The organism is Pseudomonas sp. RL_5y_Pfl2_69, from assembly GCF_963970465.1.
Classification (GTDB): Bacteria; Pseudomonadota; Gammaproteobacteria; order Pseudomonadales; family Pseudomonadaceae; genus Aquipseudomonas.
In genome coordinates, this window is the sequence record NZ_CAXAOU010000008.1 from 113,868 (window position 1) to 229,210 (window position 115,343).

Here is a 115,343-nt window from a genome sequence, read left to right on the forward strand (position 1 = left end):
GTTGTGGGTCACGACCGAAGATGTGACCACCAGCACATGATCGGTGGTTATCGAGAGGCAAATCATCACATCCAGATGCCGGTCACGTTCGGTCAGCACCAGCATCTGGGGAGCACTGTGCACCACCAGAAAAAAATCCAGATAGTCGCCCTCTTGCACGGCCTCTCGCCGGGTGCCGGAGAAACCACCGATGCGCTTCACGCCAAACAGGGAGGAAATGGCATCCCGGGTCCGGAAAGCCAGGCGCATGGGCAGCCCCTGTTCGGCCGTCATGAGGTTCCAGGCTTCAAGCGCCGTGATGGCTGCAGGTAGCTGGACTGATCTGCTGTCGTGGTAATCAAGTTCAGACACTTCTCGAAGCGTGCGAACAGGTGATGTGAAAGCCAAAGCCTGCCTCCTGGATACTGAATGAAATTCCATTTTTCAAACGCCCGGGCACATCAAAACAACCTCAGCGCCCCGGCTGCCATTGCGGGTGCATCGCAAGATGCTCATGGTTGAGCCATGGAGCATCATGATCAACCCAAATGTGATATTGCACACGCACACCCGGGTCCTCGTCCAGTGTCGCGACACGAACAATCACAGCCGGTGCTGCGGTTCGCTCTGCCACAAGGTGAGAGCCGCACAGCGAGCAAAAGCGACGCAATTTCCCGGGGGAAGACTCGTAACTGCTCAGGTGTTCCTGCCCCTTCGTCCAGCGAAAGTGCTCACGCAAAACACCCGCAGTGGTCACGAATGCTGCCGAATGGGTTTTGCGGCACGAGTGACAATGGCAGTGACTCATCGGCATGTCGATACTGTCAATTTCATAGCCGACGGCCCCGCAGGCACAGCTTCCTTTCATTGGACATTTCCTTGTTGATGAGGGAGATACGGTGACCTTCAATAACCTAAAGCAGACGTGTATCGGCCACAACCCCAACGCGCGCGCCCGTCTAAAGGCGTCAGCGGTCTCCTCTCGCTTTATGCGCGTTCGATCAGGCTCATGCGCTTTACACACTGGCCATCCGGAAACGGAGTCTGACGTGAACTCAGGGATTGTGACATTTGCCACGTGTGGCTATGCCGTTATCAAGGATCTGATCGGGGGAGCAGGAACTGGTCCGGGAGAGGATACCGCTTCAACACATGAACGCAGGCAATGGCGGCACAGCCGTGGTGTCAGATTCACACCTGCATGCCGGGACCGCCATCGTCACCGCGCTTATTCCCGACGTTCCGGCCGCGGGATGCCTGGCGTTGCACTCAGGCGCATTGCACGGTAGCTCACCCAATCGCACCTCAGGGCCCACGCGAGCGAAGCCATGGGGCTATCGTCTCGCGAAGACTTCCTGGAGAGGGTCAATGCCTAGTTTTTCTTGCCCAGGTTGCCCAGACCGCCGAGCAAGCCGCCAAGACCGCCCAAGCCTCCGGTGGTAGTGCCTGCACCCGCAGTGCCGGTGTTTACCTGACCACCTGTCGAGGCCGTTGCCCCGCCCAGACCGCCCAGGCCACCCAGCAAGCCACCATTGCCGCCCAGACCCAGCAAGCCACCCAGGCCGCCCGTGTTTGTACCGGTGCCTGCACCTGCTGGCGGATTGACGTAACCGCCGGATTTATCCAGCACGCCGCCCACACCACCCAGCACACCCCCGACCAGGTTTGTTACCGGGTTTTTGCCTGTATCCGCCACTTTGTCACCGAGCCCCCCTACCACGCCGCCAACCTGTTTCAGCAAACCGTCCACTGGCTTGCCCAAACCGGTTGTTGTACCCACCTTGCCCGTTACGTTCTCGACCAGTGAAATCACCGGCACTACGACTTTGTCATTCACGCCGCCAGTCGCCTTGCCCAGTTGACCGCTGGTGACGTTGGTCGTCAGCGTATTGCCGAGCATGGTGACGGTGGTGCCGACCTTGTTCACCAGACCACCTGTGGTGTCAGTGACTTTGCCCACAACGCCCCCCACGAGCGGAATCTGGCTGATCGGTGTGTTATCGACCAAACCGCTGACACCTGTGCCCAGTGACGAAACACCCTTGCCGACGTCGCTGACCCCGTTGGTGACACCGGCCACGGTGATACCCAGCGAGTTTTTATCAGTGCCCAGGGAACCCAGGCCATTGGTCACGCCGTCGGTAATGGACGTCACGGCGTCACCGGTGTGAACCACCAGCCCACCGGCTGCGCCGACCACTGGAACTTTGGTCAGGGTAGTGCCCACATCACTGACCAGCACACCGACACCGCCCAGTCCGGTACCCACTTCGTTGGCGACCTGGCCAGTCACCAACGGCGTATTCGTGGTGGTGACAGGAGGCGTAGTGTTTGTGGTATTGATGGTGGTCTTGGAGCCACCTCCACCGCTGCTGCAACCCGCCAGGCCGGCGGTCATTACCAAAAATAGAGCGGTGCTCGTTTTCAACCATGGTTGAGTGTTCATCATCAACTCCCTTGAACTTGCTGTGCTTAAGTTCGAAGGCCCCCTGTTCTGATATCAAGGGACATCCCATCCGTAAGGACATAACAACTCCATAGGCTTCAACACACAATTCACAACTTGGTATTAACACTCTATATAGCACCGCCGCGACCCAACTTAAGGACTAATACTCAAGTTGTAATAACCGCTTATAACGCCACGAACATTAACCTGCACAAGGGTTTTATCCGTGCTCTGCTCCCTGCCCATACTTAAGTTATAGGCACAATTAACAGTCCTTCTGTTCACTTGAAACATGGGTCTTCAAGTCTGATGTTCCTCAAAGATTGCGGGCAAACAACTCAGCACTCCTTGATCTGGTCCCACAACCGGGCAACCTGCTCGGCGCTGGAGGCCTTGACCCGCGCCAGATCGAGGGGATAGTCGACCCCCGGGTTCTCGACACATCGCGTCGCGGTGAACTGGCCATTGCTGGCCCGCAGAATGTAGCCCGTGTCCTGGCACAACGGCGAAGCCAGAAACATCACGCCGGGAGTGACCCATTCAGGTTTCAAGTTGTCCGGCTCGCCACTCACGCCCCACATACGGGTCTTGGCCACCGGCGATACGGCGTTGACCAGGATGCCATCGGCCGCGCCTTCCATGCTCAGCGCATTCATGATCCCAAGCTGAGCCATCTTGCCCGCGGCATAGGCCGTCAGCCCTGGCTGCGCATACTGCTGATACATGGCGCGGTCCGAAGACGTCAGCACCACCCGTGCAGCTGCAGAGTGCCTGAGGTATTTCCAGGCATGCTTGCAGAGCCAGATCGGGCTGTAGATGTTTATATCCAGCGCCCGCTGAATAAACGCCGGTTGGGTTTCTTCGATCGACTGATAACCAACCCAGCCCGCGTTGTGGATCACAATATCCAGTTGCCCGAACCCATTGATGGCCGTCTCGATCAATTGCCGACACCCCAGCTCGCCAGCCAGGTCGCCATGATGGCCGATCACGCTGAATCCCTCGGCTGCAAGTGTTCGGGCGGCATCGAGGGCAACGGCGTCATCCGTGCCTGCACCCGTCTTGTCTGCGCCACTGTCACTGATCACGACATTGGCACCCAACCTTGCCAACTCACGTGCATAACTCAAACCCAGCCCACGGCCAGCACCCGTTACAACGGCGGTTTTTCCGGAAAAGTTCATGGGTAGTTCCTCGTGTTTATCACCTCACCTTATCAATCGAACTGGAAGTTGTTTAATACTAAACAGGCACTCAGTTGATACGCTGCGCCTATCACGCGGCTTCTTTAAAGCCGATGAGTAATCAAGCCTTCCATATCATTAATTGTTACCCTGCTCCGGCAACAGTGATCAATTCAAATCAAGGAACGCTGGAAATGATCGAAACCCGACTGCTCAGGCAGTTCATCGCGGTGGCTGAAGAGCTGCACTTTCATAAAGCTGCAATTCGCCTGCATATAGCCCAACCGCCCCTGAGCCAGGCCATTAATCGCCTGGAAGGCAAACTGGGTTTTAGCCTGTTCACCCGCAACAAGCGCGAGGTCAAACTGACACCCGCAGGCACTGTCTTTTTGCAGGCCGCCTATCAAACACTCAAGGCGCTGGAACGGGGGATTGAACACGCTCGCCAGGTGTCCGAAGGCATTGCGGGCACTCTCACGGTGACTGCCGTCTCCATCGCGTACTACGAGCCATTGCTCAGCACCCTCAGGCAGTTTCGCCAACGCTTTCCCGATGTCCAGCTGGTCATCCGCGAGATGCCCTCCTCCAGCCAGGCCAAGGCGATTCTGGCCGCAGAAGCCGATGTCGCGTTCATGCGCAAACTGCCGCATTCGGTGCAGAACATCGAATCGCGCCTGTTGTTCGAGGAAGCCATCGTCATGGCGCTGCCCCTCGATCATCCAAAAGCGCAGTCAGGCCCGATCGAGCTTCGGGATTTTGCCGACGAAGACTTCGTGTTCACCCCCCAGGCCCTGGGCAGCGGCTATCACAACCAATTGATCGCCCTGTGCGAAGCCGCCGGTTTTTACCCCAGGGTGGTACAGGAAGCCGCGCAGATCCATACCCTGATCGGCCTGGTGAGTTGCGGTTTTGGCGTGGCGCTGGTGCCTGAGTCCATTGCCGGCTCGAACATGCGCGACAAGGTTGTGTTTCGCCCGATTCGCCCGGTGGCAGAATCTGCCAACCCGGCCATCGGGCTGTACATGAGCTGGCATGCCCACAACCCGTCACCGCTGATCAACCGTTTTATAGCCATGTTCGACAGCGCCAGCCAACGGGCCGACTAGAACGTGGTCTGCACACCCACGCGCAACGTACGCCCAGGCGCAGGCATGAAACTCTGGGCCAGCGGGTCGAGGTAATAGCGGTCAGTCAGGTTCTGCAACGACACATTGAGCTGCGTGTGGTCCTTGAGCTTGTAGTTGAGGAACAGATCAAACAGCGCCACTTGTTCATAGACCAATTGCGGCGTGGTGGCACCGGTTTGCCATTCATTGTCGGCCTTGACGGTCGGGCCTGAGGTATAGGTTCCACGGCCGCCGACGGTGAGCGTCTGGTCAAAAAAGCGCAGGCCCGTGGTCAGGTTTGCCGCAAAGCGTGGCGGGTTCTGGGTGTTGGAGTAAGAGCCCATGAAGCTGCCCGGCGTGCAGTTCGGCGTTTTGCTCAAGTCCTGATAGGGGTTGGAACTGGCTCGCAAGCGTGCCGCGAAGGTCGAGTCGCAGGTTTCGGTTTTCAGGTAGTAAGTGGACGAAAAATCTGCAAACACACGACCCGCGTCGTAATGCGATTGCAACTCCAGGCCGCTGGTTTTGAAGCTGTCGGTATTGCTGAACTGCATCAGGCCCATCAACCCCGGGCTTGGATCGTAATAGCGGGTGATGTAGTTCTTGATGTTGGTATTGAAGTAGGCAAGCTTGATGGCCGCCGAGTCATTGTCCACCCACAGGCTTTTATGCAGCGTGCTGGCACCGATCTCCCAGTTGCTTGAGCGCTCGGGCTTCAGGCCTTTGCCGGGCATGGTCTGCAAGACGCCCTGGCTGGTTTCGAACAGCGAAGGCATGCGCAGGCCCTGGGTGTATGAGGCATAGAAGAACGTGTCCGGCGCCAGTTCGACGTTGAAACCAATGGCAGGCGCAAAAGCACCGCCGCTGTCGCTTTGTTTACCGGAGTACGCGTAACCGCTGACCACCTCGCCAACCTGGGACGGATAGACCGTCGACTCGGTAGCGCCGAAGTCGTTGTAGCGCGTGCCCTCGAAAGGGAAGTTGGTGTTGTTGAACACGATACCGTTGTTCAACCGCGGGTCCGTGGCGTCGGTGTACTGGCCGTTCTGATCCGGGAACCACATCATGTTGCCGTAACTCTGCGGGCTAAAGACCCTCAAGTACCTCAACTCGCGCTCCTCGCGCAGCGCCGTCGAGTGGGCAACGTGATCCTTGGTGCGGTAATAGGTATAACGACCGCCCCCCCAGAGCGTCAGCCTGTCGACCGGCTGGTACTCCAGCTTGCTGTGCAGGCTGAACTCCTGCCGGGAGCCATCGCGCAGGCTGCGGTTGGCATTGATGTCATCCTGATTGGTGACCACGCCTTTCTGCGGGCGCAGTTCCTCGACCTGAAACCCGCTGCCCACATCCAGCTTCAGATCGCCGTAGCGCGTAGTGAACCGCGAGGTATTGGCCAGGTCGCCGCCAATGCGCCGGTCGGCCTGTCGGGTCCAGTTGCGATCCGAGCGATAACGCTGTGAAGCCGGCGCCAGCACCGACGTCAGGTTGCTGGTTTGAGCGTCCGTCATCCACAGGCTGGCCGTCAGGTCCACCAACGGGTTGGCGTCTGGCAGGTAATTGTAGCGGGCGGTATAGGTGTCGATTTTCGTGTGGCTCAGGGGGTACTGGTAGATGCCCCCGGTGCCAAACCGGAAAATATCCGAAGGCATGATCTCGCCAATATGGCCGTCGTACCGCCTGAAGCCCAACTCCAGCGTATGGTCGTCGGCCGGGCGAATGGTGGTTTTGATCAGGTACGAGTCGGTCTCTGCCGATGAGTTGAGCACCTCTTCACCGGGGTTGTACGTCGTGGCGACCGTCATGTTCTCGCGCCCATAACGGTTAAACGTGCGGTAGCGGTCCTGACCCTTCTTGCCAGCAAAATAGTTGCCCTGATTGCGATGCGCGTACGCTGCCACCACATCGAAGTAGTCGTGGGTCCAGGCAAACGCAGCACTGCCGGACTGGGCCTCTGAACCAAACAGGCCGCCACGGTCCTGGTGCGGTTCGGAGTAGAGAGTCTCAGTGGCCGAATGGCCGTCACGGGAGGCGGGAGCAACGCCGTTGCTCCACACATCGCCTTTGAGGCGCAGGCCAACGGTTTGACCGTCACGCAAAATGTCGTCTACGCCGATGGTGCGCATCTTTACCGTGCCGCCGATGGCACTCGATGTCAGGCTCGGGCCTTTGTCGATGGTGATATCGCTGATCAGGTCAGGGTCAATGTAGCTGCGCTGCTGCGTACCGGCGTAGCCGCGGTACACATCCAGCGCCTGTTGCGAGCCATCGACCGTGACGGCTACCCGGCTTTGCCCCTGGATGCCACGAATGTTCACATCCAGGCCACCACCATTACGGCTGTCCCCTACCTGCACACCCGGCTGGCCCTTGAGTACATCGCCCACCGAGATCACGCCAAAACGTTGCATCTCTTCGCTGGAGATATACACGGTGGATCGAGGCGCCAGATAGACCTCTTCAAGGGCGGGATCTTCCCCTGTGACCTTCTGCGAGGGCAGCACGACCGCCCCTGCCCCCTGAAACAGTTCGACGCTGCCGTCCGCCCGGCGCTGATAGCTCAGGCCGGTGCCCGACAACAGTCGTGTCAGGCCCGCCTCGGTACTGAAGTCGCCCTGCAACCCCTTGCTGCTCTTGCCCGCCGTCAGTGTCGAACTCCCGGCCATGCTGATTCGCGCCTGCACGCCGAAACGCGAAAGCACCTGATCCAGGGGGCCGGCATCGATATTGAAGTGCTGACGCTCATCAGCAGCGAAAACGGCTGCGCTGTAAAGCGGTTGCAGGCCCAGTAAAAGCAGGCCAAAGGTGCGGGCGCATAAAACACGTGCGGGGGAAATCATGCAGGGCTCCTGAAGGTGAAGGCCCACCTGTTTCGGTGGGTTATTCCTATAGGCCCCGCCAGTTTCGAAAAACTGTCGCGCAGAACGAAAAATAATTCAGACCGCCACCACTGTGACCCAATAACGGGTCCGCCGCTCGATACGGACTGGCAATGCATGGGCGACCAGCGCCAGCGCCGCATCCGTGTCATCCAGCTGGAAACTGCCCGTCACGCGCAAGGCCGCCACCTGTTCGCTGCAGCGCAAAATACCGGGCCGATAGCGTGACAGCTCGGCCAGCAAAGCATCCAGGCGCATGCGCTCGGCCGGTAAAATGCCCCGCAGCCACGCCTGGGCCAGAAACACATCGGTGAGGCTTGCCGGATGAATCCCCCCGGCATCCACCCGCGTTCGCCAACCCGCCTCCAGCAACAATGGCGCCCGGTTGTAAGGCGAGTTCACCTGCACCAGGCCGCGCAACACCGTCACCTGAGTGCCCTGGCGATCATGGCGCACCAGCAGGCTGGCCCCACGGCCACGCAACACGGCATCGGGCGTGACCAGTTGCACCGAGCCTGATTCGGCCTGTGCATTCAGAGCCAGTTCGCCCTCGATCAACTGCACATGGCGCTGGTCTTCTCGCCACTCCACGTTGGCCGCACTGGCCGTGTTCAACCATAAGGAAGTGCCGTCGGCCAGCCGCCACTGACGACGCTCGCCCGTTGTGGTGCGGTGAGTGGCCAGGGCTGTGCGCACCACGGTCGATTGCGCACCTTGCCAGGAAACCCCGCCAAACAGGCCCAGTGCCAACAAGCACTTGAGCAACTGCCTGCGCTGCTGAGGGTCTGCCCCGGCTGACTCAAGCGCCCTGCGCGCTGTGGCATCGGATAAAAGCGTGGCCCCGGGCTGCAGCAACAGCGCCAGGCTACTGACGCGCTGCCAGGCACATTCGTGTTCAGCGCTCGCCTGACGCCATTGCTGCAAGGCCTGATGATCAGCCGCCCCCATGAGCCCGGACTGCATGCGCACAATCCAGTCGATGGCCATATCCCGTACACGGGGATTGACAGAAACGCCGCTCATTCGAAACGGCTCGCGTAACAGACGCTGAAGGCCTTGCCCATGGCCCGCTGCACCTGGGCCACGCTCAGGCTCAACTGCGCGGCGATCTGCGGGTAGGTCAAGCCATCAAGCTGGGACATAAAGAAAATCTGCCGCACCCGGGCAGACAACCCGATCAACAGCGAATCGAGTTGCAGCAGGGTCTCGATCGTCAGGTAGCGGTCTTCGGGGGAAGGCTCCTCGCCTGCCGGTCGGGCAGCCAGCGCCTCAAGATAAGCCCGCTCGATTGCCTGGCGCCGCCAGCGGTTGATCAGCAGACCGTTGGCAATGGTTGCAAGAAACGCCATGGGCTGACGCAACGCCTGCGCATCGTTCTTTGAACGCAGTACACGGATAAACGTGTCGTGTGCCAGGTCCTCGGCATCGGCGCGATGCCCCAATCGCCGATGAAGCCAGCCCCGCAGCCAACCATGATGATTCGCATACAGCTGCTCGACGGGCGAGACGGTCCTGTCGTGAGACATGTGAGATTCGCTTGATGTTAATGATAATTCTTCTCATCTTATTATTTGTAACTGACTTTTGTACAGCGTCAGCTCTGATTCCGGGCTTCCCGTCAGGTGAAAAAAACACTTCAAGGAGAGGAAATTGCCCCTGTTCAGCGTAGAACCGCGAGCAAGACCCCGAAGCCAACCAGCAGCCCACCGAAGGCGCGGTCGATCCAGTGACGCACGGCAAGCAAACGCCCCTGTACGGCCCCCGCCGAGAAACACAGCGCGACCAGAGCGAACCAGGCCATATGGGCCACTGCAATAAAGCCGCCATAGCCAATCTGCACGGCCAGCGGTGTGTCCGGTCGCACTACCTGCATAAACAGGCTGACGATAAACAGTGTGGTTTTAGGGTTGAGTGCATTGGTAAGAAAGCCCGTGCGCAGCGCCGCCAGATCTGACAATGGTGCTACCGGGCTTTCGGCTGACCCGCTGCCGGGCTTGGCACGCAACATCTTCACACCCAAATACATCAGGTAAACCGCGCCCACCAGCTTGATGGTGCTGAACACCCAGGGCGACTGCTGGATCAGCAGGCCCACACCCACCAGGGTGTAGGTCACATGCACCATCACCCCCAGGCCGATGCCCAGGGCGGTCAGCACCCCGGCGCGGCGCGACAGCATCAGACTGTTGCGCGTCACCATCGCAAAATCGGGCCCCGGACTGATGATGGCGAGCAGGGTTATTGTGATTAAAGCTATCAATTCGGTCATGGCGTATCCTGTCGACTGTTAACGAACAGACGCCATACTATTGGCACAGACTGCAGATGAATAACGATGATATCTGACAACAATAGTGAGTCTGACTCACCAACCAATCATGGGCGGTTGCCTTCCCTTTTGGCCTTGCGTTGCTTTGAGGCCGCGGCACGCCAGGAGAACTTCAGTCGTGCCGCCAGCGAACTGCACCTGACCCCCGGCGCGGTCAGCCGCGCCGTGCGCCTGCTCGAAGACGAGCTGGGTGTGGAGCTGTTCGAGCGCCGCAGCCGCCGGGTGTTTCTCACCGATGCCGGCCGCGTGCTGGCCAAAGCGGTGGGCGATGGACTGGGGCTGATGGCCCAGGCCATCGACACACTGCGCGCCAACGCCCGCCAGAAACCGGCCTGGGTGCTGTCTTGCGAGCCTACGTTGCTGATGCGCTGGCTGATCCCGCGCTGGCCTGATTTCCAGGCCCGGCATCCGGAGATCAACGTACATCTGGTCGCGGGTGGAGGGCCGTTCAGCTTTGCCAGTGACATCGACCTGGCCATCCGCCGTGACGATTTCCCCTGGGCCGACAGTTATCACGCAGAGCCCTTGTTTGCGGAAAAAATCGGCCCGGTATGTCGCCCGGAAAAAGTTGCCCAGTGGTTTTGTGCAGAGGACGCCAGCCCGCAATTGCGGGCCGACGCACCCCGGCTGCACACGCGCACGCGGCCGGGGGCCTGGCATGAATGGGCCGCAGCGGCAGGCCTCGCCTGGCCTGACGCCCCGGGGCAAACCTTCGAGCACTTCTATTTCAGCCTGCAGGCGGCCGTTGCTGGCCTGGGCGTGGCCATCGGCCCCTGGCATCTGGTGCGCGACGATCTGGAAAGCGGCGTACTGGCTGCGCCTGGGGGGTTCGTCGAGGACGGTTCGCGTTATTGCCTGCTTTCGCCCCAGCCGTTGATTGCCGATAGCCCTCAGGCACAGTTGCTGGCATGGCTGCGTACGAAAGTTTGAGATCAGCGGCCCGGGCCTAGGCCAGCAATTGAGTGATCCACCGGGCCTGCCGGGCGATTTCCTGCACCTTGTCCTCGGGTACCGCCTGCCGCGCCTGGTCAAAGCTGGTCAGGACCTTCTGCTTCTGAAGCAGCATGCGTTGCCACTTGCCCAGAAACACAGGGCTGCGCGCCTGCATCTGCAGGGGTCCGAAATACAGTTCCTCGGCCGTATACAGCACCGGCCCGGCGCGCTCGGCGACGATGATTTCGTAGTAGAAGCCGTTTTCCTGCAACAGCTCTTCGCACAGGATCCTGTAGTGATTGTCCATCAGCCATTGGCGCAGAGGCTGCTCACCGCCATTGGGCTGCAGAATCAGCCGCTCCCGCCCGTTCAGCCGCGCCTTGCCGCTCTCAAGGATGTCGCGGATAGTCTCGCCACCCATGCCGCAGATACTGATCGCGGTGATCTCGTCTGCCGCCTCGATGGCCTCCAGACCGTTGGCCTGGCGCACGGTGATCTGCTGTTCCAGGCCGTTGTCGCGCACAGTGCGTTGCGCCGCGTGAAAGGGCGTCAACGCCACCTCGCCTGCCACCGCTGCCGCGATGGCACCACGGCGCATCAACGCCACTGGCAGATACCCATGATCCGAACCGATATCGGCCAGGCGCGCACCGGCTGGCATATGGGCTGCCACGCGCTCAAGGCGCATGGACAATGTGTGTTCGTTCAACTTCAGTTCCTTTTAACCGCCAATACCCGGCACCCTGGACGTGGGTGCGGGCGGCACATGATGCTTGGTGAATTGGGCGGGGTAAAGCTGGGCTCCACAGCGGTTCAGATTCGTCGTCTAACCCGCGTGTAGTCGCTGACGAGTAGTACGAGGCTGCGTCCGGCTGCGTAGCGGTCGCAAAACCGATACACGCGGTATACCTGATTAACCGTGGAAGCCGATTTGACGACTGCTTCGCAGCCGGACGCAGCCTCGCACGGCTCGTCAGCTGCTACGAATGCTGTGTAGCAGTTGACGAGTAGAACGAGGCTACGATCGAGCGCGTAGCGGTCGCAAAACCGCAACACGCGCAGTGCCTGATTAATCGTGCAAGCCGGTTTCACGACTGCTTCGCAGCCGGACGCAGCCTCGCACGGCTCGTCAGCGACTACAGGTTTCGGCACCCATCCCGCGTGTACCGCGTGTAGTCGCTGACGAGTAGAACGAGGCTGCGATCGAGCGCGTAGCGGTCGCAAAACCGCAACACGCACAGTGCCTGATTAACCGTGCAAGCCGGTTTCACGACTGCTACGTCGCAGTGCTCAGCGGCTACAGAAGGCCGCGACACATGCGTGCTATCACAAATGCCTGAACACCGCCGCGGCAATCACGCCTGCCGCGATCGCGGGCAGGGGCTTCTTGAGCACCAGCATCACAACTGCCGTGGTCAGTAAGGCAAGGCGTGCTCCGTTGTCACCGTTAAGCGCCAGAGGCGCCAGCAGCGCGACCAGCACTGAGCCCGACATGGCGCTGATGAACTGTTGCACCCGGTAGTTGATGGGAACGAAGGACATCACGAAAACGCCCCCCAGGCGCGTGACCAACGTGACCACAGCCATGATCAGAATGATGATGAAGGTGCCGTAACCTGCGCTATCAATGCTCACTTTTTCTTCTCCATCCACACAGCGCCAAGCACGCCACCCGCCAGTGCCCCGACCACCACATGGCTGTTTTCAGGCAAGTACCGGTGCGCCAACAGTGACGAGACGGCTGCCACACTCCAGATCACCAGCATGCGCAGGTTCTTTTGCCCGCCGACCACCATGGCCAGCAGAAAGCAGCCCATCACCATGTCCAGCCCCAGACTGACCGGGTCCTGGATGTCGCTGCCAAAGTACACGCCCAGCCAACTGCCCAGCACCCAGGCCGCCCACAGCGCAATGCCGCCGCCCAGGATCAGGCCGATGCCCGATTTGCCGCTGTTGAACGCCTGCATCGACATCGCCCAGTTGGCGTCCGATATCACCATCATCACCCCGTAGCGCTTGGCCGTAGGAAGCTCGCGCAGCCAGGGGTACAAGGTTGCCCCCATCAAAAGATGCCGGGCATTGATCGCAAACACTGTCACGATCAACGGAACAAGAGGTACCTGCGCACCCCAAAGGTCCAGCGCTGCGAACTGCGACGCACCGGCAAACACCAGGGTGCTCATGAGCAGGCTTGCCCCATCGTCCAGCCCCGTCTGAGCGGCAGCAAGCCCGAACGCAATGCCGAACACCACCACAAACATGGAAATGGGCAAAAGCTGTTTGAAGCCGTCCCGGACTTCGTTCCAATTCAGCTCGACCGAGCTTTTATCACCACTCAACAAGACATCACCTCATCTGCACGACGACACGCTTTTTAATGCTGGCATTATGAGGGCCTGAATCTAGTCCAGAACAGCGTGCATGTGTAAAAGGTGTCGCAATGTCGCTATTGGCAGGGCGTTGTCAGATATCAGCAGGTGTTTTGACGCCCGACCTGAACCCATCGACCACGATATACAGCAGCGGCCCCACGGAAACAAAAACGGCGGTAAGCAGCAGATAAGGCAGCACCGATCCCAACGAACGGCCTTTGGCGCGAGCATCCCGGTACATCCAGATGCAGGCCAGAACCGCAAGCAGGTACAGGTCAATCACGACTTGAGCCGTGTCGGGGCTGGACATCAGGCCCAGGCCGAAGGCCACCAGCGACTGCTGCGCCGTCCACATCGTGTAGCCCGTGTAACCGGCGAAGCCCAGCAATGCGGCAAGGGCGAGATAGGGTTTGTTCATGTACTGTCCTTTAGGGGGGGCTGACGGGACGCCAGTTAGTGATACTTTTGCCGCACCCGCAATGACCTCACAGGTCATGGACGCCGATCATGGCCACTGCCAGAGTTGATGCATGAACAGCCAACCCTTCCCCCGTACCACGGCCCCGACAACCGCCGGGCCCCAGCTGCGCTTGCTGCGCCGACAGGCCCGCTTGAGCCAGCTCGACCTGGCGATGATCGCGGGCATTTCCCAGCGCCATTTGAGCTGCATTGAAACCGGCCGCGCCCGTCCCGGTCCAGGCACTCTGCACAACTTGCTGATGGCCCTGGAGGTCCCGCTGGAGCAGTGCAACAGCCTGTTCCTGGCGTCCGGTTACGCGCCTCGCTACGAAACCACCCCGCTGTCCTCCCCGGCAATGGACGCCGTGCGTGACGCCATCAGCCATGTGCTGCACGCCAACAACCCTGCTCCGGCGATCGTGCTGGGCAGCCATTGGCAGGTGCTGGCAGCCAACGCCAGCACCCGGGTGCTGTTCAATCTGCTGGGGCTGCCCGCCGACGCGGCGCAGGGCTTGAACCTGTTGACCACCCTGCTGCAACCCGGCGGTCTGGGCGACCACTTGATCAACCCCGAGCAAATCCGCAGCATTGCCTGGCAGCGGGCTACCCGCGAGGCGCTGGACAACCCGGTCCTGGCCGAGCTGCTGCAAACCCTCGATGCCCCGCCGTCCTGCGCCACCGTGAGCAATGAGCTGCCACCGCTGGTACTGACCCGTATCCGCTCCCCTCAGGGCGAGCTGAATTTCATGTCCACGTTCACCACTTTCGGCATGCCGCTCGACATCACGGTAACGTCTTTGCGCATCGAGCATCTGATCCCTGCCGATCCAAAAACCTGGCAGACCATGACCGCCGCCTACGAGCAGTCTCTGCTCGGGCAACCAGGCCACTAAGGAGAGTGCCATCAAAACCCTGTCCATTGTTCACCCCGGCGCCAGCCGAATTGCCTCAGGGGAGAAAACCCTTGAAGTGCGGCGCTGGCACCCCGAACTGGCCCCGACCGAAGACCTGCTGATTGTCGAGAACAAGCGATTTCTGCATATCGACGGTGATGAAGACCCCGAGGGCATGGCCGTGGCCATCGTACGGGTCAAGGCCATACGCCCGTTTGAACCGCAAGACGTGCCAGCGGCCTGTGCACGCTATTACGAGGACGGTTGGCTGGCCTGGGAGCTGATCGATATCAGGCCGCTAACGCCCCCGGTGCCCGTGCGGGCGGCGCGGGGCATTTACACCACCGACATCCGGGCAGGGGACCTGCAAACCGGCTGATCCCTCGACTCAGCCCATCAACCCGACCACCCGGTGCCGCGACACATTGGCCTGGCATTGCACCAGTTGCGCCACTTTCAGGTAGTCACTGCCCTGCCCCGCTTCGCCCTCGAACACGCGACCGGCAAAGTCGTGGGCCCAGCGCTTTTCATCCTTGCTTTCGTGGCGACCGATCTGCTCCCGGACATGCCCCTGGCGCTGATTGAGTTGCTCGATGACCCCGTTGACCCGCACCAGCCCTTTGTCCACCGTGGCCATCAACTGACGCAGCTCGGCCCGGCCCGTACCTTTGGGCGCAATCAAGGGTGCGCCCAGCAGGTTTTCTTCCTTGCTGTGCACCGGGGTAAAACTGGCCCGGGCGAAGAGTTTGTCTTCACCCTGGATCGACATCTGGCCCTTGAGCTTGCCCCATTGCGACTCGGTGGCCGAGAAGCGCAATTTGGCTTCGCTGTTGACCTCGGCATGCAACCCGGCCTGGGCCAGGCTGGTGTTGAAGCGGCGCAGGATCTGGCGCTCGTTCATGTCGTCGTCCAGCACCACGGCAATCGGCCCCGGCATGTGCCGCCCGGCACTGAACAGCAGGGTTTCACTGCCCGAGGCCTGTACCGCGTTCAGGGATTCAAGCCCCTGAATGCTGAAACGGCTGCGCAACGGATGGTCCAGGTTAAGCCCCATCTGGGCATCGACACTGGCGGCCGATAACCGGCTGCGGTTTTCCAGCAGGTCGTTGAGGCGATTGACCGAACGGGCCAGGGTTTCACCCTCCAGACCGCCCTTGGCCGGGCCGTTGAGGCTGCGGCCAAGATCACGCTTGAAACTGCTCAACTGCTCGGTGACCTGGGTCAGGTACAGGTGCGCGGCCTGAATGGAAGACGACTGCTGGTTCAACTGCAGGCTCAGCCCGGCCATTTTCCCCGGCTGGCGCTGGGCGCTGGCCAATTCGGGCGGCCTGGCATTGCGCACACGCGGCTTGGGCACGGTGTCGCGCTGCTGGGCCTGAGTGCGCATGCCCAGGTCATAAGAAGCAATGGCCGAGCGTTCGTTTACAACTTTCATGTCGGGTGTTCCGGTTCTGGTTTACATCAGGTCAAACAAGGAAATGGCCGCTACGCGGGTATAGACCTTCTGGCTGGCCTGCATTGAAAGCTCGTAGCCACTGACCTGCAGGAACGCCCCGCCCAGGTCCAGTTGCGACAGATCACCCTGGACTTTCTGGTTGGCCAGCGACACATCGGCGTTGCCGTTGCCCAGCAGGGTCAGGGTGTTCTGGCGCCCGCCCAGCTCGGTCAACCCGCCCAGCACGCGGCCGTGGGTCTGGTCCAGGCTGTCCAGCGTGTCCTTGAGCTGCTGGCGGGTGGCCGGATCGTTGGGCGCGGCCTTCAGACTGTCGACCAGGCTGTGCAGATCGTTCAGCAGGTCGGCATTGGGACCCAGGATGTCCCTGGCCGTCACGTTGTCATCGATCATCACGCCATTGCCCACGACCGCCTGACGGTGCTGGTCGTTGCCCGTCACGCTGTAGGTGCCGCTGGCCAGGTCAAAGGTCACGGCCGGGGTGTTGCTGAGCGTGCCCGAAAACAGGTAGTTGCCCGCTTCGTCCTTGGCGTTGAAGTAGCTCATGATGCTCTGTTCCAGGCTCGACATTTCATCGGCGATGGCCGAGAGATCCTCGCCGCTGTTGCTGTCGTTACCGGCCCACAGCAGCAGATCGCGCACGCCGAGCATGGCGTCGGAGCCGGACTTCAAATAGGTTTCCTGCACCATGAGGTTGTCCGATACCCGGCCGATATTGAGGTTGTATTGTTCCAGGCTGGCCTGCTCGCGCTCGATGCGCATCAGGCGGGCGCTGGCAATCGGGTCGTCCGAAGGTTTCTGGATGCGCAGGCCGCTGCCGATTTGTGCCTGCAGCTTGCCGATCGCCTCGGCGTTGCGGTTCATGTTGCTGTGCATCAGGGCAGAGGTGTGTACGTTGGTGATTCGCATGTGTTCAGGCCTTTACTCAAGTCGGTGTGCCGGGCTTCAGACAGCCGCCAGAATGGTGTCGAAAATACTGTTGGCGGTCTGAATGACCTTCATGTTGGCTTGCAGCGCCTTGTTGTAATCCATCACCGCCTGGGCTTCTTCGGTATCACTCACCGCACTCACGCTGTCGCGCTGGCTCTGGGCCTGCTCGGTGACGGTGGTGGAAGACTTGAGGTCGGCCTGGTTCTGTCGGCTGGCACTGGCCACATCCCCCAGCATGCCGCTGTAGGCTTCGCTCAACGTCACCGAGTTGCCGCCTACCGTGACCCGGGTGTTTTTCAGTTCGATCAGGTCCAGCAACACCTGGTTGTTGCCGCTCTCGCCCGCGACACCGGACAGCGCCAGCTCTTCGGGTTTGACGTCATTCATTTGCAACAGGCCGTTGGTGCTGCTGGGGTCGAACGTCAGCAGCGGGCTGCCCGGGTTGCCATTGAGGTCAAAACCGGTCGCCAGGGTGTCATTGACCAGGGTCGCCAGGGCCCCGGCCATTTCCTTGAGGCTTTCACGGGCGGGCAACAAGCTGTTGTGCTCGACGTTGTAGAGCCCGCCGAACGCGCCGCCCAGGGTGTCCTGATACAACGGGAAACTGGTGCCTGCAAAATTCAGCGCCACTTCCTGTTCACCCGCAGCGTTGAGGGTGATCGACAACTGGCCCGCGGTTTTGCCGCTGACCAGTGGCTGGCCGTTGGCCAGGGACACGGTCAGGGAGCCGTCGCGGCTTTCGCTCACACGCACATCGGCGTACTTGCTCAGCTCGCCCACCAGGGACTCGCGGTGATCGCGCAGTGCAGAACTGTCGGCGCCGTTGGATTCGGCCTGCACGATTTTCTGGTTGAGCAGCGCCAGGTTATTGCTCAGGCCGTTGATTTCGGTGCCCATGGCCGAGCGTTGCTCATGCAGGCCCTTGAGCTGATTGTCGATATTGCTGTTGAGCCCGTTGAAGCGCTGGGTGAGATTTTTCATCTCGGACAGGATCTGCTGGCGCAACGGGATATCACCGGGGCTGCTGCTGGCGGCGCTCAGGGCAGCATAGAAGTTGTTGAGACCGGTGCTCAGGTTGGAACCCTCCCCCGACATCACGCCTTCCAGCGAGCTGAAGTAGTCCTGACCGGCCTGGTAGTAGTTCATGTCGGTGGTGGCACGCCACAGTTGCTGGGTCTTGAAGCCGTCGCTGATGCGCTTGACCCCGATTACGTCAACCCCGCCCCCCACCTGCTGGCCCTGCCCGCCGACCGAGCCCGTCTGCACGGACAAGCGGCTGTAACCCGGGGTGCGGATGTTGGCAATGTTCTGTGCCGCCGCGTTCAGGGCGACTTGCGCCGCCGATACACCGGAATAACCGATCTGGCCCATGAGGCTCATGTTTCAATCTCCTTGCGCGCAACCCGCATGTTCTGGGCAAAGGCCGGTGAACTCAGTTCGGCTGCACGGCTGACGGTGGTAGTGAGGTCCTGTGTGCTTGAGGCGACCGCAATGGCGTCCGACTTAAATGCCAGGCCATCCATCTTCCCGCTGCGCGTAGCAGCGGATGGCGCTCTGGGCGTCACACCGCTCTGGCCAAGGTCGGCCAGGATCGAACGGGTGTAGTTGCGGGTTTCCTTGAACGGAATGCGTTCCACCCACTGACTGACGCTGATCGTGCCCTGGCGCGGGTCGCCATTGCTCTTGAGCCACTCATCCACACGCCCGGGCCCGGCGTTGTACGCCGCCACCGCCAGCGCCGTGGCGCCGTCATAGCGCTTGAGCAGTTTGTCCAGATACGCCGTGCCCAACTGCTTGTTGTACTCGCCATCACGGGTCAGGCGCTGCTCGTTGTAGTGCAGGTTCAGCTCCTGGGCCATTTCCCGGGCCGTGCCCGGCATCAGTTGCATCAGGCCACGGGCGCCCTTGGGCGAGACCACCGCCACCCGCCCGCCCGACTCGTGCTGGATGACTTTTTCCACCAGCGCCACCAACCCGGCAGCCCCCTTGCCAAGGCTGTCGATACCGCGCTGCCAGGTGTTGACGATGGGTGCCAGCAAGCTGTCGACCATCTGCGGTTTCGGGGCAGCAGGCGGCAAATCATGGTGGGTAGCCCGCGCACTGGTCAGCGCCTTGTTGGCGGCCAGCAGGCCAGCCGGGGCCACCGGCGCGCCGCACTGACCGCTCTGGGCCGGGGCTGCAGGGGGTGTGGACGGCATGCCGGGAGACAGCTGCTTGACCAGCATGTCGGCAATCCCGGTTTTGCGATGGCCAGCCAGCTTTTCGGCCAGCGCTTCGTCGTGGAACTCACGCAGGGTGTCGCCCTGGCGGCTGCGCATCGGGCTGCCCTCGGACAACACATCGCCCGCCTTGCGCATTTGCTTGAGGATCTGCTGCAAGAACATGGCCTCGAACTGCTCCGCCACGTTTTCAAGACGTGCCTGGCGTGCCACGGCCACATCGGCAGAAGGCTCCTGCCCCGATTTTCGGTGTTGCGAAATTTGGGTAATGCTCATGGTGAAAAGGACCTTAAATCACGATCAATTCAGCGTTCAGGGCACCGGCCTGTTCCAGTGCCTGCAATATGCTCATCACATCATCCGGTGTCGCCCCGAGGCTGTTCACCGTCTTGATGATGCTGTCCAGGTCGGCACCGTCAGGCCAGGCGAACATGGGGTTGCGCTGCTGGCTCACATCAATGTCGGAGCGCGGTACAACGGCGGTCTGCCCGCCTGAAAACGCGCCCGGCTGGCTGACCTGCGGGGTTTCGCTGATGGTCACGGTCAAGGTGCCGTGGGCCACCGCCGCCGCCTTGACCCGCACCCCCTGCCCCACCACCACGGTGCCGGTGCGGCTGTTGAACACCACCTTGGGCCGGGTTCTGCCTTCCTGCACGTCCAGGGACTCAAGAATGGCCATGTAGCTGACGCGCTGGCTGGTGGCAATCGGCGCCGTGACCGACACCTTGGTGCCATTCAGGGCCGTGGCGCTGCCGGCGCCAAAACGTGCGTTGACCGCTTCGGCAACCCGGCTGGCCGTCTGGAAGCTGGGTTTGCGCAGGTTGAGCATCACATCGCTGCGCTCGTTGAAATCGCTGGGGATCATCCGCTCGACCGTCGCCCCGTTAGGGATCAGGCCCGAATTTGAGCTGTTGACCGACACACTGGAACCACTGCGCCCCGAAGCCTTGACCCCGCCCACCACCACGGCGCCCTGGGCCAGGGCATAGACTTCGCCGTCCACGCCCATCAGCGGGGTCAGCAGCAGTTGCCCGCCGCGCAGGCTTTTGGCATCACCCAGGGACGAGACCGTCACGTCCAGGGACTGCCCGGCACTGTACGACGCCGGAATGCTCGCGGTGACGGTCACTGCGGCCACGTTTTTGAGCTTGGGATCCACATTGGGCGGCAGGTTGATGCCGAACTGTTTGATCAGGTTGGCCACCGACTGGTTGGTGAACTTGACCTGATTCTTGTCGCCGCTGCCGTCCAGCCCCACCACCAGGCCATAGCCAATCACCTGGTTGGAGCGGATCCCTTCGATGTCCACCAGATCCATCAAGGGCGCCGCGTGTGCTGGCATGCCCAGCAACAGGGCCAGCGCCGCCAGCCCGCTATAAAAAATGCTTTGCATAAAAAACTGTCCACTCACATCGGAAACAAGGGGCTGGCGAAGAAGCGCGTCAACGCCCAGATCACCGCATTGAGCGATGCCCTGAACAGCGTGAGCGAACTGCGCGGGCATTTCGCTCCTCAAACAAACCGGACTGGTCATGTTCTTGATCGGCTAACCCCCAAGGCTAGTGCTGCAATACCAATGCACCCCCGAAGTGATTCGGGGGTGTTTTTTTATGCAAGACCTTTTGCTGTATAGAAAAACAGGTGCTAGTGTTCTGCCTCGCCCCGTTTAAGGGTAATAAAATGATTGCAAGCCCTGACAAAATAGCGGAAGAACACAACGTGAAGACATCGAATCTGCTGACCCTATTTGTAATGACAGAGAAAGGGTTGAAGTTCGTAGAGCAAGCCATCTCTCAATTCAGAAATATTATTGCTGAGGTCGTCATTGGTCAGGACGGCGCGCTCACCAATGACTATTCACAAGAGATCGCCGATGTGTGTGCGGCATCTGGCATCAAGTTCAGTCAACGCAAAGACTTCCAGACGATCACCTCAAAATATGCAATGGCAATTTCCTGGCGCTGGCTGATAAACCACCCGCCTGAAAAGCTCATCGTTTTCCATGATTCGTTGTTGCCAAAATATCGAGGATTCGCGCCGCTAGTTAACGCATTGATCAACGGCGAACATACTGTTGGCGTGTCGGCAATATTCGGCGCAAGCGAATACGACCGTGGCGATATTATCCATCAGGCTTCTGTCCAAATTCGCTATCCCATTACCATTGCGGATGCAATTACGGCTGTGGGCGATTGTTATCTGAGTTCAGGCATGGCGGTGCTTGAAACGCTCGCCAGCGGCCAGCCTCTCAAGGCAAAAGCCCAAGATCACCGTCTGGCGACCTACAGCCTTTGGCGTGACGATGAAGACTATCTAATCGACTGGAGCCTTTCGGCGGCAAAAATTCGCCGCATGATAGATGCAGTCGGTGCCCCCTATAGAGGCGCATTCTGCCTTGTAGACGGTGCTCCAGCTCGCATTCTTGCAGCCGAAGATTTGGATGATGTGCAGATCGAAAACCGCACCTGCGGGAAAGTTATATTTGTTGAGGACGGGTTGCCGGTGGTGGTATGCGGAACCGGGCTGCTAAAGGTCACTGCCTGTGTTTGCGACGAGGGCGGGGGGTCATTGCTGCCTCTTTCCAAGTTCCGCGTGCGATTCAATTGACGCTACCGACCTGGACCGTCATAAGCCTCCCCACACCCTCACGGGCTCGGACTTCTGCAGCTTCCTGCTCACTTGATCAATGAACGATTACCACCTCCTCAGTAGCGCCACCACCAGACAGTGCAATCAACAACATAGAATCACGCTTTAGTCCGCATCAACGACGAGCCGGTTCTCATTTCTTTTTACGCACAGTCTTCAAGAGCTCATGCAGGGCCTCAGAAGACGGTGCTACTTAGGCCCCAATAGCCAGCGCTATGGCGGCTTCAATTTCTACTGCTGTCAAATTTCAGCTCACGCTGACGATTCCGACAAGCCTTTTGCCGCTCAACGCTGGTCAGAGGTCGGGCGTAAGTCTCAACCAGATCAAGGGCTACGGTGTTTTCAGGGGCAATCATTACGAAGTTCTCCGAACGCCCCGAATCCCTTCGGGGGTGTTTTTCTGAGTTCGACAAGGCAACTGCGCCGTTCATCAGCCCGAACAAATTGCGGCCATACCCCTTAAGCCGACCGAACAATCGGTCGCCCTTTGAGTGTCAGCGGGCAGAACAAACTGCACCGCCACAATTTCAACACTCAATGCTCACCGGGAATTTCGATCATGGCTTTGACTATCCACACCAACTACTCCTCGCTGTTGACCCAGACCAACCTGAACAAAACCAACAACGCCCTGGCCGTCAACCAGCAGCGCCTGGGCACCGGCCTGCGCATCAACTCGGCCTCTGACGATGCCGCTGGTCTGCAGATCGCTACCCGCATGAATGCCCAGTCCAAAGGCATGGCCGTGGCCCTGCGCAACGTCAGCGACGCTTCCTCGCTGCTGCAGACCGCAGACGGCGCGCTCAACGAAATGACCGACATCATGCAGCGCATGAAAGACCTCGCCACCCAGTCTGCCAACGGAACCAACAGCGACGCCGACCGCACCTCGATGCAGGCCGAGTACGACGAGTTGGGCAAAGAAATGCACAACATCATGGAGAACACCTCGTACGCCGGCGAAAAACTGTTCGGCAGTGACGGCACCACCGGCAAATTCGGCGCTGCCGTAGTGTTCCAGATCGGCTCCAGCGCCGCAGAGACCCTCGACCTTGACCTGTCGACACAAGCCGGCGACTTGGGCACTGACCTGGCGGCCTTGTCTTCGAGCTACGGTGCAGCCCCGGTATCCGGTACTGAGATCGCCACCAGCACTGCTGCCAACGCCCAGATCACTGCATTGAGCGATGCCCTGAACAGCGTGGGTGAACTGCGCGGCCAGTTCGGTGCCAACATCAACCGTCTCAACCACACCTCCAACAACCTGTCCAACGTCAAGGACAACACCGAAATGGCCCGCGGCCGCATCATGGATGCCGACTTCGCCAGCGAAAGCGCGATGATGAGCAAGAACTCCATGCTGATGCAGTCCGGCATCTCGATGCTCAAGCAAACCGGGCAAATGCCAGGCATGGTCATGTCCTTGATCGGCTAAGACCCAAGGCAGGACGCTTGAACAAAAACGCCCCCGAATCGCTTCGGGGGCGTTTTTTTTTGAGTTCGACAAAGCCAGCTGCGCCGTTCATCAGCCCGAACAAATACCGGCCATACGCCTTAAGCCGACCGAATAATCGGTCGCCTTTTAGTATCAGCGGGCAAGCAATCATGCACCGCACTTAATTTTAAACACTCAATGCTCATTGGCCATTTCAAACTTGCCGCACTGGGCCGTCACCGCGCCGGTAAAGGCGCCGCGCTCATGACCGAACAGCAGGGATTCGAGCATTTGCTCGGGGATGGCCGCGCAATTGACGGCCACAAACGGGGCATTGTCGCCGGAGGCAAAACGGTGAATGTAGCGCGCCATCATCTCTTTGCCGGTGCCGGTTTCACCGGTAATCAGGATCGGCGCACGGGTCACGGCCACCCGCTGGGCCATCGCCAGCAGACGGCGCCCCGCTGCCGAACACGACACAAAGCTTTCCTGGGCACTGGCCGCCGCCGCATGCCGCTGCAACAACGCCTTGATCTGGGTAGCACTGAACGGCGCCAGCAGGTAGTCCACGCACCCTCTTTCAAGCAGCGCCGTTGCACGTTCCTGCTCGGCGTACTCGACAACCGGAACAATACTTATATGGCGGGCGTGACGAATAAGGTTTTCAGTCTCGGCATTTAACAGTTGAACTGAAAAGCCGCTGACAAAAACAAACACCAGGGTGGTTTGATTGAACACCTGTGTGTGCAACTGGCTATAACTTTCAACACAGATCACAGGACAATGTTGTTCAGACAAACTGTCGACCAGTATTGAATACCCTTTATTGTCCGGGTGACCCACCACAATAACGGGAGGGTGTTCGGCGCGGGGCTCAAACGAGGCCGTAGCGGGATGACTATACGAATTAATAACCGGTCTCACCGTGTATACCTGCGGTTTGGATCGCATGTGTCTGTCGGCATGAATGCTGGCACCCGGCGTGGGGAAGTGTTCATGACGGTGCGATACCTGTGCGTGTTCGTTTCGGGTGCTGACTGCACTCAAGCAGCCTGTAAAGACTCACGTTCCTGTGACCGGTCGAACTGTAGGCAAGGTCGCGACAAAACTGAAATCATTAACCATCAAATCGTCCTGATCCTTATCAAACGGCGATTTGACAGTTTTTGATTTAGGAATTTCTAACCGGGTTCCTATACTCGCCACCAGCCAGGCGCTCCCCGACCCCAGCAGGCAGCGGATGTCTGCTTCTCGATTCCAGGAAACGAATCACCTGCCCCTTTCAGGCAGACACGAGAAACAAAAGGATGCGCGCTACAACTTCCAGGAACGATCTTTTCACTATGACTGGTTACAGAAAAGTTCAACATCAGGTGCCCGCAGACGACCTGATGTTTTTAAAGCCCGAAAAACTGGGCCGGTACTATCACAAAGTACCTATTTATATAAAAGAGCTGGCAGGCAAATACCCAAAGGCACTGAGCGATTACTTTTTAAGTACCTATCGAATCAACAGCGATCTGCTGGAAGTGGTTGTCCATGAAACACAACAACCGGATCCGCAATGCAGGTACATGACCGCTATCGGCAAAATTGGTTTCAGTATCGAGCGCCCGTTATTAAGCGAGTTGCTGGAAAGTTACTACGGTGGTTCCACCCCCCCTGCCCAGGACGAGCCGCCGGTCAGTTCGTCGGAGCACCGCATGCGTACGCGGCTGGGTGTCGATGTCTCGACCATTTGCGCCCGCATCCTGATGGGGGACATCCCCCTGGGCACGGTCGACAGTTCGGTGAGCACCTATGAAGAGATTCACTGGGCCTACTGCATCCAGTTCGTGTTTTGCAGCACCGCCACCCAGTTGGTGTCGTCGGTGTTCCTGTCTCTGGATGCCCATGCCGTCGATGAGCTGACGCGCCGCCTGAGCGATGACCAGCCCTCGTCCCAGTCCGACGGCGCCGGCTACCCCATCGCCGAATTGCCGGTACACCTGGACTGCGTGCTGGCACGGGCACACATGCCCCTGGGCAAGGTGCTGGCGTTGCAAGTGGACGACATCCTGATGGTGCGTTTGCTGGAGCGCTGTGAAGTGCATATCAAGCAGCAAAAATTGTTTCACGGGGCCATTTCCGAAGATGACGGCGCCTTGTTTTTAACCTCTCTCGACAGTGTTAACAGCCAATGAACACCTCCATTTCCGATTCCGACTTCGACAACCTGCTCAATGACACGCTGCCTGCCTTCGACGACGACCTCGCGCCTGCGCCCAGCCCCCCTGAAGCGGCTCCCCTGCCCCATCAGGACTTGAAGTTTTTCGGCAAGATTCCGGTCACCGTCACCCTGGAAGTGGCCTCAACGGAAATTACCCTGCGCGAGCTGATGGACGTTGACGCCAGCAGTGTGATTGCCCTGGACAAGCTGGCTGGCGCGCCGCTGGACGTCAAGGTCAACGGCGCCCTGTTTGCCAAGGCCGAAGTGGTCGTGGTGCATGGCAACTATGGCCTGCGGATTGTGGAACTCAGCGGCTCCAGCCTGAGTGACCTGGCGTTATGAAACTGATCAAGCCAGCCGCGTTCTGCATTCTGGTCATGCTCGTGGCGTGTGTACCGCAATGGGCACTGGCGGCCAACGGCGAGATCTCGCTGTTCAGCCTCAATGACGGTGAAAACGGCCAGGAACTGAGCATCAAGCTGCAAATCCTGGTGATGATGACGCTGCTGGGTTTCTTGCCGGCCATGTTGATGATGATGACCAGCTTTACGCGCTTCATCATCGTGCTGGCCATCCTGCGCCAGGCCCTGGGCCTGCAGCAGAGCCCGCCCAACCAGATTCTGATCGGCATCGCGCTGTGCCTGACCATGCTGGTCATGCGCCCGGTGTGGCAGGAGGTCTACCACGATGCCTACCAGCCGTTCCAGAACGATCAGATCACCATGGATCAGGGCCTGGACGTGGCCAAAAAGAGCATCAGCGGTTTTATGCTCGCACAAACCAACAAGGCCTCCCTGGAGACCATGGTGGCGCTGGCCAACGAAACATTGCCCGAAAACCTTGAGGACCTCGACTTCTCCCTGCTGTTGCCGTCTTTCGTGCTCAGTGAGGTGAAAGCCGCATTCCAGCTGGGGTTCATGATCTTTCTGCCGTTTCTGGTGATTGACCTGGTGGTCGCCAGTGTCTTGATGGCAATGGGCATGATGATGCTCTCACCCATGATGATTTCACTGCCCTTCAAGCTCATGGTGTTCGTGCTGGTGGATGGCTGGGCCCTGTTGATGGGCACCCTGGCCAGCAGCATCCAGCCCTTTGGAGGTTCGTGATGATGACGCCTGAAGTCGCCGTGGGCCTGGTGGGCCACGCCGTATTGATCACGGGCCTGATTGTCTGCGTGCTGGTGGTGCCCAGCCTGCTCGGAGGCCTGCTGGTGAGCGTGTTTCAGGCCGCGACCCAGATCAACGAACAGATGCTCAGCTTTCTGCCGCGCCTGCTGATCACCCTGGGCATGCTGATGTTTGCCGGTCACTGGATCTTGCGCAAACTCAGCGACCTGTTTATCGAAACCTTCAAGATCGCCGGGTCCCTGGTGGGCTGAACCGATGAACGCGACCGAACCCCTGATGAACGCCAGCCAGTACTTGCACACGCTGCAGGGCTACTGGTGGCCGTTTTGCCGACTGCTGGCGGTGTTCAGCATGGCCCCGCTGTTCAACCACAAGGCCATGCCGAAGAGGGTCCGGGTGCTGCTGGCCCTGATGGTCACCGCAGCCATTGGCGGCGCCCTGCCCCCGGTGCCGGAGGTCAACCCGCTGTCGGCCGGGGGCGCGCTGCTGGCCCTTGAACAGATCGCCTTCGGCCTGATCCTGGGGCTGTGCCTGCAACTGGTGTTCACCGTGTTCAGTGTGGTCGGTGAAGTGGTGTCGGCGCAGATGGGCATGACGATGGCGCGCTACAACGACCCGGTCAACGGCGTGTCGTCGTCATCGATCGTGTACCAGTTGTATTTCGTGTTGCTGGCGTTCCTGTTCCTGTCCATCGACGGGCACCTGGTGACCCTCAGCGTGCTGTTCAAAAGCTTCAGCCACTGGCCGGTTGGCAGCGGGCTCAACTACCAGAGCTACACCGTGTTCATCCAGGCCGTGGCCTGGGTATTCAGCGCCGCCGTGCTGCTGACCCTGCCGATGGTGTTCTGCGTGGTGCTGGTGCAGTTCTGCTTTGGCCTGCTCAACCGTATCTCACCCTCGATGAACCTGTTTTCCCTGGGGTTCCCGATCACCATTCTGGTGGGCTTGCTGTGCATCTACCTGACCTTGCCCAACCTGCCGGAAAACTACCTGCACCTGACCCGCGACCTGCTGGACAACATCGGTGCCATGCTCGAAGGAGGGCCGGATGTCTAACAACAGCGCCCAGGAAAAAACCGAAGACGCCACGCCCCAGAAGCTGCGCAAAAGCCGCGAGGACGGTCAGGTCACCCGCTCCAAGGACCTGTCCACCACCGTGTCGCTGATTGCCACCCTGCTGATCCTCAAGATGGTGTTTTCCAGCTACTACCACGGGCTTGAAGAAAGCTTCCGGATCTCGTTTCTGAACTTTCACTCCAGCGAAATCACTCAGGAGGACCTGGGACTGATTCTGAGCCACAACATGGCCCTGTTCGTGAAAATACTCGCCCCCCTGCTGCTCACCAGCGTACTGGTGGTGGTGTTTTCACTGATCCCGGGGGGCTGGGTGTTCGTGGCCAAGAATTTCTACCCGAAATTCAGCAAGCTCAACCCGATCACGGGCCTGGGGCGCATCGTCTCGAAACAGAACTGGGTCGAACTGCTCAAGTCGATGGCCAAGATTGCCGTGCTGATCGGTGTGGCCTGGATGTTGATCAGCGACGCCGTCCCCCAACTGATCGCCTTGCAGCGCACCAGCCTGCCCACGGCCATCGGTACGGCGTTCAACATGACGTTCAACATCCTGATCGCGCTGATGGGCATATTTGTGGTGTTTGCAGCCATCGACATTCCGATCCAGCGCTACTTCTTCCTGAAAAAACTGCGCATGACCAAACAGGAGCGCAAGGAAGAACACAAGAACCAGGAAGGCCGCCCCGAGGTCAAGGCCCGGATCAAGCAAATCCAGCGCCAGATTTCCCAGCGCCAGATCAGCAAGGTGATCCAGGACGCCGATGCCGTAATCGTCAACCCGCAGCACTACGCCGTGGCCATCAAGTACGACACCAACAAGGCCCAGGCGCCTTTCGTGATCGCCAAGGGCGTCGATGACATGGCCCTGTATATCCGCAAAATGGCCACCGCCCACAAACTCGAAGTGCTTGAAATACCGCCCCTGGCCCGGGCCATTTACTTCACCACCCAGGTCAACCAGCAGATCCCGGCGCCGCTGTATGCCGCCGTCGCCCATGTGCTGACCTACATCCTGCAACTCAAGGCATACAAGAGCGGAATGCGCGCCAAGCCGCAGTTGCCGGACAACCTACCGATACCCGAAAGCATGGCGAACAAGGCATAAACATGAACGTATTGCACAACCTCCTCCCGACGCTGCGCAGTGGCCGCATCGGGATCCCGCTGGTGATTCTGTCGATCCTGGCGATGATCATCCTGCCCTTGCCGCCGTTGCTGCTGGATATCCTGTTCACCTTCAACATCGCCATGGCCGTGCTGGTGCTGATGGTCAGCGTGTCGTCCAAAAGCCCGCTGGACTTTTCCCTGTTCCCCACGGTGATCCTGATCACCACCCTGCTGCGCCTGACGCTGAACGTGGCCTCGACCCGTATCGTGCTGCTCGAAGGCCATAACGGCACGGGGGCTGCGGGCAAGGTCATCGAATCGTTCGGTGAAGTGGTGATCGGCGGCAACTTTATCGTCGGGATGATCGTGTTCGTGATCCTGATGATCATCAACTTCATGGTCGTCACCAAGGGCGGCGAGCGGATTTCCGAGGTGACGGCGCGCTTCACCCTGGATGCCCTGCCCGGCAAACAGATGGCCATCGATGCCGACCTCAATGCCGGGCTGATCACCCAGGACCAGGCCAAGCAACGACGCCAGACCATCTCCAAGGAAGCCGACTTTTACGGCGCCATGGACGGTGCATCGAAGTTTGTGCGCGGCGATGCCATTGCCGGGATCCTGATCCTGATTATCAACCTGTTTGGTGGTTTCGCCATCGGCCTGTTTGTGTACGACTTGCCCGCCGGGCTGGCCTTCAAGCAATTTGCCCTGCTGACCATCGGTGACGGCCTGGTGGCCCAGATCCCAGCGCTGTTGCTGTCCACCGCCGCCGCCTTGATCGTGACGCGAATCAACGAGTCCGCCGAAATCACCACCCAGGTGCGCCGCCAGTTGCTGGCCTCGCCAGCCTTGCTCTACACCGTGGCCGGGATCCTGCTGGTACTGGGCCTGGTGCCCGGCATGCCGCACATCGCCTTTCTGGGTTTTGCCGCGGTTGTGGGTGGCGTGGCCTGGAGCGTGTCACGCTTTCAGCCTCCGGCCGAGGCTGTTGAGCTTGAAGCGGTCAGCGCACTCAGCGCCGCCATGCAAAACGAGCGTAGCCAGAGCCTGGCGTGGGATGACATCCCTCACGTGGAGCGGCTTTCAGTGTCCCTGGGCTACAAGCTGGTGGGGCTGGTCAATGAAGCAGCCGGCGCGCCCCTGACCCAGCGCGTGCGCGGTTTGCGCCAGACCCTCTCGGAAAACCTGGGTTTCCTGCTGCCCGAAATCCAGATCCGCGACAGCCTGCGACTCAAGGCGGCGCACTACTCCATCCATATCAACGGCGAGCAGATCGAAGGTGCCGAAATCCATGCCGATCACCTGATGGCCATCCCTTCGGCCGATCTGTACGGCGAAGTGGACGGGATTCTGGGCATTGATCCGGCCTACAAAATGCCAGTGGTCTGGATCAACCCGGTCGACAAGAGCCGGGCCCTGAACCTGGGTTATCAAGTGGTTGACTGCGCCGGGGTGATTGCCACGCACCTGAACAAGGTGATCCGCGACAACCTGGCGGACATCTTCAAGCACGACGACGTCGACAACCTGATGCAGCGCCTGACCGAACTGGCGCCCAAACTGACCGAGAACCTCAAGGGCCAGCTGTCCTATACCCAGCAGCACCGGGTGTACCGCCAGTTGCTGGTGGAGAACATCTCGTTGCGCGACATCGTCACCGTGGCCACGGCACTGGTGGAAAGCAGCGAAAGCACCAAAGACCCGGTCCTGCTGGCGTCCGACGTGCGCTATGCCTTGCGCCGCAACATCGTATCGAGCATTACCGGGCGACGGGATGAAGTCAGTGTGTTCGTGCTCGACAATGCCCTGGAAAACACCCTGCTGGGAGCCTTGAGCATTGCACAGCAAGCGGGCCCGGTGAGCCTGGACAACATTCCCGTGGAGCCCAACCTGCTCAACCAACTGCAAAACGCCATGCCGGTGGTCAAGGAAAAACTGCGCAAGGACGGTCATCCGCCGGTGCTGACGGTCATGCCTCAACTGCGTCCGCTGCTGGCGCGATATGCGCGGGTATTCAGCCCGGGGTTGCACGTACTGTCGCAAAACGAAATCCCGGAGAACGTCAGCGTCAATATTGTCGGGACGCTGGGGTAAACACGCGCCCGTGCGGGCCTGCGTATTACCGCAAGCATTGAAATCCGATACACAACAACAAAAAGACTCACGGAGACACGATGACCGACACACCCCAAATGCCCCAGATTTATACCAGCCGCCTCTTGCTCAGACCTTTTACGGAGCAAGACTTCCCGGCTTTTCTGGGCTATCACTCACTGCCAGAAACCTACCGCTACCTGTTTAAAGTGCAACCTGACCCACAGGCCATCAGGGAGCGCTTCGAGCGCGCCTTGAACCCCCGGGCTGAACATGACGGGGATGAAGTCCGTTGGGCCATAGTCAAGCATCCAGAAGGAGTCCTGACCGGTGAAGTGATGATTCGAATGACCAGCAAGGCGTCTGGACAGGCAGAGATCGGTTGCATATTCGCCCCGTCATTTCATCGGCAAGGCATCGCATCGGAAGCGCTGACAGCGTTGATTGGCGTGGTTTTCGAACACTACGACTTGCATCGCTTGTATGCGTCCATCGATATCCGCAATACCGGTTCATACACCTTGTTCAGCAAACTGGGGTGGAAACAGGAGGGCTGCCTGATTGAAAGCCAGTGGGTCAACGGCGAATGGACCAGCCGGTATATCTACGCCATGTTGGCTCGCAACTGGCAGGCCTCAGGGGTTTAGAGCGAGGGTGACTTTACGACTGCTGCGTCGCAGTGGCGCACCAAACCGGACGCAGCCTCGCACGGCTCGTCAGCGACTACAGATTCGTCACCATCTCCGTGTTGTAGTCGCTGACGAGTAGTACGAGGCTGCGATCGAGCGCGCAGCGGTCGCTAAACCGGAACACGCGGTATGCCTGATTAACCGCAGATGCTGACGTTACGACTGCCGCACAGCAAAAAGCCCATCACATCTATTAACCATTTATTTGACGTTTTTTTCTCATTCCCGGTTCTACATTCGCCGCGCCTGAGCATGCTAATGATTCCCATTGATTCTGGAGCCATTACGCACTGCCTTCGTCGTCTGCCGCGCGCACATCATAAAAACCGGAGTTGCACATCATGGTCAGCCGTATCCCTTCTTTGTTTAAAACCGCCCTGTTGAGCGCTGCATTGATCAGCGCCGGACACGTCACCGGAGCAAACGCCGACGACGGCATTGTGGTCTACAACGCCCAGCACGAAAGCCTGACCAAATCCTGGGTCGAGGGGTTCACCAGGCAAACCGGGATCAAGGTCACCGTGCGCAACGGCGACGACACCGAGATGGGCAACCAGATCGTCCAGGAAGGCAGCGCCTCACCCGCTGATGTGTTCCTGACCGAAAACTCCCCGGCCATGGTTCTGGTGGATAACGCCGGACTGCTCGCGCCACTAGCCCCCGCCACTCTCGAACAGGTCGGTTCTGCCTATCGTCCGGCCCAAGGTAAATGGCTGGGGATTGCGGCAAGGTCCACGGTATTTGTGTTCAACCCAAGCAAGCTCCCCGCAGCCGAGGTGCCTGCGTCCCTGCTTGACCTCGCCGCTCCCGCCTGGAAAGGCCGCTGGGCCGCGTCGCCTGCAGGGGCCGACTTCCAGGCCATTGTCGCCGCCGTGCTCGAACTCAAGGGCGAAGCCGCCACCCTCGACTGGCTCAAGGGGATGAAAGCCAATGCCGCCATCTACCGTGGCAACAGTGCAGTGCTCAAAGCCGTCAATGCGGGCCAGGTCGACAGCGGCGTGATTTACCACTACTACAGCTTCGTCGATCAGGCCAAGACGGGCGAAAACAGCAAGGACACCTCCTTGCATTACTTCAAGCACCAGGACCCGGGCGCCTTTGTCAGCATTTCCGGGGGCGGCGTACTGGCGTCCAGTAAACACCCGGAGCAGGCCCAGGCGTTCCTCAAGTGGATCACCGGCAAGGACGGTCAAGCGGTTCTCAAAGAGGGCAATTCGTTCGAATACGCCGTGGGCCAGAATGCCCCGTCCAACCCGAAGCTCGTGCCGTTGACGCAACTTGACGCCCCCAAGGTCGATGCTTCTCGCCTGGACAGCAAAAAAGCCGTGGCCCTCATGACCCAGGCCGGACTCCTCTAATTGTTGCCTGAAACCCTGCCGGCGGGCCTTGGGCCCGCCCTTTGCGCATCACGCTCACGCCGCCGCTTGTTGAGCCGCGGCGGCACCTGGGTGACGGGGCTGGCGGTGCTGGTGTCGCTGCTGTCATTACTGCCAATTGCCTTTGTGATCGGCGTGTCCTGGCACGTCGGCTGGGAGCAGATCGAAGCGCTCGTGTTCAGACCACGGGTAGGCGAACTGCTGGTCAACACGGTATTGCTGGTGCTGATCACCCTTCCCTTGTGCGTGCTGCTGGGCACAGCCCTGGCCTGGCTGACCGAGCGCAGCAACCTGCCCGGGCGGCGCGCATGGTCATTGCTGGCCGTTGCACCCCTGGCAGTGCCTGCCTTTGTGCACAGCTACGCGTGGGTCAGCCTGGTGCCATCGATTCATGGATTACCGGCCGGGGTGCTGGTCTCGGTCATCGCCTACTTCCCTTTTCTCTACTTGCCGGTCGCCGCGACGTTGCGTCGACTCGATCCCGCCATCGAAGACGTTGCCCAATCCCTGGGGCTCAAGCCCTGGACCGTGTTCTGGCGCGTAGTGGTGCCGCAATTGCGCCTGGCCATTTGCGGCGGCGCGTTGCTGGTGGGCCTGCACCTGCTGGCGGAATACGGCCTGTACGCAATGATCCGCTTCGATACCTTTACCACCGCGATCTTCGACCAGTTCAAATCCACCTTCAACGGACCGGGGGCCAATATGCTCGCGGCGGTTCTGGCGCTGTGCTGTCTGGCGATGCTCACCGCCGAGTCTGCCGCCAGGGGGCATGCCCGCTACGCCCGCGTGGGCTCGGGCAGCGCCCGCGAACAGCGGATCGTGCCCCTGGGCCGCCCCGCCACACTGCTTGCCCTGGGTCTGTGCAGCGCGACCTGCCTGCTGGCGCTGGGTGTCCCGTTGATGACCCTCGGCAAATGGCTGATCGCGGGAGGAAGGGAGGTATGGCACTGGAGCGATCTGCTCCCGGCACTGGAGCAGACCCTGTTTCTGGGGGTGGCGGGCGCCTTGCTGACCACCTGTGCGGCGGTGCCGATTGCCTGGCTGTCGATTCGCGCCCCCGGACGCCTGCAACGCCTGCTGGAAAGCTGTAACTACATCACCAGCTCATTGCCCGGCATTGTGGTCGCGCTGGCGCTGGTGACTGTGACCATCCACTTCGCCAGACCGATCTATCAGACCACCCTCACCGTGCTGCTCGCCTACCTGCTGATGTTTATCCCCCGGGCACTGGTGAGCCTGCGCGCAGGCATTGCTCAAGCCCCCGTTGAACTGGAGAACATGGCCCGCAGCCTCGGCCGCTCCGCGGCCCGGGCCTTGTGGCTGATCACCCTGCGTCTCGCCGCACCGGGAGCGGCCGCAGGCGCCGCGCTGGTGTTTCTGGCCATTACCAACGAGCTGACCGCCACCCTACTTCTGGCGCCCAACGGCACTCGCACCCTGGCGACCGGTTTCTGGGCCATGACCAGTGAAATCGACTATGCGGCGGCAGCGCCCTATGCACTGATCATGATCCTGCTGTCACTGCCGTTGACCGGGCTTCTTTACCATCAATCCAAACGCACGGCTGGCCGATGAACGCTCTCGAACTCAACGCGATCTGTAAAACCTTCGGCTCTCAGCGCGCCCTGGACAACATCACTCTGGCGGTGCCCTCCGGCAGCAGAACAGTCATTGTCGGGCCGTCCGGCTCAGGCAAGACCACCCTGCTGCGCATGATTGCCGGTTTTGAATCACCCGACTCCGGCAGCCTCTCGCTCAACGGCAAGGTCCTCCTGGACAGCACCCGGAACGTCCCTGCCCACCAGCGCCGGATCGGTTATGTGCCACAGGATGGCGCCCTGTTCCCGCACATGAACGTGGCCGCCAATATTGGTTTTGGGCTGGCAACCAAGGGCCACGCCAGAGATGAACGCATCGCCGAACTGATGGACAGCGTGGCCCTGGACTCAAACATGGCCACGCGCTGGCCCCACGAATTGTCTGGCGGGCAGCAACAACGGGTGGCGCTGGCCCGTGCGCTGGCGCAACAGCCCAGCCTGATGCTGCTGGATGAACCGTTTTCAGCCCTGGACACCGGGTTGCGTACCGCCATGCGCAAAATGGTCGCACGCTTGCTGGCAGATGCAGGGGTTACAGCGATTCTGGTGACCCACGATCAGGGCGAAGCCCTGTCTTTTGCCGATCAGCTCGCGGTGATGCGCCAGGGTTGCCTGGTGCAGGCCGGCCAGCCGATGGCGCTGTACCTGCACCCCAGGGACGAGCAGACTGCACTGTTCCTCGGCGAAGCCGTGCTCATACCCGCCATGATCGATAACGGCTGGGCCGAGTGCGACCTGGGCCGGATTGCTGTCAACCATCAGGGCCGCAGCAAAACGGCGCAGATCATGCTCAGGCCCGAACAACTGCAGGTCAGCCCGGCATCCCCGGATGGCACAGGCTGTAGAGGGGTGGTCACCGAGCGCGATTTTGGCGGCAATACCTGCACCCTGAGCGTCACATTGGTGGCAGGCACACTCGAGCCGGGCCGGTCGTTACCGGTGCATTGCCCGGGTTTGATGGCGCCAGCCATTGGCAGCGCGGTGCAACTGACCACTGTGGGCCAGGCCCATGTCCTGAAAAGTTGAGCGCCCTCAGTCTCAGCTAAGTGTCGTGCCGTACCTTTTGTCCTGCGCCAATGACCGCGCATCACAGAGGTTACGCAAATGAATGCCACTGCAGCCCGATGGCTGAACAAGGTGCCCGAGGTGACGCTGTCATTCTGGGTGATCAAGATCATGTCCACGACCGTGGGCGAAACCGGCGCCGATTACCTGGCCGTTGACGCGGGCTTCGGCGCGGGCTGGACCAGTATCGGCATGGCCGCACTGCTGGCAATTGCGTTGTTCTGCCAACTGCGCACCAAGGCCTACACCCCGTGGATCTACTGGCTGACCGTGGTACTGGTGAGCATCGTCGGCACGCAAATCACCGACATCCTCACCGACAAGCTGGAGGTGAGTCTGTACACCAGCACGGCGATTTTTTCCGGGTTGCTGGCGATCAACTTCATGGCCTGGTACCGCACCGAACGCAGCCTGTCGATCCGCGAGATTGTCACGCCCAGGCGTGAGTTGTTCTATTGGACCACGGTGCTCTGCACATTCGCCCTCGGCACGGCGGCCGGTGATCTGGCAACCGAAGCCCTGGGCCTGGGTTTCACCCTCGGCGCAGTGATCTTCGCAGGCTTGATTGCCCTCACCCTGATGGCCTGGCGCATGGGTGCCAACCCCGTCCTGAGCTTCTGGATCGCCTACATCCTCACTCGACCATTTGGTGCTTCGCTGGGCGACTTGCTGACCCAGGCCAAAACCTATGGCGGCCTGGGCATGGGTGCCACCTGGACCAGCGCCCTGTTCCTGTGCGTGATTGTGCTGCTGGTGGCCGCCGCCCAGTTCAATGCGAACAACCGCAAAGCCGTTACGGCCTGAACCTTTAAATTTCCATCAAGGACATCACCATGCGCCACCCTCAAACCCTGATTCGTCGTATTGGCATCGTTTCCTCAATCCTGCTGCTGAGCATCACCGCCGGTTGCTCAAAACCTGCCGACAAACCGGCCGACCTGAGTGCCGCCACCTCCAGCACATACAGCACGACGGGCTCGAAGCTGGGCGACCTGTCACCTTTTCACAGCATCGCCGCTGACGTCAGCGCACGGGTCGCCAACAATGATCTGTCGGGGGCGAAAACCCGTATCAAGGACCTCGAAACCAGCTGGGACTCTGCCGAAGCGGGGATCAAACCCCGGGCTGCCAGCGACTGGCATGTGCTGGACAAGGCCATTGACCACGCACTGGATGCCCTGCGTGCCGACAGCCCGAGCACGGTCGAGTGCAAGGCGGCCATGGACAACCTGCTCAAGGCATTTGACTCGATGAAAGGCAATTCCTGAAGCGTCGGGCGGACAAGCCACGGCACAGGTGCTTCAATACAGGCGCGACGGTGAAAACCGGCGCGCCTGTTTTATTTTCCGGAGCGGCACATGCGCATATTGCTGGTCGAAGATGATCCCATGATTGGCGATGCGATCCAGGGCGCACTCACGGACGCCAGTTATGCAGCGGACTGGGTGAAAAACGGCCTCAAAGCCCTGAGCGCACTGGAAACCCAACGCTACGACATGGTGCTGCTGGATCTCGGCCTGCCCGGCAAGGATGGCTTTGAAGTCCTGGCCAGCATTCGTGCCCGCAACAACCCGGTGCCCTTGCTGATCCTCACTGCCCGGGACAGCCTCGACGACCGACTGCGCGGCCTGGACGGCGGAGCCGACGACTACCTGCTCAAACCCTTCGACATGGCTGAACTGTTGGCGCGCATGCGTGCGGTCCTGCGGCGCAAGGATGGCAACGCCCTGCCCCTGCTCAGTAACGGTGTGGTGTCCCTGGATCCGGTCTCCAAACTGGCCACTACCGAGACTCAAGGCGGCGTCGCCCTTTCCAGCCGCGAATTCGCCCTGCTGCAGGCGTTGCTGATGCGTCCGGGAGCGATTCTGTCGCGCAGTGAACTTGAAGATCGTCTGTATGGCTGGGGCAACGAAGTCGAAAGTAATGCCATCGAGTTCCTGATTCACTCCGTGCGCCGAAAATTGGGCAGCCACATCATCAAGAACGTCAGGGGAATGGGATGGATGGTTTCAAAAAACGCTTGAGGGAGTCGGTTCAACTCAGGCTATCGGCGGCACTGTCACTGACCATTGTGCTGGTGGCCGTGATCGCCAGCGTGTTTGCCTTTTTCTCGGCCCTGGACGAAGCCCACGAGTTGCAGGACGAAAACCTGCATCAGATCGCCCTTCTGTTCGATCGCCAGCAAATGACCCTGCACTACCCTCAGGGCCTGGGCCCTGCGGGGGATGACGAAGAGTCCCGGGTAATCATTCAATACCTGATCGATGGTAAAAAAGCCCCGGGCAATACCGACGACGCTCTGCCGTTGCCATTGCCCACCACCCTGGCCGATGGCCTGTCCACGGTAGACGTGGGCGGCGAAGCCTTTCGCGTGCTGGTCAGGACCACCGCCAACGGCGAGCGCATTGCCGTCGCCCAGGAGGTCGATGCCCGCAACAAGGACGCCCGCGAAAGTGCCTGGCGCAGTGTGTTGCCCTTCCTGTTTTTGTTTCCTGTGCTGCTCCTGGTGGTCAGTGACCTGGTGCGCAAACTGTTTCGGCCCATCGCGACCCTCGCCGCACAAATCGACCAGCGTGCCGAGCAAGCATTGCATCCCATTGACGAGCAGCATCTACCCACTGAAATCCGCCCCTTTGTGGTGGCCATCAATCGCCTGCTCGCCCGCGTGGAGCAGTCCATGGACAGCCAGCGGCGCTTTGTCGCCGACGCCGCCCACGAACTGCGCTCGCCCATGACCGCTCTGTCACTGCAGGCCGAACGACTGGCCGCGACCCAAATGCCGGAGCAGGCCCGCGAGCGCCTGGAACCCTTGTCACGAGGGATTGAGCGCAGCCGGCAACTGATCGACCAGTTGCTGAGCCTGGCCGCCGCACAATTTACCGCTGAACGCCCACGCACCCGGGTTTCAGTGCATGACGTGTTTCGCCGGGTGCTGGAAGACTTATTGCCCCTGGCGCAGCGCAAGCAACTCGATATCGGGGTGGAAGGCGACGAAGATGTGCAGCTCATGATCAATGACATGGACCTGTTTACCCTGGTCAAAAACCTCACGGACAACGCCATTCGCTACACCCCGCTAGGGGGCAGGGTCGATCTTGGCGTGGAGCTGATGCACGGCAGCGTACGCCTGTATGTCAAGGACACCGGGCCGGGCATTGCCCTCGACGAACAGGCCCGCATCTTCGATCCGTTTTATCGCAGCCTGGGCTCCGGCGAAACGGGCTCGGGACTGGGGCTTTCGATCGTCAAGGCCATCGCCGGGCGTATCGGCGCCAGGGTTGAACTCGCGTTTTCGGATAAGCTCAACCACAGCGGCTTATGGGTTTCGGTCTGGCTGAAAACCGACATGCACTGACCCACAACCAGCGTTTCTGACCCTTCAGGTAAATTTATGGGCACTTCGTTCTATTCAAGCTGGACATTCTGGGCGCTGCTGTCGGCCGTGTTCGCTGCCATGACGGCCATTTTCGGGAAGATCGGCATCACCGGGATCAACTCCGACTTCGCCACGTTGCTGCGGACCGTGGTGGTGTTGGTCAGCCTGGCGTTGATCCTGTATGCGACCGGCCAATATCAGTCCCTGGGCTCGATATCGGCCCGCAGCTATGTGTTTTTGGTGTTGTCGGGGCTTGCCACCGGCGCGTCGTGGATTTGCTACTACCGCGCCCTGCAACTGGGCCAGGCCTCATTGGTTGCCCCCGTGGACAAGCTCAGCGTGGTGATTGTTGCCGTGCTGGGGGTGACGCTGCTGGGTGAAAAGCTCGATATCCGCCAATGGGCAGGGATCAGCCTGATTACGGTGGGCGTGGTGCTGCTGGCGTGGCGCCGCTAACCTGGCGCTGCGCCACCCCGCAAGACAGATCGCTGCGCTCCCCTTCGCAGCCTTGGTGGCTCGGTAGCGACTGCAATGGGCAGAGCCTCACCGGATTTCACTGTCCCAGATCACGGCGATATTGCCTTTGTAGGTGCTGCCCGAATGGGCATTGATCATATTGGCAACCTCCTCGCGCTCAACCTCAAAATGCAAGGCCGCGCGGCCATTGTCTACGTAGCGGCTGGGCGAGAACTGCTCCGCAATCGTGCTCAGCAGTCGGCGGTTGACCGCCTGGCCCGCAGCATCGTTCAAGCCAGTGGGCAAGGTCACTCGCGTCTCCACCGCAACGATATTGCCCGCAGGATTTTTGATTCCGCATTGCATGGCCACGGGGTATTCGCATTGCAGTTCAATGCTGAACGGGGTGGAAGACCAAATGCTGAAGGGCTGATTGGCCTTGAGTGCTTCAGGCCGACGCCCGTTGTCCAACCATTGCTGCCAACCGCCTGCCGGGTTGAGAACGACACGATCGTAGCCCGCCGGATACTGGAATTTCAGGGTGTGCTGGACTTCAAGGGTGAGATTGAAAGTGACGCTGGTTTCGGAGGTGGACAGGTTGTCGCCAAAGTCGAAGTCACCGCCCGGGCCAACCGCGTAAGTGATCGAGCCTCGGTAAATGCCCGTCCCCATACTCAGCGGGTCAGGGGCGGTCATCAGATAAGCAACGCTTGCATTGCGCAGTCTCAGCCAATCGATCTCATACGTAGGTGACTTTGCACAAGGTGCTTGCACCGGTGTAAACCAGAAAAAGTTAGCGTCCGCCCAGGAAGACCCCAACGCTACTGCTCGTATGCATGGAGACGCCGTACTTCCCCCCCATCCCCCGCCGCTCCAAAGTAAATTGTGAGCGTTAGCCGATACTGTGGGCATCACGGGCACATCAGCAAGGATCAGATGAAGATCTCGGGTCCGTATCGTCCCGCTAAAGGCCATAATGGAAAACTCCACATCAACACTTTCACCTGTGTCGTTTGTAACTCGAATGTTTCTGACACCAGCCGGAACCTTGATCATTGCTCCAGCCCTGATGTCAGTATGGTTAGCCAAAATCGGAAACTGGGTCAGGGGCTCAAATCCAAGAGAAATACTAAATAGATTTCTTGGATTACAGATATTGGGATACTCATTGCACAGTCCCGTATTAGGTGTCGTATTTTTAAACTTGTTGACGGTTGGATTGACCGGATCGGGGGCAAAAACAGCGGAAATCTCGACCACACGGGCATTGGCTTGTAGCGCTAACAGCCCGGTCACAAGTGCCAGACAACCCCTGAATAAAAAACGCGCAAGCACTTGCCCATTCGATGGGGCTTTTGGGGAAACATTCATTGAAAGTTTTACACCTTGTCTATCATGGGATCTTCAATCAGCTTGATCCCACTACTTCACTCGAAGTTAGCTGGCGCTGATAAAAATTACAGTTTTAAAACCGCCATGCTCTTGCCCTGCATCCTCGAGAGTGTGCTCATTTGACTATGCGTCTGCAGGCGCGTTTTGCGGTCGATGATCCGCACTTCGGCAGTCACTGGCGGGAAAAATGACCAGGGCGTTTTATAGAGACAAACTATTCCCGCATCCATAGCTTTAAGCTGATGTCGCCGTAAGAATTCACTTACAGGAATTCCACGAAATTACGTTGGGCGTGGCGCCGATAAGCCTGACACGACACTTTCAGACAGATCCGCGGCCGAGGGAGTGACATTTCCTACAGGCCGATTCTAGTATGGCCGCGCATCACTCCCCGCCCCATAAAAAAAACGTATGGAAACTCTGAAAATGCCCTTCACCCGTACCCTTCTTGCCCTCTCTTTGGGCATGGCTTTACTGCAAAACCCGGCCTTTGCGGCGCCGCCCCTGTCGATGGTCGACGGCGTTGCCCAGGTCAACACACAGGACAGCAATGCCTGGGTCGAGATCAACAAAGCCGCGTTCGAAAACAACATTCGCGTGCTGCAAACCACCCTCGCCGGCAAGTCGAAAATCTGCGCCGTGCTCAAGGCTGATGCCTACGGTCACGGGATCGGCCTGCTAATGCCATCGATCATCGCCATGGGTGTGCCGTGTGTGGGCGTCGCGAGCAATGAAGAAGCACGCGTCGTGCGTGAAAGCGGCTTCAAGGGCCAGCTGATTCGCGTACGCACGGCGGCATTGAGCGAGCTGGAAGCGGCATTGCCGTACAACATGGAAGAATTGGTGGGCAACCTCGATTTCGCCGTCAAGGCCAGCCTGATCGCCGAACAGCACGGTCGTCCGCTGGTGGTTCACCTGGGGCTGAACTCCAGTGGCATGAGCCGCAACGGCGTAGAAATGACCACGGCTGAAGGCCGCCGCGATGCGGTCGCCATCACCAAAGTACCGAACCTTGAAGTGCGGGCGATCATGACCCACTTCGCGGTCGAAGATGCCGATGACGTGCGCGCCGGTCTCAAGGCGTTCAACCAGCAGGCGCAATGGTTGATCGACACGGCCCAGCTTGATCGCAGCAAGATCACCCTGCACGCAGCCAACTCGTTCGCCACCCTTGAAGTGCCCGAGTCGCACCTGGACATGGTCCGCCCTGGCGGCGCGTTGTTCGGTGACACCGTGCCATCCCACACCGACTACAAGCGCGTGATGCAGTTCAAATCCCACGTTGCCTCGGTCAACAGCTACCCCAAGGGCAACACCGTCGGTTACGACCGCACCTACACCCTGGGCCGCGACTCGAAACTGGCCAACATCACCGTGGGTTACTCTGACGGCTACCGTCGCGCCTTCACCAACAAAGGCATCGTGCTGATCAACGGGCACCGTGTGCCAGTGGTGGGCAAGGTCTCGATGAACACCCTGATGGTCGACGTCACCGACGCGCCGGATGTAAAGAGTGGCGATGAAGTGGTGCTGTTCGGGCATCAAGGCAAAGCCGAAATCACCCAGGCAGAAGTTGAAGACATCAACGGTGCACTGCTGGCGGACCTGTACACGGTGTGGGGCAACTCCAACCCCAAGATCCTGACCGACAAGTAAGCCGCCTGTAATCACCTGTAATCGCCTGTAGTCGCTGACGAGTAGAACGAGGCTGCGTCCAGTTTGGTGCGCCACTGCAACGAAGCCGTTGTAAAACCCGCCACCTGGATTCACGATCGCAAACCTCGTCACCCGACACACCCAGCAACATTCCCGAGCACACGCTAATGAGAAGCGCTATCATTGCCATCCTTGTCAGTGTCTGCTCTGGAATTGCAATCGATGCTCACGTCCCCTTCTTCCACACGCTGTGCCCTGGGTGATCTCTACGTTCAGCACCACGGCTGGGTGGTGCAATTGCTGCGCCGCAAACTGGGCAATCAGGAGCAGGCGCTGGATCTGGCTCAGGACACCTTTTTGCGGATGCTGCGCACTGACACGCCACCGGTGTTACGTGAGCCCCGTGCGTACCTGACCACCATTGCCAGCCGCCTGTGCGGCCAGTATTTTCGCCGCCAGGCACTGGAGCGGGCGTACCTGGAGTCGCTGGCAGCCCTTGAGCCAGAGCATGTGCCCTCCCCTGAGTCACGCCTGCTGGTGCTCGAAGCCCTGGACGCTGTCGGCCAGGTCCTCGATGGCCTGGGCACCCGGGTGCGGGAAATCTTCTTGCTCTCGCAACTGGACGGCCTGACCTACCCGCAAATTGCCACGCACATGGGCCTGACAGTCAACGTCGTGCAAAAAGCCATGCTCAAGGCCTATCGTCACTGTTACAGCGCGGTCTACGTCGGGTGAACCGGTTTGAACCCTGCAATGCCCAGCGCCTGGACCATGATGTGGTCGAGCAGGCCCTGCAGTGGATGGTTATCGTGCAATCGGGCGTCAGCACCGAAGCCGAACGTCAGGCCTGCCAGCACTGGCGCACGCAATCTGCGCAGCATGAGATGGCCTGGCAACGGTTGACCGGGCTGAACGCTGATTTTCGCGACAGTACCCGCATGCTCCCTGCCGCAGGAGCGCGTACGTTATTGCGCTCACGCCATGCCACTTCGCGACGCACACTGCTCAAGGGGTTTGCCGGTCTAGGGGTGGCGCTGGCCACGGGCTTCAGCGTGCGTGAACGGATACTGCTGCCGGAACTGTTCAGCGACTACCGCACCGCCACCGGTGAGCGCCGGCAATTCTCCCTGGCCCGGCAGGTCGAGCTGACGCTGGACACCCACACCGCACTCGATGCCCGAACCACGGGCACCGGTACCAACCTGACGCTGAACCTGGGCCGCGTATTGATCACTGGGGCCAACGTCTGTCTGAGCACGGTCCATGGCCGGGTGCTGCCAGCGGCCCGCTCACGCTTGGTCATCAGCCAGAACCTGCCCGGGATCGACGGCACCCGGGTGCAGGTACTGACCGGCAGCGCTTCGATCGAGCTGGCACGGGGTGACCGTTTCAACCTTGGCGCCGGTCAACAATTGACGTTCGATCGCCATGGCGCCGGACCTTACAGCCAGGTGTCGGCCGGTGCCGATGCCTGGGTCAACGGCCTGTTGATCGCCGAGCGCATGCCGCTGTCCCAGGTCATTGCCCAGCTCAACCGCTATCGACCTGGCGTGGTGCGCTGCGACCCCGCGGTGGCTGCCTTGCAGGTGTCGGGGTCGTTCTCCATCGACCGTCCGGACGCCAGCCTCGACCTGCTCACCCACGTGCTGCCGATCCGTGTGCAGCGTGTTTTCGGCTACTGGGCCAACGTCGTCCCTGCCTGAAAACTATTTATTTTCAGCACAGGCGGCAGTTTTTCCCATCTGGTGCATCAAGTTCAGGGAAGACGCTGATTAACAGCGCAATGCCCACCCTTCTCACACATGGACAGTTTTTTATGCACAGCCGACTTACCCCCCTTGCCGGTGCATTGCGCACCCTTGTATTTGGTTTATCCATTGCCACGGCCAGCCACGGGGCATTCGCAGCACCGGACAGCGAACACGCCTACCGCATCGCACCGGGCAGTCTGGACTCGGTGCTGGGCAGCTTTGGCCAACAAGCCGGCGTGATGATCGCCGTTGATTCGACGCTGACCACCGGCATCCACAGCGACGGCCTGAGCGGCAGCTTTGACGTCGGTGAAGGCTTGCAGCGCCTCCTTGAGCCCCTGGGCCTGCAAGCGGTCAGAGAAGGCGACGGTTACCGTGTTATTGCACGGGGGCCCCAGAACAACGGGCAACTGGAGTTGCAGGCTACCCAGGTCACGTCCAACCAGTTGGGCACCATCACCGAAGGCAGCGGCTCCTACACCCCCGGCACCATCGCAACGGCCACCCGCATGGTGCTGACGCCGCGGGAAACGCCGCAGTCGATCACGGTGATCACCCGTCAGCACATGGATGATTTTGGCCTCAACTCCATCGACGAAGTGATGCGCCACACCCCGGGCATCACGGTGTCGACCTTTGACAGCGAGCGCACCAACTACTATGCCCGCGGCTTCTCGGTGGAGAACTTCCAGTACGACGGCATTCCCACCCTGCGCAACTCGGCCTATTCCTCGGGGCAAACCCTGAGCGACATGGCCATCTATGACCGGGTGGAAATCCTCAAGGGTGCAACCGGCCTGCTGACTGGCGCAGGCGCGCCGGGTGCGACGATCAACCTGATCCGCAAGAAACCGACCCGCGAATTCAAAGCCAGCATCGAGGCAGGGGCTGGCAGCTGGGAGAACTACCGCACCCAAGTCGACGTCAGCGGCCCGCTCACCGACAGCGGCAACCTGCGTGGCCGGGCCGTGGCTGCCTATCAGGACAAGAACTCGTTCATGGAGCGTTACGAGCGCAAGACCGGCGTCTATTTCGGCACTCTGGAAGCCGATCTGAGCGATGACACCCTGCTGACCGTGGGCTTCGATTATCAGAACAACGACCCCCATGCTTCGGGCTGGTCAGGCAGTCGCCCGTTATTCGACCGCACTGGCGAACGCATCGACGTGAAGCGCTCGTACAACAACGGCGCCAACTGGAGCCGCTGGGAGCAGACCACCCAAAGCGTGTTCGCCACCCTGGAGCACAGCTTCGCCAACGCCTGGGTCGGCAAGGCGCAGTTGACCCATCAGGTCAACAGCTACGATGCCCCGCTGGGTTCGGTCATGAGCGGGCCATTCCCTGCCACCGGCCTGTCATCGATCTATGCCAACAAATTTACCGGCAACACCCGCACCGACGCCGCCGACGCCTACTTCAGCGGCCCGTTCAGCCTGGCCGGCCGCGAGCATGAACTGGTCATCGGAGCGTCGGCCTCCACCGCCCACTGGCAAGGCAAGGACTACGGCAACCCGACCTTCCTCAGTGCCAACGTGATTGATTTCTGGAACTTCGATGGCAAGACCACGGAACCGAACTGGGGCGCACCCACCCAATATAACGACACCACCACGCGACAAACCGCAGGCTACATCAGCGCCCGTTTCAACCTGACCGATGAGCTGAATCTGTTGCTCGGTACACGGGTCGCCAATTACTGGCTGACCGGCGATTACGACATCACCGAAACTGGCCGGCTGGTGCCCTATGTGGGCGCCACTTACGACCTGAACGACCATTTCACGGCGTATGCCAGCTACACCGACATCTTCATGCCGCAGACCTACAACCGTGATCGCAAGAACAAGGTGCTCGAGCCGGATGAAGGCAAAAACTACGAAGTGGGAATCAAGGGTGAATTCTATGGTGGCAGGCTGAACACCAGCCTGGCCTATTTCGAGGTACATGAAAGCAACCGTGCCGAGCCGGATGCCGAATACAACGCAGATCCGACCAACCCGTCGATTCTCTATGCATCAATCGGCACCAAGGCCAAAGCCAAGGGTTTTGAAGCCGAAATGTCCGGTGAACTGGCGCCTGGCTGGCAAGCGCAGGCCGGTTTTACGCACAAGGTCATTCGTGACAGCGAAGACAAAAAAATCTCCACCTGGGAGCCCGAGGACCAATTGAGCGTGTACACCACCTACAGGTTCAAGGGGCCGCTGGACCGCTTGACCATCGGCGGCGGTGCCCGTTGGCAGAATCGCAGCTGGCAGAACATCTACAACCGCGCCAGGGACCAATACCAGGACTTTAGCCAGGATGCCTACTGGCTGGTTGATGCGATGGTCCGCTATCAAGTCAACGAGCACCTCTCCACCACACTCAACGTCAACAACCTGTTCGACAAGGAGTACTACACCAACATCGGCTTCTATAACACCGCGTATTACGGCGACCCGCGCAATGTGATGCTCAATACCCGCTGGGATTTCTAGGGCGGAATGGGCACTGCTCGTCAGCGGCTTGTATGTGGGGGCGCGGCTCAATCTGTAGTCGCTGACGAGGAACGAAGGCTGCGTTCGGCGGCGAAGCCGTCGTAAACCCGGATGTTGCGGTGAGTCAGGAAAAACCGGGGGGCAGTTTTTGCGGTCGCTACGTCGCAGTGGCGCACCAAACCGGACGCAGCCTTCGTTCCTCGTCAGCGACTACACACTCCCTGTAAATACAGAATCTGCCCTTAGCCGATCTGCGATCGAAAACGGTAAACCGCGCGTCCGCACAAATGCGAATCATAAAGATTGGTAAATAGAATTGATTACCATTAATACAAATGTAAAGCTTTGTAACCAATTCTCGTTTACGCAGTTCCCGTCCGGAGTATTCGCAGATCATGCGCCCACTGTTCACCCTGCCCGCATCAGCCCTCACGCTGCTCGCCTTGAGTATTTGCAATACTGCACTGGCCGATGAAAACACCCTGAATCTGCCGTCCACCAGCATCACCTCAACGGCAGACAGCGATGAGGCCCCACAGGGCTATCAGGCCAAGCCGAGTGCCACGACGACACGCTTGAACCTCACCGCCGGGCAAACGCCCCAGGGCATTACCAGTATCAAGCGTGAGCAACTGGATGACTTTCAGCTCAACAGCATTCGCGATGTGCTGGAGAGCACTCCGGGGGTGAACGTGCAGAAGGTCGAGACCGACCGCACGTACTTCACCGCCCGCGGTTTTGATATCACCAATTTCCAGTACGACGGTATGGGCATGGGGCTTACCGGCGGCGTTCTGGTGGGCGATATCGACACCGCACCCTACGAGCAAGTAGACGTTTTGCACGGTGCCAACGGCCTGATGACGGGCGCCGGAAACCCTTCTGCCACGGTCAACTTCATTCGCAAGCGCCCCACGTATGAGCCGCAGGCCAAGGTCAGCGTCAGCGCCGGTTCCTGGGACAAGCGCCGGGTCGACCTGGATGTTTCCGGGCCGCTGACCGACTCGGGCAATGTGCGCGGGCGTGTGATCTATGCCAACGAAGTGGGCAATTCCTATCTGGACCGCTATTCCCGGGAAAAGAACATTTTCAGTGGCATGCTGGCTTTCGACCTGACCGACGACGATACCCTGACCGTCGGTTACGAAGACCAGAAAAGCGACGCCAACGGTGCCAGCTGGGGCGCGTTGCCACTCACCGACAGCAACGGCAATGCGGTGCACTACAGCAGCACCTCCTCCAACATTGCCCAACCCTGGGTGTACTGGGACGTACGCACCACCCGGGCCTTTGCCGAGTGGCAGCACCGCTTCATCAATGACTGGAAGTCAACGCTGACCCTGACGGCCATGGAGCACCGCGAAGACACCGACATGTTCTACATTTATGGCGACAATGGCTCGACTACTGGCTACACGGGCCTGGCTTCAAAATACAAGGGCAAGACCCGTGAGCTGGATGGCGACCTGTCGTTCAGCGGCCCTTTCAGCCTGGGCGGCCGCGAGCACCAACTGACCTTCGGTGCCAACGTGGCGCGCTCGCGCACCCAGGAGGCGTCGCTGTACGGCAGCGCGTCGTACTACACTCCGGTGTCGCTGGAAGATGCCCTCAACGGCACCCTCCCCAAGCCCACCTACAACATCGCCAATGCCGACGGAACCTCCAACTACACGGACCGCCAGAAAAGCCTCTACGCCGGTGCCCGCTTCAGCCTGACCGACGACCTGCACCTGATCACCGGGGCACGCATGCTCAGTGCCGACAGCGACGGCGAAAACTACGGCTCGGGCCGCAACGTGAGGATTCATGGCAAGGTCACGCCATACGCAGGCCTGGTCTACGACCTCACCCCGCAGTATTCGCTGTATGCCAGCTACACCAGGATCTTCAATCCGCAGTACTACCTCAACACCCAGGGCCAGGTACTGGAACCCCTGGAAGGCAAAAGCTACGAGGCTGGAATCAAGGGGCATTTGCTGGACAAGCGACTGGACGTTTCGGCTGCGGTGTTCCACACCAAACAGGACAACGTCGCCACTTATGCTGGCTTTGACTCTGCTCTGGGCGGCTACCTGTATGACGGCATGTCGTACAAAAGCAGCGGCCTGGAGCTTGAAGCTTCGGGGGAACTGGCCCCGGGTCTGCAAATCAGCGGTGGCTATACCTATGTCTACATCACCGATGCCGACAACCAGCGCGGACGTAAATTTATCCCGCGCAATGCCCTGACCTCCTCCATGACCTACCGATTGCCGATGGCGCCGAAGGTCAAGGTGGGCGGCAGCCTCAAATGGCAGAGCAAAATCGAGAACGACGCCGCCCCTGCCGCCAACCAGGCCGCTTATGCGCTGGTGGGCTTGATGACCAGCTACGACATTGATCCGCACTGGAGCACCCAGCTCAACCTGGACAACCTGACCAACGAGAAATACCTGCAAAGCGTTCGTTACGGCCAGAGCAACTATGGCGCACCGCGAAACGTCACGGCATCGGTCAGCTGGAAGTTCTAAACCTGCACAAAACTGTGTTTGTTTTGTGGGAGCGGGCTTGCTCGCGATGGTATCAACCCAGCCTGCCTGCCAGACCGCAGCGTCTGTATCGCAGGCAAGCCAGCTCCCACAGGTTGCGTGTCGCTCCCACAATCAGGTCACTACACCACCTACTGTGGGAGCGGGCTTGCTCGCGATGGCATCAACCCAGCCTGCCTGCCAGACCGCAGCGCCTGTATCGCAGGCAAGCCAGCTCCCACAGGTTGCGTGTCGCTCCCACAATCAGGTCGCTACACCACCTAGTGTGGGAGCGGGCTTCAACCCAGCCTGCCTGCCAGACCGCAGCGTCTGCATCGCAGGCAAGCCAGCTCCCACAGGTTGCGTGTCGCTCCCACAATCAGGTCACTGCACCACCTAGTGTGGGAGCGGGCTTGCTCGCGATGGCATCAACCCAGCCTGCCTGCCAGACCGCAGCGTCTGCATCGCAAGCAAGCCAGCTCACCAGAAGGACTAAGCTGATGTAAGCGATAACCATCCACGTCACGGAGGTGAGCATGATGTTACTAAGGTGTGCCCTGATTACAGTCTGTATGAGCCTCACATTCACGGCACTGGCAGCCCCTGCTGCCGAAACCCCCACCCTCAAAACCCACAAGGCCTTGCTCATCGGCGTGGATGGCATGCAGTACGAAAAGCTGCAACAGGCCATTCAACAGGGCAAGGCGCCCACTATTGCCCGCTTGCACCTGTACAAAAGCTACACCGGCGGGGTACTGGGTACCTCCACCCAGCAGCCCACGGTCAGTGGCCCGGGCTGGACAACCATCCTTACCGGCAGTTGGGTTGACCGCCATCAGGTCAACGCCAATGACGAGGCCCTGCGCAATCAGGCGCCCAGCCTGTTCAAACAGCTCAAGCTGGCCTTCCCTGACCGCAAGACGGCCAGCATCGTGAGCTGGAACGTGATCCACGAAAACTTCGCCGAGGATATTGCCCAGGGCTACATCGACCTGGCTTTCAAGTGCTCGGGGGTTGATCCGTGCGTCGTCGACAACGTCAGTCATGAACTGGAAAACGGCCAGCCCGATCTGCTGTTCGCCCACTTCGATGAACCCGATATCACCGGCCACCGACTCGGCTTCACACCCGAGTATCAACAGGCGATTCAGACCGTAGATGCCCAGGTCGGGCAGATACTCCTGGCCCTGCAACGCCGTGAAAAAGCCCATCCCGAAGAAGACTGGCTGGTGATCGTGTTGCCCGATCACGGCAGGCACTTGCCTGAAGGCAAGGACCACGGCGAACAAACCCTGAGCGAAAAAACCACCTTTATCGCCATGAACAAGAAAGGCAACGCACAACTGACGGCCCCCATCGGCAAACCCCTGAACCCCGATTTCAAGGGCCTGTACGGTTTTGCCAGCCAGGCGGACATCACCCCCACCGTGCTGGCCTGGCTTGGCGTCAAACTGGACCTGACCCGTTACACAATGGATGGCCTGCCCCTGATCGGGCCCGTGGGTGTCAGACAGCTCACTGCGCAGCAACAACCTGATAGCGCCCAAGTCAACCTGTCCTGGCGCACAGAAACCCCGACTGGCAAGCCCGTTGAGATTTACCGCGACGGCCAGCCCATCGCCCGGCTTACCGACCATGAACATTCCTATGTCGATAACGATATCCAGGCATTGAAGGGGCCCATCAACTACACGCTGGTGTTTAACGGGGTACCGGTATCGCGCCTGGTAACCCTGCAAGAGCAGAAGTCGACACCATGAAAAAGGCGCTGCCCGATCACTCGGGCAGCGCCTTTTTCAAGACCACTGTTGTTCACTTAAGCGATTTGCGCCTCTGTGGGAGCGGGCTTGCTCGCGATGGCATCAACCCAACCTGCCTGCCAGACCGCAGCGTCTGCATCGCAGGCTAGCCAGCTCCCACATTTGAAAGTGAACAGGTTTACGCCAGGCTTTTGCTCACCACTTCAAACACGTCGCTGGACAGCTCACCCGAATTGCGGATGCGTTCCAGTTCCGCTTTCATCAGCGCCTGACGGGCGCCGTCATATTTGCGCCAGCGGGTCAACGGCGCCAGTTGCCGCGATGCAATCTGCGGATTGAAGCCGTTGAGCTGGATCACCAGGTCCGCCAGGAAGCGATAGCCCGAGCCATCCGCGGCATGGAAGTTGATCAGGTTCTGTCCGGCAAACGCACCCACCAGAGCCCGCACTTTGTTCGGGTTCTTGAGGTTGAATGCAGGGTGCTCCATCAACTCGCGCACACGCTGCAGGCCACCCGGCAGGGTGCTGCCGGCCTGCACGCTGAACCACTGATCCATGACCAGTGGATTGTCCTTGAAGTGCTCGGCAAAGCTGGCCAGCGCCGCGGCTTTTTCAGCCTCGTATGGCGAGTTGACCAGTACCGCCAGCGCCGTCAGGCGCTCGGTCATGTTGTCGCTGTGCTCGAACTGCTCCAGAGCCGCCGCCAGCACCTCTGGCTTACCGGCAAGCATCAGGTAAGACAGCGCGATGTTTTGCAGCGCACGACGGGCGAAGTGTTCGGCTTCAGCCACGTATGGCGTGACTTTCGACACTTCACGGTTAGCCTGGTAGCGAGCCCACAAACCGTCGAACAGGCTGTCGGCCAGTTGCTTGCGAGCGAACTCACGAGCGATGTGGATCGCTTCAACGTCCGCCACGTCGCTGATTTCAGTCAGGTAGGCTTCGCCCGGCAACGACAGCATTTCAGCGACCATGGCCTGATCCAGCGCCTGATTGCCCAGCACACTGCGCAAGGCTTCTACCAAACGCGAATCCATCACCAGTGCTTCACCGCGCTGATGTTGCCCAATCAATTCCTGCAGCACGTGCACCGACAGTTGCTGGCCTGCATCCCAGCGGTTGAAGCCGTCGGTATCGTGCTGCATCAGGAACATCAGTTGGTCGCGGCTGTAGGCAAAACTCAGTTTCACCGGTGCCGAGAAACCGCGCAGCAACGATGGCAACGGCTTTTCGTTGATACCGACAAACGTGAACGTCTGCTCGGCCTCAGTCACCGACAGTACGCGGCTGGTGCCCTCGGCAGTTGCTTCGCCCGTCAGTTGCAGGGCAATTTCAGTGCCCTGGGCGTTCAACAGGCCCAGCTCGACCGGAATCACGAACGGCAGTTTTTCAACCTTGTCCGGGGTGGCCGGGCAGCTTTGGGCAAAGGTCAGGCTGTAGGTTTTCTGCGCGGCATCGTAGTGCTCGCTGACGGCAAGACGCGGAGTGCCTGCCTGGCTGTACCAGCGTTTGAACTGGCTCAGGTCGGCGCCGTTGGCATCTTCCATGGCCTTGATGAAATCATCGCAAGTCACGGCCTGGCCGTCATGGCGCTCGAAGTACAGATCGCTGCCTATGCGAAAGCCCTCGGCCCCCAGCAAGGTGTGGATCATGCGCACCACTTCAGAACCCTTTTCGTAAACGGTCAGGGTGTAGAAATTGGAGATTTCGATAAAGCTGTCAGGGCGCACCGCGTGAGCCATTGGGCCCGCGTCTTCAGCGAACTGGTGGGTACGCAGATAGGCCACGTCCTGAATGCGCTTGACCGTGCGCGAGTTCATGTCCGCCGAGAACTGCGAATCACGGAACACCGTGAAGCCTTCCTTGAGCGACAGCTGGAACCAGTCGCGACAGGTCACGCGGTTGCCCGACCAGTTGTGGAAGTACTCGTGGGCCACGATGGCCTCGACCCGCTGGTGAGCGGCATCGGTCGCGGTCTCGGCGCGGGCCAGTACGGCGCTGGAGTTGAAGATGTTGAGGCCCTTGTTCTCCATCGCGCCCATGTTGAAGTCGTTCACGGCGACGATCATGAAAATATCCAGATCGTATTCACGACCGTAGGTTTCTTCATCCCAGGCCATGGACTTTTTCAGGCTGACCATGGCGTGCTGGCATTTGTCGATGTTTTCCGGCTCGACATAAATGCGCAGTGCAACCACGCGGTTGCTCATGGTGGTGAAGCTGTCTTCAACGCACCACAGATCCCCCGCTACCAGCGCAAACAGGTAGGCCGGTTTCATGAACGGGTCTTCCCAGGTTGCCCAGTGCCGACCGTCTTCGTCGGGACCGCTGGCAATCGGGTTGCCGTTTGACAACAGGATCGGATAGCGGTGCTGCTCGGCCACCACGGTGGTGGTGAACTTGCTCATCACATCGGGACGATCTAGGTAATAGGTGATCTTGCGAAAGCCTTCGGCTTCGCACTGGGTGCAGAACATCCCGCCGGACTTGTACAGGCCTTCCAGCGCAGTGTTGGACTCGGGATGGATCTTGACGCTGGTGTCGACCACAAACTGCTCGGCGGTCGGGTGCAGGATCAGATGGCTGTCGCCCAACTGATAGTCATCATCCGCCAGTTCGATGTCGTCGAGGCTGACTGACAGCAGCTCAAGCTGCTGACCGTCCAGCACCAGCGCCGGCAACCCCGCGCCACGTGCCGGGTTGCGACGCATCACCAGTTGCGCATGGACCAGGGTGTGGTCCTCGAACAACTCGAAGGTCAGGTGCGTCTCGTCGATCAGGTACTCGGGCGCCTGGTAGTCCTTCAGGTAGATCATTTGCGGTTGTTCGGTGCGCATGCTGGAGTCCTTTTACTGATGCACGGCCAGTTGATAGGCCGTGTATTTGCGAATATTGATCACGCCTGTGTCAAAGATCAGGTACTGGCCCTTGATCCCCATCAGCGTGCCTTCCACGATCGGATCCTTGTCCAGATTGAAGCTGACGATCTTGCTCGGGTACTGCTCGACCGGGTAGCGAATCTCAATCGGCTCCACGTTTGACAAGGGTTGGACCGCTTGCAGGCCAAAACGCTCCTGCAGGGTTTTCATGCCTTCGGCACAGCTCTCGAACAATTGCTCACGCACGGCACTCAGGTCAACAGGCTCGGCATCGCCCTTGAGCAGTGCACGCCAGTTGGTTCGGTCGCCCACTTGCGAGCGGAACAGGTCTTCGACAAAGCCCGATTGCTGACGGGTTGCAACCCGCACGATCGGCAGCGCCTGGCTGGCACCCTGGTCGAGCCAGCGTGTCGGCAACTGGGTGGCACGGGTGATGCCGACCTTGATCCCCGAGGAGTTGGCCAGATACACCACGTGATCGGTCATGCAGAACTGCTCGCCCCACGACGGATCACGGCAAGTGCCTGCCTCGTAGTGGCAACGCTCCGGGCTCATGATGCACACATCGCATTGCGCCAGCTTGGTCATGCACGGGTAGCAGTAGCCCTGGCTGAAGCTCTTTTTGGTCTTGCGCCCGCAGTGAGTGCAGTTGATCTCACCCAGGTATTCCAGACGCAGTTTGGTGCCGATCAACGGATTGACCGGCACCTCGGTATCGCCCAAACGAAACGCATACTGAACGGTCGGCGTTTCAAGGCTTGCCGACATTTTGCTGATTGCACCACGGCCAATCTCAATCAATGGATGGCATCCGACTTGAACAGGATGTTAGGCACTGGCGCCGACTTGGAGCTGCACTCTTGCGGACCCATGTAACCGGTACGCTGGTCTTCAGGCAGGTTCTGCACTTCCCATGCAATCATCGCCTGCAACGACAGCTCGCGCTGTTCGGCAGTGAGTTTGTTGCCGTCTGCCCATTTGCCGATTTCAACGGCCAGTTTCAGGCTCTGATAGATCTCGGGGGTGATGTTTTGAATCATTTCGTTGAAAGAGGACATGGTTCGTTTCCACTCTAAAAAGTAAACCTGTAGTCGCTGCCACAGGCTGCGATAAGGTCCAAAGGACCTTCAAAAAAGCAGGGCCGCTGCGCAGCCCATCGCAGCCTGCGGCAGCGACTACAGAGTTAAGCCATCTGTTTGCGCCGCGCCCAGAGCCCGCCCAGCAAACCGGTCAGGCACCCGATCACCAAACCGCCCACATGGGCCGCGTTGGCAATCTGGCCAAAACCGATCATCGACACCAGACCCGACATGCACAGCGCCAGCCACACCAGCATCATCACCAGTACCCCGCGAGGCAGGTGATACAAAGGGTTTGGCGCCATCATCTGGTAAATCCAGACATGCCCCAGCAGCCCGTACAACACCCCGGACAACCCGCCAAACAGGCTCGGGCCACCAAACAGGTACTGGGCGAAGTTGGATACCAGGCTGAACAACAGGCTCAAGCCAATCAGGTTGATGCTGCCCTGGCGCATTTCAATGCGCCGCCCCAGCTCCCAGTACCACATGCAGTTCATGGCAATGTGCAGAAAGCCGAAGTGGATCAGCATCGGGGTGAACAATCGCCACCACTGCCCCGACGCCAGGCTGTCGGACAGCGGGACAAACTGGATGTACTGGCCTCGAATGCTGAAGTCGAGAAAGGTCAGCCCGCTCAGGGCCGACAGGTTGTCACCCAGTTGCGTCACTGCAGCCACGATCACACACAGCAGCAACACCACCGCCGTGGCCGGGCTGGCACGCAGTTGCTGGGCAAAACCCGGCCGGGGCATGGCCGCCGGGCGTTCAACGATGGGCAGTTCGTGCTCCGGATCACCCACAGGAAAACGCTGGTACAAACTGCGCACATCATCGGCGATGGCCTCGGGCGCCCACAACACCTGCTCGCCCGCTTCCTCGCTGACCCGATGCGGGACCTGCATGCGCCTGAGCAAGGCAACAAAGCCGCTAAGGTCGACGGACAGCGGCAAACGTAATACAGCTACAGCACTCATTGAATGGCCTCTGGGCGATCTACATTCACCCATACGAATTTGTTCGGATCGAGCCGGGTTTCCTGATCCAGACGGTATGCCACCAGCTTGCCGTACAGCACCGCGCTGTAATCCAGGCACGCCAGGTTGGGGCGGATCGGCGCAGGCCGACCACTGCGCCAGTAGTGACCGACAAACAACAGCGGCTCATCAATGCCGTAGCGTAACAAGGCGCTCTTCTCGGTTGAGGACAGCGGTTGTTGCGCCACGCGATCAGGTAGCGCGTCAGGCTGGAACACGATATCGCCGTAGGTCTTGGGGTCGTCTTCCCAGAACTTGGTGCGAAAGAACGCCCGCGTCAGGCCATCACCACCCGTCAGGGTCATGCCGCCCGGCAGGCGCATGTCCGTACCGCGCAAGAGTCGGTTGAAGCTCATGTTGGCAAAACTGTCCGGCATGCCGGCCGCCTGCAAAAACGCCTCGTCGATGCAGCCATCGGGGTATTGCGCCCGCAAGGTGGCAATCACCTCGGCGTCCCAGCAGGCGTGCACCACCCGGAAACGCCCGGCGTCGACAAACAGCGGCATGTCATAAAACCACTGCACGAACTCACGCCATTCAGCAGGGTACTGGTCGAACTGCTCGAGGGTTTCGTGGATCAGCCGGGCATGGCGCGGGGTGTGCTCACGCACAAACTGCCTGCCACTTGCGGCGGGCGCGGGTGTGCACCAGCCCAGCGCGTTGAATTCATGGTTGCCCATCAGGCACAGGGCCTGACCGGACCTGACCATGTCGTAAACAATATGCAGCGACTCGCGAATGCGCGGGCCGCGATCAATGATGTCACCCAGGAACACCGCCATCCGTTGCGGGTGTCGCCAGATACCGGCGAGTTTGCGATAGCCCAGACGCTCCAGCAGGTGCTCAAGGGTATGAGCACAGCCATGCACGTCACCGATCAGATCGTAACTGCGCGCTGGATCGAGCATCAGTCAGCCCTGCCGCCCAGTCGGCTACCCCAGCCAAGCTTGGTCCGACACACTTCATAGTAGTTGTGGTCCAACGGGTGAATCAGGCGCAGCTTCTGCGCTTTTTTGCTGACGTTGATGGTGTCGCCCGGAGCACAGGTGAAATGGTTCTGACCATCGCACGAGACTTGCGGGTAGATCTGCATGTCCTTGGCCACGACGATTTTCAGCTCGCTGTTGCCATCGACCACAATCGGGCGACTGCTGAGGGTATGGGGGTACATGGGCACGATCACAATGGCGTCGAGCTTGGGGTGCATGATCGGGCCGCCCGCGGACATCGCGTAGGCCGTGGAGCCGGTGGGCGTCGCCACGATCAGGCCGTCGGCCTTTTGGCTGCACACGAACTGACCGTCGATATGCAGTTCGAACTCGATCATGCGCGTGGATTTGCCAGGGTGCAGCACCACGTCATTCAGGGCGTCGCCCTGGCCGATGGCTTCACCGTGACGGCGAACTTCGGCTTGCAGCAGGAAGCGGTTCTCAACCAGGTAGTGACCGTCGAGCACCTCGGCCACTTTGACTTCCAGCTCATCCGGACGGATGTCCGTCAAAAAGCCCAGGCTGCCACGGTTGATGCCCAATACCGGGACGTTGTGGCGGGCCAGTGCGCGAGCCGCGCCCAACAAGCTGCCATCGCCGCCGACCACAATCACCATGTCGCAGACTTCGCCGAGCATTTTGCGCGACGAGGTTTGCAAGCCATGACCGGGCAACACCTCGGCGATGGTGTCTTCGAGGATCACGTGCATGTGCCGCTCAAGCAGGAATTTTTTCAGTCGGCGAACCGTGTCGAGCACTTGGGAGCTGCCCAGACGACCTATGATGCCGATATTGCGAAATTGCTCCATGGGGCTCCTGCGGGATTCAATGCGTGCGAAAACAACGATTATGGGCGAAAGACGACGATAGACAAAACCCTTTCAGCCCCCGGGGTCTGGCAAACAGCTATGCTCGCTCAATGACACTCTTTCCCGACTTGCTCAACCTGCCCCACCAATTGCGTCACCCTGAGGTGCGCGACCTGGCGTGGGTGATTCTCGCCCCACCGATGCTGAGCCGCACACCCTGGCCCCAACGTCACCCATTGGCAGGCAGCGACTGGGTCCAGGCCCCGGAGCAGCTTGAGCACTGGCTGCGCGAGCTGGACCGGTGCAGCGAACCGCTGCAGCACTGGCTGGCACTGGCGACCACCCGGCGCCTGGGGCGCTACTACGAGCGCCTATGGCAATTTGCCGTGCAGCACGCGCCGGGCGTCGAGCTGATTGCGGCCAACCTGCCGATCCGGCTTGGCGGGCATACCTTGGGGGAACTGGACCTGCTGGTGCGTGACCGCGAAGGTGTGCATCACTTGGAACTGGCGATCAAGCTCTACCTCGGGCCTCAGGACGCAGACGGCACGGACCCTGCCCAATGGCTCGGCCCCGGCAGCAATGACCGGCTGGACCGCAAGCTCAAGCATTTCAGCCAGCATCAGCTCCCCATGTCCAGCCGCCCCGAAAGCCGCGAAGTCCTTGCCAGCCTTGATGTCCAGACGTTCAGCGCGCACCTGTGGCTCGGTGGCTACCTGCTGTATCCGTGGCCGGGCAAGGCACAGGCCCCGGCAGGCGCCAACCCCCAGCACCTGCGTGGCAGCTGGCTGCATCAGCGCGACTGGCCGGCGTTTATCCGCCAGAGCCCTGCCGGTTGCTGGCAGCCCTTGCCCCGTCATGCCTGGCTTGCCCCGGCACTCTATGGCCCCGAAGGGATATGGACGGCGCAACAGCTCGACGTGTGGCTTGCCGAACTGCACCCCCAGGCACCGGCCCAACTGCTGGTCCGTCTGGTGCAGAACAGTGAGGGCGACTGGGAAGAAGCCGAACGTTTGTTTTTAGTGTCCGACCTTTGGCCAAATGTGCCGGGCAACCCAGAAAGCTGACGTATCTCAGTGCGAAATCGCCCAACTCGCTTAAAGTACAGGGACTCCGTCACACAAGAACGGAGGCTTCAGACCTGAACTGTGAGGAAACACCATGTCCTGGAAAAGCACCGCCCATCACTACAGTCGAATGTCCATCGCCCTGCACTGGCTTATGGTGTTGTTGTTTGTCTTGATCTACGCCGCCATTGAGTTTCGCGGGATCTTTCCCAAGGACAGCGCCGGTCGCAACCTGATGAAAGACGCGCACTTCATGCTCGGCTTGACCGTCTTTGCGCTGGTCTGGCTACGGTTGCTGGCCCGAACCCTGGGCGTCGCGCCAAAAATCACCCCAACCCCGCCTGCCTGGCAAACAGCACTGGCCACGCTCATGCACTGGGCGCTGTACCTGTTCATGATCGCCATGCCGGTACTGGGCTACCTGGTGTTGAGCTACAACGACAAGCCGGTGTTCTTCTACGGCGTCGATATCCTGCCACTCACCGCCAAGGACCCTGACTTCGCCAAGCAGATCAAGAGCTGGCACGAACTGGGCGGCACCATCGGTTACTGGCTGATCGGCCTGCATGCCGTTGCAGGGCTCGCGCACCACTACCTGATCAAGGACAACACCCTGCTGCGCATGCTGCCTGGACGCGGTTAAACCTGCAGGAGCGGGCTTGCGCGGCAAAACGCAGCGCCTGCATCGCGAGCAAGCCCGCTCCCACATTGATCTTGCCGTCAGGGACATCACCCAACCTGTGGGAGCTGGCTTGCCTGCGATGGTATCCCTGCGGCTTGCCTGACAGACCGCAGCGCCTGCATCGCGAGCAAGCCCGCTCCCACATTGATCTTGCCGTCAGGGACATCACCTAACCTGTGGGAGCTGGCTTGCCTGCGCTGGTATCCCTGCGGTTTGCCTGACAGACCGCAGCGCCTGCATCGCGAGCAAGCCCGTTCCCACATTGATCCTGCCGTCAGGGACATCACCTACCTGTGGGAGCTGGCTTGCCTGCGATGCTATCCCTGCGGTTTGCCTGGCAGACCCCAGCGCCTGCATCGCGAGCAAGCCCGCTCCCACATTGATACTGCCGTCAGGGACATCACCTAACCTGTGGGAGCTGGCTTGCCTGCGAGGGTATCCCTGCGGTTTGCCTGACAGACCCCAGCGCCTGCATCGCGAGCAAGCCCGCTCCCACATCGATCCTGCCGTCAGGGACATCACCCAACCTGTAGGAGCTGGCTTGCCTGCGATGGTATCTCTGCGGTTTGCCTGGCAGACCGCAGCGCCTGTAGCGCGAGCAAGCCCATTTTCACATTGATCCTGCATTCGGGGTGATTACGCAAACCCCCGGCGGCCTTGCAAGCCGCCGGTGTGGACAAACACCAGACGCATCCCCCGCGCAACGACCCCTTCCTTGACCGCCTGTTCCAGCGCCATCAATGCCTTGGCTGTATACAAAGGCTCCAGCGGCAAGCCACAGGCCGCTTCGCTGTCCTGAATAAACCCCAGTAATTCGTCATCGACCCTGGCAAAGCCACCGCGACTGGCCTCTAGCAACTGAAAATTGCGCTCCGTTGCCCCGCCCGCCTGCAAAATGGCCTCCACCTGTGGCGCGACACCGTGATCCAGTGGCACCGCCAGCGCGCCATACACACACCGCGCACCCTCCTCACCCAGCACCAGCCCGGCCAGGGTCGTTCCGGTGCCTGCCGCCAACCACCAGCCGTCGTAATCATCCCAGCCCACATCCGCCAGCTGACTGCGCACCCTGCTCACCAGCGACTTGCATCCCGAGGCTCCCGCCAGCCCGCCACCGCCCTCCGGCACCTGATGCAGCTTCGGGTACATGGCCTGCCAGGGCTGCCAGAAGCCGGGTTCATGGCGGGCCCGATAACCGGCAAAACCCAGCCAGTGCAACTGCATGCCATAACGCTCAAGGTCCAGCGTGGTGGGGGTTTGCTGAGGATGACCACGCAACAGCCCCACGGTGGCAAAGCCAAAACGCTTACCGGCTGCCGCCAGGGCATGCAAATGATTGGAATGGGCGCCCCCCAGGCTGATCAACCCTTCAGCCCCCGCGGCATGGGCCGCCAGCAAGTGCTCGGTGAGCTTGAACCACTTGTTGCCGCTGATCAGCGGATCGATCAGGTCCAGACGCAGCACGGCCACCTCAACCCCTGCCTGTTCCAGCCAGTCAAGGTGCAGGCGCTGCAAGGGCGCATGGGGGTGCCAGTTGATCAAGGGCAGCATTGATGGGGGCTCCGTTTGAAAAAGTGCAGTTTACAGCCACAACAGCCCGTCGGCTTTCATATACAAGCCAACCAATAACCTGACTCGACATCAGGCTTCTTGGTAAGGTGTGCGCCGAATTTCGCAGCCTGGCTGGCTGCTGCTATCTGTTGACTCACGCGAGACACCCCACATGCCCGAACCGATCCCTCTTAAAGATCACGAAAGCGAAAAACGCCTGGTCAATAAAAGACTGATCGCGTGCGCGGGGCTGGTGCTGGCCATCAGTTGCGCGCTGATCGGCCGTATGTATTTTTTGCAGGTCACCGAGTTTGACTACAACTCCACGGTCTCCGAGAACAACCGCGTACACGTGCTGCCAATCCCCCCTGAGCGCGGTTTTATCTACGACCGCAATGGCGTGCTGCTGGCCGATAACCAACCCAGCTTCAATATGACCATTACCCGCGAGCGGGCCGGGGATACCGCCAAAGTGCTGGACTCGGTGATGAGCATCCTGCATTTGCCTGACGAAGACCGGGCGATATTTGCCAAGGCCATGAAGCAGGCGCGCCACCCGTTTGATCCCTCCACCCTGCTGTACGAGCTGACGGAAGATCAAATTGCCCTGCTGGCCGTGAATCAATTCCGCCTGCCAGGTATCGATGTCGAGGCACAGTTCGTACGCCATTACCCCCAGGGCGATCACTTTGCCCATTCGGTCGGTTATGTGGGGCGTATCAACGAAAAAGAAGCCAAACAACTGGATGCCACCCAGTACCGGGGCACGCAGTCCATTGGCAAGACCGGCATCGAACGCTTTTATGAAAATGAACTGCACGGCAAGGTCGGCTTTGAAGAGGTCGAAACCAACGCCCAGGGCCGGGTCATGCGCGTACTGCGCCACACCGATGCCGTGGCCGGTAAAAACATCGTACTGAGCCTGGATATCAAGCTGCAGGAAGCTGCCGAAGAAGCCCTGGGCGATCGTCGTGGCTCGATCATTGCCCTGGACCCGAAAACGGGCGAAGTGCTGGCCATGGTCAGCAAACCCAGCTTCGACCCCAACCTGTTCGTGACCGGCATCAGCTCCAGGGACTATTCGAGCCTGCGTGATTCCATCGACAAGCCGCTGTTTAACCGGGCCTTGCGTGGCCTGTATGCACCCGGCTCGACGATCAAGCCCGAAGTGGCGATTGCGGGCCTGGACAGCGGCGTGATTTCAGCTTCGACCCGGGTATTTGACCCGGGCTATTTCCAGCTGCCCAACGTTGATCACAAGTACCGCAACTGGAACCACAGCGGCGATGGCTGGGTGGACTTGAACGCGGCAATCATGCGCTCCAACGACACCTACTTTTATGACCTGGCCTCCAAACTGGGCATCGACCGCATGCATGACTACATGGCGGAGTTCGGGCTTGGGCAGAAGGTGTCCCTGGACATGTTTGAAGAGTCGTCCGGCCTGATGCCGTCCCGTGAATGGAAGCGCAGCACCCGCCGCCAGGCCTGGTTCCCCGGTGAAACCGTCATTCTGGGGATCGGCCAGGGCTACATGCAGGTCACCCCCCTGCAACTGGCCCAGGCCACCGCATTGATTGCCAACAAAGGTGTATGGAACCGTCCGCACCTGGCCAAAACCGTTGACGGTACGCCGCCGGTGGATGAGCACCCGATCCCCAATCTGGTGCTGCGTGATCCCCGGGATTGGGATCAGGTCAACCACGCCATGCAACTGGTGATGCACGACCCGCGCGGCATCGCCCGGGCAGCGGCCCAGGGTGTGCAATACCGGATTGCCGGCAAAAGTGGTACGGCACAGGTGGTGGCGATCAAGCAGGGCGAGCGTTACAACCGCCTCAAAACCGCCGAGCGCAATCGCGACAACGCCTTGTTTGTAGGCTTTGCGCCAGCTGAAGATCCCCAGATCGTGATTTCGGTGATGATCGAAAACGGCGAAGCCGGTGGCCGGGTGGCGGGGCCCGTGGTGCGCAAGGTGATGGACGCCTGGCTGCTGGACAACCAGGGCGTGCTCAAACCGCAATACGCCAGCCCGCAGGTCAAGGCGCACCCGACCCCCCATGTTTGAAAAGCACCCCAGCCCTCTCCTTCCGTGAGAGGGCGCGGGCTTTTACCTCAATACCGTGCATCCACCGGCTTGCCGCCTTCAGGCCAATCCTTGGCCTTGTCGACAAAGTCAGGCCGTGTCTGATGGGAGAAGTACTGCGCCACATCCACCGCCTCCTGATCCGATAGCCCACCCTGCCCCAACGGGAATTTTTCGTGGAAGCCGATCGGCATGTTGCGTTTGACGAACGCCGCCGCCGTGTACGTGCGTGCCATGCCCGCGCCGATATTGAACGACTCGTCCCCCCACAGCGGCGGGTACACAAAGCTGCCGTCGGCATGCTTCAGGCCCTGGCCGTTGTCACCGTGGCACACCGCACATTGCTGCGCATAAATCACCTTGCCGTTTTCAGGATCGGGCTTGATGGTGGGATCAACCTTGCCCACGCCCCGACCTGCCACTTTGTCGCCCGCAACGGTGTTCATTTTCATCCAGTCAAAATACGCCACCATCGCCTGCATATCTGGTGAGGCCACCGGCAACGGCTTGCCATCCATCGAACGGCGAAAACACCCATTGATCCGCTCTTCCAACGTCACTTCCTTGCCCGCACGCGGCGCATAGCTGGGGAAGAACGCCGACACACCCACAAACGGAGAGCCATCAGCCACGGTGCCCGCGTTCAGGTGGCAACTGGTGCAATTAAGCGCATTGCCGACGTTGTCCGCCAGCAACGCCTTGGTTTGCAAGTGCAAGCGCATGCCGCGCACCACCTGGTCGGCATTGGCAGCGCTGAGCAGATTGGCCAGTCGCGGCGTCACAAACGCGCTCTCGTCAGTGGTCTGGGGGTTGAGCTGCTTGCGCATGCTGGCCACTTGCGCGGGCTTGATCGCCGGGGCGTCATTACCCCAACTGCTGCGCACAAAACTCAGGATTTCGGCAATTTCATCATCCCCCAGGCGCGCAAACCCGGGCATGGTGTAAACCCGTGGGTGCGTCGCAGTTTGCGGGGTTTTCCAGCCGGTCAGGGTGATGTGCAACAGGGTGGTCGGGTTAGCCGCCACGATCCCCGGGTTGCCGTTCAACGGCGGGAACATGCCTTTGACACCCCCTCCATCCGGGCGATGGCAGTCGGCACAGAACTGCGTGTAGCCCAACCCGCCACGGCTGGTAAACAGCGTGTCCGGCGCCTTGGCAGGTTCGATTGCCACAGCAGGCATCGGCAAATCATCCTTGCCCGGTGGCAGCGACTTCAAGTAACTGGCGATGGCGGTCAAATCCGCGTCGGTGAAATGCTGGGTACTGTGATGAATGACGTCGGCCATGTTGCCCGAGACCGTGGCAAACCGGTTTTGCCCGGTTTTGAGCAACTGCACCGTGTCCTCCACCGTCCACAGGTTGCGCAGGCTCAAGGCGCGCCATTCTTCAACGGTTTCACCCGCCAGGTAGTGCTTGCCACTGCGCCCCCCATCGTCCAGGGCCTTTTCCTGGAAGGCGATGCCCCGAGGCGTGTGGCAGGAACCGCAATGCCCCAGGCCCTGCACCAGATAAGCCCCCCGGTTCAGCTCGGCACTTTTGCCAGGGTCGGCAACGAACGGCTGTTGGTCGACAAAGGCCCAGTTCCATAGCGCCAGGCCCCAGCGCTGGTTGAACGGAAAGCCCATGTCCGCCTCGATATTGGCCATTTTTACCGGCGTTACGTCCTGCATCAGGTAGGCGTAAAGCGCGCGCATATCCTCTTCGCTCATCTTGGCGTAGGACGGATACGGCATGGCCGGGTACAGGTTCTGCCCCGCAGGCGTCACCCCTTCGCGCATGGCCCGGTCAAATTGCTCAAAGCTGTACTGACCGATACCGGTCTCGGGGTCTGGCGTGATGTTGCTCGAATATATCGTGCCCATCGGCGTTTTCAGCTCCAGCCCACCTGCCATCACAGCCCCTCCCTGGGCGGTGTGACAGGCTATGCAGTCGCCAAGCCTGGCCACGTACTGGCCCCGCTCGATCAGGGATTTTTCGGGGACAGGGGCCGTTGTCGGCTCACCGGCCTGCACCTGAACAGTGCAAAACAACGTCAGGCCGACCAGCGCCAGACGTGGGAAGGTAGAAAGCATCGCGTTATTCCTTTAAGGCGTCGATCTGGGGTGATCCCCTCGAAACGGGCCGTGCTGGTATTGTTATTGACTCCTCACTAAGGGGTTGTACCGGCTTTTAAAGTCAGGGCGTTTGACCAGGGTCATGGCCGTGGCAACCAGGCAGCGCGAGCGCTGGCGGTACCTGTCGCCGACACCTTCAGCGGGACGGGGCCACACACGCCGGTCATCCTCGGGCCTCTGACGGCAATAATTTTTTTCGCAATAACAAGCTGTTAGCTGCTGGCACAACAAATGCTTCCTGACTCCCAAAGCACAGAACCTTGCATCCCCAGCCCCGGCCTGGAGATGCAACAACCTGCGTGAACCCCGACGCTAAACGCGTCCGGGGTCATCTAGAGGAGCGTAAGGATGGCAACGCCTGTTACAGCGTCACCGATCAACATGCCCACGGTAAAAACCGTGGGCTTTCTGGTGATACCAAACTTCACCACCATCGGTTTTGCCTCAGCCATCGAAACCCTGCGCATGGCCAACATGGCCGCCCGCTGTGAAATGTTTCGCACCGTGAGCATCGCCCCTACCCTGGACCCGGTCACTGCCAGCAATGGCATGCGCATCCTGCCCGACCATGTGGTGGGTGATGGGCCAAAACTGGACATTTTGCTGGTGGTGGGTTCAAACCCCATCGTGTCCCACCTCAGTAGCCGGCCCGTGCTCAACTGGCTGCGCAAGCTGGCACACGAAGGGGTCGCGCTGGGCGGCATTTGCACCGGAAGCTACTGGCTGGCACGGGCCGGTTTGCTCAAGGGTTATCGTTGCACCATTCACTGGGAAGACATCGAGACCCTCAAGGACCATTTCCCGGGGATCATTATTTCCAATCAGCTATTTGAACTGGATCGCGACCGCTACACCTGCTCGGGCGGCGTGGCGTCGATGGACATGACCCTGCAACTGATCGCTCGCGAGCCGGGTGGCCGGGAAATCGCCGCCCATGCGGCCGAGCTGCTGCTGTGTGACCGGGCGCGGGGAGCGCAGGAGCAGCAACGGGTGCCGCTGCGCCAGAAGCTGGGGACCTCCCAACCCAAGCTCAGCCAGGTGGTAGCCATCATGGAAGCCAACCTTGAAGAGCCGGTCAGCCTTGAAGACCTGGCGCGCTTGAACGAGGTGTCGGTGCGTCAGCTGGAGCGCCTGTTTCACAAACACCTGCAGCGCACACCGAGCCAGTATTACCTGGAACTGCGCCTGGCCAGAGCGCGAAGCCTGTTGCTGCGCAGCGAGTCGCAAGTGCGCGACATCGCCCTCGCCTGCGGCTTCGTCTCGGCGGCGCATTTTTCGAAATGTTATAGCCGGTTGTTTGGGGTGTCGCCGATTGGTGAGCGCAAGCAAGTGGCGTTGCACTGAGCCCTGCCCACAGGCCAGAAAACCTGTGGGAGCGGGCTTGCTCGCGATGGCTTTGACGCGGTCTGACAATCAGTGCGCATCGAGCCATTCGCGAGCAAGCCCGCTCCCACAGGCGTATTTCAGCGGTGTGTTTAGTCTTGCAACGCGGTGTGCGCCGTCTCGCGACTGGCCAGCATCGCAACCAGCGCTACCGCAGCCGCTGCCAGCAAATACCAGGCCGGGGCCATTTTGTTGCCGGTCATATGAATCAGCCAGGTGGCAATAAACGGGGCAGTCCCGCCGAACACCGCGTTGGCCACGTTAAAACTGAAGGCAAATCCGCTGAAACGGACCCGGGTCGGGAAAATCTCGGCCAGGAAACACGGCAAGGTGCCGTCGTTCATGGCCAACATCGCGCCGAAGGCAATCTGAATCATCAGAATCACCAGCAGCGACGGGTTGCCAAGCATCCCGAACAGCGGAAATGTCAGCAGCAAAAACAGCACCGACGCGGTGACCAGCATGGTCTTTCGGCCATAACGGTCAGACAGCGTGCCCATCAGGAAAATCAGCCCGATATAGGTCGCCAGCGACACCGTCGAGGCAATAAACGAATCACTCTCGCTCATGCCCATTTCAGTCGACAGATAGGTCGGCATGTAACTGAGCAGCAGGTAGAACGCCACGGCGTTCAGGCAGGTCACGCCAATCCCGATCATCACTGCCCGACGATGCACCGTCAGCAATTCACGGACCGGAGCATGGGTCGCACATTCCTTGGCTTCCAGTCGCTGTTCCATTTCCAGGAACTTGGGTGAGTCCTGCAGGTGCACGCGGATATAGCGCCCTACCAGACCAAAGGGAGCCGCCAGTAAAAACGGCAGGCGCCAGCCCCAGTCGTGAAGGTTTTCGACGGTCATCAGCGCGTGCATTCCGGCAACAAACATCGCGCCAAACAGCAATCCGGCGGCGGTACTCGCGGGCACAATGCTGGTGTAGAAACCACGCTTGCCCTCGGGCGCGTACTCGGCCAGAAAGGCCGAGGCCCCTGCGTACTCCCCCGACGCCGAAAAGCCCTGCATCAGGCGAATCAACAGCAACAACGCCGGAGCCCACAGGCCGATATGGTTGTAGGTAGGCAGAATGCCGATGCAAAAGGTCGAAAGGGTCATGATCAGAATCGACCAGGACAAGGCACTGCGCCGCCCGTACTTGTCGCCAAAATGACCCCAGACCAGACCACCGATGGGGCGCACGATAAACGACAGGGCAAATACCGCGAAGGTCGCCAGCAGCCCTGTGGTGGTATCGGTTTGCGGGAAGAACGTCAGCGCAATGACAGTCGCCAGATAGCCATAGGCTGCGTAGTCAAACCACTCGACAAAGTTGCCCATAAAGCTGGCCGTGGCAGCACGGCGCAGCGCCTTGCGCTCGCTGAGACGCTCGGTTTGCTGCTCGGTTGTCAGAGGTAATGCCAGACTTGCACTTGGGATACTCATTGAGCACCTCCGGGGAAAGAGATGCGGGATAGGAAAACGGCAAGCAACGTCGGGACGCGGGACATGACAGATACCCTCATTGTGTTCTTTTTGGCAGGGGTAAACAGGTCAGAAAACGCTGCGTAATCTGCGTACGCATGCGCTGGTATCGAGCTTGGCAATTGTGTGGGAGCGGGCTGGCCCGCCCCCACAGGGTCATGGCAACACTACTTCTTGATGATGTTGTGCTGCGGGCCGTACGGGAAATGAGTGATGTTCTCCCCGCCCTGCTCGTTGACGATCAGGATGTCATGCTCGCGATACCCGCCCGCACCCGGACGACCTTCGGGAATCATGATCATCGGCTCGATGGACACCACCATGCCCGGCTCCAGCACCGTGTCGATGTCTTCACGCAGCTCCAGCCCGGCTTCGCGGCCATAGTAATGGCTGAGAGTGCCAAACGAGTGGCCATAGCCAAAAGTGCGGTATTGCAGCAGGTCATGCTCCAGGAAGATCTCGTTGAGTTGCAAGGCGATGTCCGAGCAACGCATGCCGGGCTTGATCAGCTTCAGGCCAGCCTCATGCACCTTCACGTTAACTTCCCACAGCCGCAGATGCTCATCCGAGCAGTGGTCCAGAAACAGGGTGCGCTCCAGCGCCGTGTAGTAACCGGCAATCATCGGGAAGCAGTTGAGGCTCAGAATATCGCCCTTGTTCACTTTGCGGGTGGTCACCGGGTTGTGTGCGCCGTCGGTATTTATCCCCGACTGGAACCAGGTCCAGGTGTCCATCAGCTCGGAATCGGGAAAGGTACGGGCGATTTCCCGCACCATGGTTTGGGTCGCGTGCAGCGCCACTTCATATTCGGGCACCTGATCACGCAGCGCTTCCACGATGGCCGCACCGCCAATATCGGCGATCCGTGCACCGTGGCGAATAATGGCGTGTTCTTCGGCTGACTTGATCATGCGCATGCGCATGCACGGCGCGCCAATATCCACCAGCTCGGCCTGGGGGTAACGGCTGGCGAGCTTGTCGCGATTGAGCAGGTTCATGTGATCGAACTCGATCCCGATGCGACCGGCCTTGGGCAGGGCCTGCTGGATCGCGACAAAGTAGTTATCGCGCTGCCAGTCGGTATACACAATATTGTCGGTGCCCATGGTCCGGCGCCACGGCTGGCCGCCGTCAATATTGGCGCTGATGGTGACTGCGCTGTCCTGAGTCACCACCAGCGCATAGTTGCGGCCAAACGAGCAGTACAGGAAATCGCTGTAATAGTTGAGGTTGTGATAGGACGTGAATACCGCAGCATCGATATTGTTCTGCGCCATATAGGCTCGCAGCTTCGCCTGACGGTTGGCGTACTCCTGAGCCGAGAACGTGGGAGAGACCTTTTCACCGTTTTTGATCTGGATGGTTTTCGGCATTTGCATGTCTTGGGTCCTTGTCTGTGATCGAGCATCAGAAGCCGCCGGCAGGCGGGTCGTTGAGGATCATTCGAACAGATACAAGAACGGTTTTTTTGTGCGAATCCGACCTGTAGTTGATCAGATCCGCTGTGCGAACCTGCCCTCCTCACAGCGCCGCCGGACCACGCCTTTGCGCGAGCAACTGTCCTCGCACCCTGTGGGAGCGGGCTTGCTCGCGATGGCATCGGCCCGGTTTGCCAGAAAGACCACAGCGCCTGTATCGCGAGCAAGCCCGCTCCCACAACACAAGGCCGTCGTCCATTATTCGTGGAAGTTCGCATGTTTGAATTAACCAGCTGTTTCTGGCCTGTTCCTGATGGCATTCGATGCCGCGTCAATCCTGCCCCCCTCACAGCGCCACCAGCTGGCATCACAAAACTTGTAGTCGCTGCAAAAGGCTGCGATAAGGGCCGCCTGACCACGCCTTTGCGCGAGCAACTGTCCTCGATCCCTGTGGGAGCGGGCTTGCTCGCGATAGCATCGGCCCGGTTTGCCAGAAAGACCACAGCGCCTGCATCGCGAGCAAGCCCGCTCCCACAACACAAGGCCGGCGCCCATCACTCGTGGAAGTTCGCGTGTTTGAATTAACCAGCTATTTCGGCCTGTTCCTGGCGGCATTTGATGCCGCGTCAACCCTGCCCCCTCACAGCGCCACCTGCTGGAATCACAAAACTTGTAGTCGCTGCAAAAGGCTGCGATAAGGGCCGCCTGACCACGCCTTTGCGCGAGCAACTGTCCTCGATCTCTGTGGGAGCGGGCTTGCTCGCGATAGCATCGGCCCGGTTTGCCAGAAAGACCACAGCGCCTGTATCGCGAGCAAGCCCGCTCCCACAACACAAGGCCGGCGCCCATCACTCGTGGAAGTTCGCGTGTTTGAATTAACCAGCTATTTCGGCCTGTTCCTCGCGGCATTCGGTGCCGCGTCACTCCTGCCCATGCAATCGGAAGCCGTGCTGGTCGGCATGCTGCTGTCCGGCAAGTACGTCGCCCTGACACTGCTGGTCGTGGCCACCCTCGGCAATGTTTTGGGTTCGGTCCTGAATTGGGTATTGGGCCGCTCGGTCGAGCGCTTTCGGCACAAACGCTGGTTTCCGGTCAGCGAGCAAAAACTCGACAAGGCCCGCGCGTTCTATCTGCGCTATGGCCGATGGTCGCTGCTGCTGAGCTGGGTGCCGATAATCGGCGACCCGCTCACCATGATTGCCGGCATCATGCGCGAACCACTATGGAGTTTCGTGGTGATCGTCACCCTGGCCAAGGGCGCCAGGTATCTGCTGTTGACGGCAGTCACGCTGGGCTGGACGTAAGCGACCAGCCCGCACTCACCTCAAACCGGGCTTGCAGTGATGCGTTGCTCCATCACAGGCGGGTATTCAGGCAGCCAGGATAGCGGCATCAGTTGATTGTATTTTTGATAGAACGAGGACTGAATCCGGCCGCGAATCTGCTCCAGCTGTTCAATCAGTTCCACCAGCGCTTGCTGCTGCGAGGCCAGACGAATTTCATCCTCAGCCACATCGCTCTCGGGCAATGTAATTGCCTGCAGCGCAATACGTTCACTGAAGTAAGCAGGCACTCGTCGACCATTGCGATGCAATTGGTTTTCGGCGCGATAGCATTGAACCAGCCCGGCCAAAATCATTTCAGCCTTGTTCAGGCCACTGGCCAGCCGGGGTTTCACATTGCGCTTTTCGTCCAGGGCCGACTGGTAGCTGACCAGTTGCTCATTGCACGCCAGAACATCGGACTCAAGCTTTTCAAGAAACTGCTGCTTGAGCGCCATCAGTTCATTGCGCACGTCGGCAATCTCGTCCTGATAGATCCCCAACGCTTGATTGCGGCGCTTTTGATGTTTTTCGAATCCCGAGTGATGCTCTGCCTTGTAGGCACACAATTCAGCCTCACGCTCGCGCACGCTGTACTCCAGGCGCTGCAGCCGTATCGCGTAATCGCTCACCAGGCTGTCTACGGCACGTTCGAAATCCTGGTCAACATGAGCACAGCGGCTCACCGTAGCGCCGATATCCAGGGCATCCAGACGATTTTGAACCGCTGCGATCCGCGACTCGGCCCATGCCAGGACCTTTTCCCGCTCCAGCTCAAGGGTCACACGGATGGTCTCTTCAGTCGCCGTCAGCCGGGTGGCTTCCTCAGGGGGATAGCCCTGCTCACCGTGGCGCCGGGCTTGCTCAACGATGTTGAGATCCCGTTTCAGGTGTTCAAACTCAGGCGGGACAAATAAAGGATTGCCAGTACGCTCGCGACTGCGATCAGCCTGCTCCAGAATGTTCATCAGTTTTTTGAATAACTGCATGGCGTTCGCTCCGAAAAAGAGGTCGTGAAGCCAAATCACCGATTTGAACGTAACGGCCGAGCTTGAAACTCGCCGCAATCGTCAGTGCCATCAAGCGATTCCGGGAAAATTCAGGAGATACATCAAGGAAGCAGCGAGGTGAGGATGATGCCTGCATCAAGCAGAGCGTGATCCGTGATCCCGACAGCAAACACTTAGGGAATAACCTTAGTGTCAAAATCATGCCAACGCCTGCCATGAATGACAAGCAATAAGTAGCACATAGCCATCAATCACGGGCATACGCTTGAAAAACGGGGATTTTTTGCGTTTAAACGACAACGTTTTTGCCGCAAGAACGGGCCAGAAAGTACAAAGGCCTGAAGAATCAGGCCGGCGGGAAATAATCCCGGAGCGCCTTCAAGCGCTCCGGATTTTGCACATCAGCGCTGCATGCCCCAGCGCTTGACCGTGACCCGCTCAAGGGTAGCGAACACCAGGTTCTCCACCAGCAAGCCGATCAGAATCACCACCGCCAGCCCGGCAAACACCTTGTCGGTGTACAGCTCGTTGCGGTTCTGGAAGATATACCAGCCCAGGCCGCCCTTGCCGCTCGTGGCGCCGAACACCAGTTCGGCGGCAATCAGCGTGCGCCAGGCAAATGCCCAGCCGATTTTCAGGCCGGCGAGGATCGATGGCAGCGCTGCAGGGATCAGGATAAACAGCACAAAGCGGATGCCCTTCAACCCATAGTTGCGCCCGGCCATGCGCAGGGTTTCCGAGACGCCGAGAAAACCCGCATACGTGTTCAGGGCCAACGCCCAGAGCACCGAATGCACCAGCACGAAAATCAGGCTGTTCTGCCCCAGCCCGAACCACAGCAATGCCAGTGGCAACAGGGCAATGGCCGGCAACGGGTTGAACATCGACGTCAGGGTGCTCAGCAAATCACGACCCAACTGGGTCGAGACCGCCAGCGTGGTGAGCGCAAACGCCAGAAGAATCCCGATCAGGTACCCCTTGAGCAGCACCACCATTGAAATGCCCACCTTGCTCAGCAATTCACCGCTGATCAGGCCGTGATACAGGGCACTGCTCGTTTGCAAGAACGTGGGCAGCAGCAGGTCGTTGTTCTGGTAGCGCGCCACCAGCTCCCAGAGCACGGCCAGCACGACCAGAATCAGGCTTTTGCGTAACCAGCCCTGCTGCCAGAGACGCTGGCCGAGGGGCAGTTCGCGCTCCAGCGGCACCGTCAGCAACGGCTCCAGGACCACTTCATACTCCTGGCGTACAGATGATGATTGGCTCATCGGGCAATCCTCCACGGCTCAATAAGCGATACGGATATCAGCGAAATTCAGGGGTTGTTCGTCAGTGCCTGCATCGGTTTCATCGAACAGCAGCCGATGAATGCGCCGCGCCGTGTGCTGGAACCCCGTACCACCCAGGCTGTGCAGATCGTACTGATGGCTGTTGATTTCAGCCCGCACACGCCCGGGGTGTGGCGACAGCAGCAAGATCCGGTTGCCCACCACCAGCGCCTCCTCGATGGAGTGGGTGACAAACAGCAAGGTAAAGCGCACCTCCTCCCAGAGCAGCAGCAACTCTTCCTGCATCTTGCGTCGGGTCAGGGCGTCGAGTGCGGCAAAGGGCTCGTCCATCAACAGGATTTTCGGCTGCATCGCCAAGGCCCGGGCGATCGCCACGCGGGCCTTCATGCCACCGGACAAGGTGTGCGGATAAGCATCGGCAAACGCTGCCAGGCCGACCTTGTCCAGATAATGCAGTGCCCGTTCCTCGGCTTCGCGCCGTGGCAGGGTTTTGGAGGCCAGCAAAGGGAACATCACGTTTTGCTTGACCGTCTTCCAGGGCGGCAGCTGATCGAACTCCTGGAACACCACCATACGGTCCGGCCCCGGTGCGGTGACGGCCTGGCCCTGGAGGCGGATCTGCCCCTCACAGGGTGTGTGAAACCCGGCGACTGCCTTGAGCAACGTCGACTTGCCGCAGCCCGAAGGGCCAAGCAGGATAAAACGGTCCGCCGGATCGATTTCAAAACTGACCTGGTGGGTCGCCCTCACCACACGTTGCGGCGTGCGGTACTCAAGGCTTACCTGATCGACCGACAACAGGGCGGGCCCTGTTGCGTTCAAGTGGCTGGCCGTGTGGCCTTGCACGGAGGCATTCATGGCTGTCAGCTCCCCTGCAGCGGTTTGGCGTCCTGGAAGAAGTAATCTTTCCAGGAGTCGGGTTTGTTTTTGATCGCGCCAACGCGGTACAGAAACTCAGCCAGTGGGTAAGTGTTTTTCGGCGTCACGCTGAACTCGTACTCCGGGGTGTCGATGATCTTCAGCAACTCGTCGCGATCGACTTTGGACTTGGTTACGCGAATGTATGTGTCAGCGGCAGCAGCCTTGTCGTTCTGGGCAAACTCGGCCGCCTCGGTCAACGCCTCGACAAAGGCCTTGTAGGTTTTAGGGTTGTCGTTACGGAACTTCTCGGTGGCAAACAGCACGGTCGGTGAGTTGGGGCCGAGCAAGTCGTAGGTATTGAGCACCACGTGTACGTTGGGGTTTTTCAGCGCCTGATCCTGGAACGGCGGGTTGGAAAAATGCCCGCTCAGCTCTGTACCACCGGCAATCAGCGCAGCCGTGGCATCAGGATGGGGAACGGCGATGGTGTACTTGTCCAGCCGGTTGAATTCCTTGTCGCCCCATTGCTTGGCAGCCGCGTATTGCAAAAAGCGTGACTGCACGGAAACACCCACAGCAGGCACGGCAATGCGGTCCTTCTCGGAGAAGTCGGCAATGGTTTTGACGTTCGGGTTATTGCTCAGCAGGTAGTACGGAAAGTTGCCCAGCGATGCCACGGCCTTGACGTTCTGCTTGCCGTGGGTGCGGTCCCAGATAGTCAGCAGCGGGCCAACCCCGGCGCCGGCAATGTCAATGGAACCGGAAAGCAAGGCATCGTTGACCGCCGCTCCGCCGGACAATTGAGTCCAGTCGACCTTGATGTCGATGCCCTCCTCCTTGCCGTGTTTCTCGATCAGGTTTTGATCGCGCACCACGTTGAGCAGCAGGTAGACAATGCCGAACTGTTCGGCGATACGGATCTCGCCTTCGGCATGGGCCACGGTAGGTGCGACCAGGCTGCCGGCAAGCAGACTCAAGCCCAGGCCTACACTGGCAGCGACGGTTTTGAATGATTTGGGCATGGTTATGCTCCTTGAAATAGGGACGATCAGTAAGGGGCATTGCCCTGAATGGTGGTGCGATAGAGCTTGCGCCGCAGATGGCTTGGGCATCCGGCAGCGAGATGGATCAGCGAACGGTTATCCCAGAACACCAGGTCATGGGGCTGCCATTGATGGCGGTAGATGTTTTCAGGCCGCACGCTGTGGGCGTATAGCTCCTCCAGTAACTGGCGGCTTTCATCCTCGGGCAGGCCCACGATGCGGGTCGTGAACCCCTCGCTGACAAACAGGGCCTTGCGGCCGTTTTCCGGGTGAGTCCGTACCACCGGATGCACCACCTCGCTGACCTGAGCCAGTTGCTCCGGGGTCAGGGTCGGGCGCCAGTTGCCTTCAAATTTGGTTTCGCTGTAGCGCGCCGTATACGAATGCGCGGCCGAGCGGCCCTCCACGGCGCTGCGCAAGGCTTGCGGCAGGCCGTCCCAGGCTTTGTGCATGTCGGCGAACAGCGTATCGCCGCCTTCGCTTGGCAGCTCCTGGGCATGCAGCATCGAGCCCAGGCTCGGCAGCTCTTTATAGGAAAGATCGGAGTGCCAGAACTTGCCCGCATCCCCCAGCCCGATGGATTGGCCGTTCTCGATAATATTGGAGACGATCAGAATTTCCGGGTGGCCGGTCAGCAGAAACTGCTTGAGCACATGGATCTGCAAAATGCCAAAACGGCGACTGAAGGCGATTTGTTGCTGCGGGGTAATGCGCTGATCGCGGAACACCACCACGTGATGCTCCAAATGCGCGCGGTGAATGCGCGCAAAATCCTGGTCATTGACCGGCAACGCCAGATCAAGCCCGATGATTTCGGCACCCACGGCACCGCTGAACGGGCGGATCTCAAAAGACTGAGGGGCGATGCTTACAGCAATCGCAGAGGCAGACGGTGCAGACATAAATCACTCCCACGCAGAGCACACCCAATGGCGCGCTGATCGATCAGAAACTCACGGAGGTCCCGTGTTGGTTCATTTCGTGCGGCGCGTCGATTGGTCGACCTGTACGCAGGGGTATGACTTTATAGGTATAAGAAATTTAATTTAAATACCGTTAGGGAATAAGCATATGACCTGTGATCCGGCTTATTTCGCGCCACGGCCTAAAGCACTGGCGGGCCCTGCCGATGGACTTGAATGGCATAAGGTTTAAAGGACGAATCGACATGGTCGGCAGCATCAACCCCTTGGCATCCAGCCTGAATATCCAGAGCGTGGCCAGCACTGCATCCAGCAAGGCGCCGGACAGCAGCGCCGTGAGTGACGCCAGCGCCACGGCCACCGAACAGGTCAAGCCCCGAGCGTCCAGGGGCGCCAATGCGGCACCTGCGCCAGACAGCAGTGACGACAGTTCAGACACGGTCAAGCAGCTGAAAAAACAAATCGCGCAGCTGCAAAAACAGCTCCAGCAGCAGATGCAGGCACTGCAAAGCATTCAGGCCAGTGACCAGAGCCCGGACGCCAAGGCCGCTGCCGTTGCCGGGGCCCAGGCACAAGTGACGGCTACCACTGCGGCGCTGCAAGCGGCCACGGCCGCATTGCTGCAGGCACTGACAGCCCAAGGCAGCAGTGGCTCGGGGTCGATGGTCAGCACGTCGGCCTGAATGCCCCCCTGCGGGAGCTGACTACGGTTTTCAGGCGATCTTATAAACGAAGAATCCTACGATAAATTTAGCCTTTTCCCTTAATTGCATCATTTGCTGTTATTCTGCGCCCCTCTTTGGGGAGTAGCTGGCCGTCACTTGCGTGGCGGCGCTCTGGTCAACATTCTCGGCAACCTGCCGTGGCCATGGCATCAATACGGATTTGCGAGACCAACGTCATACCTGTGCTGAAGTCGGGCGCGCAGTGCTATGTCGTTGTCTCAAGCCCGGCTGGATGACTGAATTGAACCCAATTGCCCTGATTCTCCTGGCTTTCGCCATGTCCACCGACGCTTTTGCCGCCGCCATTGGCAAAGGCTCAAGCCTGCACAAACCCCGTTTCAGCGAAGCCCTGCGCACCGGTCTGATCTTTGGTGTGATCGAAGCCATTACGCCTGTGATCGGCTGGGCCATCGGTCAGGCGGCCAGCAGCTACGTCACTCAGTGGGACCACTGGATCGCCTTCACCCTGCTGCTGGGTCTGGGCCTGTACATGATCTACAACGGCGTAAAACCCGATGAAGACGAGCCCGAAGACAAACCGTCGCAACACTCTTTCTGGATTCTGGTGGTCACGGCCATCGCCACCAGCATCGATGCGCTGGCGGTAGGCGTTGGCCTGGCTTTTGTGGACGTCAATATCCTGGTGGCTGCTGCTGCCATCGGCCTGGCCACCATGACCATGGTCATTATCGGCACCATGCTTGGCCGGGCGCTGGGCAGCCTCGTCGGCAAGCGTGCGGAGATCGTGGGCGGCGTGGTGTTGATCATCGTGGGCGCCACGATTCTGTACGAGCATCTGAGCGCCGTGTAATACCTTCCGGGGCTCTGGCATTGCGCCAGAACCCCGGTTTTTCAGGCCTGTGCGGCGCTGCGATTTAGCCGGTACATGGTCCAGGCGTAGAACACCAATGCCAGCCCCGCCAGCGAACCCCCCGCCAGCCCGATCCAGGCAAAGCCGAAATGGCTGCCCACCGAACTGCCCAGCAGCGCACCCCCGCCGATCCCGATGTTGTAAATACCCGAGAACATGGCCATCGCCACATCCGTCGCATCGGGCGCCAGTGTCAGAACCCTGGACTGCATCGCCAAACCAAACCCCATGATCGCCATCCCCCAGATAATGCTCAACACACCCAGGGATTCAATCCAGTTGCTGGCCGGCAACAGCAACAGCAGGCTCAGCGCGATCAGGCCTACAGCGATCAACAGGAAAGCCTGCGGGCTGTACTTGTGGAACCAGCTGAAGCAAAGGGAACCGATAATCCCCGCACCGCCGAACAGCAGCAGAATCAGGGTAACGGTACTGCCACTCATGCCGGCCACACCCTGCACAAAGGGCTCGACGTAACTGTAGGCAGTGAACTGTGCCGTGATCACCACCGCCGTCAGCACATAGACCGCCACCAGCGCAGGTCGCTTGAACAACACCGGCAGGCTTCTGAGGGAACCCGAGTTCTGGCTTGGCAACAACGGCAAAGTCCTGGCCAGCCAAAACACCAGCACTGCGGCAAGCACCGCAATCACGATAAAGGTAGTGCGCCAGCCCATCGCCTCACCCAGCAAGCGACCCAACGGCACACCCATGACCATCGCCAGCGACGTACCCGTCGCCAACAGCCCCAAGGCTTGCACCTCCTTGCCTTCTGGCGCCAGCCTCACCGCCAGTGACGCCGTAATGGACCAGAACAGGGCATGAGACAACGCTACCCCGATCCGGCTTAACAATAAAATGCCGAAGTTGGCCGCCAGGCTCGACAGCACATGACTGGCGATAAACAGCCCGAACAGCACGAGCAACAACTTGCGGCGCTCGACGTTGCGGGTCAGCAGCATGATCGGCAGCGATGCCAGCGAAACCACCCACGCATAGATGGTCAGCATCAGTCCGACCTTGGCAGTGGACAGATCAAAGCTGCCGCCAATCGCACTCAACAACCCCACAGGCACAAATTCCGTGGTGTTGAACACAAAGGCGGCCAGCGCCAGCGCGATGACCGGCTGCCAGGTGGCATTGGAGGTAGAAGTGGGGTTGGTCATTTAAAGAATGCACTACTCGCTATCGATGATCTAACAAGCCCATGACACGACCGCCCTTGCAGACCCTTCGAGCCAGAACCACGCAGACGGTAGTTTATAGCCTTCTCGGGGAGCTGTTGATGAACATCGGCACTCCCTGCATATTTATTTAATGGATCCACTACTATCGCTCATCTTTGCATATTGTGTTCGATAATCGCCAAAACCCCCATTCAAACCCAATAATACTCCCGCGTGAAATTGACTTGAAAGATCCCAATGCCGCCTAATGGATCCATAAGAGCAATAACACCTGATCTGGAGATTGGTCATGTACCCAAAAAACACCTGGTACGTCGCATGCACCCCCGATGAAATCACCGACAAGCCTTTGGGCCGGCAGATTTGCGGCGAGAAAATGGTTTTTTATCGCGGCCACGAAAACAAGGTCGCCGCTGTCGAGAACTTTTGCCCGCATCGCGGTGCTCCCCTGTCACTGGGTTATGTCGAGAACGGCAACCTGGTGTGCGGCTATCACGGACTGGTCATGGGCTGCGACGGCAAAACCGTCGAGATGCCCGGACAGCGGGTACGCGGTTTCCCGTGCAACAAAACCTATGCCGTGGTCGAACGCTACGGCTTTATCTGGGTATGGCCCGGCGATCAGGATCAAGCCGACCCTGCATTGATCCACCACCTGGAGTGGGCGGTGAGCGATGAATGGGCCTATGGCGGCGGCCTGTTTCATATCGGTTGCGACTATCGCCTGATGATCGACAACCTGATGGACCTGACCCACGAAACCTACGTACACGCCTCCAGCATTGGCCAGAAGGAAATCGACGAAGTCGCCCCGACCACCACGGTTGAAGGCAACGAAGTCGTCACGGCGCGGCACATGGAAAACATCATGGCCCCGCCGTTCTGGCGCATGGCCTTGCGCGGCAATAATCTGGCCGACGATGTGCCGGTGGACCGCTGGCAGATCTGCCGCTTCTCGCCACCCAGCCACGTCTTGATCGAAGTCGGGGTCGCTCACGCGGGCAAAGGCGGCTACCACGCAGCCCCCGAGTTCAAGGCATCGAGCATCGTGGTCGATTTCATCACCCCTGAAACAGACACCTCGATCTGGTACTTCTGGGGGATGGCACGCAACTTCAACCCTCAGGATCAGGCGCTCACCGCGACCATCCGCGAGGGCCAGGGCAAGATTTTCAGCGAAGACCTGGAGATGCTCGAACAACAGCAACAAAACCTGCTGGACCACCCGCAACGCGCATTGCTCAAGCTCAACATCGACTCGGGCGGCGTGCAGTCACGCCGCGTCCTGGACCGCATCATCGCCAGCGAACGCACACCCGAGCCACACCTGATCGCCACTGCGCAGTAATTCCCGGACGGGGGCGAGCGCACGTGGGCCAGCCCCCTCAATGGCAACGCTTTGAGGAAGCAGCATGATTGATGTGGTGGTGGTATCTCGCAACAACGAAGCACAGGGCATTTGCACCTATGAGCTGGCCAGCGCCGATGGCAGCGCCCTGCCCGCCTTCAGTGCCGGTTCGCACATTGATGTGCACCTGCCCGGCGGACTGATCCGCCAATACTCCCTGTGCAACCATCCTGATGAACAGCATCGCTACCTGATTGGCGTGCTCAGGGATCCGGCGTCACGGGGCGGCTCGCAAAGCCTGCATGAACAGATCAAGCGTGGCGATAGCCTGCGCATCAGTGAACCGCGCAACCTGTTCCCGCTGGTCCACGAAGCCCGCCGCAGCTTGCTGTTTGCAGGGGGCATAGGGATCACCCCGATTTTGTGCATGGCGGAGCGCCTGGCCCACAGCGGCGCAGATTTCGAACTGCATTACTGCGCCCGGTCCAGCGAGCGGGCGGCCTTTGTCGAGCGCCTGCGCAACTCGCCTTTTGCCGACCGGGTGTTCATGCACTTCGACGAGCAGCCAGAGACCGCCCTGAATGCAGCCCAGGTGCTGGCCAGCCCGCAGCCCGGCACCCATTTGTACGTGTGCGGCCCGGGTGGCTTCATGCAGCATGTTCTGGACAGTGCGCGCGCTCAAGACTGGCAGGAGCACGCCCTGCACCGTGAGTACTTCGCCGCCGCCCCGGTTGACAGCAGCAACGACGGCAGCTTTTCGGTCAAGGTGGGCAGCACCGGCCAGGTCTTCGATATTCCAGCGGACAAAACCGTGGTCCAGGTCCTGGAAAGTCACGGCATCGATATACCCATGTCATGCGAGCAAGGGGTATGCGGCACGTGCCTGACCCGCGTGCTGGAAGGCGTTCCGGATCATCGCGACATGTTCCTCACCGAAGAGGAGCAGGCTTGCAACGATCAGTTCACTCCGTGCTGTTCGCGCTCGAAATCGCCCATGCTGGTGCTGGATATCTGAACTTCAATCGGAGCGGTGGATCACTTTCATCCGCTCATTGGCAGTGGCCGAGCCGAAGATTTCGGCATAGCGCAACGTCGCGTTGGCGTGCTCGCGCATGATCGCTTCGGCGCGGGCACCCTGGCGACTGACCAGCGCATCGAACACCGAATGATGCTGCATATGGGCATAGTTGAAGCGCCGGTATTCACGGGCCATGTCCTTGCGATCAACCGCCAGCGCCGTCACGGAAGCAAACGGCAAATGATCATTGCGTGCCAGGGCATCGGCAATGGCCGGGTTGTGACTGCCCTCAACGATAACCTGATGAAAGCGCATATTGAGATCGTGATAGACCTCAAGATCGTCCTCGGTGACGAAGCCTTTATCGAACAGCTCATCCCCTTGCAACAGGCACAACTCCAGGGCGGCCCGTGCCTCTCCCGACAGCCCGCGTTCGGCCGTCAAACGTGCCGCCAGGCCTTCGAGCACCCCGCGCACCTCCACCGCACCCGCGATGTCATTGGCACTGACCGAACGCACCTGAAAACCGCGCCCGCCGAAACGCACCAGCAAGCCTTCCTGCTCAAGCGTGCGAAAGGCCATGCGTACCGGCATGCGGGAGACGCCGAACAACTCGGCAGTGGGAATTTCCATGAGGCGTTCGCCAGCGGCAAGCTCGCCAGAGGCAATCATCTTGCGCAGTGCAATCAGCACCAATTGACCGGGTTTGCTCATCCAGGCAGCATCCAGAAAACGTGAGCGGCCATAGTAACGCATGAGCGGCTTTAGAGACTGAGCGGCGCGCACATCCCTCAGCATCTCCTGCCTGGCACACCTCCTTGTGGGAGCGGGCTTGCTCGCGATGGTATCCACGCGGTTCGACAGACACACCGCACGGCCTGCATCGCAGGCAAGCCAGCTCCCACAAGCAGTGCGCCATTCTCAGAATCTACTGCCTGGCACATCCCCCCTGTGGGAGCGGGCTTGCTCGCGATAGTATCGACGCGGTTCAGCAGACACACCGCACGACCTTCATCGCAGCCCCCCCTACATCGACAACGGATAACTCACGATCACACGGGTCTGGTCGAAGTCGCTGTTGAAGCTGCGACGGTTGGTGGCGTTGTTGACGCGCAAGCTGAGGTTCTTCAGCGTGCCGCTCTGGAACGTATAGCCAACCTCGGTATCGCGCTCCCATTCCTTGCCGTTAGTCCCCTGTTTGGTGGTGGCGTTGTCGCCATGACCATAGCGAACCATCGCCAGCAATCCAGGCACCCCAAGCGCGGCAAAGTTGTAGTCGTAACGCGCTTGCCAGGAGCGCTCGTCGGCATTGCTGAAGTTACCGTTGAACATGTCGTTGCCCAGCGTGCGCCCGCTGCTGCCATACACCGACATCCAGCCGCTGTCCCCGCTGACCCGCTGCAACCCCAGGTACAACGTGTGCCCGCCCGTAGCCGCGGAGAACAATCCATACGCCGTGCGGCTGCTGACCCGACCGATACGCGCGCTGCCATCGTCCTTGTCGATGAAATAACCCAGATTGGCGCCCAGCACCCAGTCACCCACCGGCTGTTTGTGCAGCAGATTGAAATAGCTTTGCTGATAGATATCCGCCAACTGCGAATGCCACGCCCCCACTTGGGTACGCTGCTCATTGAAACGGTACTCAGCCCCCGCATAGTTGAATCGGTCGGAGGTCACGCCCGGCGCAGCCCACGCCGCCAGATCCTGCATGTCCGAAGAGTTGCGCAGGCTCACGGCCCGGTATTGCCCCGCCTGCAGCCCCAGGCCTTCAATCTCCCTGGACACCAGCATGGCGCCACGGAAGGTCTGCGGCAGCAGTCGCCCATCGTCGTAGCGCAACACCGGAACATCCGGCAGCAATTCGCCAACCTTCACTTCCGTTTCCGAAAAACGCGCCTTGGCCGCCAGCCCTGCCCGGCCAAAGTTATCGGCCGCGCGACCATCGCTGTTCACCGGCAGCAGTTCGGAACCACTGGCCACGCGACTGCTGTCGAGCTTGACCCCAAGCATGGCAATCCCTTCCAGGCCAAAACCCACAGGCCCCGGGGTGTAACCGGAGCTGAATTTCAGAATAAAGCCCTGCGCCCATTCATCCACCTTACTTTTGCCGGCGCTGTGGTCACGAAAATCACGATTGAAGTAGTAGTTGCGCAGCATCAAATCGGCCTTCGCGCCGTCAAAAAAACCTTCATCCTGGGCCATTGCCGAGGCACACACCGACAACGACAGCAAACCTGCAAGCATCTTCATTATTATTGTTCTCCGATTGTTGGGCGCAGCCGCTCCCCGCAGCTAATACAGCCCGCCCAGACAGATAGATAAGGGTATGCGCCCGGCCAGGCCGGGCATTGATCAGAAGGTTGAATCAGGCCTGGGCCAGCGCCGGTTGTGCCTGCGAAGTCGACGGCTTGAGCAGCAGCAAGCAACCGGCCGCGATCACGAACACGATGGCAAACACGCCATACAGGTGCAGGGGCTGCCAGCCGGCATCCAGCAGAAAACCGGCCACAATGGGCGACAGGATCGCGCCGATACGCCCAATGCCGATCCCCCAGCCCACGCCCGTCGCTCGTACGGATGCGTCATACACCACTGGCGACAATGCATAGAGCCCGGCAACGCAGCCATTGGAAAACAGCCCGATCAGCAATCCAAGCCCAAGCGCGGCCATGACCGAAGACCCCGAGCCGACAAACAGCACCAGCAAGCCCGCGGTAATCAGCATGAACAGCGACAGCACCCGGGTCAGCGGCCAGCGCGATGACAGGCCGCCGATCAGCGCCGCACCAAAGATCCCGCCCACGCTCAACAGCACGCCGCCGGTAATGCCCTGTTGCGCCGAAAGCCCGGCCGACACCAGCAGTTTTGGCGTCCAGCTCATCACAAAGTAAAAGCCGAACATCACAAGGAAGAACAACAGCCAGATCAGCAGCGTGGTGCGGCGCATGGCGGGCGCCAGAAGCTTGGTCAGGCCGGTACTGGCACCCGCCGGACTCACCACCGCAGCAGGCATCTGGCTCAAGGCTGGCTGCCCCAGGCGTCGGGCCAGGCTATTGATACGTTGCAAGGCCGTGGCCGGGCGGCGCGCCAGCAAAAAGTCCAGCGACTCGGGCAGCCACAGCAACACCAGCGGGATCACCGCAAAGGTCACAACCCCGCCGAAGACAAACACTGAACGCCAGCCCCAATGGGTCAACAACCAGACTGCCAGCAAACCGCCCAGGGTGGCGCCCAGGGCATAGCCGGTGGATTGCAGGCTCACTGCCAGGCCGCGCCAGCGCTTGCTGGCGTACTCGCTGGCAATCACGTTGCTGCTGGCCAGAATCCCGCCAATCCCCAGCCCCGTAAGCCCGCGCAGCAGCGCCAACTGCACCGGTGTCTGGCTCAACGCCGACAGCAGCATGCCCGTGCCGCTGACCACCAGGCACAACAGGATCAATGGGCGTCGACCGATGCGGTCTGCCCAGGGGGCGAGAAACAGTGAACCCGCCGCCATGCCAAACAGCCCGGCACTGAGCAACATGCCGATTTGCGCCCCGCTCAGGCCCCACTCGGCCGACACTGAAGCCGCCGTGAACGCCATCACCAGCACATCAAAGCCATCGATCATGTTCAACACGATGCAGATCCCGATGGCGAGCCATTGAAACCGCACCATCGGACCGTTATCCACGCGAGCTTTCAGATCGATATCCATCATTGCACCTGCCTGTCGCAAGCGACCCGGGCAAGGCAAACGCAAAACACGGCAGTGCGCGCAGACATAAAGCGGACAGAACCCTGACAGTTCTGTGCTCTGGATAAGCCTTTCATGACGAGACCCTTTTTTTTGTAATTTTTATGGGCGACGGTCAGGAAGGAATCCAGCCATCGCCAGGGCGCTAGTCAACCCGTTAATGGATCCACAGGCAATATGAGGGATTGTCACAATCTCAAGAACCCCGGCCCTCAGATCCTGAAACCGGCGCAGGGATATTAATTTTTTCCTTTAAATACAATACGTTGCATTACAAAGACCCTCTACACTTTAGCGTTCGATTATCGACCAATCTCGTAGCCAGAAACCCTGCCTGGCCACGAACCCCGTATTAGTCACTTGAAAATCGATTTATTGGATCCACTGAAGCAGTGTTTTCTGGGTATCACTCGACAAACGCCAGGCTCGCCTGTGCGCCACGAATGGAGGCGATTCGGTAGTCGGCTTCTGGCAATACATAGGCAAAAAAGAACTGCGCAGTTTGTAGCTTGCCGGCGCGTACAGGGTCGCTGTCGGGCAGCAAACGGGACACCCGCGCCCCTCGTACCCAGGCAAACCCCAGCAGAGCCACCCCGCACAACCGCAAAAAGTCCCCGGCAACCCGATAGGGATACTCGACCTCCTCGCCAGCGCGCTCACGAACTGCGCCCACCACCGCTTCAAGCTTGTCGCACAGTCGCTCCAGCTCAGTGCCAAAACCGGCACACTCCGAGGCCTCCAGGGCCAGCGCGGACTCCTGGCGCATCACCGCCAGCAACTCGGCAAACGCCCGGCCGTCATCGCCCAGCACTTTGCGCAACAGCAAGTCATTGGCCTGGATCTCGTTGCTCCCCTCATAAATCATCGCGATCCGGCTGTCGCGCAGAGTTTGCTCGATCGCGAACTCGCTGACATAGCCGTAACCGCCGAACACCTGCAAAGCGTTGCTGGCCTGGCGAAACCCCTGGTCGGTGAAAAACGCCTTGATCACGGGCGTCAGCAGTTCTGCCAGTTGCAGGGCGCGCTGTCGCTCGGCCGGGCTCTCTTGGTGCTCAGCCTCATCGAGCAGATGCGCCACCCAATAGCCCACGGCCCGCATCCCCTCGGTGCAGGCGCGCAACTCCAGCAAGGTGCGGCGCATGGCCGGGTGAAAATGGATCGGGTCGGCGGCATCGGCACTGACCCCGACAGGCCGCACCGGCGCACGCATCTGCTTGCGTTCCAGGGCATAGTCGCGAGCGTTCTGCCACGCCGCTTCGGCGTGTCCCAGCCCCTGCAGACCCACGTGCAGCCGCGCCGAGTTCATCATCACGAACATCGCCGCCAGGCCGCGATTGGCCTCGCCAATCAGCCAGCCGTGTGCCTGCTCGAACACCAGCGAACAGGTCGCGCTGCCCTTGATCCCCATTTTGTGTTCGATACCGTCGCAACGCACGGTGTTGACCTGATGATGGTCCAGCAGCTTGGGCACCAGAAACAGCGAAATGCCCCGGCTGCCAGCAGGCGCACCGGGCAGTCGCGCCAACACCAGATGCAGGATATTTGCGCTCAGGTCGTGTTCGCCGCCAGAGATAAACAGCTTGCTGCCACTGACACGATAACTGCCGTCGTCTTGCGGTTCGGCACGGCAGCGCAGCAGGCCGACGTCGCTGCCTGCCTGCGGCTCGGTCAGGCACATGGTGGGCAAGACTTCACCGCTGACAATCTGCGGCAAATAACGCGCCTTGATCCACTGCGGGGCATGGGCCTTGAGGCACAGGTAGGCACCATGGGCGATGCCGGTGTACATGGCCCAGCCATGATTGCTGGCATAGAGCATTTCCTGCAGCGCCGCGTCGAGCAGCTGCGGCAAGCCCTGCCCGCCGTAGGCCTCATCGCACGCCAGGGCTGACCAGCCGCCTTCGGTGTAGGCACGATACGCCTCGACAAATCCGGCGGGCGTCGTCACCCGGCCCGCGTCGAAACTACATCCCTGGCGGTCGCCACTGCTGTTGATCGGCGCAAGCACCTGGGCGCTGAACCGCCCGGCTTCTTCAAGCACCTGGCGGGCCAGCGCCAGATCGAGGTCCTGGAAGCGCTCTGTTTGCGCCCAGGCCCGTGGGGCCTCAAGCCAGTGTTCAATCACAAATTGCATGTCGCGCAGCGGCGCCTGGTATTGCCACATGGGAAAACCTCAAATCGTTGAAAAATGCGGATTCTCGATCAGTACCGCCATGCCCTGGCCACCCCCGACGCACGCCGCGGCAATGCCATAACGCAGATTCTGCTCGCGCAGTTGCCGGGCCAGGGTCAGCACCAGGCGCAGGCCGGTGGCGGCCAGGGGATGCCCCAGGGCAATGGAGCCGCCACGGCAATTGAGCTTTTGCCGGTCCAGTTCCAGTGCCTGTGCCACCGCCAGAACCTGTGCGCCCTGCGCCTCGTTGATTTCAAACAGATCAATCGCGTCCAGCGCCAAACCGCTGCGTTTGAGCAACAACTGGATCGCAGGCACCGGGCCGATACCCATCCGTTGTGGCGCAACACCGACCACCGCCGTCGCCAGTAAATTGGCCAGGGCCGGCTGCCCCGCCGATGCACGGGCGACCAGCGCGGCAGCAGCGCCATCCACCACTGCGCAACTGTTACCCGCCGTCTGCACACCCCCCGGGTGAATGGCCCCCAGTCTGGCCAGGGCCGCGGCGTCGGTGGATCGCGGATGGCTGTCGAGGCTGACCGACTCACATCGACGCGGCAGGCTGATACCCCGCGGCTGGTAGCCTTCCAGCTCAAACACTTCATTGCGCAGGGTGACGATTTCATCCCCCAGCCAGCCGCTGGCCTGGGCGTGAAGTGCCTGCTGGTGACTATTGAGGGCATAGCCGTCCACGGCCTCACGGCTCAGGCCGTACTCCGTGGCCAGGTTTTCCGCCGTGGCAATCATGTCCACACCGGGAGCCGGGTCGTACAGTGCTTCCCAGAGAAAATCCTTGAACTCGACCGGCGCCCCCAGGCGGAATCCACCGCGATGGGTGTAGGCGGCAATCGGGTTGCGGGACATGGACTCCGTGCCCACGCACAGCGCCAGTTCCATGCCGTCATGCAACTGCCCGGCAGCCTGGCGCAACAGTTCAAACCCTGTGGCGCAAATACGCTGCACCGCCAGGGCAGGCACCTGTTGTGCCACACCGCTGTAGAGGCCGATATGACGCGGCAACATGTACGCATCGAAGCTGGCCTGGGCCATTGAACCCGCCAGTACCGAGTCCACTGCCCCCCCGTCCAGCCCGGCACGGGCCAGTACCTCACGGGCGACCTTGATCCCCATGTCGATCGGTGAAACCTGGGCCAATGCCCCGCCCAGGTCGACCCACGGGGTACGAACCGCCTCAAGAATGGCGACATCGGTGAATGCCGAGTACTGCCCCCCAGGGCTCACGACGGCTTGCCAGCACGCAGGATCGAAGGCGCCTGCCCGCGATAAAGCGCTTCCACATGCGCCGCTCGCCATTGCAGCACTGCACGCTGATTGATCGAACCCTTGTCGGTGATTTCACCGCGATCGATCGACGCGGCCTCATCCTGCAGCGCGATCCATTCCAGGCGACTGGCATTGCCACTGGCCTGAAGATTGAGCCGCTGCAACCAGTCAGCAAACCACTGGCGCACCGGTTCACTGGCCAACACCTGCGCGTCGCTGGCGTCGGCAGGCAAGCCCGATAACTGTCGGCACTCGTACAGCCGGGCAAATACCAACGCACCAAGGCATTCGCGATCCGGCGCTGCGATCACCAGATCCTGAACATAGGGCGAACCTTCGAGCACGGCCCGGTTACGCAGCGGCCCCACACTGACAAACACCCCGGATGACAATTTGAAGTCCTCGGCCAGCCGCCCGTCGAACATCAACCCCCATTGCGGGTTGCAAGGATCGGCCAGCTTGATGGCGTCACCGGAGCGGTAAAAACCTTCATCGTCAAACGCCTCGGCACTCTGCTCGGGGGCGCGCCAGTAACCGGGCATGATGTGCGGGCCGCGAAAGCGCCCTTCCAGCTTGCCATCCACCGGTACCAGACGGACCTCACAGCCCGGCGCCGGCAGACCGATGTAACCGGCCATCGACAACGGCCCGGTGGTGAAGGTGCATGAAGGCGAAGCCTCGGTCATGCCCAGCCCGGCCATCATGCGGATGCGTTCGCCACAGTGTTGCTCGGCAACCCGGTCGAGGCGGTCCCAGATACTTTGCGAAAGGCCTGCGGCGGCGAAAAAGAACAGTTTGATGCGGGCAAAAAAACGCTCGCGCAACTCGCTGTCGGTTTCCAGCGCCGTGACCAGTTCTTCCCAGCCTTTAGGCACGGTGAGGTAGGCAGTTGGCGAGATTTCCTTGAGATTGCGCAGGGTTTCGGCAAAGCCCTGAGCCGTTGGTTTACCGCCATCCAGGTACAGCGTACCGCCGTTGTACAGGACGATCCCGAGGTTATGACTGCCGCCAAACGTGTGGTTCCAGGGCAGCCAGTCCACCAGCACCGGAGGTTCTTCGGCAAATACCGGAAAGGTCTGCAACAGCATTTGTTGATTGGCACAGAGCATGCGCTGGGTGGTAATCACCGCTTTGGGCAGCTTGGTCGAGCCTGAAGTGAAGAGAAATTTGGCGATGCTGTCCGGGCCTGACGCCATGAACGCAGCCTGGGCCTCGGCGCCGCCCGGTTGCTCCAGCAAACTGGCAAAGCTCACCTGGGGCCGCCCCGCCATCTCGCCGCGTACCGCTACCAATGGCGTGTCTGCGGGCAATACCGCGTCCACGGCACGCTGATAGACCGCCGCGTCACTGACAAAGATCAGGCCCGGCTGCAACAGGTCGCAGACATGGCGCAACTTGGCAAAATCCTGGGACAGCAACGAATAGGCAGGGGAAACAGGGCAGTAAGGAATACCGGCATACATCGCCCCCAACGCCATCTGCAAATGCTCAATATCGTTGCCCGACAGGATCGCCAGCGGACGCTCTGCCCCCAGGCCATAGGCCAGCAGGCTTTGCGCAATGGCGCGAACGTCTTCCAGCATCTGGGCATAGCTGATGCGACGCCATTGGCCATCAGCGTCCCGTGCAGCGATAAAAGTGTGCCCGGGCCTGATCTGCGCCCAGTGCACCAGGCGATCAAGCAAGCGTTCGGGCATCGGCTCCAGGGTTTCCAGGGAGCGCATGTGCAAGATGCCGCCGACCTCCAGCACTTCGACCGCCGGGTGACCGATGGCCACCTCGCGATAACGTGGCGTCGGTGTAGGGGACTTGGCCGGGGAATTGAATTCGAAACTCACGTCATGCTCCTCCATCAAGGCATGCGCTGCCCGTCCGACACTTAAGCGGCATGGCGCAGGCATGGCTCCTTGTTATTGTTATGCCTTGTGCAGACGATCAGATCGGGTAGTGGCGCGGCCCGTTCTGCAAGGTGATCCAGCGCAACTGGGTGAATTGCTCGATCGACGCCTTGCCGCCAAAACTGCCGTAGCCGCTGGACTTGACCCCGCCAAAAGGCATTTGCGCTTCATCGTGGACCGTCGGGCCGTTGATATGGCAAATGCCCGATTCGACCCGCTGGGCCAGTGCCAGGGCACGCCCGGTGTCCCGACTGAAAATAGCCGCCGACAACCCGAACTCCGAATCGTTGGCCAGGCTCAGCAAGGCCTCATCGCCGTCCCCGCGCAGCAGCACGGCAACCGGGCCAAAGGACTCTTCGCGGTACAGGCGCATGCTCGGGGTCACGCCATCGAGCAACGCCGGTTGCATGATGCTGCCCTCGACCTGACCACCCACCACCAGCCGCGCGCCTTTGCCGACCGCATCGTCGATCAGTGCCTTGATCCGCACACCGGCGCTGGCGTCCACCAGCGAGCCGAGTACCGAGTCGTCCGCCTGGGGATGACCGGCGCGCAAGGTGGCCACCTTGGTTGCCAGCTTGTCGATAAAGGCATCAGCTACCTTGTTGTCCACGATCAGCCGCTCGGTGGACATGCAGATCTGGCCCTGATTGAAGTAAGCGCCAAAGGCTGCGGCGTCGACTGCGGCGTCAAGGTCAGCGTCGTCCAGCACCAGAAACGGCGCCTTGCCCCCCAGCTCCAGAAGGGCCGGTTTGAGGTGACGGGCTGCCAGTTCGGCAACAATGCGCCCCACGTGGGTTGAGCCGGTAAAGTTGACCCGGCGCACCGCCGGATTGGCGATCAGTCGCTCCACAATCGCCGGTGCATCTGCCGGAGCATTGCTGATGACGTTGACCACGCCATCGCCCAGTCCAGCATCCTGCAACACCTGGCCAATCAACCGGTGAACGGCCGGGCTCAGCTCGGAAGCCTTGAGCACCACGGTGTTGCCGCACGCCAGCGGCATGGCCAGCGCACGGGTGGCAAGAATCACCGGGGCATTCCAGGGCGCGATGCCCAGGATCACGCCACAGGGTTGACGCAAGGCCATCGCAAAACTGCCGGGCACATCGGAAGGGATCACTTCGCCGTTGATCTGGGTGGTCATGGAAGCGGCCTCACGAAGCATGCCGGCCGCCAGCTTGACGTTGAACCCATACCAGTTGGCCATGGCCCCGGTTTCACCCGCCGCCTCGATAAACTCGCTCGCCCGTGCCTGCATCAACTCGGCAGCAGCGAGCAGCCGCGTACGTCGTTCATTGGGCGCCAGCGCGGCCCAGGCAGGAAAAGCAGCCTGAGCCGCGGCAACTGCGGCATCGGCATCTTCCAGAGTGGCGGCGGCCACGCGTGACACCACCTCACCCGTCACCGGGTTGCAGCGCTCGAACGTTCGGCCATCACGGGCCGGGCACGACTTTCCGCCGATGAGCAGGGGCACGTCCAACATTGTGATTCCTCTTTATTGTCGTTATCGGGAATTCATTTACAGGGTGCGACCGGCGCACCCTGAACAGCGAGATTAGCGCTTGTAGGCTTGCAGGCCTGGCTTGATGCTCTTGTCATCGAGGAATTGCTTCATGCCCTGCTCACGCCCGCCTTCGGTGTCCAGCAGTCTCGACTGGTCAAGCTTGGCGTACAGGTAATCTTCGTTCTGCTCCCAGGTCAGCTCGCGGCAGCGCTTGAAGCCATGCTTGGCCGCACGCAGAACAACCGGGTTTTTCTCCAGCAGGTTGCGCGCCAGTTCAATGGTGACTTCACGCAGCTGCGCCAGCGGCACGCTCTCATTGACCAGGCCCATCTCGGCGGCTTTACGCCCGTCGAAGGTCTTGCCGGTCATGATGTAGTACAGCGACTGGCGGTGGCCTACGGTGTCTGCCATTGCCTTGCTGACCAGGTTGCCCGGTGGAATGCCCCAGTTGATCTCCGACAGGCCAAACGTAGCCTCGTCGGCGCAGATGGCCAGGTCGCACGCCACCAGCGGGCTGAAGCCGCCACCAAAGCACCAGCCATTGACCATGGCAATCGTTGGCTTGGCGTACATGCGCAGCAACTTCCATTGCCACTGCGACGCTTCACGGCGGATTTTCTCCTGAAGAATCTCGGGACCGGCGTCCACTTCGCGAAAGTACTCTTTCAAGTCCATGCCCGCCGTCCAGGCATCGCCCGCACCGGTCAACACCAACACGCCTGCCTGCGGGTCCTGCTCGAGGGTTTCCAGCACGTCGATCATTTCACGGTTCAGGGTCGGGCTCATGGCATTGCGTTTTTCCGGACGATTGAGAATCACCCAGGCGATGCTGTCTTCGATTTCGACTTTGACGGTTTTCCAGCGGCCTTCGTATTGGCTCATAGCGATTGCTCTCTTGTTGTTCGCTTGAAGATGAGTAAAAACTAACCGGCAAAATTAGTTATGTCAATTAACCATTAATTAAATTAACCAAATTTTTTGGCGGCAACCGCACGTAAAATAACGCAGCGGTGGCTATCAACCTTCAACCGCGGCAAACTAGATAGGTTTATTAACTTCATTCGAGCAAGGACCCTCTATTTATGGCCAAGTCAGCCACCCCTGTCGTCGCCCAAGAGGCCCTGCCTGAAAGCCCGGACGTACAGCCCCCCCTGGACACCGCGCTGGACGAACTGATCGGCTATGCCATGCGTCGCGCCCAGTTAAAGCTGTTCCAGAACCTGATCAGCCGACTGTCGGCCCATGACCTGCGCCCGGCGCAGTTTTCGGCAATGGCGATCATTGACCAGCATCCCGGCCTGATGCAGGCAGACCTGGCCCGTGCGCTGGCGATTGAGCCCCCGCAAGTGGTGCCATTGCTGAACAAACTGGAGAGTCGGGCGTTGGCGGTACGGGTTCGTTGCAAACCCGACAAGCGCTCCTACGGCATCTTCCTGAGCAAGACCGGGGAAGCCCTGCTCAAAGAGCTCAAGGCCATCGCTGCCCAAAGCGACATCGACGCGACCTCGGCGCTGGATAGCGCCGAGCGTGAAGAACTGCTGCGCCTGCTGAAAAAGGTGTATCAGGAGTAGGCCGGGGCTGTAGCCACTGCGTAGCAGTTGACGAGTAGAACGAGGCTACGTTCGAGCGCGCAGCGGTCGCAAATCCGCAACACGCGCAGTGCCTGATTAACCGCGCTAGCTGGTTTCACGACTGCTTCGCAGCCAGACGCAGCCTCGCATGGCTCGTCAGCGACTACAGATTCGCCACCATCTCCGTGTTGTAGTCGCTGACGAGTAGTACGAGGCTGCGATCGAGCGCGCAGCGGTCGCAAATCCTCAACACGCGCAGTGCCTGATAAACCGTGAAAGCTGACTTCACGACTGCTTCGCAGCCGGACGCAGCCTCGCACGGCTCGTCAGCGACTACAGATTCGCCACCATCTCCGTGTTGTAGTCGCTGACGAGTAGTACGAGGCTGCGATCGAGCGCGCAGCGGTCGCAAATCCTCAACACGCGCAGTGCCTGATTAACCGTGCAAGCCGGTTTCACGACTGCTTCGCAGCCGGACGCAGCCTCGCACGGCTCGTCAGCGACTACAGATTCGCCACCATCTCCGTGTTGTAGTCGCTGACGAGTAGTACGAGGCTGCGATCGAGCGCGCAGCGGTCGCAAATCCGCAACACGCGCAATACCTGATTAACCGTGCTAGCCGGTTTCACGACTGCTTCGCAGCCGGACGCAGCCTCGCATGGCTCGTCAGCGACTACAGATTCACCACCATCTCCGTGTTGTAGTCGCTGACGAGTAGAACGAGGCTACGTTCGAGCGCGCAGCGGTCGCAAAACCGCCCCTACCAGATCGGCAAGGTATAGATGGCCAGAAAGCGGGTCTGGTTTTCATCGCGAAAGGCCGCACCTGTCGGGAAGTCGTTGCGGTAAATAGACTTCCTCGCCAAAAGACCCAGGTTTTTCAGCGGCCCGCTCTGGATCACGTACCCCAGCTCCATCTGAAACTCGCGCTCCTTGCGATCATCCGCATTCAAGGACGCCAATTCGATATTGTCACCGCGCACATAACGCAACCGCCCTTTCAATCCCACCACCCCCACCGCCGTGAAGTCGTAGTCGTAAATGGCCTGCCAGGTGCGCTCCTTGGCATTGAGAAAGTCCGAGCTCATGGTCATTTCGCTCATGCCCATCAACTCTGTACCCGAGATGTAAGGCGTCGCCGTATCACCTCTGGAGTGCATGTAGCCCACACTTAAACGATGCCCACCCAGCCGATAACCCAACAACGCCGATGCGTTGATGTTGTCGACCTTGCCTGCTTTGGCACTGCCCGCCTCATCACTGAAAAAACTGCGCAGGTCGGTGGTCAGCACGCCATCCCCCAGGGGCAGGTCGTGCAGCAATGCCAGGGTGCTTTGCTTGTACAAATCCGCCACCTCGACATGGTAGGCGCGCACGCTCAGGTTCTTGTTGACCTGATAATCACCACCGCCGTAAGCCAGGTGCGAGGTTTCAGCCGAGCCCTTGAATCGGCCATTGGGGGACGCGATGGTCATGGCCTGGTAGTTGGTGGAGTCACGTTTGTTGATCGCGTCGATATAACCGGTGTTGAAGGTCAGGCCGTCAATTTCTTTGGAGCTGACGGTGGTCCCGCGAAAGGTCTGGGGCAATAGCCGCGACGGGCTGGCAAAGGCAAACGGCAGAAAAATCGAAACATCACCGGTCTTGAGCGTGGTCTGGCTAAAACGCAGCTTGCCGGTGAAGGCCAGTCGCGAGTACTCATCCGCAGCCTGTTTGTCGCTATTGACCGGCAGCAGTTCGGTGCCGCTGCGGTCAGGCGAAGAGTCCAGCTTGACCCCCAGCAGACCACGCACATCCAGCCCGAAACCGACCGTACCCTCGGTAAAGCCCGACTCCATGTTGGCAATGAAGCCCTGGGCCCATTCCCGCGCGGCGGTCTTGGCGCCACCGTCCTTGTAATCACGGTCCATGTAGTAGTTGCGCAAGGTCAGGGTGCCGTGACTGTCTTCGATAAATCCCTGGGCCCAAACCGGGGTGCTGAACAGGCACAGGGCAATGCACGAAAGCGGGAACAAGCGCAGGGCGCCTTGGTTGAGCGTATGCATATTGAATGTCCATTTATTGTTGTTTTTGACAGAACCAGAACGCTCTCTTGGCGTTTCCTGAGCCAGAGAATGGAAACAAGTCAAAGCAACGTCAATCATAAATGACCGATAATCGAACATTATGTTTCTTATCTAGTTTTGATAATCACTGACAGATACGGGCTAAAAGCCCGTTTTAAACACCTTAAATCTCATTTTGAAGCCAATAACAATCTCAGCTTCTTTTTTTAGTTATCTTTGTTAATCTTTATTTGGCTCGCAGAAAGCCCCCCTACAAAAACAATAATGAGGTTCGTCCATGAACACTCCACAGCATCGTTCGACGCTGACAATCGCTTTGTGCTTTATCGTTGCGCTTATCGAAGGGTTTGACCTGCAAGCCGCGGGCACTGCCGCCGCCGGCCTGCGTCAAACCTTTGCCCTGGACCCTAAAATGATGGGCTGGGTGTTCAGTGCCGGGATCATCGGCCTGCTGCCCGGTGCATTCTTCGGCGGCTGGATTGCCGATCGAATCGGCCGTAAAAAAATCCTCATCGGCGCGGTCATCCTGTTTGGCGTCTTCTCCCTGTTGACCGCCTATGTAGACAGCTACTCCCACTTGCTGCTGGTGCGATTCATGACGGGCCTTGGCCTGGGCGCTGCCCTGCCCAACCTGATCGCCCTGTGTGCCGAAGCGGTAGACGAACGCCGTCGTGGCACAGCGATCAGCATCATGTATTGCGGCGTGCCACTGGGCGGCGCATTGGCAGCGGTAGTGGCGATGTTCTCCCATGACCACTGGCAGACCACCTTTATCATCGGCGGGCTGGCCCCGTTGCTGGTGGTGCCGCTGATGATCATGCTGCTGCCCGAGTCCCGGGTTTTCCGCCAGGACGTCAGCCAGGCTTTGCGCGTGTCCACGGGCCAGGCACTGTTTGGTGAAGGTCGTGCCCGTTCGACCCTGGCGTTGTGGCTCAGTTACTTCTTTACCCTGACCGTGATGTACATGCTGCTGAACTGGCTGCCCACGCTGCTGCTCGCCCAGGGCTTTACCAAACCGCAAGCGGGCATGGTGCAAATGCTGTTCAACATAGGCGGTGCTTTGGGCTCCTTGCTCGGTGGCCTGCTGCTGGACCGCTGCAACCCGATCAAGGTGGTTCTGGGCGTCTATGCCGGGCTACTGGCATCACTGGCCGGGATCGGCTTTTCGGTAGGGATTGTGCCCGTGGCCACCGCAGGCTTTGCCGTGGGCCTGTTTGTCATGGCGGCGCAGCTGGTGCTGTATGCAATGGCTCCGCCGCTGTACCCGACCGCCGTACGGGCAACCGGCGTCGGCGCTGCGGTCGCTATCGGGCGCCTGGGTTCGGTTGCAGGTCCCTTGGCCGCAGGTCAGATCCTCGCCGCCGGGGCCGGAACGACCGGGGTGCTGCTGGCGACTTCACCGGGACTGGTCATTGCGGCATTGGCGGTCATCACGGTGATTACCCGCGCCCATCAAAGTGCGAGCCTGAAACCGGGTTTTGTGGCCGCTGACCAGTAACCCAAGGCTGCGCTCTGTGGCTTGGAGCGTCTCGACAGCGTGTTTGTTTAGGTTCTGCCGATCTCAGGATTCAAAGGTTTGAATCCTGAGATCAGGGGTTGTCTGTTATTAACGTTCGATGTGCCGCACAACAACACTCGAACTTCAGGGACGACCCGCAATGCCATCCACTCCCCCCCAACAGGCCAAGGGCGTCTTCGGGCTCTTCTGCCTCGCCAGTTACCTGCTGTCGTTGTCTTATGGCACCACTTTTTTACTGGCCATGATGCTCAGTGCCCACGGCGGCAGTGAGTCGCAGGCTGGCACGATCATCTCGGTCGCCATGCTGAGTACCTTCCTGGCAGTGATTTTTTCCGGCCACCTGACCGACCTGTTCGGCGCTCCCAGGGCCATAGCCTGTGGCTCCCTGCTGCTGGCCGCCGCCTGCCTGGGTTTCGCTACCCTGCCCGATCATGGCACCGCGGTGCTGATCTTTGGCTTGCTGCTGGGGTTGGGCTGGGGAGTGTTTTACACCCTGGGGCCGATCGTCGTGGCCATGCTCATCGAGCCCGCGCAACGGGTAAAACACTTCGCCTTGCTCTCGGGCAGCATGATGACCGGCATCGGCACCGGTCCCTTGCTCGGTCGTGCAGCCCAGGCGCTGGGTTATCCGGTGGAATCGGCATTCCTGGTGGCGGCCGTTGCCAGCCTGCTGGGTGGCCTGATGTTTGTGGTCATCGGCCCTGGAATCAAGCGCCAGCACAGCACGCCCGGCTCCGTCGCCCCCTGCAAAATCACGCCGCAGGCTGCTGCGCTGGTGCTGCGTTCCAAGGCCGTGTTCGCGATCATGATGGTTGGCCTGGGCGGCGCCATCTTCGGAGGGTTGTCCAGTTTTCAAACCTCTTACGCGACGCTCAACCAGCTGGACTATTCACTCTTCTTCCTCGGCTTCATGGGTGCCGCAATCACCTGTCGCCTGCTGATTGCGGGGTTGATTGTCAGGCGCGACCCCTATGTCATGTCCTGCTTGCTGACGGCCTTGATGGTGGTTTCGGTGTTGATGCTGATGTTCTTTGTCAGCTCCGGGTTCATCTATTTATTGGCAGCCATTGTGCTTGGGGTCGGCTACGGCCTGACGTACTCGGTAATCAACGGCCTGGCTGCCAACGAAGCACCTGCCGGGCTGACGCCACAGTCGCTGGTGCTGTTCAGCCTGGCGTATTTTGTCGGGGTATTTGGTTTTCCCTGGCTGGCCGGGCAGATCATCGTTAACTACGGAATGCACACCCTGCTCTGGATAATCCTGGGGATTGCCTTGTGCAACTGGTCCATTACCCTGGGCCGACTGGTATGGCGACACCTGCTGCGCGATGTATCGGGATTCGTCGTCTAACCCTCTTCGTAGCAGTTGACGAGTGGAACGAGGCTACGATCGAGCGCGAAGCGGTCGCAAAACCGGTACACGCGGTATCCCTGATTCACCGAGGAAGCTGACTTTACGACTGCTACGTCGCAGTGGCGCACCAAGACGATCGCAGCCTCGCATGGCGAGTCAGCGACTACAGGTCGCCACCTACCCCTTGTAGTCGCTGACGAGTAGTACGAGGCTGCGATCGAGCGCGAAGCGGTCGCAAAACCGGTAAACGCGGTATCCCTGATTCACCGAGGAAGCTGACTTTACGACTGCTACGTCGCAGTGGTGCACCAAGACGATCGCAGCCTCGCACGGCTCGTCAGCGACTACAGGTCGCCACCTACCCCTTGTAGTCGCTGACGAGTAGAACGAGGCTGCGATCGAGCGCGAAGCGGTCGCAAAACCGGTACACGCGGTATCCCTGATTCACCGAGGAAGCTGACTTTACGACTGCTACGTCGCAGTGGCGCACCAAGCCGATCGCAGCCTCGCACGGCTCGTCAGCGACTACAGATTCGCCACCTACCCCTTGTAGTCGCTGACGAGTAGAACGAGGCTGCGATCGAGCGCGAAGCGGTCGCAAAACCGGTACACGCGGTATCCCTGATTCACTGAGGAAGCTGACTTTACGACTGCTACGTCGCAGTGGTGCACCAAGACGATCGCAGCCTCGCACGGCTCGTCAGCGACTACAGGTCGTGCGCAAGCCACCACATAGCGCTTTTGGTACCCGGACCGCCTAGCCCAACGGAATAATCTGCGCACTGCCATGCCGAACCCCACGCTCGGCCATCACATGACGCGCCAGCTCCGCCACTTCCCCCACCGTGCCCTTGAGCACCGAGACTTCCATGCACTTGCCCTGATCCAGGTGCACATGCAGCGTCGACAGCGTCAGGTCATGGTGCTCATGAAAGGCCGTATTCAGACGCTTGGACAACTCCCGCGTAGCGTGGTCATACACGTAGCTCAAGGTCGCGACACAGGCACTTTGCGGGTCACCCTGCTCCGGTTCCAGCAACCCGGCACGCAATAAATCACGTATGGCCTCGGAGCGCCCCTGATAGCCGTGGGTGCCCACACGCGCATCAATGGCAGCCAACAAATCATCGTCCAGCGAAATAGTGACCCTCTGCATCCAATCAGCCTCGCAGTTATGAACTTTTGACATAGACTTCATACCCAGCATCTGATCAGGCCAATAGCCATCAATTGAGGGAGAAGCAGTGTGAAGCAGTCACGGACTAAAAAACAGCTGGCTTTATGGATGATTGGAGCCTGCCTGAGCGCAGGCATCTCGACTGCCTGGGCCGCCGCCCCGGCACCCACGCTGACCTATTCATGGCCGACCAATGCTGGTCCGCTGGACCCCCGAGGCTATTCGCCCAACCAGATGTATGCCCAGGCAATGGTCTATGAACCCCTGGTGCGGTACACGGCACAGGGCACCCTGGAACCCTGGCTCGCAACTCACTGGACCGTGTCGCCGGACGGCAAGACCTACACCTTCACCCTGCGCGACAACGTAACTTTCAGTGATGGCAGCCCTTTCAACGCGAGTGCCGCCAAAACCAACCTTGATGCGGTGCTGGCCAACAGCAAGCGCCACCAATGGATGGAGCTGGTCTCCACCCTTGAGCGCGTCGAAGCGCCGGACGAGCACACGCTGGTGCTGGTGCTCAAACACCCTTATTACCCGACCCTGATGGAGCTGGCACAAGTGCGCCCGCTGCGGTTTGGCGCACCCGACGCCAAGCCGGGCACGCCGGTGGGCACCGGGCCCTGGGTGCTCGCCCAGACCCGGCGCGGCGAATACGACCGCTTCGACCGTAACGAACACTACTGGGGGCCAAAACCGGCCTATGACTCGGTCATGGTCAAGGTCATCTCCGACCCCGACAGCCGCGCCATCGCCCTGCAAACCGGAGAAATCGATCTGATCCAGGGCGCCGACGGCGAAATTTCGCCGGGCACTTTCGTACGCCTGCGCGATTCAGGCTTCAAAGCCGCCATTTCGGCACCACTGGCCACTCGCACCGTGGCAATGAACACCGGCCTGGCACCCACCAATGAACTGGCGGTGCGCCAGGCAATCAATCAGGCCGTGGACAAGGACACCATCATCGCCAAGGTGCTGCATGGCCAGGAACCCCGTGCCGATGCGCTGTTCGCCAGTAACATGCCGTACGCCGATCTTGGCCTCAAGGCTTTGCCCCATGACCCCGAGCAGGCGAAAAAAACCCTTGAAGCGGCTGGCTGGAAAGTCCCTGCGGGTAAACGCATTCGCGAGAAAGACGGCAAGCCACTGAGCACCGACCTGGTGTTTCTGGGCCCCAGCGCCCTGCAAAAAAATCTCGCTGAAATCATTCAGGGGGAGTTGGCCAAGGTCGGTATCGAGGTCAAGTTGCGCGCCGAAGAAGACGGCGCCCTGGTCCAGCGCCAGCGTGAAGGCAAGTTCGGCATGATTTTCGCCGACACCTGGGGCGCGCCCTATGACCCCCACTCATTTGTCAGCTCCATGCGCTACGCAGGCCACGCGGATTACATGGCCCAGCGCGGCCTGCCGATGAAGGACGCCATCGACCATAAAATCGCCGACGTACTGGGCGAAACGGATGAAAGCAAACGCGCCGAGGATTACCGCGAAATCCTCACCACCCTGCACGATCAAGCGGTGTACCTGCCGATCTCACACCTTACGGCCATCAGTGTCAGCGGCAAAAACGTCGACAACGTGCAATTCGGCAGCACGCTGTTTGACGTGCCGTTCGAGGTCATGCACCCCACCACAGGGAAGCCATAACCATGCTGCGCTATATCATCCTGCGGCTTGTGCTGCTGATCCCGGTGCTGCTGGGGGTGTCGTTGATCGTCTTTGTCCTGCTGCACCTGGGCAACGGCGACCCGGCACTGGACTATCTGCGCCTGTCGCAGATCCCGCCCACCGACACCGCTCTGGCCGAGGCGCGGCATGCCCTTGGCCTTGACCGCCCCCTGCCCGAGCAATACCTCACCTGGCTGTGGAATGCCCTGCATCTCGATTTCGGCATTTCCTATATCACCGGGCGCCCGGTGCTCGACGACATCCTCTATTACCTGCCTGCCACTTTGCAGCTGGGTGGCCTGGCCCTGCTCACCACGCTGGTGATGAGCATTCCCCTGGGCCTGGCGGCTGCCCGCTGGAAAGGGCGCTGGCCCGATCAGGTGGTGCGTTTCATCACCTTTATCGGCGTGTCGATGCCCAATTTCTGGCTGGCATTTCTGCTGATCGCCTTGTTCTCCCTGTGGCTGGGCTGGTTGCCACCGATGGGCCGGGGCAGCCCGCAGCATCTGCTGATGCCGGTCCTGGCCATTGCGCTGATGTCGATGTCGATCAACGCCCGCCTGCTGCGCGCCAGCCTGCTCGACGTGCGCCAGCATCGCCATGTGTTTTACGCCCGGGCCCGTGGCCTCAATGAAAAACGGGTGTGGCGTGACCATATCCTGCGCAATGCCTGGATGCCGCTGGTGACCGCCACGGGCATGCATATCGGCGAGTTGCTGGGCGGTGCGCTGGTGATCGAAACCATCTTCGCCTGGCCCGGTGTCGGGCGCTTCGCGGTCAGCGCGGTGCTCAATCGCGACTTTCCGGTGATGCAGTGCTTCACCCTGCTGCTGACCACGCTGCTGGTGGTGTGCAATCTGGTGGTGGACATCTGCTACGCCTGGCTTGATCCACGTACGCGTCTGTCGGGGGTGATGGCATGAGCGCAATAGCTGCGGCTTATACCCGCAAAAAACACGGCCTGCGCATCGGTTACGTACTGGTGGCCCTGCTGCTGGTGATGGCGCTGCTCGGCCCCTGGCTGGCGCCTTACGACGCCACCCTGGTGAATCTGGACGACCGCCTGCTGCCCGCCAGCGCCAGCCATTGGCTGGGCACCGACCACCTGGGGCGCGACGTGCTCTCGCGCCTCATCGTCGGGACGCAACTGTCCCTGGGCAGCGTGGTGCTGGTGCTGGGCCTGGTGCTGGTGCTGGGCGTGGTCATTGGCGGTATCGCGGGCATCGTCGGCGGCAAGGTGGACATGTTCCTGATGCGTCTTTGCGACATGTTCCTGACCTTCCCTACCCTGGTGCTGGCGTTCTTTCTGATTGCCTTGCTGGGCACCGGCCTGACCAACGTCATCATCGCGATCGCCCTGTCCCACTGGGCCTGGTATGCGCGGATGGTGCGCGGCATGGTCCTGGCCCAGCGCAATCGCGACTATGTGCTGGCTTCGCAACTGGCCGGTGCTTCACGCCTGACCCGCCTGCGCCAGCACGTGATGCCCAACGTCGTGGGGCAACTGCTGGTCCTGGCGTCGATGGACATCGGCCATATGATGCTGCACGTCTCGGGCCTGTCCTTTCTCGGTCTGGGCGTCAGCCCGCCGACGCCCGAGTGGGGGGTGATGATCAACGACGCCAAGGAGTTTATCTGGACCCAGCCGCAGCTCCTGCTCTGGCCCGGCCTGATGATCTTTATCTCGGTCATGGCCTTCAACCTGCTGGGCGATGCATTGCGTGACCGGCTCGACCCAAGCGTACTGGCGGAGATCAAGGAATGAAGCACACATTGACCATTCGCGACCTGACCCTCAAACACCAGCAACGCACCCTGGTTGACCGGGTGGAACTGACCCTCAAGGCTGGCCAGGTGCATGCACTGGTGGGCGCCAGCGGTTCCGGCAAGTCCATGACCAGCCTGGGCATCCTCGATTTATTGCCCCCGGGTGTCCACAGCAGCGGCGCAACCTTGCTGCTGGACGGGCGCCCGGTTGAGGCCACGCACCTGCGCGGCCGTGAAGTGGCGCTGGTGCTGCAAAACCCGCGCAGCGCCTTCAACCCGGTGCGCTCATTGCGCCAGCACGCACTCGAAACCCTTCAGACCCGAGGCCTGGGAGGCGCCGAGGCCGAGCGGCTGATCCAGACCACCTTGCACGAAGTGGGTTTGCACGATGATCAGCGGGTACTCGACTCATTCGCCTTTCAACTGAGCGGCGGCATGCTGCAGCGGATGATGATTGCCCTGGCCCTGCTGGCCGACAGCCGCTTTTTGCTGGCCGACGAACCCACCAGCGATCTGGATGTTGTGGCCCAGGCCCGCTTTCTCGACCTGCTCGAGCGGCTGGTGGAACAACGCAACCTGGGCGTGCTGCTGATCACCCATGACATGGGCGTCGTCGCGCGCTGCGCCGACCGGGTCAGCGTCATGGCCAACGGGCGGATTGTCGAGCATGCCGGTGTGCATGAGCTGTTCAACGCACCGCAAAGCAAGGAAGCGCGCACGCTGTTGGCGGCGCATCACTCATTGACCCTGGAGGGCTGCGCGCCATGAGCTTTATTCAAGTACGCGACCTGAGTCACGGTTACACCGCTGGCGGTTTTTTCAGCAAACGGCATCGAGTGCACGTGCTCGACGGATTGAATCTGGACCTGGAGCAAGGCCAGAGCCTTGGCCTGCTGGGGGGCAGCGGCAGCGGCAAAAGCACATTGGCGCGCCTGCTGATGGGCCTGGAAACCGCCGATCAGGGCAGCATCGTGTTCAATGGCCAGCCGCCGTTTTTGCAAAGCGTGCAGATGGTATTCCAGGACGCCCTCAGCGCCTTCAACCCCCAGCGCAGCATTGGCTGGAGCATTGCCGAGCCTCTGCGCCATCTCAGCACAATGTCTACCGAGTCGTGCAAGGCCCGGGTTGAACACCTGTTGCAGCAGGTCCAGCTGGAAGCCCGGGACATCGACAAACTCCCCGCGCAACTGAGCGGCGGCCAACTGCAGCGCGCCGGGATTGCCCGGGCCATGGCGATCGGGCCTCAGCTGATTATTCTCGACGAAGCCCTGTCCAACCTTGATCGGGTGCTGCAAGTGCAGATTCTGGATTTGCTGGCACAAGTACGGCGCGACTGCGGCACGGGTTTTTTGCTGATTACCCATGACTTGAGCCTGGTGCAGCGTTTTTGCCAGCGAGTGGTGGTATTGGCCGAAGGCAAACTGGTGGAGGACATGCCCGTCACCCCGCAAATGCGCTTTACCCACCCGGCAGCACGGACCTTGCAAGAAGCAGTGCTGCCGGCGATGCCGAGGGCGAGCAAAGTCTGTCGCGAGACGGCGATTCTTTAGCACTCCTGTGGGAGCGGGCTTGCTCGCGATGCAGGCGGTGCGGTTCAACGGAAAACCGCGCCTCCTGCATCGCGAGCAAGCCCGCTCCCACCGTGATGATGAAGCTCTGGTTTTGTGAGGCTCACGTCCCGCTTTTAACCTTGCTCCATACCCGTGTCCGTACCCGCTCAAGTTTCAGGGGCAGCGGCTCAAGCGGGAACAGCGTCTGCATAACGTCCTTGCCGGGGTAAATTTCCGGGTTGTCGCGGATTTTTTCGTCTATCAGCGCCCTGGAATCCTGATTGGCATTGGGGTATTTGAGGTAGGTCGAGGTCTGCGCAATCACCTGCGGACGCAGCATGTAGTTGATGAATGCCAGGCCCTGCTGCGGGTTGGGCGCGTCCTTGAGCAAGACCATGCTTTCGACCCAGATCGGCGCACCTTCGCGAGGAATGCTGTAACGGATGTTTCGTCCATTGCCGGCCACTTGGGAGGCGGTCTTGGCGTCCTGCACCCCGCCTGCCCAACCCACCACCACACACACGTTGCCATTGGCCAGGTCCGTGATGAATTTGGACGAGTCAAAATAGCGAATGTAAGGCCGCAGCGTCAGCAGCAAGGCCTCGGCCTTCTGGTAGTCCTGGGGGTTGGTGCTGTTGTAGGGCAGCCCCAGGTAATGCAGGGCGATAGGGATGATTTCACTGGGAGCGTCCAGCATCGCCACGCCACACTGGCTGAGCTTGCTCAGGTTCTCGGGCTTGAAGATCAGGTCCCAGGAATCGACCGGCGCATCCACCCCCAGTACGGCCCTGACCTTGTCGACGTCATAGCCCACCCCCGTGGTGCCCCACAGGTAAGGCACGGCGTAGCGATTACCCGGATCGTTACTCTGCATCTTGGCCAGGATGTCCGGGTCCAGGTGTGAGCGATTGGGCAACTGCGCAGGGTCCAGCTCCTTGAGCACCCCGGCCTTGATCAGGTTGGGCAGCAGATCCCCGGTGGCCACGACAACGTCATAGCCACTGCGCCCGGCCATCAGCTTGCTTTGCATCACATCGCTGTTATCGAACACGTCGTACATCGAGCCGATTCCACTTTCGGCCTTAAAGTTTTTCATCGTGTCGGGGGCAATAAAGTCGTACCAGTTGTAGATGTTCACCTGCTGTTGCGCCGCAACCGCGCTCGCGAGGCTGCAACTCAACACCGCGGCCAGGGCCAGGCGCATACCGTTTTTATTATTCATGTTCAGGCTCCGATCAACAGTTCGCGACGACCGTCTGCATGTTCGAGCTGTGTGCCCGACAGCAACAAACGGCGATCCTTGAGGTAGTCGTAATCACGGCGGGCAGCCTTCAGCTGATCAAAATCCAGCGCCACCACCTGGCGATTTTCTTCGCGCCCGGCTTCAACCAGCACCCGCCCAAACGGGTCGACCGCCATGCTGCCACCCGCAAACACCAGCCCGTCGTCCCCTGCCCCTACGCGGTTGACCATCACGGCGAATGCCTGGTTTTCCTGGGCGCGGGCCATGATTGCCGTGCGGTGCACAGGGCCATAGGGATCCATGTTGCCGTTGGTGACGATGATCAGTTCGGCCCCCAGTTGCGCCAGGGCCCGGCTGGTTTCCGGCAGTTCTATGTCGTAACAGATCAGCAGGCCAATCCGAACGCCCTGCCACACAACGGTGGTAAAACGGTCGCCAGGGCAGAAGTCGCCACGCTCCGAGGGCCAAAGATGGGTCTTGCGGTAGTGCAGCGCGATCCCCTCGGGCGTCACCAGTACCGAGGTGTTGTAGAACGTGCCCTCATGGACCTCGGCAATCCCGACCACCACACCGACACCACGCTCCCGTACGGCCTGCAGCACAGCGTGCAGAGTCGGACCGTCCAGGGGCTCGGCCACCTGTGCCAGCTGTTGGCCGCCGACAAATCCGGTCAGGTGGGTCTCTGGAAACACCAGCAAATCCGTATCGCCAGCGCAGGTGGCGATGGCATTCAATGTGCGCGACAGGTTATAAGCGGTGTCGCCGTCACGGCCAGCCAGTTGCACCATTTCAATGTTCATCTCAGGTCCTTTTACCCAGGGATGAGCCGAGTATGGTGCGCGGCACAGCGCCTTTAAATGACTTCGATGGGGTAACACCCAATGGGTAGTGAGATGAATCTGACGTTGCAGGATGTGGCTTGGCATGACGCGGTGGGCCGGGTGATCGAAACCCTCGACCAGCCCAATTTCTGGACGGCGCTGGTGCGTTTGCTGGGGCGCTATGTGCCCGTGGATAACTGGGTGGTGCTGATCTATAGCGCCGGCAAACCGCAGGTTCTGGCCGAGTCCCCCGGCGAGGACGGCGGTATGGATTCACTGTTCCAGGATTATCTCAAGGGCCTGTACCTGCTGGATCCGTTCTACATTGCCAACCGCGAATCACCGAAAAGCGGGCTGTTCCGGCTGCAGGACGTGGCCCCGGAATGCTTTGAACAGACCGATTACTACCAACGCTACTTCCGCCTGAATATCGTCACCGACGAGGTGCATATCAATGTGCAACTCGACAATGAACGAACCCTGAGCCTGTCCCTGGGCAGCCAGTGCCGGTTCAGCCTGGAACAGACCGCATTGCTGGGGCTGGTACAGCCTTGGGTGGCCGCACTGATGCGCCAGCGCCTGGTGTTCGAGCGTGAACCCAGGGAGGCAGCAGAGCTGACGCCCAACTGGCAAAGCCGCCTGGAAACCGCCACCGAGCAGTTGAGTACACCCTTGACCGCACGGGAAATGGAGGTGGGGCTATTGCTGCTAAGCGGCTGTTCGAACAAGGAAGTTGCCCGAAAACTGGCGATTTCCGCAGAGACGGTGAAGGTGCATCGCAAGCACATGTACAGCAAGCTGGGAATCAAGTCACAGTCCGAACTGTTCTCGCTGTTTTTACAGGCGCAGGAATAAAAAGCACCTACCGTTGCACTTCCTTGCAGTGTAAGTTTGGAAATGTTTTGTTTCATTTACCTCCATTTCCACCCCACTGCCCGCAAAGGAATGCCCCACACCATGCACTTTCCACTTAAGCACCTGGCCGCCGCGACATTGATGATGGCCAGCCTTGCGGCGTTCAGCACCGCTGCCCACGCCACCATCACGCCGCAACAGAGCGCGACCATCCTCAAGACCTTCAGTGAAACCCCGGTCACTGACTTCAGGCATTTTCTGGGTGCGCTGGCCAAGAGCGATCTGGCCAAGGCCGACAACCTGCAGCCGACCCTCAACGCCTTTCTCGACAACAAGGCATTGACCCCTGAGCAACAGAACGAAATCTATCGTCTGCTGGGCCTCTACACGCGGTTGAAATACGGCAAGGAGGCCACCCAGACCCTGCGTGAGCTGGTTGCCATCCCGACCGTCAACCTGGACGGCGTGCCCCAGTACGAAAACCCGCAATTCATCAAGATCGCCGACAAGATCAAGGGCCTTGCCCAGGCCTTCGACCTGAACTTTCGCAATGTCGACAACCGCGTCTATGAAGTCACCCTGCAAGGCAGTGGCGATGAAGTGGTCGGTATTCACGCCCACGCTGACGTGGTGCCGGTAACCCCGGAAAACTGGGTGCTCAAGGACGGCACTAAACTCGATCCGTTCAAGGTCACCCTGATTGGCGATCGCATGTACGGTCGTGGCACCGAGGATGACAAAAACGGGATTGTGGTGGCGATGTACGCCATGAAAGTGATCAAGGAGGAGAAGTTGCCGCTGGCCAGAAACTTCAAGCTGCTGATCGACACCACCGAGGAAACCTCCGGTGACGCCATCCCCTATTACTTCGAAAACAACCCGGTCCCCAACTACAACCTGGCGCTGGATGGCGGCTACCCCGTAGTGATTGCCGAGAAAGGCTACGGCACGGTCATGGCCACCTTTGCGCGGCGTAACGCCGAGGGTCAGGGCGCGGAAATCATCTCGCTCACGGGCGGCATGGCAACCAATCAGATCCCGTCGACCTCGGTCGCCACCCTGGTCACGGACACGCCTGAAGAGCTGGCCGCCACGTTGAATAAAGCCGGTGCCGACTATGCCAGGCGCAATGGCGGGAATTTCGAAGTGAGCGCCAAGGTGGTCGGCAAGGATGTCGTGCTGACCGTCACGGGGGTGTCTGCCCACTCCTCAGAGCCCGAGTCCGGGGTCAATCCGGTGGCAAGGATGCTGGACTTCATCAGCAGCATTGATGGCCAGGTCGCCCTCAAGCACAACCACATTACCGATGCCGCCCACTATGGCGCCGAGAACTGGGGCCTGGACTACGAAGGTGGCAAGTTGGGGATTGGTTTTGCCGACGGGTTCATGGGGCCGCTGACCACGTCACTGACGTTTGTCGGGCTGGATGACAAGGCCCTCAAGCTTGCCGTGAACCTGCGCGTGCCCAAGGGCAAGTCCCCGCAGGCGCTCAAGGAGCAGATTGCCGGGAAGCTGGATGCCTGGAGCAAGAGCAAGCAGGTGGCGGTGACGTTTGACTACACCATCGCCGAACCGATGTACCGCAACCCGGAGGGTGAATGGGTCAAGGCGCTGCTGGCCGTAGCCAGCGAAAACCTCGGCATGGAACACACCTTCGGCACCTCGGCGGGTGCGACATCGGTCCATGAACTGCCCAATGGCGTGCAGTTCGGTCTGGCCATGCCCAACGTCAAGTACACCGGCCATACCGACAACGAGTTCAAGACGGTCGAGCAGTTCATGCTGGACTTGCAGATCGTCACCGAAATGATGGCTCGCGTCGGGCAATTGCCGAAGCTCTGAACCAATATCCCGCCCCCGGCCGTAGTCGCTGCCGAGGCACGAAGGCTGCGATTGGCGATGTATATCGCTAAAGGCTCGCAGCCTTCGTGCCTCGGCAGCGACTACAGGCTCAAGGTGCTTTCCAGCCCACCTGCCTGAGCGCCGCCAGCAATCGCTCAGGCTTGAGCGCCAGCACCGTATGGCCACAGCCTGTCAGGTCATCGGCGCCCAGCATGGCATTGAGAATGGCTTCTTCTACCGCATCGGCCGCTGCCACGAACAGCGGCGAGATGTAGTCGTTGTTGACCATCTGCAACGCCGTTGTCGGCTCACCCGGATGACCGAAGTTGGCCGCTGGCAAGTTCTGGTTGCCCACCGCGAAGGCAATGAAGATATCGCCGCTGGAGTCCTCGGTTCCTCCCCCCACCCGCGCCAACCCGACACTGGCACGCTGTGCAAGACGGGTGCACTGATGGGGCAACAAGGGCGCGTCGGTGGCAAGGGTAATCACGATCGAGCCCATGCCCGGCACGCCGACATTGACCCCGCTTTTGAAGGGCGATGGCACGTCATCCAGCACCGTGCCGACCGGGTAGCCGCCCACCCGCAAGGCTTCACGCACGCCGTAGTTGGCCTGCACCAGCGCCCCTACCGTCCAGCCCCCCTGCTCCGGGCTCAATACCCGTGATGACGTGCCGATCCCGCCCTTGAATTCGTGGCAGATCATTCCGGTACCGCCCCCCACGTTGCCCTCTGCCACAGGCCCGGACTCGGCCGCTTGCAGGGCAAGTTGCAGATGCTCGGCAGTCACGTGCTGGCCCCAGATATCGTTCAACGTTCCGTCGTAGGTCTCCAGCACCACGGGCATGCACCAGTAGGTATGTTGCTTGCCCATCTCCCGCTCGGCAGCTACCAGCGCATCGCGAACCACGCCGACACTGTGGGTGTTGGTGTAGGCAATGGGCGAGGTCAGCAAGCCCGCCTCCCGGATCCACTCCAGCCCCGTGGCATCGCCGTTGCCGTTGAGCACATGCACGCCTGCAAAGCACGGCTGCAAATGGGTGGCTCCGGCCCGCGGCTCAATCACGGTGACACCGGAATGGATGGAAACCCCATCGGTTTCAACATTGAGCGTGTGATGCCCCACTCGCACACCCGGTACGTCGGTGATGGCGTTGTACACGCCCGGGGTACCTGAACCGATAGTGATGCCAAGCTCTCGGATACGCATGGTGCTGTTCTCGTCGTTCGATTAAGTGCCCCCAGTTTAGGAACCCGGCAGGCACTTGACGATAACCCCCATTCACTACCCCTGAGGGGTTACTTGTCCGACTTGATACTGGTCCAGACCCGGGTGCGCACCCGTTCCATTTTCTGCGGCAGCGGCTGCACCACGTACAGGGATTTCAACGCCTCGCTGGTTGGGGTCAGGTTCGGATTGGCGGTGATGTCCTTGTTGATCAGCGCCAGGGAGTCCTTGTTGGCATTGGGGTAGCCAAGGAAATCACTGATCCCGGCAATGACCTTGGGCTCGAGCAGGTGGTTAAGGAACTCGTGGGCCTCTTCGACATTTTTCGCGCTTTTAGGGATGGCGAAGGTGTCAAACCAGATCGGCGCGCCCTCTTTGGGCAAGCGCCAGTCGACCACGACACCGTTACCCGACTCTTTGGCGCGATTGCCGAACTGGTAGAAACTGCCCGAATAACCGATGGCCACGCAGATGTCGCCATTGGCGATATCGGTCATGTACTTGGCCGAGTTGAAGTAGGTCACGTAGGGGCGGACCTTGAGCATCAGCTCCTTGGCTTTTTCATAATCGGCCGGGTTCTGGCTGTTGGGGTCCAGTCCCAGATAATGCAGCGCCAACGGCAGGATTTCCGAGGGGGAATCAAGCATCGCCACGCCGCAGGATTTCAGCTTGGCCATGTTTTCGGGCTTGAACACCAGATCCCAGCTGTCCACCGGAGCATTCTCGCCCAGCGCGGCCTTGACCTTGGCCGGGTTGAAGCCGATCAGTACCGTGCCGTACATATAAGGCACCGCGTACTGGTTGCCAGGGTCATTGGTCTCCAGCAACTTGAGCAGGGCCGGGTCCTGGTGCTGCCAGTTGGGCAGCTTGGACTTGTCCAGTTTCTGGAACACTCCCGCCTTGATCTGGGTATCGAGAAACTGATTGGACGGCACCACCAGGTCATACCCAGAGTTGCCGGTCAGCAGCTTGGCTTCAAGGGCTTCATTGGTGTCGAAAGAATCCCAGGTCACCTTGATGCCCGTCTGTTTGGCGAAGTCCTTGGGAACGGACGGCAGGATATAGTCCGCCCAGTTGTAAACCCGCAACTCGCGCTGTTCGGCATGTAGGCTGGTGGCCAGCAGCGTGAGCCCACAGACAGTGGCGCCCAGTAAGCATTTCAGAGTGTCCATGGATCAGTTCCCCAGGTTCGGCGTGAGATCGATAGTTGTTATGTTCTGTACACGGCAGAGGCCTGTAGAAGGCCGAGGGTAAGGACGAAAGGATTTGTTGTTATTTGAGTGGTGGGGTTGATTCTTGCCGACAGCCAGAACCGATCACAGAGGGAGGCAGGCCAAAAGGGGATTTATATGGCCATTGTGCGTGTCCGATTCTATGTCCGGGACGCAGATTCAGGGGCTAACGCAAGACCTGTGGGAGCTGGCTTGTCTGCGATGCTGGCGACGCGGTCTTTGCGCCAAACCGTGTAGATGCCATCGCGAGCAAGCCCGCTCCCACAGGGATTTGTGCCAGGCAGTGGACTCGGGAAGCGCCGCTAGATCTGTAGGAGCTGGCTTGCCTGCGATGCTGACGACGTGGTCTTTGCGCCGAACCGGGTAGATGCCATCGCGAGCAAGCCCGCTCCCACACGGATTTGTGCCAGGCAGCGGACTCGGGGAGCGCCGCAAGACCTGTAGGAGCTGGCTTGCCTGCGATGCTGACGACGCGGTCTTTCAGCCATGCCGCGTAGACGCCATCGCGAGCAAGCCCGCTCCCACAGGGATTTGTGCCAGGCAGTGAGCTCGGGGAGCGCCGCTAGACCTGTGGGAGCTGGCTTGCCTGCGACGCTGACGACGCGGTCTTTGCGCCGAACCGGGTAGACGCCATCGCGAGCAAGCCCGCTCCCACAGGGATTTGTGCCAGGCAGTGGATGCAGCCGACGCGGTCTGTCAGGTCAAAACTCTATAGCCAACCGATTGGCCAATGCCTTCGCTTGTAGTGCAACGTCCGTCACCGCAGTGCTTTCCCACCACATGCCACGCAACGGCGGGCCCATCGCAAACAGCCTTTGTCCCGGCTCGCCATCGGCATTCAAAACCGCTCCGCCCGCGTCGGCGGCAATGCCCAGCCCCAGGTTGCCGGGCCGTATCAACCCACGCTGCAGCAGTTGCCGGGGCAAGGCTTTATCCACCCGGCGCCAGTCGTACTCGATGCCGGTGGAGTTGATCAGCCCATCCCCTTGCACCCACACCGCTTCAGTTTGCCCACGGTAACGCAGTCGAATTCGAAGGCCGGCACTGTCTACACCTTGCAGGGACGCGGCACGCACCGTCAGCCGACTTTCCTTGAGCAACCGTTCCAGCAAGGCATTGCCCTGGGGCGGCGAACGATGGTGATGGCTTTCCCACCAAGGCCGGGCATGCCGCACAAACTGACGGCGCTGTGCATCACTGGCCTGGCTCCAAAGCCTTGGAATGTGCACCCGGACAGTGTCCAGCGGCGCCTGCCAGTCGATACCCTGCGCCTGCGCCTGCGCACATTGACGACGCAGTTCGCGCAGCAACTGCAAGGGGCTGCGCAGCTCCGGCGACAGGCTCAGAAAATCCTCCCAGGCGGGCGGCTGACGGCGCACATGGGGCAACAGGCCGTGACGCGAATACACGTCGATCGGCCCGCGATGGCCCGCCCGGTCAAGGGATTCCAGGGCATCGATCATGGTCAGCCCCGAGCCGATGATCAGCACCCGGGCATCCGTCGGCAGTGCTCGCAATGCTTCGACATTCCACGGGTCCAGTGCCGCGGCGTTAAGGCCGCTGGACTCGCGCTGGGCCGTACGGGCCGCCGGGAACATGCCGGTTGCCAATACGGCCACTGCGCCCTGCCACCGGGCTCCCTCCTTGAGCGTGACCCTCACGCCGTGCTCCAGGGTTTGCAGGTCGATCACTTCATCGCGCACATGGGTCAGGCTGGAGCCATTCGCCTCGCCGATGATCAGTGCCTGCGCAAGACGCTGCTGGGCATACACGCCGAACAGCCCGCGGGGCGGGAACAATTCGCTGGCCGGTAGATCCTGGGCACCCGACTCCGGCCAGCCGCCCGCATCAAGGTGGGCCTGCAACCAACGTGTCAGGTCATCGGCATCATCGGGCTCGATGCTCATGCGCGCCGCATTACCGTTCAGGGTATGCCCCAGTTCGGTGGCGCTGTAAGCCTCGCCCCGGCCCAGCTCGGGCCTGGGCTCCAGCAGCACGATGCGCCGGGCGCCGGGTAAGCGCAGCAGTTGCATGGCTAACAAGGTGCCGCTCAGGCCACCGCCCACAATCAATACATCGGCCTCACGGATGGCAGGAGTTGCCTGTCCGGTTTGCGGCTCACTCATGGTTACTCACTCGTTCTTGGAGTTATTAAGCGCTGAACGCAGGATCGATCACCCATGCTGCGTTCAGCTCACCCGCTGTGTCCAGCGCCGGGCTTCAGGCCCGTTGTTTTTCCTGGGCCCGATTAAGCTCGCCCAGGTTGCGATAGCCCGCCCCCGGATGTCCGTCAGCAAGGCGGGGACCTTCGCCAAACAACTTCTCGCGCAGGGTGCCCGGGGCGTACTCCTTCTTGTACACACCGCGCTTTTGCAGCTCAGGCACCAGCAAATCCACGGCATCGATAAAGGTCTCGTGGGTCACCGCATAAGCCAGGTTGAAGCCGTCCACATCGGTCTCGGCCACCCACTCTTCGAGCAGGTCTGCCACGGTTTCAGGGCTGCCGACAAACAGCGGTCCGAAACCACCGATGCCCACCCAGTCCGCCAGCGCATTGGGGGTCCAGAGGGTGTTCGGATCGGCCGTGGAGAAGGTTTCGACGGCGGACTGGATCGCATTGGTGTGCACGTGTTTGAGGGGCTCGTCGGGCTTGAACTGGCTGAAATCTATCCCGGTCCAGCCACTGATCAAGGCCATTGCACCTTCGTAGCTGACATAGCTTTTGTATTCTTCGAACTTGGCCTTGGCCAGTGCATCGGTCTCGCCGAGGATCACGGTCTGCAGGTTGAAAATCAGAATTTTCGAGGGGTCGCGCCCCGCCTCGGCGGCACGTCGACGAATATCGGCGACGGTTTTTTTCAGCAGCACCTTGGACGGCGCGGCCACAAACACACACTCGGCCTGCTCGGCTGCGAACTGCTTGCCCCGGCTGGAGGCGCCAGCCTGATAGAGCACCGGCGTACGCTGCGGCGAGGGTTCGCACAGGTGGATGCCCGGGACCTGGAAATGTTTGCCGTCGTGGCGGATTTCATGGATTTTGCTCGGGTCACTGAACACCCGCCGCTCGCGGTCACGCAGGATGGCGCCCTCTTCCCAACTGCCTTCCCACAGTTTGTAGCAAACCTCCAGATACTCCTGGGCATAGTCATAGCGGGCATCGTGCTCGGTCAGGGCTTGCTGGCCGATGTTCTTGGCACCGCTTTCAAGGTAGGAGGTGACAATGTTCCAGCCCGCACGGCCCTTGGTCAGGTGGTCAAGCGTCGACAGGCGCCGGGCAAAGGGGTACGGATGCTCGAACGACAACGACGCAGTCAGGCCGAACCCCAGGTGCTCCGTCACCAGGGCCATTGGCGGGATCAATTGCAGCGGATCATTGACCGGCACCTGTGCGCCCTGGCGGATCGCCGCATCGCCATTGCCGCGATACACGTCATAGATCCCCAGCACATCGGCGATAAACAGCCCGTCAAACTTGCCACGTTCCAGGATCCTGGCCAGGTCGGTCCAGTATTCAAGATCCTTGTACTGCCACGAGCGGTCACGGGGATGGGCCCACAGGCCCGGGGACTGATGGCCGACGCAGTTCATGTCGAAGGCATTCAAACGGATTTCACGGGACATCGAATTGCTCCTGACGCTACACATTGCAGGCGCTGTTGCACAGGCCGTGCCGGTTCTACGCCTGCTCTGCGGGAGCGGGGCTGG

General features: G+C 60.2%; 98 protein-coding genes (1 of these 98 only partly in view). 47 read left to right on the forward strand and 51 right to left on the reverse strand.

Annotated features, from left to right (window positions below; all coding sequences use genetic code 11):
* The 4 genes from AACY07_RS15235 to AACY07_RS15250 form a co-directional block, all read right to left on the reverse strand.
* A protein-coding gene (locus AACY07_RS15235; RefSeq protein WP_339475722.1) for a DUF2867 domain-containing protein crosses the window boundary here: on the reverse strand, positions 1 to 420 show its 5' portion. Its footprint begins 102 nt before the window's first position; 420 of the gene's 522 nt are visible here — the first part of the coding sequence; the start codon lies at positions 418 to 420; its stop codon lies off the left edge, out of view.
* A gap of 31 nt (positions 421 to 451) precedes the next feature.
* On the reverse strand, positions 452 to 847 hold the full coding sequence (locus tag AACY07_RS15240) for a GFA family protein (RefSeq protein ID WP_339475724.1): 396 nt from the start codon (positions 845 to 847) through the stop codon (positions 452 to 454).
* 504 nt (positions 848 to 1,351) lie between these two features.
* The gene (locus AACY07_RS15245; protein WP_133079277.1) at positions 1,352 to 2,425 is read right to left on the reverse strand and encodes a collagen-like triple helix repeat-containing protein; all 1,074 of its coding nucleotides are present in this window, start codon (positions 2,423 to 2,425) and stop codon (positions 1,352 to 1,354) included.
* Positions 2,426 to 2,766: 341 nt separating this feature from the next.
* Positions 2,767 to 3,612, reverse strand: coding sequence for an SDR family NAD(P)-dependent oxidoreductase (locus tag AACY07_RS15250; RefSeq protein ID WP_339475727.1), 846 nt, complete (start codon positions 3,610 to 3,612; stop codon positions 2,767 to 2,769).
* A gap of 194 nt (positions 3,613 to 3,806) precedes the next feature.
* Between AACY07_RS15250 and AACY07_RS15255 the strand changes: the two genes are divergently transcribed.
* The gene (locus tag AACY07_RS15255; protein ID WP_339475728.1) at positions 3,807 to 4,718 is read left to right on the forward strand and encodes a LysR family transcriptional regulator; all 912 of its coding nucleotides are present in this window, start codon (positions 3,807 to 3,809) and stop codon (positions 4,716 to 4,718) included.
* Here AACY07_RS15255 and AACY07_RS15260 read toward each other — a convergent pair.
* From AACY07_RS15260 to AACY07_RS15275, 4 genes are all read right to left on the reverse strand, one after another.
* Positions 4,715 to 7,552, reverse strand: a complete 2,838-nt coding sequence (locus AACY07_RS15260; protein ID WP_339475730.1) for a TonB-dependent receptor — start codon at positions 7,550 to 7,552, stop codon at positions 4,715 to 4,717. The genes AACY07_RS15255 and AACY07_RS15260 overlap by 4 nt on opposite strands.
* Positions 7,553 to 7,648: 96 nt before the next feature.
* Positions 7,649 to 8,614, reverse strand: coding sequence for a FecR domain-containing protein (locus AACY07_RS15265; protein WP_339475732.1), 966 nt, complete (start codon positions 8,612 to 8,614; stop codon positions 7,649 to 7,651).
* The gene (locus tag AACY07_RS15270) at positions 8,611 to 9,117 is read right to left on the reverse strand and encodes a sigma-70 family RNA polymerase sigma factor (protein ID WP_339475734.1); all 507 of its coding nucleotides are present in this window, start codon (positions 9,115 to 9,117) and stop codon (positions 8,611 to 8,613) included. Before AACY07_RS15270 ends, AACY07_RS15265 begins: the two co-directional genes overlap by 4 nt.
* Before the next feature lie 134 nt (positions 9,118 to 9,251).
* The gene (locus AACY07_RS15275) at positions 9,252 to 9,860 is read right to left on the reverse strand and encodes a LysE family translocator (protein ID WP_339475737.1); all 609 of its coding nucleotides are present in this window, start codon (positions 9,858 to 9,860) and stop codon (positions 9,252 to 9,254) included.
* Between the two features lie 66 nt (positions 9,861 to 9,926).
* Between AACY07_RS15275 and AACY07_RS15280 the strand changes: the two genes are divergently transcribed.
* Positions 9,927 to 10,850, forward strand: coding sequence for a LysR family transcriptional regulator (locus tag AACY07_RS15280; RefSeq protein ID WP_339475740.1), 924 nt, complete (start codon positions 9,927 to 9,929; stop codon positions 10,848 to 10,850).
* Between the two features lie 16 nt (positions 10,851 to 10,866).
* Here the strand turns inward: AACY07_RS15280 and AACY07_RS15285 are convergent, their stop codons facing one another.
* The 4 genes from AACY07_RS15285 to AACY07_RS15300 form a co-directional block, all read right to left on the reverse strand.
* A complete protein-coding gene (locus tag AACY07_RS15285) occupies positions 10,867 to 11,562 on the reverse strand; it encodes a tRNA (adenine(22)-N(1))-methyltransferase (RefSeq protein WP_339475743.1) in 696 nt (231 codons plus the stop codon).
* A gap of 617 nt (positions 11,563 to 12,179) precedes the next feature.
* Complete coding sequence (locus AACY07_RS15290) at positions 12,180 to 12,488, reverse strand: AzlD family protein (protein WP_133079268.1); 309 nt, start codon at positions 12,486 to 12,488, stop codon at positions 12,180 to 12,182.
* Positions 12,485 to 13,195, reverse strand: coding sequence for an AzlC family ABC transporter permease (locus tag AACY07_RS15295; protein ID WP_339475746.1), 711 nt, complete (start codon positions 13,193 to 13,195; stop codon positions 12,485 to 12,487). The genes AACY07_RS15290 and AACY07_RS15295 overlap by 4 nt, the downstream gene beginning before the upstream one ends.
* A 121-nt stretch (positions 13,196 to 13,316) precedes the next feature.
* Entirely contained in the window at positions 13,317 to 13,643 is a 327-nt protein-coding gene (locus AACY07_RS15300; protein ID WP_339475749.1) for a DUF2834 domain-containing protein, read from the reverse strand.
* A gap of 112 nt (positions 13,644 to 13,755) precedes the next feature.
* Here AACY07_RS15300 and AACY07_RS15305 point away from each other — a divergent pair, with 112 nt between their 5' ends.
* On the forward strand, positions 13,756 to 14,577 hold the full coding sequence (locus AACY07_RS15305) for a helix-turn-helix domain-containing protein (RefSeq protein ID WP_339475752.1): 822 nt from the start codon (positions 13,756 to 13,758) through the stop codon (positions 14,575 to 14,577).
* Positions 14,578 to 14,602: 25 nt separating this feature from the next.
* A complete protein-coding gene (locus AACY07_RS15310; protein ID WP_339475927.1) occupies positions 14,603 to 14,956 on the forward strand; it encodes an ASCH domain-containing protein in 354 nt (117 codons plus the stop codon).
* Between the two features lie 9 nt (positions 14,957 to 14,965).
* Here the strand turns inward: AACY07_RS15310 and AACY07_RS15315 are convergent, their stop codons facing one another.
* From AACY07_RS15315 to AACY07_RS15335, 5 genes are read right to left on the reverse strand one after another with little or no spacing between them, the layout of a single operon-like run.
* Positions 14,966 to 16,012, reverse strand: coding sequence for a hypothetical protein (locus tag AACY07_RS15315; RefSeq protein ID WP_339475754.1), 1,047 nt, complete (start codon positions 16,010 to 16,012; stop codon positions 14,966 to 14,968).
* A 21-nt stretch (positions 16,013 to 16,033) separates the two neighbouring features.
* Positions 16,034 to 16,939, reverse strand: coding sequence for a flagellar hook-associated protein FlgL (gene flgL / locus AACY07_RS15320; protein ID WP_339475756.1), 906 nt, complete (start codon positions 16,937 to 16,939; stop codon positions 16,034 to 16,036).
* Between the two features lie 36 nt (positions 16,940 to 16,975).
* Positions 16,976 to 18,340 (reverse strand): flagellar hook-associated protein FlgK, encoded by a 1,365-nt coding sequence (gene flgK, locus AACY07_RS15325; RefSeq protein ID WP_339475759.1) that lies wholly within the window; start codon positions 18,338 to 18,340, stop codon positions 16,976 to 16,978.
* Positions 18,337 to 19,455: a lytic transglycosylase domain-containing protein gene (locus tag AACY07_RS15330; RefSeq protein ID WP_339475762.1), complete on the reverse strand. Its 1,119-nt coding sequence runs from the start codon at positions 19,453 to 19,455 to the stop codon at positions 18,337 to 18,339. The genes flgK and AACY07_RS15330 overlap by 4 nt, the downstream gene beginning before the upstream one ends.
* A 13-nt stretch (positions 19,456 to 19,468) precedes the next feature.
* Complete coding sequence (locus AACY07_RS15335; RefSeq protein WP_339475765.1) at positions 19,469 to 20,572, reverse strand: flagellar basal body P-ring protein FlgI; 1,104 nt, start codon at positions 20,570 to 20,572, stop codon at positions 19,469 to 19,471.
* A 287-nt stretch (positions 20,573 to 20,859) separates the two neighbouring features.
* Here AACY07_RS15335 and AACY07_RS15340 point away from each other — a divergent pair, with 287 nt between their 5' ends.
* Positions 20,860 to 21,786 carry a methionyl-tRNA formyltransferase gene (locus AACY07_RS15340; protein ID WP_339475767.1) on the forward strand — a complete coding sequence of 309 codons (927 nt, stop codon included), beginning with the start codon at positions 20,860 to 20,862 and terminating at the stop codon, positions 21,784 to 21,786.
* Between the two features lie 601 nt (positions 21,787 to 22,387).
* The gene (lafA, locus tag AACY07_RS15345) at positions 22,388 to 23,263 is read left to right on the forward strand and encodes a lateral flagellin LafA (RefSeq protein WP_339475769.1); all 876 of its coding nucleotides are present in this window, start codon (positions 22,388 to 22,390) and stop codon (positions 23,261 to 23,263) included.
* Between the two features lie 195 nt (positions 23,264 to 23,458).
* On the opposite strand, the gene AACY07_RS15350 is transcribed toward lafA, so the two are convergent.
* Positions 23,459 to 24,001, reverse strand: a complete 543-nt coding sequence (locus AACY07_RS15350) for a sigma-54-dependent transcriptional regulator (protein ID WP_445261384.1) — start codon at positions 23,999 to 24,001, stop codon at positions 23,459 to 23,461.
* A 605-nt stretch (positions 24,002 to 24,606) separates the two neighbouring features.
* Between AACY07_RS15350 and AACY07_RS15355 the strand changes: the two genes are divergently transcribed.
* The 16 genes from AACY07_RS15355 (at position 24,607) to AACY07_RS15430 (ending at position 39,437) form a co-directional block, all read left to right on the forward strand.
* Positions 24,607 to 25,446, forward strand: a complete 840-nt coding sequence (locus AACY07_RS15355; protein ID WP_339475772.1) for a FliM/FliN family flagellar motor C-terminal domain-containing protein — start codon at positions 24,607 to 24,609, stop codon at positions 25,444 to 25,446.
* Positions 25,443 to 25,814: a FliM/FliN family flagellar motor switch protein gene (locus tag AACY07_RS15360; RefSeq protein ID WP_133079259.1), complete on the forward strand. Its 372-nt coding sequence runs from the start codon at positions 25,443 to 25,445 to the stop codon at positions 25,812 to 25,814. Before AACY07_RS15355 ends, AACY07_RS15360 begins: the two co-directional genes overlap by 4 nt.
* 35 nt (positions 25,815 to 25,849) lie before the next feature.
* Entirely contained in the window at positions 25,850 to 26,578 is a 729-nt protein-coding gene (gene fliP / locus AACY07_RS15365) for a flagellar type III secretion system pore protein FliP (RefSeq protein ID WP_405046753.1), read from the forward strand.
* Positions 26,578 to 26,850 carry a flagellar biosynthetic protein FliQ gene (locus AACY07_RS15370; RefSeq protein WP_133079257.1) on the forward strand — a complete coding sequence of 91 codons (273 nt, stop codon included), beginning with the start codon at positions 26,578 to 26,580 and terminating at the stop codon, positions 26,848 to 26,850. The genes fliP and AACY07_RS15370 overlap by 1 nt, the downstream gene beginning before the upstream one ends.
* Before the next feature lie 4 nt (positions 26,851 to 26,854).
* Positions 26,855 to 27,655, forward strand: coding sequence for a flagellar biosynthetic protein FliR (fliR, locus tag AACY07_RS15375; RefSeq protein WP_339475775.1), 801 nt, complete (start codon positions 26,855 to 26,857; stop codon positions 27,653 to 27,655).
* The gene (gene flhB / locus AACY07_RS15380; RefSeq protein ID WP_339475778.1) at positions 27,648 to 28,778 is read left to right on the forward strand and encodes a flagellar biosynthesis protein FlhB; all 1,131 of its coding nucleotides are present in this window, start codon (positions 27,648 to 27,650) and stop codon (positions 28,776 to 28,778) included. Before fliR ends, flhB begins: the two co-directional genes overlap by 8 nt.
* A 2-nt stretch (positions 28,779 to 28,780) precedes the next feature.
* On the forward strand, positions 28,781 to 30,877 hold the full coding sequence (locus AACY07_RS15385; protein WP_339475780.1) for a flagellar biosynthesis protein FlhA: 2,097 nt from the start codon (positions 28,781 to 28,783) through the stop codon (positions 30,875 to 30,877).
* Positions 30,878 to 30,957: 80 nt separating this feature from the next.
* Positions 30,958 to 31,524 (forward strand): GNAT family N-acetyltransferase, encoded by a 567-nt coding sequence (locus tag AACY07_RS15390; protein ID WP_339475782.1) that lies wholly within the window; start codon positions 30,958 to 30,960, stop codon positions 31,522 to 31,524.
* 383 nt (positions 31,525 to 31,907) lie between these two features.
* Entirely contained in the window at positions 31,908 to 32,924 is a 1,017-nt protein-coding gene (locus tag AACY07_RS15395) for an iron ABC transporter substrate-binding protein (RefSeq protein WP_339475784.1), read from the forward strand.
* Positions 32,925 to 34,517: an ABC transporter permease gene (locus AACY07_RS15400; RefSeq protein WP_445261385.1), complete on the forward strand. Its 1,593-nt coding sequence runs from the start codon at positions 32,925 to 32,927 to the stop codon at positions 34,515 to 34,517.
* On the forward strand, positions 34,514 to 35,566 hold the full coding sequence (locus AACY07_RS15405) for an ABC transporter ATP-binding protein (protein ID WP_326427029.1): 1,053 nt from the start codon (positions 34,514 to 34,516) through the stop codon (positions 35,564 to 35,566). The genes AACY07_RS15400 and AACY07_RS15405 overlap by 4 nt, the downstream gene beginning before the upstream one ends.
* A gap of 78 nt (positions 35,567 to 35,644) precedes the next feature.
* Complete coding sequence (locus tag AACY07_RS15410) at positions 35,645 to 36,409, forward strand: COG4705 family protein (RefSeq protein ID WP_219262745.1); 765 nt, start codon at positions 35,645 to 35,647, stop codon at positions 36,407 to 36,409.
* A gap of 29 nt (positions 36,410 to 36,438) precedes the next feature.
* Positions 36,439 to 36,873, forward strand: a complete 435-nt coding sequence (locus AACY07_RS15415) for a hypothetical protein (RefSeq protein WP_339475788.1) — start codon at positions 36,439 to 36,441, stop codon at positions 36,871 to 36,873.
* Between the two features lie 90 nt (positions 36,874 to 36,963).
* Complete coding sequence (locus tag AACY07_RS15420) at positions 36,964 to 37,629, forward strand: response regulator transcription factor (protein ID WP_339475791.1); 666 nt, start codon at positions 36,964 to 36,966, stop codon at positions 37,627 to 37,629.
* Positions 37,605 to 38,960: an ATP-binding protein gene (locus AACY07_RS15425; RefSeq protein ID WP_339475794.1), complete on the forward strand. Its 1,356-nt coding sequence runs from the start codon at positions 37,605 to 37,607 to the stop codon at positions 38,958 to 38,960. Before AACY07_RS15420 ends, AACY07_RS15425 begins: the two co-directional genes overlap by 25 nt.
* 36 nt (positions 38,961 to 38,996) lie before the next feature.
* Complete coding sequence (locus AACY07_RS15430) at positions 38,997 to 39,437, forward strand: EamA family transporter (RefSeq protein ID WP_133079246.1); 441 nt, start codon at positions 38,997 to 38,999, stop codon at positions 39,435 to 39,437.
* Positions 39,438 to 39,524: 87 nt separating this feature from the next.
* On the opposite strand, the gene AACY07_RS15435 is transcribed toward AACY07_RS15430, so the two are convergent.
* Positions 39,525 to 40,808: a hypothetical protein gene (locus AACY07_RS15435; RefSeq protein ID WP_339475796.1), complete on the reverse strand. Its 1,284-nt coding sequence runs from the start codon at positions 40,806 to 40,808 to the stop codon at positions 39,525 to 39,527.
* Between the two features lie 447 nt (positions 40,809 to 41,255).
* On the opposite strand from AACY07_RS15435, the gene alr reads away from it, so the two are divergent.
* The 6 genes from alr (at position 41,256) to AACY07_RS15465 (ending at position 50,980) form a co-directional block, all read left to right on the forward strand.
* Entirely contained in the window at positions 41,256 to 42,485 is a 1,230-nt protein-coding gene (gene alr, locus AACY07_RS15440) for an alanine racemase (protein ID WP_219262741.1), read from the forward strand.
* A gap of 222 nt (positions 42,486 to 42,707) precedes the next feature.
* Entirely contained in the window at positions 42,708 to 43,220 is a 513-nt protein-coding gene (locus tag AACY07_RS15445; protein ID WP_339475798.1) for a sigma-70 family RNA polymerase sigma factor, read from the forward strand.
* Positions 43,217 to 44,188, forward strand: a complete 972-nt coding sequence (locus tag AACY07_RS15450) for a DUF4880 domain-containing protein (RefSeq protein WP_339475801.1) — start codon at positions 43,217 to 43,219, stop codon at positions 44,186 to 44,188. Before AACY07_RS15445 ends, AACY07_RS15450 begins: the two co-directional genes overlap by 4 nt.
* Before the next feature lie 113 nt (positions 44,189 to 44,301).
* On the forward strand, positions 44,302 to 46,713 hold the full coding sequence (locus tag AACY07_RS15455; RefSeq protein ID WP_339475804.1) for a TonB-dependent siderophore receptor: 2,412 nt from the start codon (positions 44,302 to 44,304) through the stop codon (positions 46,711 to 46,713).
* A 395-nt stretch (positions 46,714 to 47,108) separates the two neighbouring features.
* On the forward strand, positions 47,109 to 49,223 hold the full coding sequence (locus AACY07_RS15460; protein ID WP_339475807.1) for a TonB-dependent siderophore receptor: 2,115 nt from the start codon (positions 47,109 to 47,111) through the stop codon (positions 49,221 to 49,223).
* A gap of 569 nt (positions 49,224 to 49,792) precedes the next feature.
* The gene (locus AACY07_RS15465) at positions 49,793 to 50,980 is read left to right on the forward strand and encodes an alkaline phosphatase family protein (RefSeq protein ID WP_339475809.1); all 1,188 of its coding nucleotides are present in this window, start codon (positions 49,793 to 49,795) and stop codon (positions 50,978 to 50,980) included.
* Between the two features lie 178 nt (positions 50,981 to 51,158).
* Here AACY07_RS15465 and pepN read toward each other — a convergent pair whose 3' ends face one another.
* The 6 genes from pepN to AACY07_RS15495 all read right to left on the reverse strand — a co-directional run bounded on the left by pepN (position 51,159) and on the right by AACY07_RS15495 (position 57,772).
* A complete protein-coding gene (gene pepN / locus AACY07_RS15470) occupies positions 51,159 to 53,816 on the reverse strand; it encodes an aminopeptidase N (protein WP_339475812.1) in 2,658 nt (885 codons plus the stop codon).
* A 12-nt stretch (positions 53,817 to 53,828) separates the two neighbouring features.
* Positions 53,829 to 54,659: a DUF2797 domain-containing protein gene (locus tag AACY07_RS15475; RefSeq protein WP_339475814.1), complete on the reverse strand. Its 831-nt coding sequence runs from the start codon at positions 54,657 to 54,659 to the stop codon at positions 53,829 to 53,831.
* Positions 54,656 to 54,916 carry a YeaC family protein gene (locus tag AACY07_RS15480; RefSeq protein ID WP_016780738.1) on the reverse strand — a complete coding sequence of 87 codons (261 nt, stop codon included), beginning with the start codon at positions 54,914 to 54,916 and terminating at the stop codon, positions 54,656 to 54,658. The genes AACY07_RS15475 and AACY07_RS15480 overlap by 4 nt, the downstream gene beginning before the upstream one ends.
* A gap of 125 nt (positions 54,917 to 55,041) precedes the next feature.
* A complete protein-coding gene (locus tag AACY07_RS15485) occupies positions 55,042 to 55,914 on the reverse strand; it encodes a rhomboid family intramembrane serine protease (RefSeq protein ID WP_339475818.1) in 873 nt (290 codons plus the stop codon).
* Positions 55,911 to 56,882 (reverse strand): metallophosphoesterase, encoded by a 972-nt coding sequence (locus AACY07_RS15490; protein ID WP_133079236.1) that lies wholly within the window; start codon positions 56,880 to 56,882, stop codon positions 55,911 to 55,913. The genes AACY07_RS15485 and AACY07_RS15490 overlap by 4 nt, the downstream gene beginning before the upstream one ends.
* Positions 56,882 to 57,772: an NAD(+) kinase gene (locus AACY07_RS15495; protein ID WP_095000386.1), complete on the reverse strand. Its 891-nt coding sequence runs from the start codon at positions 57,770 to 57,772 to the stop codon at positions 56,882 to 56,884. Before AACY07_RS15495 ends, AACY07_RS15490 begins: the two co-directional genes overlap by 1 nt.
* Before the next feature lie 110 nt (positions 57,773 to 57,882).
* Between AACY07_RS15495 and AACY07_RS15500 the strand changes: the two genes are divergently transcribed.
* Both AACY07_RS15500 and AACY07_RS15505 read left to right on the forward strand, forming a co-directional pair.
* On the forward strand, positions 57,883 to 58,839 hold the full coding sequence (locus AACY07_RS15500) for a DUF1853 family protein (protein WP_339475822.1): 957 nt from the start codon (positions 57,883 to 57,885) through the stop codon (positions 58,837 to 58,839).
* 94 nt (positions 58,840 to 58,933) lie between these two features.
* Positions 58,934 to 59,482 (forward strand): cytochrome b, encoded by a 549-nt coding sequence (locus AACY07_RS15505; protein WP_339475825.1) that lies wholly within the window; start codon positions 58,934 to 58,936, stop codon positions 59,480 to 59,482.
* 675 nt (positions 59,483 to 60,157) lie between these two features.
* Here the strand turns inward: AACY07_RS15505 and AACY07_RS15510 are convergent.
* A complete protein-coding gene (locus tag AACY07_RS15510) occupies positions 60,158 to 61,072 on the reverse strand; it encodes a 1-aminocyclopropane-1-carboxylate deaminase/D-cysteine desulfhydrase (RefSeq protein ID WP_339475827.1) in 915 nt (304 codons plus the stop codon).
* 172 nt (positions 61,073 to 61,244) lie between these two features.
* Between AACY07_RS15510 and mrdA the strand changes: the two genes are divergently transcribed.
* The gene (gene mrdA, locus AACY07_RS15515) at positions 61,245 to 63,140 is read left to right on the forward strand and encodes a penicillin-binding protein 2 (protein ID WP_339475829.1); all 1,896 of its coding nucleotides are present in this window, start codon (positions 61,245 to 61,247) and stop codon (positions 63,138 to 63,140) included.
* 47 nt (positions 63,141 to 63,187) lie between these two features.
* Here mrdA and AACY07_RS15520 read toward each other — a convergent pair whose 3' ends face one another.
* A complete protein-coding gene (locus AACY07_RS15520; protein ID WP_339475831.1) occupies positions 63,188 to 65,230 on the reverse strand; it encodes a c-type cytochrome in 2,043 nt (680 codons plus the stop codon).
* Positions 65,231 to 65,620: 390 nt separating this feature from the next.
* On the opposite strand from AACY07_RS15520, the gene AACY07_RS15525 reads away from it, so the two are divergent.
* Complete coding sequence (locus AACY07_RS15525) at positions 65,621 to 66,616, forward strand: GlxA family transcriptional regulator (RefSeq protein WP_339475833.1); 996 nt, start codon at positions 65,621 to 65,623, stop codon at positions 66,614 to 66,616.
* A 131-nt stretch (positions 66,617 to 66,747) separates the two neighbouring features.
* On the opposite strand, the gene AACY07_RS15530 is transcribed toward AACY07_RS15525, so the two are convergent.
* Positions 66,748 to 67,989: an MFS transporter gene (locus AACY07_RS15530; RefSeq protein ID WP_445261387.1), complete on the reverse strand. Its 1,242-nt coding sequence runs from the start codon at positions 67,987 to 67,989 to the stop codon at positions 66,748 to 66,750.
* A 311-nt stretch (positions 67,990 to 68,300) separates the two neighbouring features.
* The gene (locus AACY07_RS15535; protein ID WP_339475837.1) at positions 68,301 to 69,512 is read right to left on the reverse strand and encodes a M24 family metallopeptidase; all 1,212 of its coding nucleotides are present in this window, start codon (positions 69,510 to 69,512) and stop codon (positions 68,301 to 68,303) included.
* 905 nt (positions 69,513 to 70,417) lie between these two features.
* Between AACY07_RS15535 and AACY07_RS15540 the strand changes: the two genes are divergently transcribed.
* Positions 70,418 to 70,855, forward strand: a complete 438-nt coding sequence (locus AACY07_RS15540; RefSeq protein WP_339475840.1) for a YqaA family protein — start codon at positions 70,418 to 70,420, stop codon at positions 70,853 to 70,855.
* 20 nt (positions 70,856 to 70,875) lie between these two features.
* On the opposite strand, the gene AACY07_RS15545 is transcribed toward AACY07_RS15540, so the two are convergent.
* The 5 genes from AACY07_RS15545 to AACY07_RS15565 form a co-directional block, all read right to left on the reverse strand.
* A complete protein-coding gene (locus AACY07_RS15545) occupies positions 70,876 to 71,862 on the reverse strand; it encodes a hypothetical protein (protein WP_339475842.1) in 987 nt (328 codons plus the stop codon).
* 422 nt (positions 71,863 to 72,284) lie between these two features.
* The gene (locus AACY07_RS15550; protein WP_133078545.1) at positions 72,285 to 73,151 is read right to left on the reverse strand and encodes an ABC transporter permease; all 867 of its coding nucleotides are present in this window, start codon (positions 73,149 to 73,151) and stop codon (positions 72,285 to 72,287) included.
* A gap of 18 nt (positions 73,152 to 73,169) precedes the next feature.
* Positions 73,170 to 74,030, reverse strand: coding sequence for an ABC transporter ATP-binding protein (locus AACY07_RS15555; RefSeq protein ID WP_019822430.1), 861 nt, complete (start codon positions 74,028 to 74,030; stop codon positions 73,170 to 73,172).
* Between the two features lie 5 nt (positions 74,031 to 74,035).
* Positions 74,036 to 75,055, reverse strand: a complete 1,020-nt coding sequence (locus AACY07_RS15560) for an ABC transporter substrate-binding protein (protein ID WP_133078543.1) — start codon at positions 75,053 to 75,055, stop codon at positions 74,036 to 74,038.
* Between the two features lie 26 nt (positions 75,056 to 75,081).
* Positions 75,082 to 75,978: a TauD/TfdA dioxygenase family protein gene (locus AACY07_RS15565; RefSeq protein ID WP_339475847.1), complete on the reverse strand. Its 897-nt coding sequence runs from the start codon at positions 75,976 to 75,978 to the stop codon at positions 75,082 to 75,084.
* A gap of 266 nt (positions 75,979 to 76,244) precedes the next feature.
* Between AACY07_RS15565 and AACY07_RS15570 the strand changes: the two genes are divergently transcribed.
* Together AACY07_RS15570 and mntP are read left to right on the forward strand one after the other, a co-directional pair.
* Positions 76,245 to 76,682, forward strand: a complete 438-nt coding sequence (locus tag AACY07_RS15570; protein WP_339475849.1) for a hypothetical protein — start codon at positions 76,245 to 76,247, stop codon at positions 76,680 to 76,682.
* Positions 76,683 to 76,965: 283 nt separating this feature from the next.
* Positions 76,966 to 77,535, forward strand: a complete 570-nt coding sequence (gene mntP / locus AACY07_RS15575; protein ID WP_339475932.1) for a manganese efflux pump MntP — start codon at positions 76,966 to 76,968, stop codon at positions 77,533 to 77,535.
* 41 nt (positions 77,536 to 77,576) lie between these two features.
* Here mntP and AACY07_RS15580 read toward each other — a convergent pair whose 3' ends face one another.
* Positions 77,577 to 78,761: a sugar transporter gene (locus tag AACY07_RS15580; RefSeq protein WP_133078540.1), complete on the reverse strand. Its 1,185-nt coding sequence runs from the start codon at positions 78,759 to 78,761 to the stop codon at positions 77,577 to 77,579.
* Between the two features lie 310 nt (positions 78,762 to 79,071).
* Between AACY07_RS15580 and AACY07_RS15585 the strand changes: the two genes are divergently transcribed.
* Positions 79,072 to 80,130 carry an aromatic ring-hydroxylating oxygenase subunit alpha gene (locus AACY07_RS15585; RefSeq protein WP_133078539.1) on the forward strand — a complete coding sequence of 353 codons (1,059 nt, stop codon included), beginning with the start codon at positions 79,072 to 79,074 and terminating at the stop codon, positions 80,128 to 80,130.
* A 64-nt stretch (positions 80,131 to 80,194) separates the two neighbouring features.
* Positions 80,195 to 81,145, forward strand: a complete 951-nt coding sequence (locus AACY07_RS15590; RefSeq protein WP_339475851.1) for a PDR/VanB family oxidoreductase — start codon at positions 80,195 to 80,197, stop codon at positions 81,143 to 81,145.
* 3 nt (positions 81,146 to 81,148) lie between these two features.
* Here AACY07_RS15590 and AACY07_RS15595 read toward each other — a convergent pair whose 3' ends face one another.
* From AACY07_RS15595 to AACY07_RS15630, 8 genes are all read right to left on the reverse strand, one after another.
* Positions 81,149 to 81,862 (reverse strand): GntR family transcriptional regulator, encoded by a 714-nt coding sequence (locus tag AACY07_RS15595; protein ID WP_133078537.1) that lies wholly within the window; start codon positions 81,860 to 81,862, stop codon positions 81,149 to 81,151.
* 312 nt (positions 81,863 to 82,174) lie between these two features.
* On the reverse strand, positions 82,175 to 83,401 hold the full coding sequence (locus AACY07_RS15600; protein WP_339475852.1) for an OprD family porin: 1,227 nt from the start codon (positions 83,399 to 83,401) through the stop codon (positions 82,175 to 82,177).
* 115 nt (positions 83,402 to 83,516) lie between these two features.
* Positions 83,517 to 84,848 carry an MFS transporter gene (locus tag AACY07_RS15605; RefSeq protein WP_339475854.1) on the reverse strand — a complete coding sequence of 444 codons (1,332 nt, stop codon included), beginning with the start codon at positions 84,846 to 84,848 and terminating at the stop codon, positions 83,517 to 83,519.
* Positions 84,849 to 85,293: 445 nt separating this feature from the next.
* Positions 85,294 to 87,051 (reverse strand): acyl-CoA dehydrogenase, encoded by a 1,758-nt coding sequence (locus AACY07_RS15610; RefSeq protein ID WP_339475855.1) that lies wholly within the window; start codon positions 87,049 to 87,051, stop codon positions 85,294 to 85,296.
* Positions 87,052 to 87,060: 9 nt separating this feature from the next.
* A complete protein-coding gene (locus tag AACY07_RS15615) occupies positions 87,061 to 88,302 on the reverse strand; it encodes a thiolase family protein (RefSeq protein ID WP_219262721.1) in 1,242 nt (413 codons plus the stop codon).
* Positions 88,299 to 90,182 carry a feruloyl-CoA synthase gene (locus AACY07_RS15620; protein ID WP_445261386.1) on the reverse strand — a complete coding sequence of 628 codons (1,884 nt, stop codon included), beginning with the start codon at positions 90,180 to 90,182 and terminating at the stop codon, positions 88,299 to 88,301. Before AACY07_RS15620 ends, AACY07_RS15615 begins: the two co-directional genes overlap by 4 nt.
* A 97-nt stretch (positions 90,183 to 90,279) precedes the next feature.
* The gene (locus tag AACY07_RS15625) at positions 90,280 to 91,728 is read right to left on the reverse strand and encodes an aldehyde dehydrogenase (RefSeq protein WP_339475858.1); all 1,449 of its coding nucleotides are present in this window, start codon (positions 91,726 to 91,728) and stop codon (positions 90,280 to 90,282) included.
* A gap of 72 nt (positions 91,729 to 91,800) precedes the next feature.
* Positions 91,801 to 92,631 carry a p-hydroxycinnamoyl CoA hydratase/lyase gene (locus tag AACY07_RS15630; RefSeq protein WP_019822412.1) on the reverse strand — a complete coding sequence of 277 codons (831 nt, stop codon included), beginning with the start codon at positions 92,629 to 92,631 and terminating at the stop codon, positions 91,801 to 91,803.
* 200 nt (positions 92,632 to 92,831) lie between these two features.
* On the opposite strand from AACY07_RS15630, the gene AACY07_RS15635 reads away from it, so the two are divergent.
* A complete protein-coding gene (locus AACY07_RS15635; protein WP_322149472.1) occupies positions 92,832 to 93,320 on the forward strand; it encodes a MarR family winged helix-turn-helix transcriptional regulator in 489 nt (162 codons plus the stop codon).
* 760 nt (positions 93,321 to 94,080) lie between these two features.
* On the opposite strand, the gene AACY07_RS15640 is transcribed toward AACY07_RS15635, so the two are convergent.
* The gene (locus tag AACY07_RS15640; RefSeq protein WP_339475860.1) at positions 94,081 to 95,364 is read right to left on the reverse strand and encodes an OprD family porin; all 1,284 of its coding nucleotides are present in this window, start codon (positions 95,362 to 95,364) and stop codon (positions 94,081 to 94,083) included.
* Positions 95,365 to 95,662: 298 nt separating this feature from the next.
* On the opposite strand from AACY07_RS15640, the gene mhpT reads away from it, so the two are divergent.
* Positions 95,663 to 96,883, forward strand: coding sequence for a 3-(3-hydroxy-phenyl)propionate transporter MhpT (gene mhpT, locus AACY07_RS15645; RefSeq protein WP_339475863.1), 1,221 nt, complete (start codon positions 95,663 to 95,665; stop codon positions 96,881 to 96,883).
* A gap of 160 nt (positions 96,884 to 97,043) precedes the next feature.
* On the forward strand, positions 97,044 to 98,255 hold the full coding sequence (locus tag AACY07_RS15650) for an MFS transporter (protein WP_339475866.1): 1,212 nt from the start codon (positions 97,044 to 97,046) through the stop codon (positions 98,253 to 98,255).
* A gap of 760 nt (positions 98,256 to 99,015) precedes the next feature.
* Here the strand turns inward: AACY07_RS15650 and nikR are convergent.
* A complete protein-coding gene (gene nikR, locus AACY07_RS15655) occupies positions 99,016 to 99,414 on the reverse strand; it encodes a nickel-responsive transcriptional regulator NikR (protein ID WP_339475868.1) in 399 nt (132 codons plus the stop codon).
* A gap of 90 nt (positions 99,415 to 99,504) precedes the next feature.
* Here nikR and nikA point away from each other — a divergent pair, with 90 nt between their 5' ends.
* The 5 genes from nikA to AACY07_RS15680 are packed head-to-tail and all read left to right on the forward strand — an operon-like array spanning position 99,505 to position 104,417.
* Positions 99,505 to 101,079, forward strand: coding sequence for a nickel ABC transporter substrate-binding protein (nikA, locus tag AACY07_RS15660; protein WP_339475871.1), 1,575 nt, complete (start codon positions 99,505 to 99,507; stop codon positions 101,077 to 101,079).
* A 2-nt stretch (positions 101,080 to 101,081) separates the two neighbouring features.
* The gene (gene nikB, locus AACY07_RS15665; protein ID WP_133078527.1) at positions 101,082 to 102,023 is read left to right on the forward strand and encodes a nickel ABC transporter permease subunit NikB; all 942 of its coding nucleotides are present in this window, start codon (positions 101,082 to 101,084) and stop codon (positions 102,021 to 102,023) included.
* Positions 102,020 to 102,865, forward strand: a complete 846-nt coding sequence (gene nikC, locus AACY07_RS15670; protein WP_219262716.1) for a nickel ABC transporter permease subunit NikC — start codon at positions 102,020 to 102,022, stop codon at positions 102,863 to 102,865. The genes nikB and nikC overlap by 4 nt, the downstream gene beginning before the upstream one ends.
* Positions 102,862 to 103,635, forward strand: coding sequence for an ATP-binding cassette domain-containing protein (locus AACY07_RS15675; RefSeq protein WP_339475873.1), 774 nt, complete (start codon positions 102,862 to 102,864; stop codon positions 103,633 to 103,635). Before nikC ends, AACY07_RS15675 begins: the two co-directional genes overlap by 4 nt.
* A complete protein-coding gene (locus AACY07_RS15680) occupies positions 103,632 to 104,417 on the forward strand; it encodes an ATP-binding cassette domain-containing protein (protein WP_219262714.1) in 786 nt (261 codons plus the stop codon). Before AACY07_RS15675 ends, AACY07_RS15680 begins: the two co-directional genes overlap by 4 nt.
* Positions 104,418 to 104,538: 121 nt before the next feature.
* Here the strand turns inward: AACY07_RS15680 and AACY07_RS15685 are convergent, their stop codons facing one another.
* Both AACY07_RS15685 and AACY07_RS15690 read right to left on the reverse strand, forming a co-directional pair.
* The gene (locus tag AACY07_RS15685) at positions 104,539 to 105,639 is read right to left on the reverse strand and encodes a polyamine ABC transporter substrate-binding protein (protein ID WP_339475875.1); all 1,101 of its coding nucleotides are present in this window, start codon (positions 105,637 to 105,639) and stop codon (positions 104,539 to 104,541) included.
* A gap of 2 nt (positions 105,640 to 105,641) precedes the next feature.
* Positions 105,642 to 106,460, reverse strand: coding sequence for a carbon-nitrogen hydrolase family protein (locus AACY07_RS15690; RefSeq protein WP_133078522.1), 819 nt, complete (start codon positions 106,458 to 106,460; stop codon positions 105,642 to 105,644).
* 93 nt (positions 106,461 to 106,553) lie between these two features.
* Between AACY07_RS15690 and AACY07_RS15695 the strand changes: the two genes are divergently transcribed.
* Positions 106,554 to 107,336 carry a response regulator transcription factor gene (locus tag AACY07_RS15695; protein WP_133078521.1) on the forward strand — a complete coding sequence of 261 codons (783 nt, stop codon included), beginning with the start codon at positions 106,554 to 106,556 and terminating at the stop codon, positions 107,334 to 107,336.
* 102 nt (positions 107,337 to 107,438) lie between these two features.
* Complete coding sequence (locus tag AACY07_RS15700) at positions 107,439 to 109,178, forward strand: dipeptidase (protein ID WP_339475879.1); 1,740 nt, start codon at positions 107,439 to 107,441, stop codon at positions 109,176 to 109,178.
* 109 nt (positions 109,179 to 109,287) lie between these two features.
* Here AACY07_RS15700 and AACY07_RS15705 read toward each other — a convergent pair whose 3' ends face one another.
* The 4 genes from AACY07_RS15705 to AACY07_RS15720 form a co-directional block, all read right to left on the reverse strand.
* Positions 109,288 to 110,388: a DmpA family aminopeptidase gene (locus AACY07_RS15705; protein ID WP_133078519.1), complete on the reverse strand. Its 1,101-nt coding sequence runs from the start codon at positions 110,386 to 110,388 to the stop codon at positions 109,288 to 109,290.
* Between the two features lie 89 nt (positions 110,389 to 110,477).
* Positions 110,478 to 111,578 (reverse strand): polyamine ABC transporter substrate-binding protein, encoded by a 1,101-nt coding sequence (locus tag AACY07_RS15710; protein WP_339475881.1) that lies wholly within the window; start codon positions 111,576 to 111,578, stop codon positions 110,478 to 110,480.
* 761 nt (positions 111,579 to 112,339) lie between these two features.
* Positions 112,340 to 113,764, reverse strand: a complete 1,425-nt coding sequence (locus AACY07_RS15715) for an FAD/NAD(P)-binding protein (RefSeq protein WP_339475883.1) — start codon at positions 113,762 to 113,764, stop codon at positions 112,340 to 112,342.
* A 94-nt stretch (positions 113,765 to 113,858) separates the two neighbouring features.
* Positions 113,859 to 115,259, reverse strand: coding sequence for an LLM class flavin-dependent oxidoreductase (locus tag AACY07_RS15720; RefSeq protein ID WP_339475886.1), 1,401 nt, complete (start codon positions 115,257 to 115,259; stop codon positions 113,859 to 113,861).
* Positions 115,260 to 115,343 lie beyond the last annotated feature (84 nt).

What these genes read in the sequence shown, in the direction of transcription:
- AACY07_RS15415 (WP_339475788.1), top strand. Translation starts at nt 36,439, where the DNA reads ATGCGCCACCCTCAAACCCTGATTCGTCGTATTGGCATCGTTTCCTCA.
- AACY07_RS15580 (WP_133078540.1), bottom strand. Translation starts at nt 78,761, where the DNA reads ATGACCAACCCCACTTCTACCTCCAATGCCACCTGGCAGCCGGTCATC.
- AACY07_RS15495 (WP_095000386.1), bottom strand. Translation starts at nt 57,772, where the DNA reads ATGGAGCAATTTCGCAATATCGGCATCATAGGTCGTCTGGGCAGCTCC.
- AACY07_RS15520 (WP_339475831.1), bottom strand. Translation starts at nt 65,230, where the DNA reads ATGCTTTCTACCTTCCCACGTCTGGCGCTGGTCGGCCTGACGTTGTTT.
- AACY07_RS15390 (WP_339475782.1), top strand. Translation starts at nt 30,958, where the DNA reads ATGACCGACACACCCCAAATGCCCCAGATTTATACCAGCCGCCTCTTG.
- AACY07_RS15630 (WP_019822412.1), bottom strand. Translation starts at nt 92,631, where the DNA reads ATGAGCCAATACGAAGGCCGCTGGAAAACCGTCAAAGTCGAAATCGAA.
- AACY07_RS15305 (WP_339475752.1), top strand. Translation starts at nt 13,756, where the DNA reads ATGAACAGCCAACCCTTCCCCCGTACCACGGCCCCGACAACCGCCGGG.
- AACY07_RS15335 (WP_339475765.1), bottom strand. Translation starts at nt 20,572, where the DNA reads ATGCAAAGCATTTTTTATAGCGGGCTGGCGGCGCTGGCCCTGTTGCTG.
- AACY07_RS15425 (WP_339475794.1), top strand. Translation starts at nt 37,605, where the DNA reads ATGGATGGTTTCAAAAAACGCTTGAGGGAGTCGGTTCAACTCAGGCTA.
- AACY07_RS15485 (WP_339475818.1), bottom strand. Translation starts at nt 55,914, where the DNA reads ATGAGTGCTGTAGCTGTATTACGTTTGCCGCTGTCCGTCGACCTTAGC.
- AACY07_RS15690 (WP_133078522.1), bottom strand. Translation starts at nt 106,460, where the DNA reads ATGAACATTGAAATGGTGCAACTGGCTGGCCGTGACGGCGACACCGCT.
- AACY07_RS15480 (WP_016780738.1), bottom strand. Translation starts at nt 54,916, where the DNA reads ATGTCCTCTTTCAACGAAATGATTCAAAACATCACCCCCGAGATCTAT.
- AACY07_RS15330 (WP_339475762.1), bottom strand. Translation starts at nt 19,455, where the DNA reads ATGAGCATTACCCAAATTTCGCAACACCGAAAATCGGGGCAGGAGCCT.
- AACY07_RS15525 (WP_339475833.1), top strand. Translation starts at nt 65,621, where the DNA reads ATGGCAACGCCTGTTACAGCGTCACCGATCAACATGCCCACGGTAAAA.
- AACY07_RS15675 (WP_339475873.1), top strand. Translation starts at nt 102,862, where the DNA reads ATGAAGCACACATTGACCATTCGCGACCTGACCCTCAAACACCAGCAA.
- AACY07_RS15570 (WP_339475849.1), top strand. Translation starts at nt 76,245, where the DNA reads ATGGTCGGCAGCATCAACCCCTTGGCATCCAGCCTGAATATCCAGAGC.
- AACY07_RS15435 (WP_339475796.1), bottom strand. Translation starts at nt 40,808, where the DNA reads ATGAATGTTTCCCCAAAAGCCCCATCGAATGGGCAAGTGCTTGCGCGT.
- AACY07_RS15250 (WP_339475727.1), bottom strand. Translation starts at nt 3,612, where the DNA reads ATGAACTTTTCCGGAAAAACCGCCGTTGTAACGGGTGCTGGCCGTGGG.
- AACY07_RS15625 (WP_339475858.1), bottom strand. Translation starts at nt 91,728, where the DNA reads ATGTTGGACGTGCCCCTGCTCATCGGCGGAAAGTCGTGCCCGGCCCGT.
- AACY07_RS15590 (WP_339475851.1), top strand. Translation starts at nt 80,195, where the DNA reads ATGATTGATGTGGTGGTGGTATCTCGCAACAACGAAGCACAGGGCATT.
- AACY07_RS15710 (WP_339475881.1), bottom strand. Translation starts at nt 111,578, where the DNA reads ATGGACACTCTGAAATGCTTACTGGGCGCCACTGTCTGTGGGCTCACG.
- AACY07_RS15555 (WP_019822430.1), bottom strand. Translation starts at nt 74,030, where the DNA reads ATGAATGCCTCCGTGCAAGGCCACACGGCCAGCCACTTGAACGCAACA.
- AACY07_RS15275 (WP_339475737.1), bottom strand. Translation starts at nt 9,860, where the DNA reads ATGACCGAATTGATAGCTTTAATCACAATAACCCTGCTCGCCATCATC.
- AACY07_RS15560 (WP_133078543.1), bottom strand. Translation starts at nt 75,055, where the DNA reads ATGCCCAAATCATTCAAAACCGTCGCTGCCAGTGTAGGCCTGGGCTTG.
- AACY07_RS15490 (WP_133079236.1), bottom strand. Translation starts at nt 56,882, where the DNA reads ATGCTCGATCCAGCGCGCAGTTACGATCTGATCGGTGACGTGCATGGC.
- flhB (WP_339475778.1), top strand. Translation starts at nt 27,648, where the DNA reads ATGTCTAACAACAGCGCCCAGGAAAAAACCGAAGACGCCACGCCCCAG.
- AACY07_RS15420 (WP_339475791.1), top strand. Translation starts at nt 36,964, where the DNA reads ATGCGCATATTGCTGGTCGAAGATGATCCCATGATTGGCGATGCGATC.
- fliP (WP_405046753.1), top strand. Translation starts at nt 25,850, where the DNA reads ATGCTCGTGGCGTGTGTACCGCAATGGGCACTGGCGGCCAACGGCGAG.
- AACY07_RS15650 (WP_339475866.1), top strand. Translation starts at nt 97,044, where the DNA reads ATGCCATCCACTCCCCCCCAACAGGCCAAGGGCGTCTTCGGGCTCTTC.
- AACY07_RS15610 (WP_339475855.1), bottom strand. Translation starts at nt 87,051, where the DNA reads ATGTGGCAATACCAGGCGCCGCTGCGCGACATGCAATTTGTGATTGAA.
- AACY07_RS15315 (WP_339475754.1), bottom strand. Translation starts at nt 16,012, where the DNA reads ATGAAAGTTGTAAACGAACGCTCGGCCATTGCTTCTTATGACCTGGGC.
- AACY07_RS15595 (WP_133078537.1), bottom strand. Translation starts at nt 81,862, where the DNA reads ATGAGCAAACCCGGTCAATTGGTGCTGATTGCACTGCGCAAGATGATT.
- AACY07_RS15550 (WP_133078545.1), bottom strand. Translation starts at nt 73,151, where the DNA reads ATGAGCCAATCATCATCTGTACGCCAGGAGTATGAAGTGGTCCTGGAG.
- AACY07_RS15640 (WP_339475860.1), bottom strand. Translation starts at nt 95,364, where the DNA reads ATGCATACGCTCAACCAAGGCGCCCTGCGCTTGTTCCCGCTTTCGTGC.
- AACY07_RS15605 (WP_339475854.1), bottom strand. Translation starts at nt 84,848, where the DNA reads ATGGATATCGATCTGAAAGCTCGCGTGGATAACGGTCCGATGGTGCGG.
- nikC (WP_219262716.1), top strand. Translation starts at nt 102,020, where the DNA reads ATGAGCGCAATAGCTGCGGCTTATACCCGCAAAAAACACGGCCTGCGC.
- AACY07_RS15510 (WP_339475827.1), bottom strand. Translation starts at nt 61,072, where the DNA reads ATGCTGCCCTTGATCAACTGGCACCCCCATGCGCCCTTGCAGCGCCTG.
- AACY07_RS15465 (WP_339475809.1), top strand. Translation starts at nt 49,793, where the DNA reads ATGAGCCTCACATTCACGGCACTGGCAGCCCCTGCTGCCGAAACCCCC.
- AACY07_RS15600 (WP_339475852.1), bottom strand. Translation starts at nt 83,401, where the DNA reads ATGAAGATGCTTGCAGGTTTGCTGTCGTTGTCGGTGTGTGCCTCGGCA.
- AACY07_RS15395 (WP_339475784.1), top strand. Translation starts at nt 31,908, where the DNA reads ATGGTCAGCCGTATCCCTTCTTTGTTTAAAACCGCCCTGTTGAGCGCT.
- mhpT (WP_339475863.1), top strand. Translation starts at nt 95,663, where the DNA reads ATGAACACTCCACAGCATCGTTCGACGCTGACAATCGCTTTGTGCTTT.
- AACY07_RS15500 (WP_339475822.1), top strand. Translation starts at nt 57,883, where the DNA reads ATGACACTCTTTCCCGACTTGCTCAACCTGCCCCACCAATTGCGTCAC.
- AACY07_RS15360 (WP_133079259.1), top strand. Translation starts at nt 25,443, where the DNA reads ATGAACACCTCCATTTCCGATTCCGACTTCGACAACCTGCTCAATGAC.
- AACY07_RS15700 (WP_339475879.1), top strand. Translation starts at nt 107,439, where the DNA reads ATGCACTTTCCACTTAAGCACCTGGCCGCCGCGACATTGATGATGGCC.
- AACY07_RS15255 (WP_339475728.1), top strand. Translation starts at nt 3,807, where the DNA reads ATGATCGAAACCCGACTGCTCAGGCAGTTCATCGCGGTGGCTGAAGAG.
- AACY07_RS15585 (WP_133078539.1), top strand. Translation starts at nt 79,072, where the DNA reads ATGTACCCAAAAAACACCTGGTACGTCGCATGCACCCCCGATGAAATC.
- AACY07_RS15530 (WP_445261387.1), bottom strand. Translation starts at nt 67,989, where the DNA reads ATGGGCAACTTTGTCGAGTGGTTTGACTACGCAGCCTATGGCTATCTG.
- flgL (WP_339475756.1), bottom strand. Translation starts at nt 16,939, where the DNA reads ATGCGAATCACCAACGTACACACCTCTGCCCTGATGCACAGCAACATG.
- AACY07_RS15680 (WP_219262714.1), top strand. Translation starts at nt 103,632, where the DNA reads ATGAGCTTTATTCAAGTACGCGACCTGAGTCACGGTTACACCGCTGGC.
- AACY07_RS15280 (WP_339475740.1), top strand. Translation starts at nt 9,927, where the DNA reads ATGATATCTGACAACAATAGTGAGTCTGACTCACCAACCAATCATGGG.
- alr (WP_219262741.1), top strand. Translation starts at nt 41,256, where the DNA reads ATGCCCTTCACCCGTACCCTTCTTGCCCTCTCTTTGGGCATGGCTTTA.
- AACY07_RS15505 (WP_339475825.1), top strand. Translation starts at nt 58,934, where the DNA reads ATGTCCTGGAAAAGCACCGCCCATCACTACAGTCGAATGTCCATCGCC.
- AACY07_RS15535 (WP_339475837.1), bottom strand. Translation starts at nt 69,512, where the DNA reads ATGCAAATGCCGAAAACCATCCAGATCAAAAACGGTGAAAAGGTCTCT.
- nikR (WP_339475868.1), bottom strand. Translation starts at nt 99,414, where the DNA reads ATGCAGAGGGTCACTATTTCGCTGGACGATGATTTGTTGGCTGCCATT.
- AACY07_RS15385 (WP_339475780.1), top strand. Translation starts at nt 28,781, where the DNA reads ATGAACGTATTGCACAACCTCCTCCCGACGCTGCGCAGTGGCCGCATC.
- lafA (WP_339475769.1), top strand. Translation starts at nt 22,388, where the DNA reads ATGGCTTTGACTATCCACACCAACTACTCCTCGCTGTTGACCCAGACC.
- AACY07_RS15715 (WP_339475883.1), bottom strand. Translation starts at nt 113,764, where the DNA reads ATGAGTGAGCCGCAAACCGGACAGGCAACTCCTGCCATCCGTGAGGCC.
- flgK (WP_339475759.1), bottom strand. Translation starts at nt 18,340, where the DNA reads ATGAGCCTCATGGGCCAGATCGGTTATTCCGGTGTATCGGCGGCGCAA.
- AACY07_RS15270 (WP_339475734.1), bottom strand. Translation starts at nt 9,117, where the DNA reads ATGTCTCACGACAGGACCGTCTCGCCCGTCGAGCAGCTGTATGCGAAT.
- AACY07_RS15260 (WP_339475730.1), bottom strand. Translation starts at nt 7,552, where the DNA reads ATGATTTCCCCCGCACGTGTTTTATGCGCCCGCACCTTTGGCCTGCTT.
- AACY07_RS15300 (WP_339475749.1), bottom strand. Translation starts at nt 13,643, where the DNA reads ATGAACAAACCCTATCTCGCCCTTGCCGCATTGCTGGGCTTCGCCGGT.
- pepN (WP_339475812.1), bottom strand. Translation starts at nt 53,816, where the DNA reads ATGCGCACCGAACAACCGCAAATGATCTACCTGAAGGACTACCAGGCG.
- AACY07_RS15565 (WP_339475847.1), bottom strand. Translation starts at nt 75,978, where the DNA reads ATGTCTGCACCGTCTGCCTCTGCGATTGCTGTAAGCATCGCCCCTCAG.
- AACY07_RS15340 (WP_339475767.1), top strand. Translation starts at nt 20,860, where the DNA reads ATGATTGCAAGCCCTGACAAAATAGCGGAAGAACACAACGTGAAGACA.
- AACY07_RS15405 (WP_326427029.1), top strand. Translation starts at nt 34,514, where the DNA reads ATGAACGCTCTCGAACTCAACGCGATCTGTAAAACCTTCGGCTCTCAG.
- AACY07_RS15240 (WP_339475724.1), bottom strand. Translation starts at nt 847, where the DNA reads ATGAAAGGAAGCTGTGCCTGCGGGGCCGTCGGCTATGAAATTGACAGT.
- AACY07_RS15455 (WP_339475804.1), top strand. Translation starts at nt 44,302, where the DNA reads ATGCACAGCCGACTTACCCCCCTTGCCGGTGCATTGCGCACCCTTGTA.
- AACY07_RS15685 (WP_339475875.1), bottom strand. Translation starts at nt 105,639, where the DNA reads ATGAATAATAAAAACGGTATGCGCCTGGCCCTGGCCGCGGTGTTGAGT.
- AACY07_RS15430 (WP_133079246.1), top strand. Translation starts at nt 38,997, where the DNA reads ATGGGCACTTCGTTCTATTCAAGCTGGACATTCTGGGCGCTGCTGTCG.
- AACY07_RS15545 (WP_339475842.1), bottom strand. Translation starts at nt 71,862, where the DNA reads ATGCAGTTATTCAAAAAACTGATGAACATTCTGGAGCAGGCTGATCGC.
- nikB (WP_133078527.1), top strand. Translation starts at nt 101,082, where the DNA reads ATGCTGCGCTATATCATCCTGCGGCTTGTGCTGCTGATCCCGGTGCTG.
- AACY07_RS15720 (WP_339475886.1), bottom strand. Translation starts at nt 115,259, where the DNA reads ATGTCCCGTGAAATCCGTTTGAATGCCTTCGACATGAACTGCGTCGGC.
- AACY07_RS15705 (WP_133078519.1), bottom strand. Translation starts at nt 110,388, where the DNA reads ATGCGTATCCGAGAGCTTGGCATCACTATCGGTTCAGGTACCCCGGGC.
- AACY07_RS15445 (WP_339475798.1), top strand. Translation starts at nt 42,708, where the DNA reads ATGCTCACGTCCCCTTCTTCCACACGCTGTGCCCTGGGTGATCTCTAC.
- AACY07_RS15460 (WP_339475807.1), top strand. Translation starts at nt 47,109, where the DNA reads ATGCGCCCACTGTTCACCCTGCCCGCATCAGCCCTCACGCTGCTCGCC.
- mrdA (WP_339475829.1), top strand. Translation starts at nt 61,245, where the DNA reads ATGCCCGAACCGATCCCTCTTAAAGATCACGAAAGCGAAAAACGCCTG.
- AACY07_RS15355 (WP_339475772.1), top strand. Translation starts at nt 24,607, where the DNA reads ATGACTGGTTACAGAAAAGTTCAACATCAGGTGCCCGCAGACGACCTG.
- AACY07_RS15695 (WP_133078521.1), top strand. Translation starts at nt 106,554, where the DNA reads ATGAATCTGACGTTGCAGGATGTGGCTTGGCATGACGCGGTGGGCCGG.
- AACY07_RS15370 (WP_133079257.1), top strand. Translation starts at nt 26,578, where the DNA reads ATGATGACGCCTGAAGTCGCCGTGGGCCTGGTGGGCCACGCCGTATTG.
- AACY07_RS15265 (WP_339475732.1), bottom strand. Translation starts at nt 8,614, where the DNA reads ATGAGCGGCGTTTCTGTCAATCCCCGTGTACGGGATATGGCCATCGAC.
- AACY07_RS15410 (WP_219262745.1), top strand. Translation starts at nt 35,645, where the DNA reads ATGAATGCCACTGCAGCCCGATGGCTGAACAAGGTGCCCGAGGTGACG.
- fliR (WP_339475775.1), top strand. Translation starts at nt 26,855, where the DNA reads ATGAACGCGACCGAACCCCTGATGAACGCCAGCCAGTACTTGCACACG.
- AACY07_RS15635 (WP_322149472.1), top strand. Translation starts at nt 92,832, where the DNA reads ATGGCCAAGTCAGCCACCCCTGTCGTCGCCCAAGAGGCCCTGCCTGAA.
- AACY07_RS15245 (WP_133079277.1), bottom strand. Translation starts at nt 2,425, where the DNA reads ATGAACACTCAACCATGGTTGAAAACGAGCACCGCTCTATTTTTGGTA.